Annotated in this window: 102 protein-coding genes (1 of these 102 running past the window's edge); 54 read left to right on the top strand and 48 right to left on the bottom strand. The window is 64.1% G+C overall.

What is annotated here, in order from left to right; genetic code table 11:
- The 3 genes in view from fdhF to EHH60_RS21780 are tightly spaced (at most 10 nt apart) and all read right to left on the bottom strand, a layout consistent with a single transcriptional unit that may run on beyond the window.
- Positions 1-2647, bottom strand: partial view of a formate dehydrogenase subunit alpha gene (gene fdhF / locus EHH60_RS21790; RefSeq protein WP_124161494.1) — the 5' portion only. The gene continues 227 nt to the left of window position 1, outside the view; only the first 2647 of its 2874 coding nucleotides appear in the window; its start codon is at positions 2645-2647; the stop codon falls past the left edge of the window.
- A 10-nt stretch (positions 2648-2657) separates the two neighbouring features.
- The gene (locus EHH60_RS21785) at positions 2658-4214 is read right to left on the bottom strand and encodes a formate dehydrogenase beta subunit (RefSeq protein ID WP_124161493.1); all 1557 of its coding nucleotides are present in this window, start codon (positions 4212-4214) and stop codon (positions 2658-2660) included.
- Complete coding sequence (locus EHH60_RS21780; protein ID WP_124161492.1) at positions 4211-4687, bottom strand: formate dehydrogenase subunit gamma; 477 nt, start codon at positions 4685-4687, stop codon at positions 4211-4213. The genes EHH60_RS21785 and EHH60_RS21780 overlap by 4 nt, the downstream gene beginning before the upstream one ends.
- 225 nt (positions 4688-4912) lie before the next feature.
- Here EHH60_RS21780 and EHH60_RS21775 point away from each other — a divergent pair, with 225 nt between their 5' ends.
- The gene (locus EHH60_RS21775; RefSeq protein ID WP_124161491.1) at positions 4913-5806 is read left to right on the top strand and encodes a LysR family transcriptional regulator; all 894 of its coding nucleotides are present in this window, start codon (positions 4913-4915) and stop codon (positions 5804-5806) included.
- Positions 5807-5978: 172 nt separating this feature from the next.
- Here EHH60_RS21775 and EHH60_RS21770 read toward each other — a convergent pair whose 3' ends face one another.
- The 16 genes from EHH60_RS21770 to EHH60_RS37635 all read right to left on the bottom strand — a co-directional run bounded on the left by EHH60_RS21770 (position 5979) and on the right by EHH60_RS37635 (position 23503).
- Complete coding sequence (locus EHH60_RS21770; protein WP_124161490.1) at positions 5979-8309, bottom strand: PAS domain-containing sensor histidine kinase; 2331 nt, start codon at positions 8307-8309, stop codon at positions 5979-5981.
- A gap of 226 nt (positions 8310-8535) precedes the next feature.
- The gene (locus tag EHH60_RS21765; RefSeq protein WP_124161489.1) at positions 8536-9909 is read right to left on the bottom strand and encodes a cation-efflux pump; all 1374 of its coding nucleotides are present in this window, start codon (positions 9907-9909) and stop codon (positions 8536-8538) included.
- 194 nt (positions 9910-10103) lie between these two features.
- The gene (locus tag EHH60_RS21760; RefSeq protein WP_124161488.1) at positions 10104-11072 is read right to left on the bottom strand and encodes a zinc-binding dehydrogenase; all 969 of its coding nucleotides are present in this window, start codon (positions 11070-11072) and stop codon (positions 10104-10106) included.
- A gap of 25 nt (positions 11073-11097) precedes the next feature.
- Positions 11098-12093 (bottom strand): NAD(P)H-dependent flavin oxidoreductase, encoded by a 996-nt coding sequence (locus tag EHH60_RS21755; RefSeq protein WP_124161487.1) that lies wholly within the window; start codon positions 12091-12093, stop codon positions 11098-11100.
- Positions 12094-12433: 340 nt separating this feature from the next.
- On the bottom strand, positions 12434-13084 hold the full coding sequence (locus tag EHH60_RS21750; RefSeq protein ID WP_124161486.1) for a hypothetical protein: 651 nt from the start codon (positions 13082-13084) through the stop codon (positions 12434-12436).
- 56 nt (positions 13085-13140) lie between these two features.
- Positions 13141-13344, bottom strand: a complete 204-nt coding sequence (locus tag EHH60_RS21745; RefSeq protein WP_124161485.1) for a hypothetical protein — start codon at positions 13342-13344, stop codon at positions 13141-13143.
- A gap of 174 nt (positions 13345-13518) precedes the next feature.
- Positions 13519-13761, bottom strand: a complete 243-nt coding sequence (locus EHH60_RS21740; RefSeq protein WP_124161484.1) for a hypothetical protein — start codon at positions 13759-13761, stop codon at positions 13519-13521.
- Between the two features lie 44 nt (positions 13762-13805).
- Entirely contained in the window at positions 13806-14594 is a 789-nt protein-coding gene (locus EHH60_RS21735) for a fumarylacetoacetate hydrolase family protein (protein ID WP_124161483.1), read from the bottom strand.
- Positions 14591-15610 (bottom strand): 2-dehydropantoate 2-reductase, encoded by a 1020-nt coding sequence (locus EHH60_RS21730; protein WP_124161482.1) that lies wholly within the window; start codon positions 15608-15610, stop codon positions 14591-14593. Before EHH60_RS21730 ends, EHH60_RS21735 begins: the two co-directional genes overlap by 4 nt.
- Before the next feature lie 280 nt (positions 15611-15890).
- Positions 15891-16319 carry a CBS domain-containing protein gene (locus tag EHH60_RS21725; RefSeq protein ID WP_124161481.1) on the bottom strand — a complete coding sequence of 143 codons (429 nt, stop codon included), beginning with the start codon at positions 16317-16319 and terminating at the stop codon, positions 15891-15893.
- Positions 16320-16497: 178 nt separating this feature from the next.
- Positions 16498-17820 (bottom strand): oxalate/formate MFS antiporter, encoded by a 1323-nt coding sequence (oxlT, locus tag EHH60_RS21720; protein WP_124161480.1) that lies wholly within the window; start codon positions 17818-17820, stop codon positions 16498-16500.
- Positions 17821-18080: 260 nt separating this feature from the next.
- Positions 18081-19370 (bottom strand): oxalate/formate MFS antiporter, encoded by a 1290-nt coding sequence (gene oxlT / locus EHH60_RS21715; protein WP_124161479.1) that lies wholly within the window; start codon positions 19368-19370, stop codon positions 18081-18083.
- Between the two features lie 409 nt (positions 19371-19779).
- Positions 19780-21279 carry a tripartite tricarboxylate transporter permease gene (locus tag EHH60_RS21710; RefSeq protein ID WP_124161478.1) on the bottom strand — a complete coding sequence of 500 codons (1500 nt, stop codon included), beginning with the start codon at positions 21277-21279 and terminating at the stop codon, positions 19780-19782.
- Between the two features lie 42 nt (positions 21280-21321).
- Positions 21322-21813, bottom strand: coding sequence for a tripartite tricarboxylate transporter TctB family protein (locus EHH60_RS21705; protein ID WP_124161477.1), 492 nt, complete (start codon positions 21811-21813; stop codon positions 21322-21324).
- Positions 21814-21898: 85 nt separating this feature from the next.
- Positions 21899-22906, bottom strand: a complete 1008-nt coding sequence (locus tag EHH60_RS21700; RefSeq protein WP_124161476.1) for a Bug family tripartite tricarboxylate transporter substrate binding protein — start codon at positions 22904-22906, stop codon at positions 21899-21901.
- Between the two features lie 459 nt (positions 22907-23365).
- Positions 23366-23503 carry a hypothetical protein gene (locus EHH60_RS37635; protein WP_194388353.1) on the bottom strand — a complete coding sequence of 46 codons (138 nt, stop codon included), beginning with the start codon at positions 23501-23503 and terminating at the stop codon, positions 23366-23368.
- A gap of 261 nt (positions 23504-23764) precedes the next feature.
- Here EHH60_RS37635 and zigA point away from each other — a divergent pair, with 261 nt between their 5' ends.
- Both zigA and EHH60_RS21685 read left to right on the top strand, forming a co-directional pair.
- Entirely contained in the window at positions 23765-24970 is a 1206-nt protein-coding gene (gene zigA, locus EHH60_RS21690; RefSeq protein ID WP_124161475.1) for a zinc metallochaperone GTPase ZigA, read from the top strand.
- 122 nt (positions 24971-25092) lie between these two features.
- Positions 25093-26406, top strand: coding sequence for an Hsp70 family protein (locus tag EHH60_RS21685; RefSeq protein WP_124161474.1), 1314 nt, complete (start codon positions 25093-25095; stop codon positions 26404-26406).
- Between the two features lie 41 nt (positions 26407-26447).
- Here EHH60_RS21685 and EHH60_RS21680 read toward each other — a convergent pair whose 3' ends face one another.
- The 4 genes from EHH60_RS21680 to EHH60_RS21665 all read right to left on the bottom strand — a co-directional run bounded on the left by EHH60_RS21680 (position 26448) and on the right by EHH60_RS21665 (position 30347).
- Complete coding sequence (locus EHH60_RS21680) at positions 26448-26897, bottom strand: c-type cytochrome (RefSeq protein ID WP_124161473.1); 450 nt, start codon at positions 26895-26897, stop codon at positions 26448-26450.
- Positions 26898-27039: 142 nt separating this feature from the next.
- Positions 27040-28326: a serine hydrolase domain-containing protein gene (locus tag EHH60_RS21675; protein ID WP_124161472.1), complete on the bottom strand. Its 1287-nt coding sequence runs from the start codon at positions 28324-28326 to the stop codon at positions 27040-27042.
- A 236-nt stretch (positions 28327-28562) separates the two neighbouring features.
- Positions 28563-29006: an SRPBCC family protein gene (locus EHH60_RS21670; RefSeq protein ID WP_124161471.1), complete on the bottom strand. Its 444-nt coding sequence runs from the start codon at positions 29004-29006 to the stop codon at positions 28563-28565.
- Positions 29007-29294: 288 nt separating this feature from the next.
- A complete protein-coding gene (locus EHH60_RS21665; protein WP_502697415.1) occupies positions 29295-30347 on the bottom strand; it encodes a SphA family protein in 1053 nt (350 codons plus the stop codon).
- A gap of 316 nt (positions 30348-30663) precedes the next feature.
- Between EHH60_RS21665 and EHH60_RS21660 the strand changes: the two genes are divergently transcribed.
- The 4 genes from EHH60_RS21660 to EHH60_RS21645 all read left to right on the top strand — a co-directional run bounded on the left by EHH60_RS21660 (position 30664) and on the right by EHH60_RS21645 (position 36626).
- Positions 30664-33348: an arylsulfatase gene (locus EHH60_RS21660; RefSeq protein ID WP_124161470.1), complete on the top strand. Its 2685-nt coding sequence runs from the start codon at positions 30664-30666 to the stop codon at positions 33346-33348.
- Between the two features lie 72 nt (positions 33349-33420).
- Positions 33421-33699, top strand: a complete 279-nt coding sequence (locus EHH60_RS21655) for a hypothetical protein (protein WP_124161469.1) — start codon at positions 33421-33423, stop codon at positions 33697-33699.
- Positions 33700-33729: 30 nt separating this feature from the next.
- Positions 33730-34182: a DUF2721 domain-containing protein gene (locus tag EHH60_RS21650; protein WP_124161468.1), complete on the top strand. Its 453-nt coding sequence runs from the start codon at positions 33730-33732 to the stop codon at positions 34180-34182.
- Positions 34183-34220: 38 nt separating this feature from the next.
- On the top strand, positions 34221-36626 hold the full coding sequence (locus EHH60_RS21645) for a tetratricopeptide repeat protein (RefSeq protein ID WP_124161467.1): 2406 nt from the start codon (positions 34221-34223) through the stop codon (positions 36624-36626).
- Positions 36627-36693: 67 nt separating this feature from the next.
- Here the strand turns inward: EHH60_RS21645 and EHH60_RS21640 are convergent, their stop codons facing one another.
- Complete coding sequence (locus tag EHH60_RS21640; RefSeq protein ID WP_124161466.1) at positions 36694-37383, bottom strand: hypothetical protein; 690 nt, start codon at positions 37381-37383, stop codon at positions 36694-36696.
- A gap of 131 nt (positions 37384-37514) precedes the next feature.
- Between EHH60_RS21640 and EHH60_RS21635 the strand changes: the two genes are divergently transcribed.
- Entirely contained in the window at positions 37515-38489 is a 975-nt protein-coding gene (locus tag EHH60_RS21635; RefSeq protein WP_124161465.1) for an alpha/beta hydrolase family protein, read from the top strand.
- Between the two features lie 451 nt (positions 38490-38940).
- Here EHH60_RS21635 and EHH60_RS21630 read toward each other — a convergent pair whose 3' ends face one another.
- The 5 genes from EHH60_RS21630 to EHH60_RS21610 all read right to left on the bottom strand — a co-directional run bounded on the left by EHH60_RS21630 (position 38941) and on the right by EHH60_RS21610 (position 45755).
- Positions 38941-39234 (bottom strand): hypothetical protein, encoded by a 294-nt coding sequence (locus tag EHH60_RS21630; protein WP_124161464.1) that lies wholly within the window; start codon positions 39232-39234, stop codon positions 38941-38943.
- 1049 nt (positions 39235-40283) lie between these two features.
- Positions 40284-41354: a hypothetical protein gene (locus tag EHH60_RS21625; RefSeq protein ID WP_245454548.1), complete on the bottom strand. Its 1071-nt coding sequence runs from the start codon at positions 41352-41354 to the stop codon at positions 40284-40286.
- A 564-nt stretch (positions 41355-41918) separates the two neighbouring features.
- Entirely contained in the window at positions 41919-43196 is a 1278-nt protein-coding gene (gene frc / locus EHH60_RS21620; protein ID WP_124161462.1) for a formyl-CoA transferase, read from the bottom strand.
- 65 nt (positions 43197-43261) lie between these two features.
- Positions 43262-44995, bottom strand: a complete 1734-nt coding sequence (oxc, locus tag EHH60_RS21615) for an oxalyl-CoA decarboxylase (RefSeq protein ID WP_124161461.1) — start codon at positions 44993-44995, stop codon at positions 43262-43264.
- 64 nt (positions 44996-45059) lie between these two features.
- Positions 45060-45755, bottom strand: coding sequence for a GntR family transcriptional regulator (locus EHH60_RS21610; RefSeq protein WP_162131044.1), 696 nt, complete (start codon positions 45753-45755; stop codon positions 45060-45062).
- 351 nt (positions 45756-46106) lie between these two features.
- Here EHH60_RS21610 and EHH60_RS21605 point away from each other — a divergent pair, with 351 nt between their 5' ends.
- The 11 genes from EHH60_RS21605 (at position 46107) to EHH60_RS21555 (ending at position 59379) form a co-directional block, all read left to right on the top strand.
- The gene (locus EHH60_RS21605; protein ID WP_124161460.1) at positions 46107-48236 is read left to right on the top strand and encodes an acetate--CoA ligase family protein; all 2130 of its coding nucleotides are present in this window, start codon (positions 46107-46109) and stop codon (positions 48234-48236) included.
- 155 nt (positions 48237-48391) lie between these two features.
- Positions 48392-49234, top strand: a complete 843-nt coding sequence (locus EHH60_RS21600; protein WP_199751719.1) for an IclR family transcriptional regulator — start codon at positions 48392-48394, stop codon at positions 49232-49234.
- Positions 49235-49341: 107 nt separating this feature from the next.
- Complete coding sequence (locus EHH60_RS21595) at positions 49342-50310, top strand: Bug family tripartite tricarboxylate transporter substrate binding protein (RefSeq protein WP_124161458.1); 969 nt, start codon at positions 49342-49344, stop codon at positions 50308-50310.
- Positions 50307-50792 carry a tripartite tricarboxylate transporter TctB family protein gene (locus tag EHH60_RS21590; protein ID WP_124161457.1) on the top strand — a complete coding sequence of 162 codons (486 nt, stop codon included), beginning with the start codon at positions 50307-50309 and terminating at the stop codon, positions 50790-50792. Before EHH60_RS21595 ends, EHH60_RS21590 begins: the two co-directional genes overlap by 4 nt.
- Positions 50792-52291, top strand: a complete 1500-nt coding sequence (locus EHH60_RS21585; protein WP_124161456.1) for a tripartite tricarboxylate transporter permease — start codon at positions 50792-50794, stop codon at positions 52289-52291. Before EHH60_RS21590 ends, EHH60_RS21585 begins: the two co-directional genes overlap by 1 nt.
- Positions 52292-52344: 53 nt before the next feature.
- A complete protein-coding gene (locus EHH60_RS21580) occupies positions 52345-53145 on the top strand; it encodes an NYN domain-containing protein (RefSeq protein ID WP_124161455.1) in 801 nt (266 codons plus the stop codon).
- Positions 53146-53228: 83 nt separating this feature from the next.
- Complete coding sequence (locus tag EHH60_RS21575) at positions 53229-55031, top strand: adenine deaminase (protein WP_124161454.1); 1803 nt, start codon at positions 53229-53231, stop codon at positions 55029-55031.
- A gap of 153 nt (positions 55032-55184) precedes the next feature.
- On the top strand, positions 55185-56975 hold the full coding sequence (gene gcl / locus EHH60_RS21570; RefSeq protein ID WP_124161453.1) for a glyoxylate carboligase: 1791 nt from the start codon (positions 55185-55187) through the stop codon (positions 56973-56975).
- Positions 56976-56986: 11 nt separating this feature from the next.
- On the top strand, positions 56987-57772 hold the full coding sequence (gene hyi / locus EHH60_RS21565; RefSeq protein WP_124161452.1) for a hydroxypyruvate isomerase: 786 nt from the start codon (positions 56987-56989) through the stop codon (positions 57770-57772).
- Between the two features lie 185 nt (positions 57773-57957).
- A complete protein-coding gene (locus EHH60_RS21560) occupies positions 57958-58881 on the top strand; it encodes a 2-hydroxy-3-oxopropionate reductase (protein ID WP_124161451.1) in 924 nt (307 codons plus the stop codon).
- Positions 58882-58995: 114 nt separating this feature from the next.
- Positions 58996-59379, top strand: a complete 384-nt coding sequence (locus EHH60_RS21555) for a DUF1236 domain-containing protein (RefSeq protein ID WP_124161450.1) — start codon at positions 58996-58998, stop codon at positions 59377-59379.
- Positions 59380-59420: 41 nt separating this feature from the next.
- Here EHH60_RS21555 and EHH60_RS21550 read toward each other — a convergent pair whose 3' ends face one another.
- From EHH60_RS21550 to EHH60_RS21540, 3 genes are all read right to left on the bottom strand, one after another.
- Positions 59421-59798 carry a VanZ family protein gene (locus tag EHH60_RS21550; protein WP_124161449.1) on the bottom strand — a complete coding sequence of 126 codons (378 nt, stop codon included), beginning with the start codon at positions 59796-59798 and terminating at the stop codon, positions 59421-59423.
- A gap of 76 nt (positions 59799-59874) precedes the next feature.
- Positions 59875-60471, bottom strand: coding sequence for a thiamine pyrophosphate-dependent enzyme (locus EHH60_RS21545; RefSeq protein ID WP_199751716.1), 597 nt, complete (start codon positions 60469-60471; stop codon positions 59875-59877).
- A gap of 8 nt (positions 60472-60479) precedes the next feature.
- Positions 60480-61046 (bottom strand): thiamine pyrophosphate-binding protein, encoded by a 567-nt coding sequence (locus EHH60_RS21540; RefSeq protein ID WP_124161447.1) that lies wholly within the window; start codon positions 61044-61046, stop codon positions 60480-60482.
- Positions 61047-61290: 244 nt separating this feature from the next.
- Here EHH60_RS21540 and EHH60_RS21535 point away from each other — a divergent pair, with 244 nt between their 5' ends.
- Together EHH60_RS21535 and EHH60_RS21530 are read left to right on the top strand one after the other, a co-directional pair.
- Entirely contained in the window at positions 61291-62340 is a 1050-nt protein-coding gene (locus EHH60_RS21535; protein ID WP_124161446.1) for a hydroxyacid dehydrogenase, read from the top strand.
- A 115-nt stretch (positions 62341-62455) separates the two neighbouring features.
- Positions 62456-62896 carry a flagellar basal body rod protein FlgC gene (locus EHH60_RS21530; protein WP_124161445.1) on the top strand — a complete coding sequence of 147 codons (441 nt, stop codon included), beginning with the start codon at positions 62456-62458 and terminating at the stop codon, positions 62894-62896.
- Between the two features lie 36 nt (positions 62897-62932).
- On the opposite strand, the gene EHH60_RS21525 is transcribed toward EHH60_RS21530, so the two are convergent.
- The gene (locus EHH60_RS21525; RefSeq protein ID WP_124161444.1) at positions 62933-63874 is read right to left on the bottom strand and encodes an ornithine cyclodeaminase family protein; all 942 of its coding nucleotides are present in this window, start codon (positions 63872-63874) and stop codon (positions 62933-62935) included.
- Between the two features lie 165 nt (positions 63875-64039).
- Between EHH60_RS21525 and EHH60_RS21520 the strand changes: the two genes are divergently transcribed.
- Positions 64040-64252 (top strand): hypothetical protein, encoded by a 213-nt coding sequence (locus tag EHH60_RS21520; RefSeq protein ID WP_124161443.1) that lies wholly within the window; start codon positions 64040-64042, stop codon positions 64250-64252.
- 3 nt (positions 64253-64255) lie between these two features.
- Here the strand turns inward: EHH60_RS21520 and EHH60_RS21515 are convergent, their stop codons facing one another.
- The 6 genes from EHH60_RS21515 to EHH60_RS21490 form a co-directional block, all read right to left on the bottom strand.
- Positions 64256-64774: a GNAT family N-acetyltransferase gene (locus EHH60_RS21515; RefSeq protein WP_199751714.1), complete on the bottom strand. Its 519-nt coding sequence runs from the start codon at positions 64772-64774 to the stop codon at positions 64256-64258.
- A 6-nt stretch (positions 64775-64780) separates the two neighbouring features.
- Positions 64781-67138 (bottom strand): Orn/Lys/Arg family decarboxylase, encoded by a 2358-nt coding sequence (locus EHH60_RS21510; protein ID WP_124161441.1) that lies wholly within the window; start codon positions 67136-67138, stop codon positions 64781-64783.
- Between the two features lie 100 nt (positions 67139-67238).
- Positions 67239-69437 (bottom strand): xanthine dehydrogenase family protein molybdopterin-binding subunit, encoded by a 2199-nt coding sequence (locus tag EHH60_RS21505; protein WP_124161440.1) that lies wholly within the window; start codon positions 69435-69437, stop codon positions 67239-67241.
- Between the two features lie 7 nt (positions 69438-69444).
- Complete coding sequence (locus EHH60_RS21500; RefSeq protein WP_124161439.1) at positions 69445-70461, bottom strand: FAD binding domain-containing protein; 1017 nt, start codon at positions 70459-70461, stop codon at positions 69445-69447.
- A complete protein-coding gene (locus tag EHH60_RS21495; RefSeq protein ID WP_124161438.1) occupies positions 70458-70943 on the bottom strand; it encodes a (2Fe-2S)-binding protein in 486 nt (161 codons plus the stop codon). The genes EHH60_RS21500 and EHH60_RS21495 overlap by 4 nt, the downstream gene beginning before the upstream one ends.
- A gap of 139 nt (positions 70944-71082) precedes the next feature.
- On the bottom strand, positions 71083-71562 hold the full coding sequence (locus EHH60_RS21490) for an Lrp/AsnC family transcriptional regulator (RefSeq protein WP_197965164.1): 480 nt from the start codon (positions 71560-71562) through the stop codon (positions 71083-71085).
- A 144-nt stretch (positions 71563-71706) separates the two neighbouring features.
- Between EHH60_RS21490 and ald the strand changes: the two genes are divergently transcribed.
- On the top strand, positions 71707-72822 hold the full coding sequence (ald, locus tag EHH60_RS21485) for an alanine dehydrogenase (protein ID WP_124161564.1): 1116 nt from the start codon (positions 71707-71709) through the stop codon (positions 72820-72822).
- Positions 72823-72861: 39 nt separating this feature from the next.
- On the opposite strand, the gene EHH60_RS21480 is transcribed toward ald, so the two are convergent.
- From EHH60_RS21480 to EHH60_RS21470, 3 genes are read right to left on the bottom strand one after another with little or no spacing between them, the layout of a single operon-like run.
- Positions 72862-74772 carry a flavin-containing monooxygenase gene (locus EHH60_RS21480; protein ID WP_124161436.1) on the bottom strand — a complete coding sequence of 637 codons (1911 nt, stop codon included), beginning with the start codon at positions 74770-74772 and terminating at the stop codon, positions 72862-72864.
- Positions 74769-75410 carry a TetR/AcrR family transcriptional regulator gene (locus EHH60_RS21475; protein ID WP_124161435.1) on the bottom strand — a complete coding sequence of 214 codons (642 nt, stop codon included), beginning with the start codon at positions 75408-75410 and terminating at the stop codon, positions 74769-74771. The genes EHH60_RS21480 and EHH60_RS21475 overlap by 4 nt, the downstream gene beginning before the upstream one ends.
- Positions 75407-76900, bottom strand: a complete 1494-nt coding sequence (locus EHH60_RS21470) for an AMP-binding protein (protein WP_124161434.1) — start codon at positions 76898-76900, stop codon at positions 75407-75409. Before EHH60_RS21470 ends, EHH60_RS21475 begins: the two co-directional genes overlap by 4 nt.
- A gap of 173 nt (positions 76901-77073) precedes the next feature.
- Between EHH60_RS21470 and EHH60_RS21465 the strand changes: the two genes are divergently transcribed.
- From EHH60_RS21465 to EHH60_RS21435, 7 genes are all read left to right on the top strand, one after another.
- Positions 77074-78333: an ABC transporter substrate-binding protein gene (locus EHH60_RS21465; RefSeq protein WP_124161433.1), complete on the top strand. Its 1260-nt coding sequence runs from the start codon at positions 77074-77076 to the stop codon at positions 78331-78333.
- Between the two features lie 87 nt (positions 78334-78420).
- The gene (locus tag EHH60_RS21460) at positions 78421-79323 is read left to right on the top strand and encodes a branched-chain amino acid ABC transporter permease (protein WP_124161432.1); all 903 of its coding nucleotides are present in this window, start codon (positions 78421-78423) and stop codon (positions 79321-79323) included.
- Positions 79320-80339, top strand: a complete 1020-nt coding sequence (locus EHH60_RS21455; RefSeq protein ID WP_124161431.1) for a branched-chain amino acid ABC transporter permease — start codon at positions 79320-79322, stop codon at positions 80337-80339. Before EHH60_RS21460 ends, EHH60_RS21455 begins: the two co-directional genes overlap by 4 nt.
- Before the next feature lie 132 nt (positions 80340-80471).
- Positions 80472-81227, top strand: a complete 756-nt coding sequence (locus EHH60_RS21450) for an ABC transporter ATP-binding protein (protein WP_124161430.1) — start codon at positions 80472-80474, stop codon at positions 81225-81227.
- Complete coding sequence (locus EHH60_RS21445) at positions 81224-81937, top strand: ABC transporter ATP-binding protein (protein ID WP_124161429.1); 714 nt, start codon at positions 81224-81226, stop codon at positions 81935-81937. The genes EHH60_RS21450 and EHH60_RS21445 overlap by 4 nt, the downstream gene beginning before the upstream one ends.
- A 166-nt stretch (positions 81938-82103) precedes the next feature.
- Positions 82104-82322, top strand: coding sequence for a hypothetical protein (locus EHH60_RS21440; protein WP_194388310.1), 219 nt, complete (start codon positions 82104-82106; stop codon positions 82320-82322).
- A gap of 111 nt (positions 82323-82433) precedes the next feature.
- Positions 82434-83492, top strand: a complete 1059-nt coding sequence (locus EHH60_RS21435; protein WP_124161427.1) for a YeiH family protein — start codon at positions 82434-82436, stop codon at positions 83490-83492.
- A 225-nt stretch (positions 83493-83717) separates the two neighbouring features.
- On the opposite strand, the gene EHH60_RS21430 is transcribed toward EHH60_RS21435, so the two are convergent.
- The 5 genes from EHH60_RS21430 to EHH60_RS21410 all read right to left on the bottom strand — a co-directional run bounded on the left by EHH60_RS21430 (position 83718) and on the right by EHH60_RS21410 (position 88357).
- A complete protein-coding gene (locus EHH60_RS21430) occupies positions 83718-84590 on the bottom strand; it encodes an ABC transporter ATP-binding protein (protein WP_199751711.1) in 873 nt (290 codons plus the stop codon).
- On the bottom strand, positions 84587-85495 hold the full coding sequence (locus tag EHH60_RS21425; protein ID WP_124161425.1) for an ABC transporter permease: 909 nt from the start codon (positions 85493-85495) through the stop codon (positions 84587-84589). Before EHH60_RS21425 ends, EHH60_RS21430 begins: the two co-directional genes overlap by 4 nt.
- A complete protein-coding gene (locus tag EHH60_RS21420) occupies positions 85492-86913 on the bottom strand; it encodes an ABC transporter substrate-binding protein (protein WP_199751708.1) in 1422 nt (473 codons plus the stop codon). Before EHH60_RS21420 ends, EHH60_RS21425 begins: the two co-directional genes overlap by 4 nt.
- A gap of 181 nt (positions 86914-87094) precedes the next feature.
- Positions 87095-87868 carry a Crp/Fnr family transcriptional regulator gene (locus EHH60_RS21415; protein ID WP_124161423.1) on the bottom strand — a complete coding sequence of 258 codons (774 nt, stop codon included), beginning with the start codon at positions 87866-87868 and terminating at the stop codon, positions 87095-87097.
- A 183-nt stretch (positions 87869-88051) separates the two neighbouring features.
- Positions 88052-88357 carry a gamma-butyrobetaine hydroxylase-like domain-containing protein gene (locus tag EHH60_RS21410; RefSeq protein ID WP_199751745.1) on the bottom strand — a complete coding sequence of 102 codons (306 nt, stop codon included), beginning with the start codon at positions 88355-88357 and terminating at the stop codon, positions 88052-88054.
- Positions 88358-88558: 201 nt separating this feature from the next.
- Here EHH60_RS21410 and EHH60_RS21405 point away from each other — a divergent pair, with 201 nt between their 5' ends.
- From EHH60_RS21405 to mmsB, 16 genes are all read left to right on the top strand, one after another.
- Positions 88559-89332 carry a ferredoxin--NADP reductase gene (locus EHH60_RS21405; protein ID WP_124161421.1) on the top strand — a complete coding sequence of 258 codons (774 nt, stop codon included), beginning with the start codon at positions 88559-88561 and terminating at the stop codon, positions 89330-89332.
- 102 nt (positions 89333-89434) lie between these two features.
- Positions 89435-91177 carry a fumarate reductase/succinate dehydrogenase flavoprotein subunit gene (locus EHH60_RS21400; RefSeq protein WP_199751705.1) on the top strand — a complete coding sequence of 581 codons (1743 nt, stop codon included), beginning with the start codon at positions 89435-89437 and terminating at the stop codon, positions 91175-91177.
- Between the two features lie 31 nt (positions 91178-91208).
- Positions 91209-91442 (top strand): 4Fe-4S dicluster domain-containing protein, encoded by a 234-nt coding sequence (locus EHH60_RS21395; protein WP_007593252.1) that lies wholly within the window; start codon positions 91209-91211, stop codon positions 91440-91442.
- 2 nt (positions 91443-91444) lie between these two features.
- Positions 91445-92422, top strand: a complete 978-nt coding sequence (locus EHH60_RS21390) for a HEAT repeat domain-containing protein (protein WP_199751702.1) — start codon at positions 91445-91447, stop codon at positions 92420-92422.
- Positions 92423-92533: 111 nt separating this feature from the next.
- Positions 92534-93706, top strand: a complete 1173-nt coding sequence (locus EHH60_RS21385; RefSeq protein ID WP_124161418.1) for a fumarylacetoacetate hydrolase family protein — start codon at positions 92534-92536, stop codon at positions 93704-93706.
- Positions 93707-94096: 390 nt separating this feature from the next.
- Positions 94097-95062, top strand: a complete 966-nt coding sequence (ytfQ, locus tag EHH60_RS21380) for a galactofuranose ABC transporter, galactofuranose-binding protein YtfQ (protein ID WP_124161417.1) — start codon at positions 94097-94099, stop codon at positions 95060-95062.
- A 114-nt stretch (positions 95063-95176) separates the two neighbouring features.
- Complete coding sequence (locus EHH60_RS21375; RefSeq protein WP_124161416.1) at positions 95177-96721, top strand: sugar ABC transporter ATP-binding protein; 1545 nt, start codon at positions 95177-95179, stop codon at positions 96719-96721.
- Positions 96718-97710, top strand: coding sequence for an ABC transporter permease (locus tag EHH60_RS21370; RefSeq protein ID WP_124161415.1), 993 nt, complete (start codon positions 96718-96720; stop codon positions 97708-97710). The genes EHH60_RS21375 and EHH60_RS21370 overlap by 4 nt, the downstream gene beginning before the upstream one ends.
- On the top strand, positions 97707-98687 hold the full coding sequence (gene yjfF, locus EHH60_RS21365; protein ID WP_124161414.1) for a galactofuranose ABC transporter, permease protein YjfF: 981 nt from the start codon (positions 97707-97709) through the stop codon (positions 98685-98687). The genes EHH60_RS21370 and yjfF overlap by 4 nt, the downstream gene beginning before the upstream one ends.
- Positions 98684-99460, top strand: a complete 777-nt coding sequence (locus EHH60_RS21360) for a FadR/GntR family transcriptional regulator (protein ID WP_124161413.1) — start codon at positions 98684-98686, stop codon at positions 99458-99460. Before yjfF ends, EHH60_RS21360 begins: the two co-directional genes overlap by 4 nt.
- The gene (locus EHH60_RS21355) at positions 99457-100383 is read left to right on the top strand and encodes a Gfo/Idh/MocA family protein (protein ID WP_124161412.1); all 927 of its coding nucleotides are present in this window, start codon (positions 99457-99459) and stop codon (positions 100381-100383) included. Before EHH60_RS21360 ends, EHH60_RS21355 begins: the two co-directional genes overlap by 4 nt.
- A gap of 2 nt (positions 100384-100385) precedes the next feature.
- The gene (locus tag EHH60_RS21350) at positions 100386-101462 is read left to right on the top strand and encodes an aldose epimerase family protein (RefSeq protein WP_124161411.1); all 1077 of its coding nucleotides are present in this window, start codon (positions 100386-100388) and stop codon (positions 101460-101462) included.
- Positions 101462-102340, top strand: a complete 879-nt coding sequence (locus EHH60_RS21345) for an SMP-30/gluconolactonase/LRE family protein (RefSeq protein WP_199751743.1) — start codon at positions 101462-101464, stop codon at positions 102338-102340. Before EHH60_RS21350 ends, EHH60_RS21345 begins: the two co-directional genes overlap by 1 nt.
- A 72-nt stretch (positions 102341-102412) precedes the next feature.
- Positions 102413-103483, top strand: a complete 1071-nt coding sequence (chvE, locus tag EHH60_RS21340) for a multiple monosaccharide ABC transporter substrate-binding protein (RefSeq protein ID WP_124161409.1) — start codon at positions 102413-102415, stop codon at positions 103481-103483.
- 134 nt (positions 103484-103617) lie between these two features.
- On the top strand, positions 103618-105195 hold the full coding sequence (mmsA, locus tag EHH60_RS21335) for a multiple monosaccharide ABC transporter ATP-binding protein (RefSeq protein WP_124161408.1): 1578 nt from the start codon (positions 103618-103620) through the stop codon (positions 105193-105195).
- Complete coding sequence (gene mmsB / locus EHH60_RS21330; protein WP_124161407.1) at positions 105192-106382, top strand: multiple monosaccharide ABC transporter permease; 1191 nt, start codon at positions 105192-105194, stop codon at positions 106380-106382. The genes mmsA and mmsB overlap by 4 nt, the downstream gene beginning before the upstream one ends.
- 90 nt (positions 106383-106472) lie before the next feature.
- Here the strand turns inward: mmsB and EHH60_RS21325 are convergent, their stop codons facing one another.
- A complete protein-coding gene (locus tag EHH60_RS21325) occupies positions 106473-106643 on the bottom strand; it encodes a hypothetical protein (RefSeq protein WP_199751754.1) in 171 nt (56 codons plus the stop codon).
- Between the two features lie 155 nt (positions 106644-106798).
- On the opposite strand from EHH60_RS21325, the gene EHH60_RS21320 reads away from it, so the two are divergent.
- The 8 genes from EHH60_RS21320 to EHH60_RS21285 all read left to right on the top strand — a co-directional run bounded on the left by EHH60_RS21320 (position 106799) and on the right by EHH60_RS21285 (position 114059).
- Entirely contained in the window at positions 106799-107374 is a 576-nt protein-coding gene (locus EHH60_RS21320; RefSeq protein ID WP_124161405.1) for a cytochrome c oxidase subunit 3 family protein, read from the top strand.
- 2 nt (positions 107375-107376) lie between these two features.
- Positions 107377-107637 carry a cytochrome C oxidase subunit IV family protein gene (locus EHH60_RS21315; RefSeq protein WP_124161404.1) on the top strand — a complete coding sequence of 87 codons (261 nt, stop codon included), beginning with the start codon at positions 107377-107379 and terminating at the stop codon, positions 107635-107637.
- Between the two features lie 94 nt (positions 107638-107731).
- Entirely contained in the window at positions 107732-108184 is a 453-nt protein-coding gene (locus EHH60_RS21310) for a c-type cytochrome (protein WP_124161403.1), read from the top strand.
- Between the two features lie 37 nt (positions 108185-108221).
- On the top strand, positions 108222-109568 hold the full coding sequence (locus EHH60_RS21305; RefSeq protein ID WP_124161402.1) for a cbb3-type cytochrome c oxidase subunit I: 1347 nt from the start codon (positions 108222-108224) through the stop codon (positions 109566-109568).
- 61 nt (positions 109569-109629) lie between these two features.
- Complete coding sequence (locus EHH60_RS21300; protein ID WP_124161401.1) at positions 109630-110442, top strand: CbbQ/NirQ/NorQ/GpvN family protein; 813 nt, start codon at positions 109630-109632, stop codon at positions 110440-110442.
- A 5-nt stretch (positions 110443-110447) separates the two neighbouring features.
- Positions 110448-112364, top strand: coding sequence for a nitric oxide reductase activation protein NorD (locus tag EHH60_RS21295; RefSeq protein WP_124161400.1), 1917 nt, complete (start codon positions 110448-110450; stop codon positions 112362-112364).
- 74 nt (positions 112365-112438) lie between these two features.
- Positions 112439-113101 carry an HAD family hydrolase gene (locus EHH60_RS21290; RefSeq protein WP_124161399.1) on the top strand — a complete coding sequence of 221 codons (663 nt, stop codon included), beginning with the start codon at positions 112439-112441 and terminating at the stop codon, positions 113099-113101.
- 7 nt (positions 113102-113108) lie between these two features.
- Positions 113109-114059 carry a sugar-binding transcriptional regulator gene (locus tag EHH60_RS21285; protein ID WP_124161398.1) on the top strand — a complete coding sequence of 317 codons (951 nt, stop codon included), beginning with the start codon at positions 113109-113111 and terminating at the stop codon, positions 114057-114059.
- Positions 114060-114230: the final 171 nt, after the last annotated feature.

Below are 114230 nucleotides of genomic sequence, written 5' to 3'. Positions count from 1 at the left end.
TCTCCGCGCGCAACGTGGTCTCGCCGGCGCGGCTCTTCAGCCGCACCCAGTCGCCATCGCGCACGCCGCGCTGCTCGGCGTCGTGCGGATGGATCTCCAGCCGGTCCTCGGAATGCCAGACCACGTTCTCGGTGCGCCGCGTCTGCGCGCCGACATTGTACTGGCTCAGGATGCGGCCCGTGGTGAGCAGCAGCGGATAGCGCGGCCCGGTGCGCTCGTCGGTCGCGACATATTCGGTCACGACGAACTTGCCCTTGCCGCGGACGAAGCCGTCGATATGCATCACCGGCGTGCCCTCGGGCGCCCTGTCGTTGCAGGGCCACTGCACCGAGCCGAGCTCATCCAACTTGGCGTAGGAGACGCCGGCGAAGGTCGGCGTCAGCGCCGCGATCTCGTCCATGATCTCGGAGGGGTGGCTGTACTTCATCTCGAAGCCCATCGCCTTGGCAAGGCCGATGGTGACCTCCCAGTCGGCCATGCCGTTCTTCGGCGTCATCACCTTGCGCACGCGCTGGATGCGGCGCTCGGCGTTGGTGAAGGTGCCGTCCTTCTCGAGGAAGCTCGAGCCGGGCAGGAAGACGTGGGCGTAGTTCGCGGTCTCGTTCAGGAAGAGATCGTGGACGATGACGCACTCCATCGCCGACAGCGCCGCAACCACGTGGCTGGTGTTGGGATCGGATTGCAGGATATCCTCGCCCTGCACGTAGATCCCCATGAAGGTGCCTTCGACCGCGGCATCGAACATGTTGGGAATGCGCAGGCCGGGCTCCGGGTTGAGCTTGGCGTTCCAGAGCGCCTCGAACTGCTCGCGCACCGCATCGCCCGAGATGTGGCGGTAGCCGGGCAACTCGTGCGGGAACGAGCCCATGTCGCAAGAGCCTTGAACGTTGTTCTGGCCGCGCAGCGGGTTCACGCCGACGCCGGGACGGCCGATATTGCCTGTCGCCATTGCCAGATTGGCGATCGCGATCACGGTGGTGGAGCCCTGGCTGTGCTCGGTGACGCCGAGGCCGTAATAGATCGCGCCGTTGCCGCCGGTCGCGTAGGTGCGGGCTGCTTCGCGCAGATCCCCGGGATTGACGCCGGTGAGGATCGCGGTGGCTTCCGGACTGTTCTTCGGCTGCGCGACGAAGGCGGCCCATTCCTCGAACTCGCTCCAGTCGCAGCGCTCGCGCACGAACGCTTCGTTGACGAGCCCTTCGGTGACGATGACATGCGCCAGCGCCGTCATGACCGCGACGTTGGTGCCGGGCATCAGGGGCAAATGCAGTGCCTTCACGTGCGGCGATTCCACCATCTCGGTGCGGCGCGGATCGATCACGATCAGCTTTGCGCCCTGGCGCAGCCGCTTCTTCAGCCGCGAGGCGAAGACGGGGTGAGCGGAGGCCGGGTTGGCGCCGATGACGACCACGACATCGGTCTCCTCGACCGAGTCGAAATCCTGCGTGCCGGCGGAGGTGCCGAAGGTGGTGGCAAGACCGTAGCCGGTCGGCGAATGGCAGACGCGGGCGCAGGTGTCGACGTTGTTGTTGCCGAAGCCGGCGCGGATCAGCTTCTGCACCAGATAGGTCTCTTCGTTGGTGCAGCGGGACGAGGTGATGCCGCCGATGGCGTCGCGGCCGTATGTCTTCTGGATGCCGCGCATCCTGGCGGCGGCAAACGAGAACGCCTCGTCCCATGACACCTCCCGCCAGGCATCCTCGATGCGCTCGCGGATCATGGGTTTAAGAATGCGTTCCTTGTGGTTGGTGTAGCCCCAGGCGAAGCGGCCCTTGACGCAGGAATGGCCGCGATTGGCCTTGCCGTCCTTGTACGGCACCATGCGCACCACTTCCTCGCCGCGCATCTCGGCCTTGAAGGCGCAGCCGACGCCGCAATAGGCGCAGGTGGTGACGACGGAATGCTCGGGCTGGCCGATCTCGATCACGGACTTTTCCGTCAGTGTCGCGGTCGGGCAGGCCTGCACGCAGGCGCCGCAGGAGACGCATTCGGAGCCGAGGAAGCTTTCGCTCATGCCGGGCGAGACGCGGCTGTCGAAGCCGCGGCCGGAGATGGTCAGCGCGAAAGTGCCCTGCACCTCCTCGCAGGCGCGGACGCAGCGCGAGCAGACGATGCACTTGGAGGGATCGTAGGTGAAGTACGGATTGGACTCGTCCTTCGGCAGCCAGTGGTCGTTGTCGCAGCCGTGGGCATTGGCGAACACGTGGTTCTCGCCCTCATAGCCGTAGCGCACGTCGCGCAGGCCCACGGCGCCGGCCATGTCCTGCAGTTCGCAATCCCCGTTGGCGCCGCAGGTGAGGCAGTCGAGCGGATGGTCGGAGATGTAGAGCTCCATCACGCCCTTGCGCAGCTTCTTGAGCCGCTCGGTCTGGGTGTGCACGACGAGGCCGTTCATCACAGGCGTGGTGCAGGAGGCCGGCGTGCCGGCGCGGCCCTCGACCTCGACGAGGCAGAGACGGCAGGAGCCGAACGCGTCGACCATGTCGGTCGCGCAGAGTTTCGGAATCTGGTGGCCTGCATCCATCGCGGCGCGCATGATGGAGGTGCCCTCGGGCACCGTAACCTCCTTGCCGTCGATGGTCAGCGTCACCATCGTCTCCGATTTGGAAGCCGGCGTGCCGAAGTCGATGTCTTGGATCAGAGACATTGTCGTTCTCCTATTCCGCGGCCTGAAGCGTGGTCGGGATGGGTGCGAAATCCTCCCGGAAGTGCTTCAATGCGCTGAGCACGGGGTAAGGCGTGAAGCCGCCGAGCGCGCAGAGCGAGCCGAATTTCATGGTGTTGCAGAGGTCCTCGACGAGCGCGAGGTTCTCGCTGACGCGCTCGCCCTTGATGATCTTCTCGATGGTCTCGACGCCACGGGTCGAGCCGATCCGGCAGGGCGTGCACTTGCCGCAGGATTCGATGGCGCAGAACTCCATCGCAAAGCGCGCCTGCCTACGCATGTCGACGCTGTCGTCGAACACGACAATGCCGCCATGGCCGATCAAGCCGTCGCGCGCGGCGAAGGCCTCGTAGTCGAACGGTGTGTCGAACAGCGACCGCGGGAAATAGGCACCGAGTGGCCCGCCGACCTGCACCGCACGGACCGGACGGCCCGTGAACGTGCCGCCGCCGATGTCGTCGACGAGTTCGCCGAGCGTCACGCCGAAGGCGGTCTCGAACAAGCCGCCGTGACGGATGTTGCCGGCGAGCTGGATCGGCATCGTGCCGCGCGAGCGGCCCATGCCGAAATCGGCATAGGCCTTGGCGCCTTCTGCGAGGATGAAGGGGATGGCTGCGAACGACAGCACGTTGTTGATCACGGTCGGCTTGCCGAACAGGCCGTGATGGGCCGGCAGCGGCGGCTTGGCGCGCACGATGCCGCGGCGGCCTTCGAGGCTCTCCAGCAGCGAGGTCTCCTCGCCGCAGACATAGGCGCCGGCGCCGACGCGCACTTCGAGATCGAAGGCTTGCTTCGAGCCGCCGATATTCGTGCCGAGATAGCCGCCGCGCCTGGCCGCGACGATGGCCGCGTTCATCGCCTCGACCGCGTGCGGATATTCGCTGCGGATATAGATGTAGCCCTTGGACGCGCCGACGGTGATGCCGGCGATGGTCATGCCCTCGATCACCAGGAACGGATCGCCTTCCATGATCATGCGATCGGCAAAGGTGCCGCTGTCGCCTTCGTCGGCGTTGCAGACGATGAATTTGCGATCGGCTTTGGCCTGGGCAACCGTCTTCCACTTGATTCCGGTCGGGAAGCCTGCGCCGCCGCGGCCGCGCAAGCCCGCCGCGCTGACTTCGGTGAGGATTGCATCCGAGCCAAGCGAGAGAGCGCGCGCGAGGCCGTTGTAGCCGCCATGGGCGCAGTAGTCGTCGAGCGAGCGCGGGTCGATCACGCCGCAACGGGCGAAGGTGAGGCGGGTCTGGCGCTTGAGCCAGGGGATCTCGTCGGTCGCTCCCAGCCGCAGGAGATGCGGCGTGTTGCCGACGAGCGCGTCCAGCAGCGAGGGCACGTCGGTCTCGGTGACGGGCCCGAAGGCGATGCGGCCCCGGGGCGTTGCGACCTCGACCAGCGGCTCCAGCCAGTACATGCCGCGCGAGCCGGTCCTGACGATCTCCACTGCAACGCCGCGCTTGGCTGCGGCCTGCTCCAGCGCCAGCGCAACCTCGTCGGCGCCGACGGCGACCGCGCCCGCATCGCGAGAGACGTATAGACGGATGCTCATCGCTGCGCCTCCGCAACCAGCGCATCGAGGCGCTTCTGGTCGAGCCGGCCGACGAGGCGGCCATCGAGCATCGCGGACGGCGCCGTCGCGCACAGGCCAAGACAGTAGATCGGCTCCAGCGTGACGCGATCGTCGGCCGTGGTGTTGCCGAGCGAGACGCCGAGCCTTGCCTCGGCGCGCGCAGCCAGCGCGTCGCCGCCCGCCGCCTGACAGGCTTCCGCACGGCACAGCTTCAGCACATGGCGGCCGGCCGGCTTGTGGCGGAAATCATGGTAAAACGTGAACACGCCATGGACTTCGGCGCGTGACAAATTGAGTGCTTTCGCCACCATGGGGATTGCCGCCTGCGGCACATGGCCGAACGCCTCTTGAAGCGCATGCAGGATGACGAGCGTCGCGCCTTCCTGTCCGGCATGTTCGGCGATGATCCCGGCGCCTCGCGTCTCGTCCCAAGGTTCGTAAAGCGTTGTCATTTCTCGTTCTCAACCTGAGCGTTTCTTCCCCCCAAACTATTTGGAATCATTCGAAGATCAATAAGGCCGTCCCGTGCTGCGATTGCGAATTCAGATCGATTGGCAAGCACGATCACTTGATTTCAAATGGCAATCGAAGCCGTTCCCGCAGGCGGTTTTTGCGTGTTGCGGAGGGGGCGGGCATGCTAGCTTGCATGCCACCACAGAAGCCGAAGGGATAACCGGTTGATCGACAAGCTTGAACTGTTGCTGGCCCTGGCGAAGGAGCGGCATTTCGGACGCGCTGCCGAGGTCTGCGGCGTGACGCAACCGACGATGTCGACCGGGCTGAAGCAGCTCGAGGAGATCCTCGGCGTCATGCTGGTTCAGCGCGGCTCGCGCTTTCAGGGATTCACTCCCGAGGGCGAGCGGGCGCTCGACTGGGCGCGGCGGATCGTGGGCGATGCCCGCGCGATGCGCGACGAGATCAACGGGCTGAAGCATCAGCTCTCCGGCGAGATCCGCATCGCCGCGATCCCGACCGTGCTCGGTATGGTCGCCTCGCTGACGACGCCGTTTCGCGCCAAGCATCCCGAGGTGCGCTTCCGCATCCAGTCCACCACCTCGTCCGAGGTGCTGGGGCTGCTCGAAAATCTCGAGGTCGATGCGGGGCTCACCTACATCGAGAACGAGCCGATCGGCAAGGTGCGCACCATTCCGCTCTACAACGAGAGCTATCGCCTGCTGACGGCGCCGGATGCGATGTTCGGCGATCGCGAGACGGTGACCTGGAAGGAGGTCGGGCAGGTGCCGCTGTGCCTCTTGACGCCCGACATGCAGAACCGCCGCATCATCGACCGCGCGCTGCGCTCGGTCGGCGCGGAGGCGACGCCGACGCTGACCTCGAACTCGCTCTTGGTGCTGTTCACGCACGTGAAGACGGGGCGCTGGGCGAGCGTGATGCCGGCCAAGCTGGCCGAGACGCTCGGCCTGTCCGATACGGTGCGTTCGATCCCGATCGTCGATCCCGAGGTCAATTACAGCATCGGCATGGTGATCCCGCAGCGCGATCCGATGACGCCGCTGATCGCGGCGCTGGTCAATGTCGCGCGCGAAGTGGCGCCGAAGCTGCAATTGTAGATCCGAGCGAGCGCCTCGTCCTTCGAGACGCGCGCCGGGCGCGCGCATCAGGATGAGGCTCCGAGCCATTGTGCTCCCTTGAAACTGCTGCGACGCGCCGTGCCCTCATCCTGAGGGCCCGCCGCAGGCGGGCGTCTCGAAGGATGGCCGCTGGACTTAGCTCGCGCCGCCTCTAGGCGGCAGCCGGTATCCCGGACGCCGCCTTGATCGCGTCGCGCGGCAGGGTCACGCGCACGACGGTGCCGACATCGATCTTCGAGCGCAGCCGCATCGAGCCGCCGTGGAGCTGCGCCAGCGAGCGGGCGATCGCGAGACCAAGGCCCGAACCGTGATAGGTCTTGGTGAGTTGGCTCTCGACCTGCTCGAACGGGCGGCCGAGCCGCGCCAGCGAATGCGGCGCGATCCCGATGCCGGTGTCGGCGATCATCAGCACGATCCTGTCGTCGAGCTGCCGGCTGCGCACCACGACGCGTCCGCCGTCGGGCGTGAACTTCACGGCGTTGGAGAGCAGGTTGACGATGATCTGCTTGGTGGCGCGCCGGTCGGCGACGACGGAGATGGATTTTCCGATGTCGGCATCTAACGTCAGGTGCTTGTCCTGCGCACGGCCGGTGACGACACGCAGGGATTCCGCAAGCGTCTTCGAGAGGTCGAGCTCTTCCATGTCGAGCTTCATGCGACCGGCTTCGATCTTGGACATGTCGAGGATGTCGTTGATGACCTCGAGTAGGTAATGGCCGCTGGTCAGGATGTCCTGGCAGTATTCCTGGTACCTTTCGCTTCCGAGCTCGCCGAACATGCCCGAGCCCATGATCTCGGAGAAGCCGATGATGGCATTGAGCGGCGTGCGCAGCTCGTGGCTCATATTGGCGAGGAATTTCGACTTGGTCTGATTGGCTTCCTCGGCGCGGGTCTTCTCGCGCTGGTACTTCTCGGCGAGGTCGGCGAGCTCGACCGCCTGGCGCTCCAGCGCGGCCTGCGAGCGCTTCAGGTCGATGACGGTGGCACGCAGGCGCAGATCGTTGTCGACCAGCTTCTGCTCGTGCTCCTTGATGCGGGTGATGTCGGTGCCGACCGAGACGTAGCCGCCATCCTTGGTGCGGCGCTCGCTGATGTGCAGCCAGCTGCCGTCGTCGAGCTGCGCCTCGAAGGTGCGCGCCCCCGGGCCTTGGGCGGCGGTCTCGTTGTGGCGCGTGCGCACCTCCGGCATGCGGCCGACCTCGAGCACGGTCTCGTAGGAAGTGCCGGGGATGACGGCCGTGTCGGGCAGCCTGTGCAGACGCTGGAAGTGCGAGTTGCAGAGCACGAGGCGATCGCTCGCATCCCACAGCACGAAAGCTTCCGGAATGGTCTCGATCGCGTCGCGCAGCCGGAGGTCGGCTTCCACGGTCTTTTCCGCGAGGCTCTTCTGCTCGGTGATGTCGACGGCGATCCCGATCAGGTGCACGCTGTCATCGGTCGCGCCGCGCGTTTTCTCGCAGCGCACGCGGAGCCAGATCCAGTGGCCGTCGACATGCTGCATGCGGAAGGTCTGGTCGATGTGGTCGATCTCGTCGGAGATGAGCTGGTCGGCGATCGCGAACAGGTCGATGTCGTCGGACTTCACGAGCGCGTTGACCTCCCCGAAGGTGAGGAGCTCGTTGCGGCCGTCGAGGCCGAGCATCGAGAACATCGACTGCGACCAGAAGATCCGGCCACGCGATAGATCCCAGTCCCACAGCCCGCAGCGGCCGCGGTTGAGCGCGGTGTCGATGCGGCCGCGCACGGCGTCGTTGATGAGGTCGCCCTCGCGGGCGCGGGTCGACTGCCAGTGGAAGGCGAAGCCGAGGATCAGGACGACGAAGCCGGTGGTCGCCGACAGCGTCACCGAGAGCGCGGCGTCCGAGCCCCAGATCGGCTCGTTGCGCTCCTGGATCACGGTGACGAAGCCGGGCAGCGACTTGATCTGCCGCGAGGTCGCCATTGCGGCGTTGCCGCTCGGCAGCGTCAGGTCGGAGACGTTGCCGTCGCGTAGCGGCGCCGCCATCAATTGGGCGGTCGTGATCGTATCGAGCAGGCGGTCGTTGCCGACGGAGTCGCTGTCGGCCGGGATGCGGGCGAGGATCCGGCGGTCGACGCCGGCCGAGGTGACGACGACATGGCGTCCCGAGGCCGTGCCCCAGGACGGGATCAGATCCGGCAATAGCGCGGGCAGGCTCTCGACGTTCCTCAGCCGCTCCTGCCGTACCGAGGTGAGACGGTCGATGCGCTCGGCGAGCAGGTCGGCGAGCGCCGAAATGTCGTGACGGATCACCAGCCGCTTCTGGCGCGTCTGGTCGACCACCTGCACGAATGCGCCGAGGCAGATCGTGATTAGGAATGCGATGATGAGTGTCGGCACCGCGCGGCGCAGCGCCGGCTCCGCGATCAGGAGCCGATGATAGGCAGGTTTCGCGATCGATTGCGCCAATCCCTTGATCGAATCGGATTGGACGCATGCGTTCGCGGCGTCTGCACGCGACATGCCTTCGGCCCCCTGAAAACCTGCTTGCAACTGAAGCTCGGAAGCAGCCCCACGTCGCTTCCGAATCACACTGATTTGAATCCAGTTTTCGCGGGCTGTCGAGAGTCAACGAATCGTTAACGCGAAATTATTCTTATCCAACGCGCAGTTTGCGCATCGAGTGTCCGCAAACGCGCGTGCGTGAGGAGTCCGAAACGGGAACGTGTGACTCCCCGTGCGCCCTGCGTCACGCGCGCGGCGGTTCGGCGTGACTGATCACGCGCTTCACGCTCGGGAACGCACGCCGCAACGCGCGCTCGATCGCGTCGACCTGTTCGTGCACCTTGATCACGCTCATCGACGGTGCCGCGCGGCAGTGGAAGTTGACGATTTCGCCGGCGTCGGTGTCGCGGACCCGCACGTTGTGGATGTCGTGGATCTCGCCGCCGGCAGCATATTCCGTCAGAGCGGCGGCAATGGTCTGCACCCGCTCCGGTGCGGCATCGATGCCGAACGGCAACTCCGGTTCCAATGGCTCGATGTGAACGTCGACCTCGACGTCCTCGCCGAACTCCTCCTGGATGTTGCGCTCCAGCGTGTTGGCGACGTCATGGGCGGCCTCGAGATGCATGTCGGCGTCGACCTCGAGATCGATGCTGACGGTCAGCTTGGCGCCGAGATCGTGTACCGTGACGTGGTGAACGGCGAGGCCCGAATTGTGCGCGATCACCATGATGCGGTCGCGCACGGTCTCGTTGTCGCGCGCGACGGGAACGGCGGTGAAGGTGAGGTCGGCGTCGCCGAACGCCCTGTCCACGGCGATTTGCGCGTTACGCTTGATCTCCTCGACGCGGTCGATCGGATAGGTCCGCGGCACCTGCGCGATGGTGTCGATGAACGTGGTCGCTCCGACCATGCGCACGCGCAGCCGGTCGACGTCGATTACGCCCGGCACGCCGCGGATCGCGGCGGTGGCCTTCTCCTGTGCGCCTTCCGGGGCACGGTCGACCAGCGTCTGCACGGTGGAGCCGGCCAGGCGCAGTCCGAGCAGGGCGATCATCGCGGCAACCGCCGCGGCTGCCGCCGCGTCGCCCCACCAGAAGCCGAGGGCGGCGAGGACCAGGCCAACGATCACGGCGAACGAGCCCATCACGTCGGAGGCGAAATGCAGCGCATCCGCCGCCAGCGCCTGGCTCCTGGTCTCGCGCGCGGCGCGGTGCAGGGCGCGGGCGCGCCACAGATTGACGGCGATGTCGATCACCAGCACCACGAACGGCACGGCCGAAATGGTCGGCGGCGGGGTTCCCTCGCTCAGCCGGCTATAGGCCTCGACCAGGATGCCGCCGGCAAGCACGTAGAGCAGGGCGGTGACGCCGAGCGCGGAGACGCTTTCCAGCTTGCCGTGGCCGTAATGGTGCTCGTCGTCCGCGGGCTTGTCGGACACTCGCACCACCGCCCAGGTGATGATGGTCGCGACCAGGTCGATCGAGGAATGCAGGGCCTCGGAGATCAGCGCCAGCGAGCCGATCGCGATTCCGACCGCGAACTTCGCCGCCGCCATGCCGCCACTGGCGAAGATCGAGATCACGGCGACCGAGGTCTTGTTGTGCTGGGAGGTCATGGCCGGGATTTAGCAGCCCATGGGTGAACATCAAGCGACGATCCACAGCCGTAGTCGCGAGTGAGTTGCAGGAGCGATCCCCCCGGGCATCCACGTTCTTCTGCGCAAGCGGTAAAGACGTGGATGGCCGGGTCGAGCCCGGCCATGACGAGAGGAGAGAGCGTCGCTCCGCTCTTGTCTCACTGCCGCAACCTTCATAGCGTCACCACGATTTTCCCTAGGTGCTTGTTCGCCTCCATGTGCTCGAACGCCTGATCGATATCGTCGAACGCGAACACCTTGTCGATCGGCAGCTGCAGCTTGCGCGATTCCACCGCGCCCCAGATGTCCTTGCGGACCTCCAAGAAGATCTCGCGGACCTCCTCGATGGTGCGGGTGCGGAAGGTGACGCCGACATAGTCGATGCGGCGGGCCGCATGCAGGTCGAAATTGAAGTCGGCATGGGTGCCGCCGAGCCGGCCGACATTGACGATGCGCCCCTTGACCTTCGTCGCGGCGAGGTTCTCGCTCGCGACCTTGCCCGAAACCTGGTCGATGATGAGATCGACGCCTTCCCCGTTCGTCGCCTTCAGCACCTCGTCGACCCATTTGGGATCGGAGCTATCGATGGCGAGATCGGCGCCGTATTCCTTCAGCCGGCCGCGGCGAGTGGCATCGGTCGACGAGCCGATCACGAGCTTTGCGCCCTTGAGCCTGGCGATCTGCATCGCCATCAGGCCCACCCCGGAGCTCGCGCCCTGGATCAGCACGCTCTGGCCCGCCTGCACCCCGCCGACGGTGACGACGGCGTTGTGCATGGTCGCGAGCGCGACGGGGAGGGTGGCGGCCTCCTCGAAATTCATGTTCGAGGGTGCGTGGAACAGCCGGCCATGATCGGCCAGCGTATATTCGGCGAACGCCGCGCCGCCCGAGCCCATGATGCGGTCGCCGACCTTGACGCCTTGGGCATTCGGTCCGAGCTCGGCGACTTCACCGGCCCATTCCATGCCGAGCACGGTGCCGACCCCGCCGGCCGCGCCATGGGCGTGGCCCTTGCGCATGGCGGTGTCGGCGCGGTTCAGGCCGCAGGCGCGGACGCGGACCAGCACCTGCGTGCCCTTAGGCTTTGGTTGAGCGACGTCGGAAATCGCAGCGCCGCCAGGGCCGTAGACGTAAGCCTTCATGAATCACTCTCGCTTCTTGCCGTGACTATTCCGCGGCTTCACGTTGCGGATGAACGATCATGCTCTCCAGCCTGCCGCGGATGATCGCTTCCGCCTCGCGAACGATGCGGGAGACGAGTTCGGCGCAACTCGGGATGTCCTGGATCAGGCCCTGAACCTGGCCGGCCGACCAGATGCCTTCGTCGGAATTGCCGGTGGCATAGACCAACTTGCCGCGGGCGCCGGCGACGAGCTCGCGGATGTCCTCGAACTTCGCGCCCTCCTTCTCCATCGCGACGACCTTGGTCGAGATCGCGTTCTTGGCGACGCGCGAGGTATTGCGCATGGTGCGGAAGATCAGCTCGGTCTCGCGCTCGTCATTGGCGACGATCTTCTCCTTGATGAGCTGGTGGATCGGGCTTTCCCTGGTCGCCATGAAGCGCGTGCCCATGTTGATGCCGTCGGCACCCAGGGCCAGCGCCGCGACGAGGCCGCGCGCATCGGCAAAGCCGCCCGAGGCGATCATCGGGATCTTGATTTTGTTGGCGGCGGCCGGGATCAGGATCAGGCCGGGGGTGTCGTCCTCGCCGGGGTGACCGGCGCATTCGAATCCGTCGATCGAGATGGCATCGACCCCCATCCGTTCGGCCGAGAGCGCGTGGCGCACGCTGGTGCACTTGTGCACGACCTTGACGCCATGCTTCCTGAACTCCTCGACATGCTCCTGCGGCTTGTTGCCGGCGGTCTCAACCACCTTGACGCCGCTCTCGATGATGGCGGCGCGGTATTCGGCATAGGGCGGCGGCTTGATCGCGGGCAGGATGGTGAGATTGACGCCGAACGGCTTGTCGGTGAGGTCGCGGCAGCGCGCGATCTCCCTGGTCAGGTCCTCCGGCGTCGGCTGGGTCAGTGCCGTGATGAAGCCGAGCGCGCCGGCATTGGCGACGGCAGCGACCAGCTCGGCGCGGCCGACCCACTGCATGCCGCCCTGGACGATCGGGTGCTCGACCCCGACGAGTTTGGTGAACCGTGTCTGCAACATGATGTGTTTCCCCCTGCGTGCCGCTCTGTTCTCGGTTGATGCTGGAGGATGCCGCCCGGGGTGGCAAAAGTCTATTGCGGGGGTGTGCGGTAGGGGCGGGGCGCCATGCCGGCGGCGGGGGCGATTCCGCGAGGCGGATAATTCGGATGGCCTCGTGTCCCGGACGCGCTGCAACGCCCATAGGGCGTCGAAGACGCGCGTGAACGCGCTTATGGCATTGCGGTGCAGAGCCGGGACCCACATTCCGCGAATGCTTTGAAAGATGATGGGCCCCGGCTCTGCAGCGCATCGTCGAAGGGACGCTGCGCTGCGTCCGGGGCACGGATAACTGAGGCTCCGGCTATTCCGCCGACAACCGCACCATTTGCCGGCCGCCATTCATTTCCTTGAGGCGGTTGACGAAGTTTTCCGGGCGTTGCCAGCGGTTGGGGACCTCTAGTCCCATGAATTCGGCGATATCGCCGATGAAGCCGGTGCAGTTGGCGGTCTCGGCGTTCCACACCGGCGAGTTCGCCTGCAATTTCTTGATGTAGGCGAACACGCGCTTGGCGTCCGCTTCGTTCAGATAGACGCGATAGCTTGCGGTCAGATATTCCGGATCGAGATCGCCGTAGCTCGCGCCGGTCTCGGACGGCACGAAGGTGATGTGACCCAGCACGTAAGCAAGCGTGTCGCCGGCCGGCGTGAGCCCTGCGACCTCCACGGCGCGCTCGCTGGTCTTGCCGTACCAGACGAAGGCATGGCCCCAGCTCGCGGCGGTACGCGCGCGGAAGTCGACGTAATAGGGGCCTTTCTCCGCGCGCGCGACCGAGCGCCGCGCCGATTGCGGCTGAGGTCGCGAGGCGGCGTCGGTCGTAGCAAGCGCGTTCGCATCGGCAGCACGCCTGTTTGCCTCGTGGGCCGACGCCGAGGGCGTCGTGCACGAGAGCATAGCCGCAAGAGCGAAGCCCGCGAGGATGCAGGATCCCGATCGATTAGCTTTGTTCGTCACGACATACCCCTCGACTGTCGGCCGCTACGCAGATTCTGCGCGTATTCCGCTGCGCGTCAGTAGCGCGCCGCGACCGGCCCGGGCGCCTTGCCGATCGGGGCCTTTCCAACCGGGCTCTTGCCAATCGGCATCTTGCCGATCGGCGCCTGCTCGGCCGGATAGGCCGGCACGGGCTGCCGGCGCGGCAGATCCGCAGCGTTCGCAGCCGTGACCAGAGCGAGCGTAGCACCGAGAGCAAATACAATCTTCTTCACAGTCATATACCCCTGAAGGTTTGGTCCAAACACGGCATCGCCGTGCCCCCAGACACGCCTCACAGAAGGGCGGCCGAATGCGTCCAAGTTGCGGCAGGCGCAGGACATGTTGGCGGCATATGTCAGGCGCGCGCAGATGTGATGTGTCCGAATGTTTCGGAGATGAAGACGTGCCGCGGCTTATCGTTTCCCGAGGATGTTCGAGCGCATCTTGTCGGCGAACCAAACCACGAAGATCGCGACGAACGAGAGAGCGAAGTAAAGGGCCGTCCACAAAAGCGCATTGCCGGCATTCGTCATGGCGTCCTCCCTTGCATCAGAAATTGATTTCTTGTGGGAAGGATAGCGGTGGCGGCGATGTCGCGATTTGCGCCGGATCAATTTTGCTGCGCTGCGGGGGCAATGAACCGGCGAGCCCTTCATTCCGGGCTCGGCTTTGCGTCGCCCCGGAATGACGGAGAGAGTGGTTAGAGCCGAAACTCGTTGGTCAACTCGCCGATTCCGTCGATCGCGACGGTGACCGTGTTCACCGGCTCCTTCATCACGCCGACGCCGACGGAAGTGCCGACGGCGATGAGGTCACCGGGCAGCAGGGTCATGTCATGGGAGATCCTGCTGACCAGCTCCTGAGCCGTGAAGATCATGTCGGAGATCGGATAGTTCTGCCGCTCCGCGCCATTGAGGATGGTACGGACCACGAGCCTGGCCGGATCGATGCCGGTCGCGATGACAGGGCCGAACGGACCGTAGTCGTCGATGCCCTTGGCGCGGGCCCATTGCGGGAAGGTGGGGTCGCGCGTCAGGATGTCGTTGGCAGTGATGTCGTTGACGCAGGTGTAGCCGAAGATGGAGCTGTCGGCTTCGCCAGGCGAGACACGCGCGCAGACCTTGCCGATGATGATGCCGAGCTCGCCCTCATAGGTCGTCTTGCCGTCGTAGGAGGAGGGGCGGCGGATCACCGCACCGGGGGCGGCGATGCTGGTGGTGGCCTTCAGCAGATAGAGCGGCTCCGGCGGCTCGGGTTGGTTGAGCTTTGCCGCGAGCGCGTGGAAATTGTTCCAGAGCGCGACGATCTTGCTGGGCGCGCAGGGCGCGAGCAGCTCGACCTCGGACAGCGACAGCGTCTTGCCGGTAGCAGTGCTGCGGCCGAACATCTCGCCTTCATGCACGCTGATGCCTGATGGGCTCAGCGTGCCGAAGCCGGTCGTGCCGTTGCTCCGGAAGCGGAGCCACTTCTTCATCTCGCTCGCCATCATGCCACCGCCAGTGCGCGCGGATCTGATGGCGTCGAGACCCCGTCATAAAGGCCGGCGATGCGGGCGCGCTGGGTCACCATCGCCAGCACCGAGTCGAGCGCGGGCGTGGCGATGCCGGTGAGACGGCCCATCTCCTGCACCACCGTGATGAGCGGATCGATCTCCATCGGGCGGCCGCGCTCGAGATCCTGGAGCATCGAGGTCTTGTGCGCTCCGACCTTGCGGGCGCCCTCGATGCGGCGCTCGACGTCGACGCGGAACTTGACCCCGAACGTCTCTGCGATGGCTTGCGTCTCCACCATGATCGCCCGTGACAGCGCGCGCGTCGCCGGATCGGTGCAGATCACGTCGAGCGTGGCGTGGGTCAGCGCGCTGATCGGGTTGAAGCAGACATTGCCCCACAGCTTCAGCCAGATCTCGTCCCGGATGCGGTCGAGCACCGGCGCCTTCAGCCCAGCGGCGACGAACAGGCCGGCGAGACGCTGCACGTCCTCGGTGGTCTCGCCGGAAGGCTCGCCGAGCGGAAAGTTGTTGCCGTAAACGTGGCGGATCACGCCGGGCGCTTCGATCTCGGTGGCGGGATAGACGATGCAGCCGATGGCGCGCTCGGCGCCGATTTCGCGCCACTGCCGTCCGCCGGGGTCGATGCTCTCCAGGGTCGAGTTCTCGTATTGCCCACCGTGCTTGTAGAAGTACCAATAGGGAATGCCGTTGACGGCCGTGACGATGCGGGTGTGAGGTCCGAGCAGCGGCCGCATCTTCTCGATCACGCCGGTGATCGAATGCGCCTTCAGCGTAATGATGATGAAATCCTGCACGCCGAGCTCGGCGGGATCGTCGGTGCAGCGCGGATGCACGGTGTGCTGCTCCTCGCCCGCGAGCAGCGTCAGGCCGCGCTCGCGCATCGCGGCAAGGTGCGCGCCGCGCGCGACCAGGCTGACATCGGCGCCCGCGCGTGCAAGCTGAACCCCGAGATATCCGCCGATCGCGCCGGCGCCGTAGATGCAGATCTTCATGAAATCCTCGCGGGACCAAACTTGGGGAATTGGCTCGATCGATCGTGACACAGGTTCGCTGCATCTCTCCCGCTTGCTTGCGGGAGAGCAAAGGCCGCCTTCGGCGGCCGTTCTTGAAACGCCGAAGCCGAGCTTCGGCCTTGGCGCTCGGAGAGCGCGGCGGGTGAGGGTTCTCTCTTCTTGGGGAGTCTCGCGGGCGGAGACAGCCCTCTCCCCAACCTCTCCCGCAAGCGGGAGAGGGGGCGCAGTTCTTCCGTGAATGAACGTCAGGCGAGCTCTTTTAGGCTGCCGCTTGCGGCGCACCGTTGAGTGCTTCGTCAACGGCCGCGGCGATGTCGCGCATGCTGATGACGGAGACGAGGCTGTAATCGTCGATCACGGGCAGGTGGCGAATGTGATGACGGTTCATCAGATGACGGACGTGCTCGATCGGATCCGAGGAGGTGCAGGACACCAGCTGCTGCACCGAGACGAGCTGCGAGACCTTGACATTGATGGCGTTCGCGCCGTGCTCGGCGACGGCGCGCACCACATCGCGCTCCGTGAACATGCCGACCGCGGTGTTGCCCTCGGAGCGGACCACGTCCTTCACCACCAGCGCGCTGATGTTGTTGGCGCGCATCAGCTTGGCCGCGATACCCACCGTTTCGTTCATACGCACCGTGACAACGCGCGGCGTCTTCTTGCGCAGAATGTCTCCGACCAGCATTGCAACCTCCCTGGGTGAGTGACGAGGCAAGTGTGGTATACATAATGCCAATCGTCAAGGGCTGGATTTCGCTGATCCGAAAAATCTTGCGACAGCCATACTGACGTTTGTGGTTGGCCAAAAAGAAAGGGGACGCATCACTGCGCCCCCTTCTCAAGCATGCAATACGTGTGGTGGCTTACGCCGTTTCGGTCTTCGCAGTGCCGGTGGACGCACCGGTGCTCTCGGCTTCCTTGCCGAGGATGAAGGAGCGGCGCAACGGCTTGATCACGAACAGCGCCATCAGCGCCGCCGTTGCGTTCAACGCCACCGCAACCACGAACACGGCCTTCCAGCCATAGGCGGTGGAGATCACGCTTGAGAGCGGGACGAGCAGCGAGGCCGTTCCCTTCGCGGTGTAGAGCATGCCATTGTTGGTGGTTGCGAACTTCGCACCGAAGGTGTCGCCGCAGGTGGCGGGGAATAGCGAGTAGATCTCGCCGAAGACGCCGAAGTAAATCGCGGTCGCCAGCACGAAGACGATGGGGATGTGCCCGTAGGCCGACAGCGTCAACAGCATCAGCGCGGCGGTGCCGAAAGCGATGAACATGGTGTGCTCGCGGCCGATCGTGTCGGAGACGAAGCCGAAGAAGGGTCGGCCGAAACCATCGAAGATGCGGTCGAGCGAGATCGCGAAGGTCAGTGCCGCCATCTGGAAGCCCGCCAGCGTGACTGGCGTATTCGCGATCTTGTAGTCGTGCGCGATCGGGCCGATCTGCGCCGCGGTCATCAGACCGCCGGATGCAACCATGACGAAAACGAGATACATCACCCAGAAAACAGGGGTACGCAGCACCTGCGGCGGGGTGAAGTCGATCTTGGTCTGCGGCAGATTGAGCTGCTTCTTCCTCGGCGGAATCGAGATCCGCGGCGGCTGTATGAAGAAGGCGAGCACGAACACGACAACGCCCTGGCCGATGCCGAAGGTGAGGAATGCGTGCTGGTAGCCGCTCGAGACGATCATGCTCGCGATCGGCACGATCGTGAGCGCGGCACCCGCGCCGAAGCCGGCGGCGGTCGCACCTGCCGCGAGACCGCGGCGGTCGGGAAACCATTTCAGCGCGTTGCCGACGCAGGTGCCGTACACTGCGCCCGCGCCCAGGCCGCCGATGATCGCCGCCGCGTAGAGCAGGGTGAGGCTGTCGGCGTAGGAGTTGAGAATCCAGGACAGCGCGATCATCGCGCCGCCGAACATGACGACGATGCGCGGGCCGTACTTGTCGACGAACCAGGCCTCGACCGGCACCAGCCAGGTCTCGGTGACCACGAAGATGGTGAAAGCGAGCTGGATCGCGGCGCGCCCCCAATGATGGGCGGCGTCGATCGGATCGACGAACAGTGTCCAGCCATATTGCAGATTGGCGATCATCGCCATGCAGACGATGCCCATGCCGAGCTGGAGCCAACGGAAGCCGGTGCGAAGCGGCGCGGCGGTGACGGCACCATCCGGGCTGGAAATCATCAGAACCTCCCAACGCGCCTGTCTGTCGTACATCAGCTTGCCAAGATGACCTGATGTCGCAAATGTTGTGTCTTATCGTCGCAGGCGTTACTCGGAGATTGGTATACGATATTCCAGATTGCAAGCCCTATCTTGGCTCCGCAGTCGCAAAATCCGGCGGGAGTCAGGCCGCATCCCGCCAATCGCGGCGGTCTTCTGCCAAACGAAAACGCCCGGCCGTGAGGCCGGGCGTCGTGCTCGCGTGAACTGCGGTGGGGCGGTCAGATGGTCGATTTCGCGACCACGACCTTGCGCCAGGGTTTCAGCACCGCGATCGCCAGCAGCGAAGCCAGGATGTTGGCGCCGGCCGCGATGATGAACACGCTGTCCCAGGTGCCCGACGATTGCTGCATGTAGTTGGCGATCGGCACCAGCAGTGCGGCGGTGCCCTTGGCGGTGTAGAGCAGGCCCGCATTGGTGGTCGCGAACTTGGCGCCGAACGTGTCGGTGCAGGTCGAGGGGAACAGCGAGTAGATCTCACCCCAGGCGAAGAACACGAAGCCCGAGAGCAGCACGAACCAGACGGGATCGTGACCCCAGAGGTAAAGCATCCAGATGCCGAATCCTTCCATGCCGAAGGCGATGAACATCGTGTTCTCGCGGCCGATCATGTCGGAGATCCAGCCGAAGAACGGACGCGTCAGGCCGTTGAGCACGCGGTCGATCGTCGCCGCGAAGGTCACCGCCGTCATCGTCACCGCCATCAGCGTGACCGGCACGTTGTCGACCTTCCAGTCGGCCGCGATCGGCTTCAGGTTCGCGGTCACCATCAATCCGCCGGCGCCGACGATCACGAACATGAAGTACATCAACCAGAAGATCGGCTGACGCAGCACCTCGGTCGGCTGGTAGTTGCGGCGGGTCTGCAGCAGATTGGCATTCGCCACCACGTTCGGCACCTGGCCCGCTTTCGGCGCGAGCAGGAAGAAGGCGAGGATACAGATGATGATGCCTTGCCCGAGGCCGAAATAAAGGAAGGTCGTCTGGAAGCCGCTGTCCTTGATCATGGCCTGGATCGGCGCGACGGTCAGCGCAGAGCCTGCACCGAAGCCCGCGGCGGTGATGCCGGCGGCAAGACCGCGCTTGTCCGGAAACCATTTCAGCGCATTGCCGACGCAGGTGCCGTAGACGCCGCCGGCGCCGATGCCTGCGATGATCATGCCGAGATAGTAGCCGTTGAGCGAGGTGGCCTGCGCGTTGATCGCCCAACCGATGGCGCAGAGCACGCCGCCGACCAGCACGACGATGCGCGGGCCGTATTTGTCGACGAACCATCCTTCGACCGGCACCAGCCAGGTCTCGAACAAGACGAAAAGAGTGAACGCCCATTGGATCGAGGCGCGATCCCAGCCGAACGTCTTCTGGATGTCGGGGACGAAGAACGTCCAGCCATATTGGTAATTGGCGATCATCACCATCGCCATCACGCCGATCGCCAATTGAGCCCAGCGATAGGCATCGCTTACGCGAGCGGCACTAGGGGCCGCTGCCGACTGCACCATGTCCGTCATTAAAAACCCTCCCGAACGCGCCGATCATTTTTATGCATGCGCTGCCCGCATCCTGGTATTCATTATGCCAAGATTCAAGGGAAGGACGGGAGGTGCGGCGAAATAACGCGGGCCTGTTTACATGCGCAATCAAAGCGGGATTGTAAAGCCTCAATCGCTGCCGGCGTGCCGGCGCAAATGGCGGCCGATCCTAGCCAAATAATTGATTCAACGACTGTTTTGCCGTCGGCGCGACGCCGCAAGACCGCTGTTGAAAAGCCCGCGCGTCTTGGGGATTTTCCTCGCCAGCGCTGGTCGCGTGCGCCGAGGCGCGGTCGGTCGGTGACCGCGCAATCCCTGGAATTCTATATTCCAGAAGTCCGGCCTGCGGCAATTTGGCGTGGGCGGCGCTGATCGCGCAGGTCGCGCCTCACGCCATCGGCGTGCGCAGCCGGCTATAGCCTTCCTGGATCGCGGACCAGAACAAAGCGACCAGACCGAGCGCCATGATCGTGCTGACGAGGCCGTTGGAGAAGAACACCCCGAGCGATCCCTGTGATCCCAGCAGCGATTGGCGGAAGGCTTCCTCGGCCTTATCGCCAAGCACGATGGCGAGCACCAGCGGCGCGAGCGGGTAGTTGCACTTCTTCAGGAGATAGCCGAGCACGCCGAACACCAGCATCAGCATGACGTCGAAGGTGCTGTTGTGCACCGAATAGGCGCCGATCGCGCAGAGCACCAGGATCAGCGGCGCGATAATGCCGAACGGCACGCGCAGGATCGCGGCGAAGACCGGCACGCAGGTGAGCACGACGATGAGGCCGGCAAGATTGCCGAGATACATCGAGGCGATCAGGCCCCAGACGAATTCCTTCTGTTCGACGAACAGCATCGGTCCCGGCTGCAGGCCCCAGATCAACAACCCGCCGAGCAGAACGGCGGCGGTCGGCGAGCCGGGCACGCCGAGCGACAGCATCGGCAGCAGCGCCGAGGTGCCGGCGGCGTGCGCGGCCGTCTCAGGGGCGATCACGCCCTCGATCTCGCCCTTGCCGAAATTATTGCCGCGTCGCGCCAGCCGCTTGGCGATGCCGTAGCTCATGAAGGAGGCCGGCGTTGCGCCCGCGGGCGTGACGCCCATCCAGCAGCCGATCAGGCAGGAGCGGAGCGAGGTCATCCAATAGGTGGGCAGCTCGCGCCAGGTGTGAAGCACGACCCGCAGGTTGATCTTCGCATTGCCGCCGCGGAACGCCAGCCCTTCCTCCATCGTCAGCAGGATCTCGCCGATGCCGAACAGGCCGATCACGGCGATCAGGAAGTCGAATCCGTTGAGCAGCTCCGTGACGCCGAAGGTCAGCCGCAACTGTCCGGTGATCGAATCCAGGCCGACCGCGGCGAGCGCAAAGCCCATCATCATTGCCGCGATGGTCTTGAACGGCGGCTCCTTGCTGAGGCCGACGAAGCTGCAGAAGGCGAGGAAGTACACCGCGAACTTCTCCGCCGGACCAAATCGCAGTGCGAAGCCCGCGACGAGGGGGGCGACAAGCGTGATCATGATGACGGCGAACAGCGCGCCCACGAAGGAGGAGGTGAAGGCGGCGGTGAGTGCCTCGCCGGGCTTGCCCTGTTGCGCCATCGGATAGCCGTCAAAAGTGGTCGCCACGGACCAGGGCTCGCCGGGTATGTTGAACAGGATCGAGGTGATGGCGCCGCCGAACAACGCGCCCCAATAGATGCAGGACAGCATGATGATCGCCGATGTCGGCGGCATGCTGAAGGTCAGGGGCAGCAGGATCGCGACGCCGTTCGCGCCCCCCAGCCCCGGCAGCACGCCGATGATGACCCCGAGCGTGATGCCGATGATCATCAGCATGATGTTGTAGGGCTGCAGGGCGACCGCGAAGCCGTGAAACAGATTGGCCAACTCTTCCATGTCAAAACGTCCTGCAGCAGCAATTGAATGAATGCGTGGCTCTCACAGGCCGAGCCATTCCTCGAATGGACCTTTGGGAAGCGGGACCAGGAACCAGCGCTCGAAAACGAGATAGGTCAGAACCGGCATGCCGACCGAGACCGCGATGGTCGTCAGCCAGCGATAGCCGCCGAGCCAGCGCATGAACCAGGCGATGAAGACCATCGAGCCGACGTAGAGGCCGATGAACGGCATCGAGCCGACATAGATCGCGGTCGGCACGACGACGCTCATGACCTGGCGCAGCTGTCCCCATTCTGCGAACAGCCGGCCGTCATCGCCGCGTTGCGCATGCCAGAGGTTGATGGCGCTCGCCACGACGATGGCGGCGCCGATATAGAAGGGGAAGAACCCGGCACGCGGGCCCTCCGCGCCCCAGTTGATGCCGGCCTTCAGGCTCCCGAAGATCACGACTAGGCCGAACACGCCGATCAGCAGCGCCATGCCGATTTCCAGCGTCTTGTGTGCCGGGCCACGTTCAGATCGTTCACTCATGGGACCTCCAGGCGGAAACGCGGTCTTTCGCGGTCGCGGCGGGCGTGAGGACGAGCAGCATCCTCAGCCGCATCGATGGCGCGGCTCAATTCGCCGATGCGAGGAAGCCGGCTTCCTTCATCAAGTCTTGGTGGCGCTTCTCCTCCGCCTCGACCCATTTGGCGTAGTCGGCGCCAGTCATGAAGGTCGTGTTGAAGGCGCCGCTCTTCATGAACTCCTGCCATTCCGGCGTGGCGCGCACCTTCTTGAACAGCTCGACATAGTATTCGACCTGGTCCTTCGTCGCCTTGGGCGACATGAAGATGCCGCGCAGCATGAGATATTCCATCGCGAGGCCCTGCGACTTGCAGGTCGGAATATCCTTCCAGGCCTTGCCGTCGGCGATCGGCTCGTCATACGCCATCGGCTGGGCATCGAACACGCAGAGCGGACGGAGCTTGCCGCCGCGCCATTGCGCGACCGCCTCGATCGGATTGTTGACGGTGGAATCGACGTGATTGCCGACGAGCTGGACGGCGACTTCGCCGCCGCCCTTGTAGGGGATGTAGGTGAACTTCGCGTCGACCGCCTTCTCGATGCCGACCGTGATGATCTGGTCTTCCTGCTTGGAGCCGGTGCCGCCCATCTTGAACGAGCCGCTTGGTGCCTTCTTCGCGGCGTCGACGTAATCCTTGACGCTGTTGTACGGCTTCTCGGCATTTACCCAGAGCACGAATTCGTCGAGGGCGAGCATGGCGACCGGCGTCAGGTCCTTCCAATTGAAAGGAATTCCCGTCGCCAGCGGGGTCGTAAACAGGTTCGACAGCGTGATGATGATCTTGTGCGGATTGCCCGACGACGTCTTCACATCGAGGAAGCCTTCACCGCCCGCGCCGCCCGCCTTGTTGATGACGACCAGCGGCTGCTTCATCAGGTTGTGCTTGGTGACGATGCCCTGAATGGTGCGTGCCATCTGATCGGCGCCGCCGCCGGTGCCCGCGGGCACGATGAACTCGACCGGACGGACCGGCTCCCAGGCTGCCCGGCTTGCGGTGCTGTTGGCGCACGACATCGCGATTGCCGCCAAAGCGACACTCAGAACGGATGGCTTCATTTGTTTCTCTCCCTGTCGAACCCTCAACGCAGCCGCTCTTTGTCGACTTGCGTCAGCCCATCTCGATTCAGATGCCTGGTGTCACCCTTGCGGTCGATCTCCCATGGCAGTCCCGATAGAAACTGTATGAGGAGGGACACCGCGCGGCATCCGCTCCTTTCGGCTAAGGTTCCGCCAGGGTTCCCGGTGCCCTCGGCTGTTCCCGTCTTGCGTTATGTGTTTCTATCCTACACCTTGGGTTGTACAGCCGTTTTTGCTTGTCCAATGGTATGCGCGATGCCAGCGAACAAACAATCGGATCGGCAATCAGCCCGGCGGACGAATCGTCGCAGCTGAGGTCCCAAGCCCAGACAAGGAGGCAAAAGAAAAATGGCCCCGAACGTGCGGGGCCATTTGACCGAACCTGGCGTCTGCGTGGTCCTGTCAGCTCCGCCGTTCGGCGGGAGGACAAGGCCTTCCTTACAGGCCGAAACGCGGCAGGTCGCCGTTGTGATTGGAAATCTCGGCGCTCGCCATCAGGAAGCTGTCGATCGCGGCCATCAGGCGGGCGAACAGCGAGGCGGAGGGGGCGAGAGCGACGGAAGCGGTCTTGGACATCGGAAATCCCTTTCTGGAGACAGTCAGTCTTGCTGCCTCATGTCGAAAGGCAGTTTATGTATACCAGATGCCAGCGTCCATACTCTTGTTTGCATAGCAGCATTAATTCTTCCGCATTGCGGTATGGTCGGCGGGCCCCCGGTGAGCAGGGCATCTTGACACGCTCTGCCCAACAAAGAATGTTATGTTATAACATAACATAGTGAGATGCCGTGTCTCGCCGTCCTCGATCTATCCCGCTCAAAAGGCTGTTCGATCTCCATGCGCAAACTCCCCGTCACCGTCTTGTCCGGCTTCCTCGGGGCTGGAAAGACCACTTTGCTGAACCACGTCCTGAACAACCGGCACGGCCTGAAAGTGGCGGTGATCGTGAACGACATGAGCGAGGTGAACATCGATGCGGATTTGGTCCGCGATGGTGGTGCCAACCTCTCGCGGACTGATGAGAAACTGGTGGAGATGACCAATGGCTGCATCTGCTGCACCCTGCGCGACGATCTCCTGAGGGAGGTACGTGCGCTCGCCGAAAGCGGGCGCTTCGATTATCTGCTGATCGAATCGACCGGCATTTCGGAGCCGCTCCCGGTCGCAGCGACGTTCGATTTCCGCTCGGAGGAGGGCGAAAGCCTCTCCGACATCGCCCAGCTCGACACGATGGTGACGGTGGTCGACGCCGCCAACCTGCTCAAGGACTATTCCTCGACCGAGTTCCTCGGCGAGCGCGGCGAGGCGCTGGACGGCGACAAGCGGACGCTGGTCGATCTCCTCGTGGAGCAGATCGAGTTCGCCGACGTGATCGTCCTCAACAAGGTGGACGATGCCTCGCCGCAACAGCGCGAGGCGGCACGGCAGATCATCCGCTCGTTGAATCCCGAAGCCGACATCATCGAGGCCAATCACAGCCGCGTGCCCTTCGAGCGCGTGCTCAACACCGGCCGTTTCGACTTCGAGAAGGCCCAGCAGCATCCGCTCTGGTACAAGGAGCTCTACGGTTTCGCCGACCACGTGCCTGAAACGCAGGAATATGGCGTGAAGAACTTCGTCTATCGCGCCCGCCGGCCGTTCGATCCGTCGAAGTTCGACCAGTTCGTCAAGGGGACCTGGCCGGGCGTGATCCGGGCGAAGGGGCATTTCTGGCTGGCGACGCGGCCGCAATGGCTCGGCGAGATCAGCCAGGCGGGAGCGATCGTGCGGACCGAAGCGCTGGGTTTCTGGTGGGCGAGCGTTCCAAAGGAGCGGTGGCCGAACGATGAGGGCTGGCGCAAGCGGCTCGGTCAGTATTGGGACAAGGTGTATGGCGATCGTCGCCAGGAGATCGTGTTCATCGGCACCGGCATGGACCAAGCCGAACTCCGCCGCAGGCTGGACGCATGCCTTGTCCCGGAAACGTCCACCATGGACATCGCCGCATGGTCCACTCTCGCCGATCCGTTTCCGGCCTGGCGTCGGGGCGATCAGTCCAACTGATCGACGTGCATACCAGACACCCGGCGTGAGGTCCGGGCTCGATCATCTCGGACCAGGTCTTGCAAGGGGGCGGCAAAGCCGTTAGTGCTCTGCCCCCTTCCAATCATCTGTCAGAGTGGTTCATGTCGAGCGCCTCGCCCGCCGTCTCGATCGGCATCGATTTTGGGACCAGCAACACGGTCGTCGCGCTTGCGGCGGACGACCGCCGGGTCGAGGCCATCCGCTTCGATCATGGCGGACAGCGCCACAGCGTCTACGTGTCGGCCCTGTGCTTCTGGGAGGACCGGCCGGGCGCCGGCGCCCAGGCCGAAGGCGGCCCGTGGGCGATCGAGCAGTTCCTCGAAGGGCGCCACGTCTACCGCTTCCTTCAATCGTTTAAGACGTTTGCGGCGAGCAGCAGCTTCAACACCACGCAGGTGTTCCGGCAGCGCTACAAGTTCGAGGATATTCTGGCGGCGTTCCTGCGGACGCTGGCGCGCCATGGCGGCGGGAAGTTCGGCTTCGAGGCGGCGAATATCACGGTCGGTCGCCCGGTGCGCTTCGCCGGCGGCAATCCCGACGAGGCGTTGGCGATGCAGCGCTACCGGGCCGCGTTCGAGCGGCTCGGCGCCGGTCACGCGCGCTACGTCTACGAGCCCGTGGGCGCGGCGTTCTCCTTCGCGCGCCGGCTGGAGCGGGATGCCACCGTGCTGGTCGCCGATTTCGGCGGCGGCACCAGCGATTTCTCCGTGATGCGCTTCTCGCGTGCGGGCGGCAGCCTTCGCGCCGAGCCGCTCGGCCATGCCGGCATCGGCATTGCCGGCGACACCTTCGATTATCGCATCGTCGACCACGTCGTCTCGCCGCGGCTCGGCAAAGGCTCCAGCTTTCGCTCGTTCGACAAGGTGCTGCCGGTTCCGAGCGGCCACTACACCAACCTCGCGCGCTGGCATCAGCTCGCGATGATGAAGAGCAACGGCGATCTGCGCGAGCTTCGCGAGCTCCAGCGCACTGCGTTGAAGCCGGATCTGCTCGGGGATTTCATCACCATCGTCGATCTCGACCTCGGCTTTTCGCTCTACCGCGCCGTGTCCGGCGCCAAGGTCGCGCTGTCGGCACAGGACGAGGTGGACTTCCGCTTCAGGGGCGGCGGCGTCGATATCGGCGCGGCCATCACACGGAAGAATTTCGAAGCCTGGATCGCCGACGATATCGCCCGGCTGGGGGCGACCGTCGACAAGGTGCTGGGCGAGGCCGGCATCACCGCGCACGAGATCGAGAAGGTGTTCTTGACCGGCGGCACGTCCTTTGTGCCTGCCGTCCGGAAACTGTTCGCCGAGCGGTTCGGCAACGAACGGCTGATGTCAGGCGACCAGTTCGAGTCGATTGCCTACGGGCTGGCGCTGATCGGACATAGTCCCGACCCGGATCGCTGGGCGGCAAGTCAAGTCGGATAGCAGGCGGTGAGCAGCCTCCCCGCGGCGACGCTGCTCGGTCGCTATTTCTGCTGAATTCGGTTCAGGTAATCGATCACGGCGAGAATGCGAGTCCGCACGACGACCTCCGGGTTTTGCTGCGGCCCGGCCTTTTGCCAATAAGTGGGATCGACAGCGTGAGGCAGGCTGACGATGGGGTTGAACCGTTCGCCCCAGACCGGCATTTCACGCGTGCCGTGAGCCGGGACTGATTTCGACCCATAGATGGTTTCGTAAACGGCGTTGGTGGGAAACACCCCGTTGTTGTTCTTGGCCAACACGGTCAGGTCGGAAGGCGGTGTCTTGAGCTGGCCGCTGACCGGTCCTTTGCCCTTTGCGTCGGCGCCATGACAACTCGCGCATGACGACAGAAACTCCGCCTTGCCGATGTCGACTTCTTCGGCCTTGGCGGCAGCAGCGAAACCAGCGGCAAGACCGGCAATGATCAACCATCCGATAGCAGATCTCATCATCTCGCCTCCGAGGCCGGCAGGGAAGACTCCTGCTCCTAGCCGTTTTGCCCTTCAGACAGTTTGACGCACATCAAGACCGCACAGCCAGAACTGAAGCGCGCACATGGCCCTGCGCAGTCGCTCGCTCCCCGCCGTGACGTCGTCAGTTCTCCATGGCCTCATAAATCAGCTGCTTGACGGTCCTTTGGATGCGCTGGCGCTCCGAGGGAGTCTGCTCGAGCAAGACGAAGAACATGTCCTGCTTGGGGTCGATCACGAAATAGCAGCCGCTGGCGCCGTCCCATTTCAGTTCGCCCAGATTGCCCGGCGGCGGCGGTTTGGCGTTGCCCGGATCGGTGCGTACGGCAAGGCCGAGCCCAAAGCCGAAGCCGTCCCCCGGAAAGTAGAAGAAGTCCCGCTCGACGCCCGACCCGGGCCCGACCTGATCCGTCGTCAGCAGCTTGAACGCCTTGGGGCTGAGAATGGTCTTGCCTTCGTACGTGCCGCCATTGAGCAGCATTTGAGCGAAGCGGGCATAGTCCGCCATCGTCGAGACCATGCCGCCGCTGGCGTACATCATCTTCTTCGGCTTGGTCGGGTCGTTTTCGCGCCCCACCCGGAAATCGCTGTCGTTCGGCATCGGCTTGGCGAGCAGCTTCTGCTTTTCGGGGTCGCCGACGAAGAAGCCGGTGTCCTTCATGCCGAGCGGATCGAGCAGCTTTTCTCGCTCGACCTCGATCAGGGATTTCCCGGACGCGATTTCCATGATCCGCGCCAGGATGTCGGTGGAATGGCCATACTGCCAGAGCGCGCCGGGTTGATTGTGCAGCGGCAGTCTTGCGATCCGCTCGGCGAACTCGGCGAGGTCGAAATCACCGGCATAGAGGTCGGCAGCCTTGTAGGCCTTGCGGACCAGGCTGTCGCCGTAGAAGCCGTAGGTGACGCCGGAGGTCTGGCGCATCAGGTCGAGCACCGTCGGCGGCCGGTTCGGCGGTACCAGTTCGAGCGTCTTGGTACCGTCGCTGGCCGTCTTCTCGACGCCGACCTTCACATTTGCGAACGACGGAATGTATTTTGCGATCGGATCGTCGAGGGAGAACTTGCCCTCATCGATCATCTGCACTGCAACCACGCTGGTGATGGCCTTGGTCATCGAGAACAGGCGGAAGATGGTATGGTCGGTGATCGGAGCCTTCGACTCCACGTCCTGCACGCCGAAGGATTGGTGATAGACCGGCTTGCCGTGCTGTTGGATGAGCAGGATCGCTCCGGGAATTTTCCCCGTCGCCACTTCGTTGCGGAAGAACTCGTCGAGTTTTGCCAGCTTGTCCTTGTTGAAATGTGCTCCCGCGGGAATTTCAAAAGTCCCTTCGGCCCGGGCCGAAGCTGCTGCGGCCGCAACGAGCAGCGCGCCACAGGCAATCATCCGCAACGCCTGGAATGGTTTCATCAACCCCCTCCCGATTCCTCCCGAGTGTAGCCGTCCGCTCAACCGGCACAAGGGGCATCAATTTGCAGGGAGCGCCTGCACGCAGGCGGGGGGCACCTGCCGCGCCGCCGTCGGATACCGTTTCGCACGCACCCGATGGCGGTCTCCTTAAGGATAAGGCCAAGCGGCACAGCTGCCGTTGAAGCGGCAGCCGCACACTCGAGCTGCGTCCTGAGGGGCGCGCCACTGCGTCCAGCCTATTGATTGATCTCGGGCTCGACGAGCTTGGCCAGATTCCGCAGCGATTCCTGCCAGCCGAGATAGCAGGCCTCCGGCGGGATGACATCCGGGATGCCCGACTGCGTGATGTCGATTTCGGTTCCGACCGAAACCTTCTTCAGGATCACGGTCACCTCGATCAGGCCGGGCAGATTGGGATCGTCGAATTTGTCAGTATAGCGGATGCGTTCGCCGGGCACGAGCTCGACATATTCGCCGCCAAAGGAATGGCTGTTGCCCGTGGTGAAATTCCGGAACGACATCTTGAACGTGCCCCCGACCTTGGGCTCGAAATGATGCACGGCGCAGGTGAACCCGTTCGGCGGAAGCCATTTCGCCATCGCATCGGCCTCGAGGAAGGCGCGATAGACTTTCTCCGGCTTGGTGGCCAGGACGCGGTGCAGGCGGATAGTGTTGGGCATGTTTCGTTCATCCTCTTGCGTTGATGGGCGCGACGTTGGCGTCTATGGCCCATTCATGTCACGAGGACGACCGGCAAGCTGCCGATCCGACAGGCACTCTCAAATTTTTTTGCCTTTTTGTTGGGAGCGCCGACAGCTGCTGTGGTCGCGCCCGAGCACGATCCGGAAAGTTGCGTGGCGAGCTTCCGAAAAGATCCTGCTCGGCAACGACCTAAAGCGCGATGCGATCCATTCCGAACTCATTCCGCTCTGGACAGCCGCCACCCCGGACACCGTCGTGAACGCCCGTCATTTTGTGATGACGTGCTTCGTCGGCGTCACTGCAGGCGGCGGTGCTGCCGGCGAAATCACGAACGTCACCCATGCATTCCAGCCCTCGGGGCGGTGTTCGGCAGCAAATTCCTTGTAACCCTTCAAGTTGAGGTAACCCTGCATGTCGCCGAGGGGGAAGATGAATCCGATCTGTGGGCCGACCCCGCCCACCCTCGAGCGGAAACAGCCGACGCGATCGCCGGAGCCGCTGTCGCACCCGAGTTGCTGGTAGAAATACCCGACGAGCCCCACCTGCACCTGCTTGCTCAGGAACTGGGAGGCGCCCCAGTCGAAGTGCATGTCGACACCGCTTTGGTACTGCGTGTCGGTGTTCTTGAAATTATAGGTGAAGCCAAGCACGCCGGACAGTTCATGTCCGGCCTGCGGATTGAAATAGGTGTAGCCGCCGCCCGCGTCGATCGCGCCATGCCCGAGCCCGATGTTGGCGAGCCGGGACGACTGGTAGGCTCCGACCGGGATGTCACCGGTGATGTAGGTCATGTAGTTGTGGACACCGGCATTCCAGCGCAGCGCGAATTGCGGGATCAGGTCGCCAAAGCCGGTCACGGAATCGCTGATGGAATCGGAGCGCGAGAAGGGAATGGAGCCCAGCGGCGTTGCGAGCGTACCCGTCACCAATCCGTTGAGCGTGGTCGTGTTCGCACCGTAAATTCCCATCAAGGTGGCCGAGGCCTGTCCGCCCAGCACCGGTGTTGCAAAGACGTAGGTCGCGTTCAACAGGGCCAGATCCACACTCGCGTTGAGGTTCGCATTCAACGTGGCCGTCAGGTTTGCGGGGATGCGGCCGATCTGGACTTCGCGTGCACGCGCCACGTCGCCGCCGGCGGACACCGAGGTGTGATAGTAGATCGCAGCCGTCGTCCAGCCCGGTTGCTGAGGTGTGGCAGCAAGGCTGCCGAACATGCCGGGAATCCAGAAGCTGATGCCGCTTTCGTCGGCTAAGACTGTCGTCGGTATCGATGCAAAGGCTGCAAATGCAAGAGCGGCAAACGCTTTCGTCAATCGCATGGTGACCCCTCCCAAACCACGAGCTTCGCTCAGTGGGAGCGCCTGATATGCTGCCGATCATATGACGCAGCCGGCCGGGCTTGCCATAGTTGCCGATCCGCCGGGAATTTTTGGCAGTCAGGGTGTAGCAAGAGAACAACACTACCGCGCCATGATACCGACGCATGGAGATGAGGCTCCGGGAGTTTACGGAAAAACGGCGCTCCTCTCCCACATCTCCGCTTCTGAGCCGTCATCTTGATCTGTTGATCCATATCAAGTCTTTTTTCTGGTTGTCGGAAAATGATGGCGCCTCGTTTCACGGGGAGGAATTGCAATGAGCACTGCCCGATCCTTTCATCTCGTCGCCTTTTCACTGACCCTTGCTTTTTCGGCGCCAGCATTCGCACAACAAGCCGCACCGCCTCCCGGCTCGCCCGCCGCGACCATCACCATTCCGGGCAATCAGCTGCCACCCCCGCCGCAGCAGTTCGGCGGCAAGATCGAGCGCGATGCGCGTAATTCGACACCTTTCTGGCCCTCGCGCGTGGTCCCGCCCAAGGGCGCACCGAACGTGCTGCTGATCATCACCGATGATGCCGGCTACGGCGTGCCGAGCACATTCGGCGGCGTCATTCCAACGCCTGCGCTCGACCGCATCGCGCAAAGCGGATTGCGCTACACCAATTTCCATTCAACGGCGCTGTGCTCGCCGACGCGCGCGGCGCTGATCACCGGACGCAATCATCACTCGGTCGGCTATGGCGTGATCGCCGAGCAGGCGACCGGTTACCCCGGTTACGACAGCATCATGACAAAGGACAAGGCAACGATCGGCCGCATCCTGACCGACAACGGCTATCACACCGCCTGGTTCGGCAAGAACCACAACACGCCGGAGTACCAGGCGAGCCAGGCCGGCCCGTTCGACCAGTGGCCGACCGGCATGGGCTTTCAATATTTCTACGGCTTCATGGGTGGCGACACCAATCAGTGGGAGCCCGGCAATCTCGTTCGCAACACCACGGCAATCTACCCGTACCAGGGAAATCCCGGCTGGAATCTGGTGACGGCGATGGCGGATGATGCCATCGACTATTTGAACCGCATGAACGCGCTGTCGCCCGATACGCCGTTCTTCATCAAGTTCGCGCCCGGCGCTACGCATGCGCCGCATCATCCGACCAAGGAGTGGGTGAAGAAGATCAGCGACATGCACCTGTTCGACCAGGGCTGGAACAAGCTGCGCGAGACCATCTTCGAGAACCAGAAGCGGCTCGGCGTCATCCCGCAGAACGCGAAGCTGACGCCCTGGCCGAAGGACCTGATCAAGGAATGGGACCAGCTTTCGGCGGACGAGAAGAAGCTCTTCATCCGACAGGCCGAGGTGTTTGCCGCGTTTGCCGCCTATGCTGACGATGAGATCGGTCGCGTGATCCAGTCGGTCGCTGACGTCGGTAAGCTCGATAATACGTTGATCATCTATATCGAGGGCGACAACGGCACCAGCGCCGAAGGGCAGCCGAATGGCACGCCCAACGAAGTGGCGATGTTCAACCAGATCAATCCGTCGGTCGAGGACCAGCTCAAGTACTTCTACGACGTCTGGGGCACCGACCGTACCTACAACCACATGTCGATCGGTTGGGCCTGGGCCTTCGATACGCCGTTCTCCTGGACCAAGCAGATCGTTTCCCATTTCGGCGGCACGCGCCAGGGTATGGCGATCTCCTGGCCGGCGGTGATCAAGGACAAGGGCGGCATCCGCAGCCAGTTCCACCACGTCATCGACGTCGTGCCGACCATTCTCGAGGCCGCGAAGATCAAGCAACCGGACATCGTCGACGGTATCAAGCAGAGCCCGATCGAAGGTGTCAGCATGATGTACACGTTCGACGCCAACAACGCGAACGCGCCGTCAACCCACAAGACGCAGTATTTCGAGATGTTTGCCGATCGCGCGATCTACAGTGACGGCTGGATCGCCTCGACCAAGGTGTTGCGGCCTCCGTGGGTGACTGGAGGCGTCAAGCTGCCAAGCCCGGCCGATTACCCCTGGGAGCTTTACGACCTGAACAACGACTGGACGCAGGCCGAGGACGTCGCCGCCAAATATCCTGACAAGCTGAAGGAGCTGCAGGCATTGTTCTGGAAGGAGGCGGAAAAGTATCAGGTGCTCCCACTGGACTCGTCCGTGGTAACGCGCGTCATCACGCCGCGCCCGAGCCTCAGCGCCGGCCGGACAAGCTTCGTCTGGACACGACCGCTCACCGGCACGCCAAACGGCGATGCGCCGAGCCTGCTCAATGCGTCCTACGTCTTCAAGGCGGACGTCGACATACCTCAGGGCGGTGCCGAGGGCACGCTGATCACCCAGGGCGGTCGTTTCGGCGGGTATGGGTTCTATGTCCTCAAGAACAAGCCCGTCTTTACCTGGAACCTCGTTGACCTCAAGCGCGTGCGCTGGGAGGGGACGGAGCTTACGCCCGGCAAGCACGTCATCGAGTTTGCCTTCAGGTATGACGGTCTCGGCGCAGCGACCATGCTGTTTGGCGACTACAGCGGCATCGGAAAGGGCGGCATCGGCACGCTGAAGGTCGACGGCAATGTGGTGGCGACCGAGAAGATGGAGCACACGCTTCCCTTCATCCTGCAATGGGACGAGGCGCTGGACATCGGTTCGGATACCGGCACACCGGTCGACGACAACGACTACCAGGCCCCGTTTGCCTTCACCGGGAAGATCAACAGGATCACCCTGGACATCGACCGACCCAAGCTGAGTCCGGATGATATCAAGCGGATGGAGGAAGCCGCGCGTGCGGCGGGTGACGGCCCGTCTGTGGAGGCCGGAAGAATGGCCTCGGCGGAACCCCAGGTCTCCAGCAATATCGGTCTCAATCTGGTCGAGAAGATCCAGTTGCGGATCGACAAGCGCGAGGGTTGCCGCAAGGACGCCGAGGCAAAGGGACTTGGTATGGTGGACCGGGTCAAGTTCGTTCAGGAATGTGTTCGCCGATAGTTCGGCGACCGACGGGAAGCCGCCAATCGGCTTCCCGTCGGCCAAATGCACGATGCGCAATCGGAGAAGCTCATGACCAACGGCCGTTGGATCTTCCTTTCAGCGCTTGCACTGATCGGCGCCCTGACTGTCGGCCGCGCTGCGGCGCAGGGCGCGGCGGAGACGGTGCAGGACATGCTCGCCGCACAGATCCGTACGCAGGGTTTTACGTGTGACAAGGCGCTTGGCGCGACGAAGGACGCCGCGCGCTCGAGGGCCGATCATGCAGTCTGGGTGCTCCGATGCAGCAATGCGAGCTATCGGGTGAGCCGTGCGCCGGACATGGCCGCCAAGGTCGAACCACTGCCGTGACGAGGCGCGCCAGCATCGAACGGCGGTGACATGCAAAGCGTAACCGATCTGATCCCAATCACACCTTCGATCGACGAGCTTGGCCGTATCATTGCCAATGTCGCAGCTCCGGCATTCCTGCTAGGCGCGGTCGCTGCGTTTATCTCGGTCGTGATCTCTCGGGTTAACCGGGTGATCGACCGCTCGCAGTTCATCAACGGCATTCCCGCAGGCGATTCTGCAAGAGACTTCCTGAAAGCCGATCTGCCGCGGCTTCGCGAAAGGGCGCGACTTCTGAACCGATCGCTGTTCTGCTCCGTCGTCGCAGCAATCCTTACGGCTCTCATCATCTTCGTTGCATTCGTCAGCGCGCTCCTGCAGATCGCACACGAATACGGCGTGGCGATCCTGTTCATGGCGGCCATGCTGATGTTCAGCGCCGCACTCGTCGATCTGGCGCGCGAAACCAGGATTGCGCTTCACGACAACGACCTTCACGTGTAGGCCGAGTGGGCGGTGAACGGCTGGAGCGATAAGCAGACGTGGCACGTGGCTCGCGAAAGAACCGCAGGGAACACCAGCTCCGCAAGGCGCCGGCGCCTGAACCGGTGCAGTACGCGCCGCAGCCGCTGCAGGTCTCTCACAGCGCCACGAGGCGCTGGATCGTCGGCGCGAGCGCAGTCGTCGCCGCCATTGCCGTCGGACTGCAGTGGTTTGAACTATCGAAGGCTCCCGTCCAGACGTCAGCCCCTGCCGAATTGGCCTTCGTCGGGAGCGAATCCTGTGCCGGCTGTCATCCGGCAGAGACGAAGCTCTGGCAGATGTCGCAACACCGCGACGCCATGGATCATGCGACCGCGCAATCCGTGCGCGGCGATTTCAACAATGCGACTTTTGACTATGCCGGCACCCGGTCGCGCTTCTTCCGTAGGGAGGGCAAGTTCCTGGTCGAGACCGATGGGTCCGACGGCAAGCTCGCGACCTTCGAGGTGAAATACGCCTTCGGCATCGATCCGCTGCAGCAATATCTGATCGAATTCCCGGACGGCCGCGTCCAGGCTCTATCCATCGCCTGGGACACGCGGCCGAAAGAGCAGGGCGGTCAGCGCTGGTTCCATCTCTACCCGGAGAGCGCCATCACCAGCAGCGATTCCCTGCACTGGACCAAGCTGAATCAGAACTGGAATTTCATGTGTGCGGAGTGCCACTCGACCAACGTGCACAAGGGCTACAATGCCGACAAGGACAGGTTCGCCACCACCTTTTCGGAGATCGGCGTCGGTTGCGAGGCTTGCCACGGTGCGGGCTCGCGCCACGTCGCCTGGGCGCACGGCAAGCCGGCGGCGCGCGAGGCCGATAACGGCCTGCTGGTCCGCTTCGACGAGCGCACCGGCATCACATGGTCCGCCTCCGCCGGCACATTGACGCCGGCACGCAGCGCGCCGGCGCCGGCCCTGCGCAAGGAGGTCGAAACCTGCGGGCGCTGCCACGCGCGCCGCGGGCAGCTTTCGGAAGATTGGACACCGGGCCAACCGCTCTCCGACACCCACCGCGTATCGCTGCTCGACCGCCAGCGCTTTCATGCCGACGGCCAGATGCGCGACGACGAGGAGACCTACAATTACGCGCCGTTCAAGCAGAGCAGGATGTTCGCCAAGGGCGTGACCTGCAGCGATTGCCACGACCCGCACAGCGCAACGTTGAAGGCGCCCGCAGACGGGGTTTGTTCGCAGTGCCATGCGCCCGCCAAATATGAATCCGCGGCGCACCGGCACCACGCCAATGTCTCGCCGCCGCTGGGTTGCCCGTCCTGCCACATGCCCGAGCGACGCTACATGGTCGTCGATCGCCGCCACGACCACGGCTTCCGCATTCCGCGCCCTGACCTCTCGGTGCAGACGGGCGCACCGAATGCGTGCAACGACTGCCATCGCGACAAGCCGGCGGCCTGGGCCGCGGATCAGATCAAGGGCTGGTTCGGGGCGGAGCGGCGCGGCCACCAGACCTATGTGCGTGCGTTTCATGCTGCCTGGAGCGGAGCTGCCGACGCGCAAGCGCAGCTCGCCGCAATCGCCGAATCGGCCGGCGTTCCCGGTATCGTCCGCGCCAGCGCGCTGGCGGAGCTTCCCGAACCAATTCTTGATCTGGTCCGGCATGGGCTTTCCGATCCGGATCCGCTTGTGAGGCTCGGCGCGCTCGATCGGCTCGAAGGAGTGCCCGCCGATCAGCTCTGGCCGCTCGCCTCGCCGCGACTGGACGATGCCGTGCGTGGTGTGCGCATTCGCGCCGCCGAACTTCTGGCCGTGCTGCCTGCAGCGCGCCAGCCAGCGGTCGATCGCGCCAGGTTCACGCGGGCGGCTGCCGAATTCATCGCTGCGCAGAAGCTGAATGCGGATCGGCCGGATTCGCGAACGGCGCTCGGCAACTTCTTCCTGCGTCAGGCCAATCCTGGCGCGGCGGAGGCCGAATACCGCGCTGCACTCAGGCTCGATCCCTCGTTTGCGGCGGCCGCCGTCAACCTGTCCGACTTGTATCGGCAGCTCGGGCTCGACAGTGACGGGGAGAAAGTCCTGCGTGAAGCGCTCTCCGCGTCGGCGCAGGACCCATCTCTCCACCACGCGCTTGGTCTGACACTCGTGCGCCTGAAGCGCAGCGAAGAGGCGCTCGACGAGCTGCACCGGGCTGCTTCGCTTGACCCCGGCCAAATACGGTACGCCTACGTCTATGCTGTAGGGCTGAACGGAATGGGTCGGCATGACGATGCGCTTTCTGTGCTGAACCAGAGCCTGCGCGAACATCCGAACAATCCGGAGCTGCTTTCGGCCGCTCTGAACGTCAGCAGGGAGAAGGGAGACATCGCGGCTGCGCTTGGTTATGCAGAGCGACTGGCGCTCCTTCGGCCTGACGATCCACGATTGACGAACCTCATCAGAGAGCTCAAGCGATAGCTGAGCCAGGAAGCGGCCCGCACGTGCTGGCGGTTTTCGCCAGGCCGGACGGCCCTGCTTCGATCGTTCAAATCGCCGCCATGTCCTGCGGCGTCATCGTGAACGCCAGCCCGTAGCGGCCGACCGTCGGATGATTCTGAGCGCCCGCGGCGCAGAGCACCCCGGTTGAGAGCTGGTCGCCAACCGCGCGTTCGACCACGTCGCAATCATAACCGGACAGCAGCACGATCCAGTCGGCGGCACCGTCCTTGCCGCGGATCTGTTGCTCGGTCGTGGGCGCGCTGGTGCGAGGCGTGTCGGTGAGCAGGAGGTGGGCGCCTGTCAGTCCCGGCTGCTGTGCCAATGCGGCGAGCGTGTCCGAAAGGTGCGCCTGCAACTCCGCCTCCCGGCCGATGTCCGGCGACAGCCTGATGGTGGCAAGCGAAGTCGCAACGCCACCACCAAAGCTCGCCACGATCCGGCACTGGCTGCGGACCATGCCGAGATGATGCGGCATCATCTTCCTGGACCACGGCGTCGGCGCGTTGAGCCGGTCGAGATATCCCTTCGACGTGAGCACCTCATATTGCTCGAGCTCGTAGAGCACGAAGAAGCTTTCGGCATCCGTCGTGCTGCTCCAGCGCGATCCCCGCCGAAAGCCGGGAATGCTCATCCGTTCCGGAAAATGCTCGTGCGAGTGCCAATCGCCGAACTCCGCGCGATGCTCGGGGCGGACGCTCCACCACATCGCGACGGCGGCCTTGCCGAGCAGTGCCATGCTGACCTCCCTTTTCGGACACTTTGCCTCAACGCCAACGGCGGCGGCAAGGTGTGCCTGCTTGACGAGCTGAGCCACAATTCCGCTACCGTTTCTCGTTCAACTCCTGCGGGAAATCAGGGGAACTTCCGTTGCGCAGCACGCTTTGGGCTTTCGCTATCGCGCTCTGCTGCCTTGGCCCGTCGGCCGAGGCTGCGGGCATTCAGCTGCTCGACGCCGATCCGTCGCTGTCGGGTGCGATCTGGTATCCGTGCGCGGCGGAGCCGACGCATGTGGCGCTGGGCCGTCTTTCGGTCGGTGCCGATTTCAACTTGCAAGGCTCCAAGGATTGTCCCGTCACTGGCACGAAGCTGCCGTTGGTGATCTTCTCGCACGGCCGTGGCGGATGGTTCGGCCAACATCATGACACAGTGGAGGCGCTGGCCGATGCCGGCTTCATCGTTGCGGCGATCAATCACCCAGGCGACACGTACAGTGACTCCTCGCGGCGTGACACGCTGTCTGTGTGGGGATCGCGTCCGGCGGACATTGTTCGGTTGCTTGATTTCATGCTGAACAATTGGAAGGACAGGGCGGCGATCGATCCCGCCAAGGTCGGCTTCTTCGGCTTCTCGCTCGGTGGCTCTACCGGGCTCGTGCTGATGGGTACCAAGATGGATTTCGCACGTGTCGCCAGCCTCTGCAGGGAGACGACCGGCGCCTGCGCACAGCTTCACAATGGCGAGACGCCGCCTGCCCCGATAGCGGATGCGCGTATCCGCACCGCTGTGATCGTCGACCCTCCGCCGACCGTCCTGACCCGGGAGAACCTCGCCGCCGTCAAGGTGCCTTTCCAGTTCTGGCGGTCGCAGTTCGGCGGTCCTGGCGTCGGCGACGGTTCCGGCAACGCGCGCGTCGCCGACGGCCTGCCGGGCAAGCCCGATGTTCATGTCGTGCCGGCCGGCCATTATGCGTTCCTGGCTCCGTGCTCGCCGGAGCTGGCAGCGGCCGTCCCACGCATCTGCACCGACGCGCCCGCAGGGTTCGACCGGGCCGGATTTCACGGCGAGTTCAATGCGGCGGTCGTGAAGTATTTCCGTGAGCAGTTGGCGACGGGAGATCGCTGAGGCTCGAACTACCGTGACAGTCCAGCTCTGTCACCGTAATCGGATCGGTTGTACTAGTCCCGGGGCGTCCGCTTGTGTCCCGAAGCTGACCTGAGGCTCGCCGCCCGGAGCCTATCAGGATGACCGCTCTGATAATCGCTGTCGATTCTTGCGCATGCCTACCAGCGCACCGACTATCGACCCAAAGCAGAGAGGGACAGCAAAGAAGGTCAGAGCCCAAAAGGAGAATAGTAGGGAATGAGCCACAAAATCCTCCCCGATGACATCGCTCTGAAGCCAAAGTGGTTCTGTTCCTGTCAAGACCAACAGTGACCCGGCGAAGGCGACTTTCATCCAAGATGTGGAGCGTGGATCACGCAGGGCGAAATGCAGACTCCCCCAAGCGGCCACAGAGGCGGAGCACCAGCCACAGGACGACAATCGCTAGCATGGGTAAGCTCCTATAGCCGAGCTACGGATCGATATCTACTTCAACTGCCTCGGTGGTGGCAATCGAAGCATCGCCGATATCGGCGAGCGTCTTCATCGAGCGCTCACCTTGGCGACAGACTTGGATGAGTGTCCGATCTTTCAAGATGATGCTGGCATAGACGTCGTGATCGATGATGACCGGTCGAGAGGCCCCCAAACCCGGGGTCTCGATCAGCTGCTCGCTCTTGCTGTTCGTGTCGGCGATCACGAGGTCGTAGTGATAATGGTTAGAACTGGTCCTCGTTCTGAGAAATGCGACCAGCAAACCGTCCATCGATGCCGCCGGATAATTGGCTATACCTGCTGACAGGAATAGCGGCTCCAATGTGCGGGACGGTGGATCTATCGTTGCCTTCTCGGGATCCTATGGAAGCCGGAAAATGCTGCTCTGTTGATTAGCACGCCAGTCGAGTTTCGGGATGACCGGCCGGTCACGCGGTGGTCCATAAGCCGAAAAATAGATCTCATTCTGTCCTACGGCCAACGAATCCAGCTCGTACAATCTGAAGTCTGTGAGTTGCCGAGGTCCCGTTGCGGGCTCAAATATCCAGATATCGTTGCGGCTCAACCTGACACGCCCATCGCCTCCCTTCACGAACGGACTCGAAACATAGAGAATCCGGCCTCCGGAAAGCTGGATTGCGGAGTGGATCGACCCGGCGCTTCTAAGAACGACGTGGCAAGTGAGTTTGCCGGTGTCACACGATACCAACGCGGTTCCGCTACGACCTGGAAGTTCTCGAGAGAGAAGTAGTCGCGCGCCATCCGGCGATAGATATGGGGACAGGAGGTGCGATCCTTTGCTCCTGAGCTTGGTCCGTTTCCCGGAATCGAAATCAACCAGGAGGAGCTCCATATTGTCTGCCTTGCTGGATCTCACCAAAATGGCAGCGTTCTTGACGGAGGCCGCGAGAGAGAAGCCCCGATTCCACTTGTCGAGATCGAAGCCCTGCGTGTGGGCTGGGCTGGGCGGTAGTACGACAGCAAGCGAAAGCAGAAAAGAACCAATCGCTTGCTTGAGGCTGGACCGAACTGCGACAATCACGATCATCCGGCAAATGTGATGCCCGCGGGTTAAGAAAGGGACACTCGCTATAGTTGAATTGCAGCATTTCCCCATAGCAGTCACCTGGCTCCGACGTCATCTAATGGAAACAACGGTCGATGGCGGCTTCTGGCCCGAATGCGAAGTTCGGGCTGCCGGCTCCTTGAGGCACACCGGACGTACCTGGCCGACCCTCCAACCGGCGCTCGTGACCCGAAGCGGACACTTCGAAATTAAGGCAGACCGAAACGGCCGAGACGGGAAGCACTGCGGCTCAGCTAGGGAAGTCCTTTTGTCATCGTAAAGGGATTGAACCCACGTTCCGCGAGGGCAGCCCACGAAGCTGCGCCAAGATGTGACAATCGGAAATAGTTTCGCGGCTTGGTCGGGTCGGTGTCCAACACGAACCCCGTCGGTAACGCGCGGACAGTCGTGGCGTAGAGCCCACCATCGGGCGACCTCTGGGATTCGATGACAGCGATCAACGATTCTGCTCTCTCGGTCTTACCGAGCAATTTCATCAAGAGAGCCATTTGGCCCGTACCTTCGGTCCACACACCGTCCCGGTCTTCACCGTAAGAAAAGCCTCCGCCGACACTCATTCGCTGTTCGGCGGTCGTCATTGCCGATGCAAATTTGCGAGCCGCTCCGTGAAGCGCTGTTAGCGGCCAGATCTGGGCATCCAGAGCCAAAATCGGATTATGCGTGACACCATCTTCAGCGGTCCCTGCGGCGAAACAGGCGCACCCCGGATTCCACATCGTATTTACAAAGTACTCGGCATCCGTTGCCTTATCGCGCCAACGCGAGTCGCCTGTACGGATCGCAAGCAGGCCAAACGCCGCGGCGAGGTCAGTATTATGTTCAGTCGATTTCCACGTCCGCACTTCCGGCATCGGTTCGTGCCCAAACGTACCACCCGTGAAACCGCCAGTACCGCGCGTATCGGCCCATTGCGCGACCCAAGCGCCAAGCCGCGCTGCACCATCGCGGAACGGGGAGCCGGTGTTCACATCATCAATCGACAGCAACGCCAACATGGCCCATGCCATGTTACCAACATCGCTGCCCACCTGATATCGATCCTCTAACCATTTGTTCCGAGTATTGTCCCACCAACCCGCCAGTTTGGCGGAGTCACTCGCCACCACACCCGCGGCGTATGCGTTCCGGGGCCGCCCGTCGTGCCAGGTGCGGTCGTTATCGATGGCCCAGAGAATCGCCGAGCCAATTCGAGACGCTTTGTCTCGCTCGCCGCAACCGACCAATGCGATGGCGGCTACCGCGTTGTCATAGAGGTAGGCGGCACCATGGAGAGGCCCCGATTCGACGGTCGGATAGCTGGGCAAAAACAACGGCCTTGGCGGTGCCTTATCGATTAGACTAGCGAGGTACCCGCACGCAGACGCTTCTGGTGTTGCTAAAGCCCGTAGTGGAGTGGCGGCCAAGATGATTATGAAAGTCGTTACGATCCATACGGAGGCTTCTATTCGGGCCACTTGGCTGTTCTCCAGGGTGGACGATGATTCTGTATACCCATCGGTGATGTCTAGAAGTGGCCCATAGCTGACGTCCTTGCGCCTCGCGCTGACGTCCGATTATCGCCCTTGGACTCCAGACCTCTGCAGCCCCTTCCGCGAACGGGGTGTGGTCAGGGAGCCCCTCCGATGTGCAGCAGCGAACGCCCGATGTGCACTCCCGGCACGACATCCACGATGGCATAATACCCCTGTTTTGCCCGACGGGTCAGGATTTTTTCGTCGAAACAGAAATATCGTTGCGGACCAACGGGATGGCTACTGTGCATGGGGTTGTTTTCCAGTTTTGATTTTGAGCGCGCGGCTGCGCGCCTTCCCAAGCAAAAAGGGCCGCCCCTTCGGGCGGCCCTTTCGTCTCGTTCAATGTTGGCCCGGTTACTCCGCGGCCTGCTTCTGCGGCGGGTCGAGCGCGCCGGACTTGTGGATCTCGGCGACCTGGTGATCCGAGAAGCCGAGCACCGAGCGCAGGATCTCGTCGGTGTGCTCGCCGAGCAGCGGGGAGCGCTGCACGTCGCTCGGGGAATCCGACAGCTTGATCGGGTTGCCGACCGAGACGTACTTGCCGCGGGTGGGGTGGTCGACCTCGACGACGGTGCCGGTCGCGCGCAGCGACTGGTCCTCGGCGATCTCCTTCATCGACAGGATCGGGCCGCACGGGATGTCGTCCTTGTTGAGGATCTCCATCGCCTCGAACTTGGTCTTGGTCATCGTCCACTGCTCGATGCGGGCGAAGATCTCGTTCAGGCGAGGCAGGCGCGCCGCCGGCTTGGCGTAGTTCGGATCGGTCTTCCACGAGGGTTCGCCGATCACGTCGCAGATCTTCTCCCAGACCGGAGCCTGGGTGATGAAGTAGATGTAGGCGTTGGGATCGGTCTCCCAGCCCTTGCACTTCAGGATGCGGCCGGGCTGGCCGCCGCCGGAATCGTTGCCGGCGCGCGGCACGGCATCGCCGAACGGCACGCCTTCGCCGAACTGGCTGTATTCCTTGAGCGGGCCGTGGGCGAGGCGCTGCTGGTCGCGCAGCTTGACGCGGCAGAGGTTGAGCACGCCGTCCTGCATCGCGGCGGTGACGCGCTGGCCTTTGCCGGTGTGGGTGCGCTGGTAGAGCGCGGTGACGATGCCGAGCGCCAGATGCAGGCCGGTGCCGGAATCGCCGATCTGCGCGCCGGTGACGAGCGGCACGCCGTCGCGAAAGCCGGTGGTGGAGGCGGCGCCGCCGGTGCACTGCGCGACGTTCTCGTAGACCTTGCAGTCTTCGTACGGTCCGGGGCCGAAACCCTTGATCGAGGCGACGATCATCTTCGGGTTGATCGCTTGAATCTTCTCCCAGGGGAAGCCCATGCGGTCGAGCACGCCGGGGCCGAAATTCTCGACCAGCACGTCGCACTGCTTGATCAGCTCGGTGAGGACCTCCTTGCCTTTGGGGTTCTTGGTGTCGAGCGTGATCGAGCGCTTGTTGTGGTTGAGCATGGTGAAATACAGGCTGTCCACGTTCGGGATATCCTGCAGCTGGCCGCGGGTGATGTCACCCACGCCCGGACGCTCCACCTTGATCACGTCGGCGCCGAACCAGGCCAGCAGCTGCGTGCAGGTCGGTCCGGACTGGACGTGAGTGAAGTCGAGAATGCGAACGCCCGTGAGCGCTTTGGTCATCGTGTTGCTCCGTACTCTTTGTCTGCCCCTGCACCCGGCAGGGAGTATTGGGTTGAGGGGTGGACTTACTTCTTCTTCTGCAAAACGCTCTGCGGATTGAGATTGCCGATGCGGCCGCTCTCCGAGCCTGCAGCCGGATCGATCACCGCGTTGATGAGCGTCGGCTTGCCGGACTTCATCGCCTCGTTCACGGCGCGCTTGAGCTCGTCGGGCGAGGTCGCGTTGACGCCGATGCCGCCGAAGGCTTCCATCATCTTGTCGTAGCGCGCGCCCTTGACGAACACCGTCGTCGCCGGGTCGGCGTTGGCGTTGTTCACGTCCGTGCCGCGATAGATGCCGTCATTGTTGAAGATGACGACGCAGATCGGAAGGTTGTAGCGGCAGATGGTCTCGATCTCCATGCCGGAGAAGCCGAAGGCCGAGTCGCCTTCCACCGCGAGCACGGGATGGCTGGTCTCGAGCGCGGCTGCGATCGCCTGACCCATGCCGATGCCCATCACGCCCCAGGTGCCGACGTCGAGACGCTTGCGCGGGCGGTACATGTCGATGACGCCGCGGGCGAGGTCGAGCGTGTTGGCGCCCTCGTTGACGAGGATCGCCTCGGGGTGCTCCTTGATGACGTTCTTCAGCACGCCGAGCGCGCCGTGATAGTCCATCGGCGATTTGTTGTTCATGAGCTTCGGCGCCATCTTGGCGACGTTCTCTTCGCGCTTGGTCGAGACGGCCTTGGTCCAGTCGGCGGGCGGGGCGGTCCAGCCCGAGGCAAGCGCCTGGTTGAAGGCGGAGACGACCGAGCCGATGTCGCCGACGACGGGCGCGACGATCTCGACGTTGGAGTCCATCTCCTTCGGCTCGATGTCGACCTGGATGAACTTCTTCGGCGCCTCGCCCCAGCTCTTGCCCTTGCCGTGCGACAGCAGCCAGTTCAGCCGCGCGCCGATCAGCATGACGACGTCAGACTCCTTCAGCACGGTCGAGCGGGCCGCGCCGGCGCACTGCGGATGGGTATCGGGGAGGAGGCCCTTGGCCATGCTCATGGGCAGGAAGGGAACGCCGCTCTTCTCGACGAAGGTCTTGATCTCCTCATCGGCCTGCGCGTAGGCCGCGCCCTTGCCGAGGATGATGAGCGGGCGCTTCGCGCTCTTGAGCACGTCGAGCGCGCGCTTTACCGAAGCAGGCGAGGGGATCTGCGCGGGCGCAGCATCGATGACCTTGACCAGGGACTTCCGGCCGGCCTCGGCATTCATCACCTGGCCAAACAGCTTGGCCGGAAGATCCAGATAGACGCCGCCGGGACGGCCCGAGACCGCGGCGCGGATGGCGCGGGCGAAACCGATGCCGATGTCCTGGGCATGCAGCACGCGATAGGCCGCCTTGCACAGCGGCTTGGCAATCGCGAGCTGATCCATCTCCTCGTAGTCGCCCTGCTGGAGGTCGACGATCTCGCGCTCGGAGGAGCCGGAGACCAGGATCATCGGGTAGCAGTTGGTGGTGGCATGCGCGAGCGCGGTGAGACCGTTGAGGAAGCCGGGCGCCGACACCGTGAGGCAGACGCCGGGCTTCCTGGTGAGATAGCCGGCGATGCCTGCGGCGTAACCGGCGTTCTGCTCGTGGCGGAACGAGATCACGCGAATGCCGGCGGCCTGCGCCATGCGGCCCAAATCCGTGATCGGGATGCCCGGCACATTATAGATGGTGTTGATGCCGTTCAGCTTGAGCGCGTCGATGACGAGATGAAAGCCATCCGTCAGTTCCTGCTCGGTGCCCGGTGCTTCGGACTTGGTCGCGGTATTCAGCATGGGCCTTGTCTCCCTGGTCTCAAGGTCGTTGGGGCGAATTGTTCGCCCTTCTGGTGAAGGTTCACTAGGTAAAGAGTTCCTGGCCGTGCGCTTCGACGTAAGCTGCAAGGCCGAGGGTGTGATCGCGGGCGCGCTTCTCGGCGAGCTCGGTGTCGCGCGCTTCCAGCGCTTCGATGATGCCGAGATGCTCGGGCAGCGATGTCGCGGTGCGATCCTTGCGTCCGATGGTCAGCTGGCGATAGCCGCGCACGTGCAGCAGGAGGTCGTTGGTGAGATCGACCAGCACGGGCGATTCCGACAGCGAGATCAGCGCCTGGTGGAAGGCGATGTTGGCGCGCGAATACTCCTCGACGTGATCCTCGGGCAGGCGGTCCTTGCTGAAATCCTTGAAGAAGTCACGCAGCGCCGTGATATCCTTCTTGCGTGCGGTGGTGGTGATGAGGCGCGCGGCCATGCTCTCCAGCGCCGCCCAGGCGCGGATCATGTCGACGATCTCGCTCTTGGTCCTTCGCACCACCATGATGCCGCGGCGCGGCACCGTCTTCACAAAACCGTCCTGCTCGAGCATCGCGATGGCTTCGCGGATCGGCGTGCGGCTGACGCCGAGCCGTTCGGACAGCGCGCGCTCGTCGAGCATCACCGGCTCGGGCGTCGAGTAGATGTCCATCTTGAGGATGGCTTCCTTCAAGGCGTCATAGGCCTTGTTCTTGAAGCTGCTCTCCGGAGCAATACGAACGATTGCGATGTCTGCCTCGGCCATGTTCGGCAACGCCTTGGTTGGTTTGCGTAGTGACACGACGAATCTCCTCCAGTGGGAGTCGTCTTTTACAGGAATATTAATGGGAAAGTTTTTGGCATACCACATGCCAGAATGTCAAGCTGGCGATTTTTTGCGGCGTTCTAAGACATCCACCAGCTTGACAAGTTGGCTTCTGGCATACCAAATGCCATCGCCAGCCATTTTCGATCCAAGCCGGCGGAGTAACCTTTGGGCTTATGCCACTCCGTTCCGCCGCATGGAACAGAGCGCGGCGAATGGCAAGTATCACGGGCAGCCGCAAACCACGCGCGCGCTTTGAAAAGAACGAACTCAGGTCAAGGGAGAAGCCAGATGTCCAATTCCAAAGATGCCGTCCGCAAGGTGCTCGACCAGGTCAAGGCGGACAACCGCACCAGCCTGACGGCGCCGGAAGGCAAGCTGGTCTGCGACGCCTACGGCATTCCGGTGCCGAAGGAGGGCGTGGCAAAGTCGGCGGGCGAGGCCGGCAAGATGGCTTCATCCATGGGTTTCCCGGTCGTGATGAAGATCGTCTCGCCGGACATTCTCCACAAGACCGAAGCCGGCGGCGTCATCGTCGGCCTCAAGACGACCGACGAGGCCGAGAAGGCCTACGAGACCATTCTTTCCAACGCCAAGAAATATAAGTCCGATGCCAAGATCGAGGGCGTCCAGGTGCAGCAGATGCTGGCGGGCGGCACCGAAGTCATCGTCGGCTCGATCACCGACGGCTCGTTCGGCAAGCTGGTCGCCTTCGGCCTCGGCGGCGTGCTGGTCGAGGTGTTGAAGGACATCACCTTCCGCCTCGCGCCCGCGACAAAGGAGGACGCGCTCTCGATGCTCGACGGCATCCAGGCGCATGAGATTTTGAAGGGCGTGCGCGGCGGCGAGCCGGTGAACCGCAACGCCCTCGCCGAAATCATCGTCAAGGTCTCGCAGCTCGTCACCGATTTCCCCGAGATCGTCGAGCTCGACCTCAACCCGGTGTTCGCGACGCCGAAGGACGCGACCGCCGCGGATGTGCGCATCGTCGTCGACTTCGCCTACAGGCCCAAGCCCAAGCCGCGTCCGACCGAAGAGATCGTCGCGGCCATGAACCGCATCATGCAGCCGAAGGCGGTCGCCGTGGTCGGCGCCTCCGCCGAGGACGGCAAGATCGGCAACTCCGTGATGAAGAACCTCATCAATGGCGGCTACAAGGGCGAGATCTATCCGATCCATCCCAAGGCCGCCGAGATCCTCGGCTACAAGGCGTACAAGAGCGTCAAGGATGTGCCCGGCGTGATCGACGTCGCGGTGTTCGCGATCCCCGCCAAGTTCGTGGCTGCGGCGCTCACCGAGTGCGGCGAGAAGAAGATCCCGGGCGCGGTGCTGATCCCGTCGGGCTTCGCCGAAGCCGGCGCGCCGGAGCTGCAGGCCGAGATCGTCGAGGTCGGCAAGAAGTACGACATCCGCCTGATGGGACCGAACATCTACGGCTTCTACTATACCCCCGCCAATCTCTGCGCGACCTTCTGTACGGCTTACGACGTCAAGGGCCACGCGGCGCTGTCGTCGCAGTCGGGCGGCATCGGCATGGCCATCATCGGCTTCTCGCGCTCAGCGAAGATGGGCGTCTCGGCGATCGTCGGCCTCGGCAACAAGTCCGATATCGACGAGGACGATCTGCTCGCCTTCTTCGAGCAGGATCCGAACACCAATCTGATCGCGCAGCACTGCGAAGACCTCAAGGACGGCCGCGCCTTTGCGGAAGCAGCAAAACGCGTCTCCAAGAAGAAGCCGGTGGTGGTGCTCAAGGCCGGCCGCACCTCGGCCGGTGCCAAGGCTGCATCCTCGCACACCGGTGCGCTCGCCGGTAACGATCGCATCTATGAGGACGTGTTCAAGCAGTCCGGCGTGATCCGCGCTCGCTCCTTGCGCCAGCTGCTCGAATTCGCCCGTGGCGTGCCGGTGCTGCCGACGCCGAAGGGCGAGAACGTGCTGATCATCACCGGCGCCGGCGGCTCGGGCGTGCTGCTCTCGGACTCCTGCGTCGACAACGGCCTGTCGCTGATGTCGATGCCGCCGGATCTCGATGCGGCCTTCCGCAAGTTCATCCCGCCGTTTGGGGCTGCCGGAAATCCTGTGGATATCACCGGCGGCGAGCCGCCGATCACCTACGTCAACACGGTGAAGCTCGGCCTATCGGACGAGCGCATCCACGCGCTGATCCTCGGCTACTGGCACACCATCGTCACCCCGCCGATGGTGTTCGCCCGTAACATGGTCGAGGTGAAGAAGGAGATGGAGGCCAAGGGCTTCGTGAAGCCCATGGTCGCCTCGCTCGCCGGCGACGTCGAGGTCGAGGAAGCCGCGGAATATCTCTACCAGAACGGAATCCCGGCCTACGCCTACTCGACCGAGCTGCCGGTCGAGGTCCTCGGCGCCAAGTATAAGTGGGCGCGCGGGGCAGGGCTGCTCTGAGTCGCTGACGCCGCTTCGGCAGTCCGAAGCGGCGTCTTGCACGGTAAGTCGTTCCGGGGCGATGCGCAGCATCGACCTATGGTGCGCAATTGCGCACCTGAGGTCTGGTCCTTCGGACCATCCCGGGATGACGAATTCCAAAGCGGCAGGTCGCGATGAGCAAGAACGTGATCCGGCGCAAATCGCTTGAGCCCAAATCGGTCGCGGAAGCCGATCACGAGGGCCGCGACGGTGGCGTGCAGTCCGTTGACCGCGCGCTGTCGATCATCGAGACGCTGGCGGAGGACGACGAAGGCTATCGCCTCAGCGATCTCGCGATCCGCACCGGCCTGTCGGCGTCCACCGTGCACCGACTGCTCGCAACGCTCGAGAGCCGTCGTTTCGTGCAGTTCGACCGTGCCGAATCCAAATGGCATGTCGGCGTGCGCAGCTTCACCGTCGGCGCAAGCTTCGCGCGGCGGCGCAATTTCTCCGCGCAGGCGATCCCTTATTTGCGCAAGCTGCGCGATCTCACCCGCGAGACGGCCAATCTCGCCGTCGTCGACGACGAGTTCATCATCGTGCTGACCCGCATGGAAAGCCGCGAGATCATGCGCTCGCTGACCAAGGTCGGCGGCCGCGTTCCCATGGTGACCTCCGGCGTCGGAAAGGCCGTGCTCGCGACCTATTCGGACGAGGACGTTGGCGCCGTCATCCGCCATCACGGCATGCCTCGCCTGACCGAGAAGTCGATCGTTCGGCCGAGCGACCTGTTCAAGGAACTCGAAAAGATCCGCAAGCAGGGCTACGCCCTCGATGATGAAGAGGCCTGCATGGGCCTGCGCTGCGTTGCGGCGGTCGTCTACAACGATTGCGCCGAGCCGCTCGCGGCGATTTCAGTCTCCGGCATGACCGGCCGGCTGACCGATCAGCGGTTGCCGGAGATCGGGCAAATCGTCGGGGCTGTCGCTGCCGAACTGACGGCCGCGCTCGGCGGGGTGATTCCGTCGCCCCGCTGACCAAAAAAGCCTTGGGGGATGTCACTGGACAGCCTCGGTCGTTTTGGCTGATATGCGACCAAACGACACAATGCGGCAAACGTCCGCATGAGCCTGGAGATGCCCCCATGTTCCGATTTCCCGTGCGCCTTGTCGGCGCGGCCGTCGCGCTGACCCTGGCGGCAGCCAATCCGGCCCTCGCCCAGCAGCTCGAGCTGAAGCTGATGGCACCGGCCGCGCCCGGCGGGGGCTGGGACCAGACGGCCCGCTCGATGCAGCAGGCGCTGGTGGCTTCGGGCGTCGCGCGCAGCGTGCAGGTCACCAACGTTCCCGGTGCCGGCGGCAGCGTCGGCATCGCGCAGTTCGTCAATGGCGCCAAGGGCGACGGCAACCAGATGATGGTCAACGGCTTCGTCATGGTGGGCGCGCTCGCCATGAACAAGTCGCCGGTGACGCTGGAGCAGGTGACGCCGATTGCCCGCCTCACCGAGGAGATCCAGGTGATCGTGGTTCCCGCGAATTCGCCGATCAAGAATGCGCAGGATCTCGCCGCCGCGGTGAAGGCCGATATCGCCAAGGTCACCTTCGCCGGCGGGTCGGCCGGCGGTGTGGACCATGTGATGGCAGCGCTGTTCGCCGACGCCGTCGGTGCCGATGCGAAGAAGATCAACTACATCCCGTTCTCCGGCGGGGGCGAGTCGCTGGCTGCGATCCTCGGCGGCAAGGTCACCGCGGGCATTTCGGGGCTGAGCGAATATGAAGGGCAGATCAAGTCCGGCAAGCTGCGCGCGATCGGGGTGACCTCGGAGAAGCGCATCGCCGGCAGCGACATCCCCACCTTCAAGGAGCAAGGCATCGACCTCGTGATTGCCAATTGGCGCTCGGTGGTCGCGCCTCCCGGCATCACGCCGGAGCAGCGCAAGACCTTGAGCGATGCGGTCGAGAAGATGGTGAAGTCCGACGCCTGGAAGGAGATCCTCAAGCAGAAGGGCTGGGAGGACGCTTATCTCGGCGGCGACGCTTTCGCCGACTTCCTGAAGAAGGAAACGGTGCGGGTGACCGACGTGCTGAAATCGGTCGGCCTCGTCAAATCATGAGCTCCGGCGATCCTGCGCGGCCGCCGCGGCGCGTCGACCGCGCCGGCCTCGTTATCGCTGCGTTGCTCGCAGGTCTCGCCGCGGTGCTGGTCTGGGATGCGCGCGGCCTGCAATCTGCCGCGATGTACGGGATGGGGCCCGAGGCGATGCCGGTTGTGGTCGCCTCCGGTCTTGCGTTGCTCGCGATCGGCAATTTCATCGACGCGCTACGCGGCAACCTGCCGGCGCGCGAGAGCGCCGATCCCGTGCCGGTGGTCTTGATCCTCATTGGTCTTGCGCTGCTGATTGCGATCATTGGCTTCGGCGGCGGCTTCATCCTGGCGACGTCCGCGCTGTTCGTGACGACGTCGGCCGCGTTCGGGCGCCGCGCCATCCTGGTCGACAGCATCATCGCCCTCGTGATGTCGACCTTCATCTATCTCGCGTTCGACCGCCTGTTGACGCTGAGCCTTCCGGCCGGACCCTTGGAGCGACTGCTGTGATGGACACTTTTGCCGCGCTGGCCCACGGCATGGCGGTCGCCGTCCAGCCGATGAACCTGCTTTATGCGCTGATCGGCGTGTTCCTCGGCACGGCCGTCGGGGTGCTGCCCGGCATCGGCCCGGCCCTGACGGTCGCGCTGCTGCTGCCGGTGACCTACAAGCTCGATCCCGGCGGCTCGCTGATCATGTTCGCCGGCATCTATTATGGCGGCATGTACGGGGGCTCGACCACTGCGATCCTGATCAACACGCCGGGCGAGAGCGCCTCGATGGCGACTGCGCTCGAAGGCAACAAGATGGCCAAGGCCGGCCGTGGCGGGCCGGCGCTTGCGACCTCCGCGATCGGCTCTTTTGTCGCCGGCACCATTGCCACCATCGGACTCGCGTTCCTTGCGCCGTGGCTGGTCGATTTCGCCGTGCGCTTTGGCCCTGAGGATTACTTCGCGCTGATGTGCGTTGCCTTCGTCACGGTGTCGGCGACCTTCGGAGATTCGCCGGTTCGTGGCCTGACCAGCCTGTTCATCGGCCTGACGCTCGGCCTCGTCGGCATCGACAAGCTGACCGGCCAGGCGCGGCTTGCGTTCGGCATCCCCGAGCTGCTCGACGGCGTCGAGGTGACGACGCTCGCGGTCGGCTTGTTCGCGGTCGGCGAGGCACTGTATGTTGCATCGCGCCGCCACCATACCGAGGAGAAGCTCGAGCCGGTGCGCGGCTCGCTGTGGATGACGAAAGAAGACTGGAAGCGATCGTGGAAACCGTGGCTGCGCGGCACCATGTTCGGCTTTCCAATCGGCGCGCTGCCGGCGGGCGGCGCCGAGATCCCGACCTTCCTGTCCTATTCGACCGAGAAGCGCCTGACCAAACACCCCGAAGAATTCGGCAAGGGCGCGATCGAAGGTGTGGCGGGACCGGAAGCGGCCAACAATGCCTCTGCGGCCGGCACGCTGGTGCCGCTGCTCACGCTCGGGCTGCCGACCTCGGCGACCGCCGCGATGATGCTGGCGGGTTTTCAGCAATACGGCCTCAATCCGGGACCGCTGCTGTTCGCCGAGCGGCCCGATCTGGTGTGGGGTCTGATCGCGAGCCTCTTCATCGCCAACTGCATGCTGCTGGTGCTCAACCTGCCGCTGGTCGGATTGTGGGTGCGCCTTCTCGCGATCCCGCAGCCCTGGCTCTATGCCGGCATCCTCGTCTTCGCGACCATGGGCACCATCGCCGCCAAGCCGTCGGTCGTGGAATTATCGATGCTGGCCGGCTTCGGGGTGCTCGGCTTTTTGATGCGCCGGTTCGATTTTCCGATCGCTCCCGTGGTCGTCGGCCTGATCCTCGGCCCGATCGCGGAAAGCCAGTTGCGCCGCGCACTCGCGATCAGCCTCGGCGATCCCATGACGCTGGTCCAAAGCCCGATCTCGGCGACCCTGCTGGCGGTGGCGTTGATCGCGCTGCTGGCGCCCTTCGTGATGAAGGGGCTCGGGCGGTTCAAGGCGAACGAGGATTAGCCGCTAAGACGCACGCACGTTCTAATGCTGCGTCCATCCCGTGGAGAAATGCCATGCCGTCCGAACTTCGCTCGCCGCGTCTGGCCGTCCTGATCGACGCCGACAATGCCTCGGCCAAGATCGCGGATGGACTGTTCGAGGAGATTGCCAAGATCGGCGAGGCCAGCGTCCGACGCATCTACGGCGACTTCTCCAATGCGCGTTCCAGAGGCTGGGCCGACATTCTGTCGAAGCACGCCATCATCCCGCAGCAGCAATTCGCTTATACGACGGGAAAGAATGCGTCCGACATAACCCTGGTCATCGATGCGATGGACCTGCTTCACAGCGGCCGGTTCGACGGCTTCTGCCTGGTGTCTTCCGACAGCGACTTCACCCGTCTCGCCGCCCGCATCCGGGAGCAGGGAGTCGATGTCTTCGGGTTCGGTGAGCAGAAGACGCCGGAAAGCTTCAGGCAGGCCTGCCGGAGATTCGTCTACACCGAGAACCTGCTTGCCGGCACGGCGACCGCCCAGGACGCCGCCGCGAGGTCGGCGCCGCTTCAGCCCCCTGACGCAGCCATCCCCATGATCAAGAAAGTCATTGCCCAGATGGAAAGCGAAGATGGTTGGGTTTCTCTCGGGGAAGTCGGAAAAGGGCTCACCAACCTCGCCCCCGATTTCGATTCGAGAACCTACGGCTCCCGCAAGCTGAGCGATCTCGTGCGAAAGACAAATTCCTTCGAAATCGATGAATCCAACGGCCGGGCAATGCGCATACGGGTCAAGCCCACTGCCGCACCATCGCCAAGACGGCGGAGCCAGCGCAGACCTGCAAGGTCGGGGACGGCAGGCGGTTCGGCGCCTGGGGCCTAAGCAGGGTGCTGCTATATTTGCGCTTGCCCTGCTCCGCGCGGGGCGTAACCATCGCTTGGCCGTAACGCAGCGCGAGGGTCATCATGACGAAACTTACCCGCTTCGCCGTCGCACCGCTGCATGCGATGACCCGGTGCCTCGCCGACGTCGCTTCGGCGCGTGTCGCGCCGGATCTCGTCGTCACGGGAGCCCGGGTGCTCTCGACCTATTCGGAGCGCATCCATCCAGGCCGCGAGGTCTGGATAACTGGCGGGCGTATTGCCGCGGTGAAGCCAGCCGGCACGGCGAAGAAGGTCTGGAACGGCGTGCCGCTCTATGATGCGGCCGGCGGCATCATCGCGCCGGGGCTGGTCGATCCGCACATCCACATCGAATCCTCGATGGTGACGGCCTGTGCCTACGCGGAAGCTGCGCTGCTCAACGGAACCACCACGATCTTCTGCGACAGCCACGAGATCGGCAACGTCATGGACGTCGCCGGCGTCGAGGCGATGCTGGAGGACGCGCGCGAGGCGCCGCTCTCGATCTTCCTGACGGTGCCGAGCACGGTGCCGGCAACATCCGCGGAACTGGAAACCGCTGGCGGCGACCTCACGCCGGACAAGATCGCGGCCCTGTTCGATCGCTGGCCGGAGGCGGTGGCGCTTGGCGAGAAGATGGATTTCGTGCCGGTCACGATGGGCGACGAGCGCAGCCATGCCATTCTCGCCGCGGCCCTGAAGCGTGGCCGTCCGGTGTCCGGTCATGTCTATGGCCGCGAGTTCGTCGCCGCCTATGCGGCAAGCGGCATCACCGATACCCACGAGGCGATCGACCGCGACATCGCCGATGACCTGCTCGATGCCGGCGTCTGGGTGTTCTTGCGTGGCGGCCCACCGACGACGCCCTGGCATTCGCTGCCGCAGGCGATCCGGACGATTACCGAACTCGGGGCCTCGCACAAGCGCACGGCCGTCTGCACGGACGACCGTGACGCCGACGATCTCCTGCTGTTCGGTCTCGACTGGGTGGTGAGGGAAGCCGTGAAGGCAGGGATGTCGCCCGAGCAGGCCTGGTCGATGGGCTCGCTGCATGGCGCGACGCGCTTCGGCATGGAAGGCGATATCGGCGGGCTCGGCGGCGGCCGCCGCGCCGACCTCGTGCTGATGGACGATCAGCTCAAGCCGCAATGCACCTGGTATGGTGGCGAGCTCGTGGTCGAGCACGGCAAGGTCACCCCGCGTCTCGATCAGGCGCTGTCGAAGCGATATCAATATCCCAAGGCAGCCTATGCGACCGTCAAGCTGCCGCAGACGATGAAGCTGACGCCCGAATTGCCCGCCAAGGCATGCACCGTCAACGCCATCAAGACCGCGCTGCCCGGTATCACGCTGATCCACGAGAAAGTGGCGATCGAACCCGCAAGAGACTGGTCGTCGCTGTTCGCGCGCTACGGCCTGTGCTTCGTCGCGGTGGTCGAGCGTCATGGCAGATCCGCCGGCAACGTTGCCCATGGCCTTCTGAAGGATTTCGGCCTGAAGCGCGGCGCGGTCGCCTCCAGCGTCGGTCACGACAGCCACAACATCATCGTCGCGGGCACCAACGAGGACGACATGCAGGTCGCCATCGCTGCGATCAAAGAGCGGCAAGGCGGCGTCTGCGTCGTGGCCGACGGCAGGGTGAAGGCGCTGGTTCCGCTGCCGATCGCAGGACTCCTGTCCGACAAGCGCGTCGGCGAAGTGGCGGAAGAGGTGAAGGTGCTGAAGAAAGAATGGGCCGAGGCCGGCTGCACCATCCCCTACATGGGCTTCAATTTGATTCCGCTATCGGTCATTCCGGAAATTCGCATCACCGATAAGGGCCTCGTGCTGGTGCCGCAGATGGAGCTGGCGCCGCTGTTCGAGTGACGCGGCTTTCACGCATATCTCGATCTAACTGATTGAGAGCGCCGTGATTTTTTTGCGGTTGCCGCATCGTGGAAAATAAAACCGATCTCGTTGAGATCGTATCTTGCTCGCCTGATGATCGCGCTCGCTGACGCAACTGAAGCGAGGTCCGATATGGCGAAGATGCGAGCTGTCGATGCGGCCGTGCGAATCCTGGAGAAGGAGGGCATCTCGACCGCCTTTGGTGTTCCCGGTGCTGCGATCAATCCGCTCTATTCGGCGCTGAAGAAGCGCGGCTCGATCCGCCACATCCTGGCGCGCCATGTCGAGGGCGCTTCGCACATGGCCGAGGGCTATACGCGCGCGAAGGCCGGCAACCTCGGGGTCTGCATTGGAACCTCTGGGCCGGCAGGCACCGACATGATCACCGGGCTTTATTCTGCGATCGCCGATTCCATCCCGATCCTCTGCATCACGGGTCAGGCGCCACGGGCGCGGCTCTACAAAGAGGATTTCCAGGCCGTCGACATCGAGTCGATCGCCAAACCCGTGACGAAGTGGGCGGTCACCGTGCGCGAGCCGGCACTGGTGCCGCGCGTATTCAGCCAAGCCTTCCATGTGATGCGCTCGGGCCGGCCGGGGCCGGTCCTGATCGACATGCCGCTCGACGTGCAACTCGCCGAGATCGAGTTCGACGACGAGACCTATGAGCCGCTGCCGCTCTACAAGCCCACTGCAACGCGCAAGCAGATCGAGAAGGCACTGGAGATGCTCAACGCGGCCGAGCGGCCGCTGATCGTCGCCGGCGGCGGCATCATCAATGCCGATGCCTCGGATCTGCTGGTCGAGTTTGCCGAGACTGCCAACGTGCCCGTTGTCCCGACGCTGATGGGGTGGGGCGCGATCCCGGACGACCACGTGCTGATGGCCGGCATGGTCGGGCTTCAGACCAGCCACCGCTACGGCAACGCCACGCTGCTGGAATCCGATTTCGTGCTCGGCATCGGCAACCGCTGGGCCAACCGCCACACCGGCTCGGTTGAGACCTACACCAAGGGCCGTACCTTCGTGCATGTCGACATCGAGCCGACGCAGATCGGGCGCGTGTTCAATCCCGATCTCGGCATCGTCTCGGACGCGAAGGCCGCGCTCGAGCTGTTCGTCACCATCGCCAGGGAGTGGCGGCGGTCAGGCAGGCTCCGCGAGCGCCAGGCGTGGCCCGCTGCCTGCCGCGACCGCAAGAGGACGATGCTGCGCAAGAGCCATTTCGACGACGTTCCGATCAAGCCACAGCGCGTCTACGAGGAGATGACCAAGGCCTTTGGCCGGGACACCTGCTACGTCACCGTGATCGGCCTGTCGCAGATCGCCGGCGCGCAGTTCCTCGGCGTTTACAAGCCGCGCAACTGGATCAATGCCGGGCAGGCGGGGCCGCTCGGCTGGACCTTGCCCGCAGCGCTCGGCGTGCGCGCCGCGTGCCCGGATCGCGACATCGTTGCGCTCTCCGGCGACTACGACTTCCAGTTCCTGATCGAGGAGCTCGCGGTCGGCGCGCAGTTCAATCTGCCCTACATCCACGTCGTCGTGAACAATTCCTATCTCGGCCTGATCCGCCAGGCCCAGCGCGGCTTCGAGATGGACTATCAGGTCCAGCTCTCCTTCGAGAACATCAACGCGCCCGAAATCGGTGTCTACGGCGTCGACCACGTTGCGGTCGCCGAAGGGCTCGGCTGCAAGGCGATCCGCGTCACCGATCCGAAGGACGCGCAGGCTGCGTTCGTGACCGCGCGCGAATTGATGGCCAGGCATCGCGTGCCCGTGGTGGTCGAGTTCATCCTCGAACGCGTCACCAACATCGCGATGGGCACCGAGATCGACAACATCGTCGAGTTCGAGGAGGTGCTGAACCTTCCGCTCGACGAGGTCGAGCAGGCGCGCCCGGGCGTGCTGCAGCCGGCGGAATAGGGGAGGACATCATGCCGAAGTTTGCCGCCAACCTCACCATGCTCTTCAACGAGATGCCGTTCCTCGACCGCTTCGCTGCTGCGAAAGCAGCGGGCTTTGCCGGGGTCGAATATCTCTTTCCCTATGATTTCGACAAGGCGCAGCTGCGCGAGCGGCTCGAGGCACATGGCCTGACGCAGGTGCTGCACAATCTCCCCGCAGGCAACTGGGCGGCGGGCGAGCGCGGCATCGCCATCCTGCCCGATCGCACCAGCGAGTTCCGCGACGGCGTGTTTCGCGCCATCGACTATGCCAAGGCGCTCGATTGCGAGCAGCTCAACTGTCTCGTCGGCATCGCACCTGCTGGTGCCGATCCGCGCGAGCTCCAGGAAACGCTTGTGGGAAATCTGCGCTTCGCCGCCGCGACGCTGGCGCGGGAGAACATCAAGCTGCTGGTCGAACCGATCAACACGCTGGACATTCCCGGCTTCTTCCTCAACGGCACCGAGCAGGCGGTGCAGCTGGTCTCGGACGTCCGGTCGAACAACCTCTTCATCCAGTACGACATCTATCACATGCAGATCATGGAAGGCGATCTCGCTCGCACCATCCAGGAATATCTGCCTGAGATCGCCCACGTCCAGCTCGCCGATAATCCCGGCCGTCATGAGCCCGGCACCGGCGAGATCAACTATCCCTTCCTGTTCCGCCATCTCGACGCGATCGGCTATCGCGGCTGGATCGGCTGCGAATACAAGCCGCGCACAACGACGCTGGAAGGCCTCTCGTGGCACGCGGCGCAGACCTTTGAGACCTGAGATTTAGGGCCAGATGCGGCCCCGCGATGAAGGTGCGCTCCCTCTCCCGCTTGCGGGAGAGGGTTGGGGAGAGGGTGTCTCCGCGATGAGATCCTTCCGGAGAAAATCCCAACGCGGAGAGAACCCTCACCCGGCGCTCTGCGCCGACCTCTCCCGCAAGTGGGAGAGGTGCACTGAATGCGTGGATGAAGTTTGCTACACCAACCGTGAGAAATCAAACTATGACCAATATCGGTTTCATCGGACTTGGGACCATGGGACGGCCGATGGCCGGCCATCTCCTGGCCGCGGGCCATCGCGTTTTCCTGCATGACGTTGGGCCCGTGGCGCCGGAACTGATCGCGGCCGGCGGCATTCCCTGCAACTCCGGCAAGCAGGTCGCGGAGCAGGCGGATGCCGTCATCGTCATGGTGCCGGATACGCCGCATGTGGAAGCCGTGCTGTTCGGCAAGGACGGGGTGGCGAGCGGCATCTCCAAGGGCAAGATCGTGGTCGACATGAGCTCGATCTCGCCGCTGGCGACGAAAGAGTTTGCGAAGAAGATCGAGGCGCTCAGCGCCGATTATCTCGACGCGCCGGTGTCGGGCGGGGAGGTCGGAGCGAAAGCTACGAGCCTCACCATCATGGTCGGCGGGCCGGAGCGGGCTTTTGGCACCATGAAGCCGGTCTTCGACAAGATGGGCAAGAATGTCACGCATGTCGGTGCCAATGGCGACGGGCAGACGACGAAGGTCGCCAACCAGATCATCGTCGCACTGACGATCGAGGCCGTGAGCGAAGCGCTTCTGTTCGCATCCAAGGCCGGCGCGGACCCTGCGCTGGTGCGCAAGGCGCTGATGGGCGGCTTCGCCTCCTCGCGCATCCTCGAAGTCCACGGCGAGCGCATGGTGAAGCGTAATTTCGATCCGGGCTTCCGCATCGAGCTGCACCAGAAGGATCTCAACCTCGCGCTCGAAGGTGCGCGTGCGCTCGGGCTCTCGCTGCCGAGCACGGCGGTGGCACAGCAATTGTTCTCGTCCTGCACCGCGCATGGCGGCAAGGCGTGGGATCATTCGGCGATGGTGCGAGCGCTGGAACTAATGGCGGGGCACGAGATCGCCGCATCATGATGTGTTACGGCGTAACAGTCTCTGGATCTGGGCGCTTCTTTGGCCCCACGGAACCGGAACAATGCTCCAGCCCCGCGGTTGAAGGCGCAGGACAATCACTGGAGACATAAGCACATGAAAACCCGTCTTGCGATTACGTTCGCTGCCGTCTCGCTGCTGGCGTCGAGCGCGGCCTTCGCCCAGTCAACAACCGCCCAGGGCGCCGCGGATGGCGCGCGCGCAGGCGGCGACATTGGTGGCCCGATCGGCGCGATGGTCGGCGGCACCGTTGGTGCGGCTGTCGGCGCCGGTCTCGAAATTCCGAATGCCGTGCTGGGCGGGATCCCGCGTGACGATTCCGTGGTGATTCACGAGCGTGTCGTGGTTGGCGAGCCGCTTCCCCCGACCGTGGTGTTGCGGCCCGTGCCGAACTACACCGAGTATCGCTATGCGGTCGTGAACGATCGCCGCGTGATCGTCGAGCCGCGCACCCGCCGCGTCGTCAAGATCATCGACTGATCGGCCGCAACCCTGTGCGCCGAATTGGGCCCTGCGGAATGTCACTCCGCGGGGCCTTCGCTTGTCAGGGCAGCGCTGGTACGGAAGCGCGCGAGCAGCCAATCGGTCGCGGCGGCGAGCGCAAAGCCCAGGCAGGCGGTGGCGGCATCGACCAGAAAATCCTCCAGCCGCGCATGGCGGCCGGGTGCCCAAAATTGCAGCAGCTCGAGCACGCCAATCAGCACGACCGCGGCGGCTGCGATCAGCAGACGTCGTCGCCGATAGGCGAGGCCGAACGCCAGTCCCACCAGGACGAAGGCGAGCGCATGTTCGCCGTCCTGGCTTAGGTCGGAATGGGGCCGCAGGCCGGGGGGACCCAGGGTTGCGAAAGTGACGGCGGCCGCGAGCAGCCAGGCAACGCTACGAATGAAAAAGGACATCCGGACCGCTTAGCACGGATTTGGCGGGGTTGTCGCGAGGTCGGTATCAGATCGCCGTGTAGTTAATGACAAAATGTCATAACGGCTCGCGCACGCCGAGGCCGTGCATGAAGCGCTCCCGAATCTGCACGGGGTCGCGGCGGGTGGTGCCCACGCCCGGCTTGTCGTCGATCCGGACGGCGATCAGGCGCGGCTCGGCTCCGGCCATCGCATCGTCGACCAGCCGCTCGAAATCCTCCTCGTCCGCGGCCCAGGCGCTGTTGGCGAGGCCGGAGCCGATGGCGATGGCGACGATGTCGGCGACATCAGCTGCCGGTGTCGGCTGCGCGCCGGTAATTTGATAGACGCCGTTGTCCATGACGATCATCGTCAGGTTCTGCGGCTTCAGGGCCGCAATGGTCGACAGCGCGCCGAGCTGCATCAGCAGCGAGCCGTCGCCTTCGAGTGCGAAGACGCGGCGACCGGGCTGCGCCAGCGCCACGCCGAGCGCGATCGGAAAGGCGAGCCCCATGCTGCCCAGCATGTAGAAATTCTGCGGGCGGTGGCCGGCGGCCCAGAGATCGAAATTGGTGTTGCCGATGCCGCCGATGACGGCTTCCTCGTGCCTGAGTTTTGCGACGAGGCGCGAGGTGACGTCGAAGCGGTTCATGACCTTGGTGTTGCGCGTGTTCATGGTGGCGCTCACTTGTCGAACACCTTGCCGCCCGTGAGCAGCGGGTTGAGGATCAGCGCCACCGGGGCCTGCGTGGTGACGGCCTGCTTGATCGAGCGGTCCGTGATGAAGCCGAGCTCGTCCAGGCGGGTGATCGTGTGGTGCTCCAGCGCCAGTGAATCGAGCACCGGGCGCATGGTGCGGCAGACCAGCGACTGGCCGTAGTTGAACTCGCCGAGCGTGCCGCGCTCGGACACGAACATGATCAGCGGGATCTGGTAGGGCACCGCGAGCGAGGCCAGCACGTTGGCCAGCGTGGCAAAGCCGGAGGTCTGCATCAGCACCGCGCCGCGTCGTCCGCCCATCCAGGCGCCCGAGACGATGCCGACCGCCTCCTCCTCGCGGGCGGTGGCAAAGGTGGTGAAGAAGGGGTCGGCGTGCAGGTTCTTGATCAGCGGTGTCAGAACGCGGTCGGGCACGTAAGGGACGAGGCTGATCTCGTTCCGCTTCAACGTTTGCAGGACAATGCCGTGCCAGCTCCTCTCGCTGGAGCCTAGAGCCGCCTGGGGCGAGGTCTGTTGTTCCGCAATCGCCATTGCGTTCTCCCTTCAGCCGCGCATGCTTCTTGGTTCTGGCCGTTGCGGCGGTCCGCCGAACTTGACGCAGGCAGAGGGATTGTCAACATGTCCGCGCCGGTACCGTGATCTGCGCCAGACGGCCTGCCGTGGCCGGCACCGCCATGTCATAAATGCGGCAACGAAAAAGCAGGAGGAGGCACCGGAGGCAGCGCGTCGCGCCGACCTTGCCGAGCTCCCTCGCGAACGAGCCGGAAGGGTCCTGATGTCCGTCAACAACAAGCGCGTCTTCTACGTCAAATACCTAGCCAATCCGATCTATATCGACATTCTGAAGGCGCGGCCCGACGTCCGGCTCGATCGCATCGAGAACGAGAGCCCCGAAGACTTCTATGCGCCGATCCTGAGCGCGGCCCATGTCTACCAGATCGGTGCGGCCCGCGACGAGCTGGCGCCGCATTTCCACGTCGATGCCGCCTTTCTGAAGCGGACGCCGGAACTGCTGCTGGTCTCCAGCAATGGCGCCGGCTTCGACCCTGTCGACGTCGAGGCCTGCACGGAGGCGGGGGTGCTGGTCGTCAACCAGTCCGGCGGCAACGCCCATTCGGTTGCCGAGCATGCGCTGGCGATGATGTTGACCCTATCCAAGCGCATCATCCAGTCGGATCGCCGCCTACGTCGCGAGCGCGACGTCAACCGCAACGAACTCGTCGGCAACGAGGTCGAGGGCAAGACCGTCGGCATCGTCGGCCTCGGCAATGTCGGCCGGCGCATCGCCGCCCTGTGCAAGGGCTTGCTTGGCATGACGGTGCTGGCCTACGACCCGTATTTGTCGGCCGAGGTGATGGCGGAGCGGGGCGGGCAGAAGGTCGAGCTCGACGAACTCCTGCGCCGCGCCGATTTCGTCTCGATCTCCTGCCCGCTGGACAAGGGCAGCCGCAACATGATCAGCGTGCGTGAATTCGCGCTGATGCAGCCGCATGCCTATTTTATCACCACGGCGCGCGGTTTCATCCACGACGAGGACGCGTTGCTTCAGGCACTGCGCGACAAGCGCATTGCGGGTGCCGGCCTCGACGTCTGGTCCAAGGAGCCGCCGCCGCCGGAGCATCCGCTGCTCCAGTTCGATAACGTGCTGGCGAGCCCGCACACGGCGGGCGTCACCATCGAGGCGCGGCAGAACATGGGCCGCATCGCCGCCGAACAGGTGCTGGATGTGCTGGACGGCAAGCGCCCGCCGCGCATCATCAATCCCGAGGTCTGGCCGCACTATGCCGAACGCTTCACACAGGCTTTTGGCGTGAAGCCGGGGTAGGGCGCGCGAAGGCTATTGCGCGCCAGCCATTGGTTACCGCGAGGGAAATACAGAGGGGCGCATCTTATCGATGGCGTGAAGGAACGCGTATGACCTGTCCTGTAGATCAGGGAGCATGAGCATACTTTCGATTGCGACATCCGGACTTTCTGCGGCGAGTCTGCGCGTGAACGTGGCCGCGAGCAATATCGCCAACATCAGAACGACCGGCCCGCTACCCGCGTCAGGCGGATCGAGCGCATCGGCCGGTGCGGGCATTGCTCCAACGTTTCCTGCAGCCTACGTGCCGTTGCGAGTAGATCAGGTCTCCCAGTCGAGTGGTTCGACGCCGGGCGGTACGGTTGCGACCGTATCGACGGTGTCGCCGAGCTATGCCGCGCAATCCGACCCGAGCGCTCCCTTCGCAAACCAGGACGGCCTGGTCGCAGCGCCGAATGTCGATCTTGCTAGCGAATTCGCTCAGCTGGTGACCGCAAAGTACAGCTTCGTTGCCAATGCGAAGGTCATTCAGGCCTACGCCGAGACGGAAGACACGCTCCTCGACATCAAGGCGTGAGGGCTGACGTCGGCCGTGTCTCGTCAGCCTGGGCCACTACCCCAGCTTTGCGCCAAGCTGCTGGAACACGGCCTCACAGGTCATGAGGTCGAGATGGCCGCCGCCCGCGTTCTTGAAGAACGTGATGTCGGACGGTGACGTTCGCCCCAGCACAAGGCCGCCGGCGAGGTCGTAGAGGTCGCCGAGGACATCCGCCTCGCTGATCACGCCGCTTGCGATCGGCTGCAGGATGTCGCCGACCCCATGGAAGGCGGATTCCCGTCGGTCCACGAAGATGCGGGAGCGCTTGGCCGCCTCGTCATCGGCCTCCCGGGTTTGCGGCGTGTAGCCGCCGACGAGGTCCAGATGCGTGCCCGGCCGCAGATTGCGGCCCTTGATCAGCGGCTGATGCGCGCGGGTGCAGGTGGTGATGACATCGGCCTCGCGCGTCGCAGCGTCGAGATCCGTGATTGCTTCCGCCTTGACGCCGACCTTCGCCAAGTGCTGAGCGAGATCCACGCCCCGGTCCGGGCTGCGATTCCAGATCAGCACGCGCTCCAGTGACGGCCGCACGGTGCGATGACCCCGGATCAGCCATTCGGACATCTCGCCGGCCCCGACGCAGAGCAGCGTCTCGGGATTGGGCGGGGCGAGCAGTTTCGTGGCCAGCGCGGAGTCGGCTGCGGTGCGCCAATGCGTGATCTCGGTGCCGTCCATCGCCGCCAGCGGCCGCCCATTGGTGCCGTCGAACAGCACGCACACGGCCTGCACCGCGGGCATCCTGCCTTCGGCCAGATTGGCCGGAAAGCTGGTGAACATCTTGCTGGCCATGTATCGGCCGGGATCGACGGCGCTGCGGATGACGTATTGCCCCCTCTCGTCTCCAAGGAAGGCGTCCAGCACCTCCATCTTCGGCCGGCGATGCGCCTCTTCGAGCGCCGCAATCAGGATCGGAAAGGTCAGAACTTTCGTGACTTCGGTATCGGAGACAAAGTGCAAGGCTAATTCCCTATTGGCGACCGGCATTTGCCCATAAACCCGCGCGGCAGGTTCCGCAACGAATCTTCCGTCGGGTCTCGACAAGCCTTGATCCGCGTCAAAATCTCCTTCCCCTATCCGGCGTAAATGGGATTAGAGTACCGCCGGGGCAGTTGGGAGGTCCCAATGTCAACCTATGTCGTCAAGTTCATGAAGGACGTGCTCGGCGAGTACGGCCGGCAGAGCGAGGTCTGCCAGGGTACGCTCGAGATCGACGCGGCCGACGAGGATGAGGCCAAGGAGCGGGCGAAAGCAAGATTCTGCAAGGACCAGGCATTGCATGACTGGTCGCTGCATGCCGACCGCATCCATGTGAGACCGGCTGACTTTCCGTCGTAAGGCCTACCGGCCCCGCGCCATGATGGGCGGAGGTGTTGTCGTCCCTGCGCCGAGCGATCGTTGCACCATCACGGTGTCGGACCAGCGGCCGTGGCGATAGGCGACGCCGTGGAGCAGGCCGGCGCGCGCGAAGCCGAATTTTTCGTGCAGCACGAGCGAGGGCGCGTTGTCGGCATCGATATAGCCGATCATCTGGCGGAAGCCGGCCGCCGCGCAGGCGTCGATCAATTCCTGGAGCAATAGCCGTCCAACCCCGCGGCCGAGATGCGCGTGGTGGACGTAGATCGAGTGCTTGGCCGTGTATCGATAGGCCGGGCGCTTGCGGAACAGCACGGCATAGGCATAGCCGACGACCTCGCCGCGATAGGTCGCCACAAGATGCGGCAGGCGGGTCTGCTTCAGGTTCTTGCGCCGGTCGCGCAGATCGTCCGGCTCCGGCGCGCCGGTGCCCTCGACATCGCTTTCGCGTGACGGCCTGACCAGGACGGGTTCATCACTCGCGCGCGCGGCTGTCTCGTTCATCGGCACCTACTCGGCAACGACGTATGTGTAGAGCCCGATGCGCCCGTGAGCATCGACCTCCTTGTAGACGCCCTGGATTTCGACGTCGAAGCCCGGGAAGGTGTTGAAGCAGGTCTCGAACATCTTGAGATAATCGATCATGGGTTTGGCCCGCTCCGTCAGCCGCTCGCCGGGCACGATGGTAGCGATGCCGGGCGGATAGACCACGAAGGGCGTGGTGGCGATGCGGCCGGCGATCGCCTCGATCGGCAGGTAGTCGACATCGTTGCGGAACAGATAGCGCGCGGCATCGCGGGGCGACATCGCAATCTCGGGCATGTGCTCGGGCATGAACTGCCTCGCCTGGAGTGCGCTGACGTCGGCGGCGCGGAAGAAGCGGTGCATCTCGCCGCAGAGATCGCGCAGGCGCACGCCTTCGTAGCGCGCCCGGCGCCGCTGATGGAATTCCGGAATCGCGTCGGCCAGCAGCGCATTGTCGTCATGCAGCCTCTTGAACGCGACGAGGCCGGAGATCAGCGTGCCGGCCTTGCTCGCCTCGACGCCGGGGGTGAGCAGGAAGAGCAGGGAGTTCAGGTCGTTCTTCTCCGGGACGATGCGGTTCTCGCGCAGGTACTGCGCGACGACCGGTGCGGGGATGCCGTGCTCGGCATAGGCGCCGGTCGCACGATCGAATCCGGGTGTGAGCAAGGTCAGCTTGTTCGGATCGGTCATGGCAAAGCCTTCCGCGAGATCGGGAAAGCCGTGCCAGTTGGTGTCCGGAGAGAGCTGCCACAGCGCGGGATTGGTGGCGAGCTCGTCGGTGGAGAGCGTCTCCCAGGCGACGTTGTGGACGGCGCCGGGGCGGCTGACATCGGGAATGGCGACCCGATCGGGAACGAAGGGCTCGAAGAACCAGCGCCGCTCCGGATTTTGCTCCTTCTCCTCGAACTCCCGGCGCATCGCCCGGATCTTCTTGCGCAGCTCGATGCCGAGCCGGATCGTGTCGTCCCACAGCACTTCGCCGGAGCGACCCTTCATCATCTGCGCGCCGACGTCGAGCGAGGCGAACAGCGGATAGAAGGGGGACGTCGATGCGTGCTGCATGAAGCTTTCGTTGAAGCGGCGGTGCTCGACGCGCCGCTTCTGGCCGCGGATGTGACGATCCTTGATGTGGATCTGCGAGGCCTGCGAGAAGCTCGCCAGCTGCTTGTGAGTCGACTGCGTTGCGATGATGCCGGGGGCCTCGGGAGGGAGATTGGCCAGGCCCATGGCGAAGCGGCCCACATAGAGCGGATGGAACTTCATGAAGCCGGCCCAGGCCTCGTCGAACAGGATGTATTCGCAGAGATGGCCGATGCGCTTCAGGATCATCTCGGCGCTGTGGATCGAGCCGTCATAGGTGCACTGCTCGACCACGGCGACGCGGAACGGACGCTCCTTGCGCCAGGCGTCGCGGTCCCCGACCAGCGGATGGTTGCGGATGGCCTCGCGCAGGGCCTTCTCATCGAGCCTGTCCCAGCGCATCGGGCCGATCAGGCCCCAGGCATTGCGGACGGTCGGGACGTAGACGGGGACGCCGCCACTGATCATCAGAGCGCCGTGATGGGCGGCCTTGTGGTTGTTGCGGTCGAACAGCACGAGGTCACCGTCGGTGACGAGGGCGCCGAGCGCGACCTTGTTCGACGTCGAGGTGCCGTTGAGCACGAAATAGGTCTTTTCGGCGCCGAAGATCTGGGCCGCTTCCTTTTGCGCCTTCAGCGCCGGACCTTCATGGGTGAGCAGGTCGCCGAGATCGAGCACGGAATTATCGAGGTCGTCGCGGAATACGGATTCGCCAAGATGCTCGACGAACACGCGCCCGATCGGGCTGCGGTTGTAGAACACGCCGCCATTGTGGCCCGGACAGGTCCAGAGCTGGTTTCCTTCCTCGGCATAGTCGACCAGCGCGCCGAAGAACGGCGTCTTCAGCGTCTCGGCATATTGCTTGAGACGGCTGATCAGGTTCTTGGCGATGAAGGGCGGCGTCTCCTCGGACAGGAAGACATAGCCGTCGATGAAATCGAGCACCTCGACCGGCAGATCCTCGAACCGCTTGCGACGGATCAGGAGGATGATCGGGAAGTCGAGGCCGCGGCGGCGCATCAGATTGATCAGCGCCGAGGTCTTGCCCTCCAGCCCCTTTTTGCCCCAGTCCACCACCATGCAGCCGATCGCGGCGTCGGTCTGCACTGCCATCTCGGCATCCTCCAGCTTGCGCGCCCGGACCACCTCGAAGCCGGAGCGTTGGATCTCCTCGATGATCTGGTTGAAGCGGACGCCTTCGAGATCGTCGGCGTCGAACACGGGGGCGGCGAACAGGAAGTTGAAGCGCTTGAAATAGTCCATGTCGGATCCCGAAATGTGGCGGAGACACAGCTCTCGGCACATTCGATGACAGCTGGATGACAGGAGCCGAGAACGCGGGGCGGTTCGAGTACCTGCGGCTTCAGTCCAGCAGCTTGTCCAACGTGATCGGGAAGCGGCGGATGCGCTTGCCGGTGGCATGGTAGACGGCGTTCGCAATCGCCGCAGGCACGCCGACGATGCCGATTTCGCCGAGACCCTTGATACCCATCCTGTTGATCCGGCTGTCGGGCTCATCAACGAAAATGACGTCTATGTCGTGAATGTCGGCGTTCACGGGAATGTGGTACTCGGCGATGTTCGCATTCATGATGCGGCCGAAGCGGTGATCCATCACTGTCTCCTCGTGCAGCGCCATTCCGATCCCCCAGACCACGCTGCCCATGATCTGACTGCGGCCCGTCTTGGTGTTCAGGATGCGCCCTGCCGCGACTGCACTCACGACCCGCGTGACGCGGATGACACCCAGCTCTTCATCGACCTTCACCTCTGCGAAAACCGCCGAATGCGTGTTGCGCGCATGCGATTTGTCCTCCGCGAACTGGTTGAGCTTCTCCTTTTCGATCCGCTCGAGCTTGCTGTGGCGCATGACATCCGCAATCGAGACGGCAGCCCCGTTCTTGCCCTCGCTGGCGATCATCCCGTCGATCAGGAGCACGTCGGCGGCGTCGTTAGCAAGCGGCGAGCCCGGTATGGCCTTTGCAAGACGTGCGAGCTCCTGGCGAATGTCTTCGGCCGCTCCCAGCACGGCATGCGCGCTGGACGCCGCCATCCAGGAGCCGCCCTCGACGGGGGCTTGCGGCAAGGTCGAATCGGCGAGCCTGACGCTGATGTTCTCGATCGGCAGCCCGAGAGCATCGGCCGCGACTTGCGCCACAATGGTGTACGTGCCGGTGCCGATATCGGACGCGGCGCAGGAGACCTCGGCATGGCCGTTGGCCGTCAGGACGATGCGGACGGCGACCGGCATCTGCAGCGCTTCCCACACCCCTGTCGCCATGCCCCAGCCGACCAGTTCCTTGCCGTCGCGCATGGAGCGCGGCGCGGGATTGCGCCGGGCCCAGCCGAAGGCTTCCGCGCCGCGCGCGTAGCATTCGCGCAACTGCTTGCTGGTGTAGGGGAGGCCTTCGCTCTGATCGCGATCCGAGTAGCACTTCAGGCGCAGTTCGACCGGATCGAGCTTCAGCGCGACGGCCAGTTCGTCCATGGCGCACTCGAGCGCGCAGACGCCCGAAGCCGCGCCCGGCGCGCGCATGTCGCAGGGCGTCGAGACGTCGAGGTCGATCAGCTTGTGGGAAGAGTGGCTGTTCGGGCTCTTGTAAAGCTGCTCGGCCCAGCCGGTGTCATTGCGTGAAAAATCCTCGTAGCGTGAGGTAACGGCAATGGCTTCGTGGCTGACGGCATCAAGCGTGCCGTCGGGCCCTGCCCCGAGCGCGACATGCTCGATGGTCATCGGGCGATAGCCCAGCCCATACATCTGCCGCCGTGTCAGCACGACGCGGACGGAGCGCTTGAGTGCGAGGGCGGCCAGCGTCGCCAGCACAACCTGGTATTGCGGTCGCAGGCCGGAGCCGAATGCGCCGCCGACATAGGGCGAAAGCACGCGGATCTCCTCCGGCTTCTTGTCGAACACACCGCAGAGGAACTTTTGAACGTTCTGGACGCCTTGGGTCTTGTCGTAGACCGTGAGCTTGCCGTCGCCTTCCCAGACCGTCGTCGTCGCATAGAGCTCCATCGGATTGTGATGCTCGGTCGGAACGAGGTAGTCCGCCTCGTGCCGCAGGGTGGCGGCCGCAAGTGCTGCTTTGGCGTCGCCGCGGGGCTTGTGCGGCTTATCCATCTCACGGGCACTGCCGCGCCCGGCCTCGAGATCGGTTGCGAAGCCATCCTGCTCGTAGTCGATCCGCACCAGCGTTGCGGCGAACTTCGCGGTCTCCCATTCTTCGGCAACAACGAGAGCAATCGGCTGCCCGTTGAACTTGATCAAGTCGTCATATAGCGGCCGGAACGGCGAACCCTCCGGGGCCACCTCGTCCTTCCAAGCCTCGTCCTTGTCGGCGAGGGAAGGACGATTGGCGTGCGTGAGCACGTCGAGCACTCCGGCCACCTTCAGCGCCTCGCTGGTGTCGAGCCGCACGATACGACCGCGCGGTATGGTGGCCTCCACCACGAAACCATGGACCAGGCCCTCAGCGCTGAACTCGCCGGCATATTTCGCGGCTCCAGTGACCTTGGCCCGGCCGTCGACGCGCGACGTTGGTGTTCCGACATAGGCGTTCATCGGGCCCTCATGCGATCTTCTTGCGAGCTTGGGATTGCGGTGTGGTGCTTGTGGCCTGGATCAGCGCCCGCACGACCGCTCGGCGCGCGAGCTCGATCTTGAATCCGTTGTGCGAGCGAGCGGTTGCTCCCTGCAGCAGCAGGTCGGCGGCGCGCCCGAAATGATCAGGTGTTGCCGCCTGGCCGCGCAATGCCGCTTCGGCTTCGGGGGTTCGCCACGGCTTGTGAGCCACGCCTCCAAGCGCAAGGCGGGCTTCGCTGATCGCGTTACCCTCCAGCTCGACCGCGGCTGCGACCGAGACCAGGGCGAAGGCGTAGGACAGCCGGTCGCGGATCTTCAGATACCTGTAGTTCCGCGCAAAACGCTGCGGCGGCAGCTCGATTGCGGTGATGATCTCGCCGCTGCCGAGATTCGTATCGAGGTGAGGCTTGTCGTCAGGAAGCCGATGGAAATCCGTCAGCGCGATGGTACGCTTGCCGGTGCGGCCTGCAATGTGGACGAGCGCACCGAGTGCCGCCAGCGCCACGCTCATGTCGGAGGGATTGGTCGCGATGCAGGACGTGCTGGTGCCGAGGATTGCATGGTTCCGGTTGAGGCCATCGAGGGCCGAGCAACCCATACCGGGACTTCGCTTGTTGCAAGGCGTGGTCGTGTCATAGAAGTAGGCGCAGCGCGTTCGTTGCATCAGGTTGCCGCCGACCGAGGCCATGTTGCGCAGTTGGGCGGAGGCGCCGGCCAGAATGGCGCTGGCAAGCAGAGGATAGCGCTGCTCGATCAGCGGATGGTAGGCGAGGTCGGAATTGGGCACCAAGGCGCCGATGCGCAGACCGCCGTCGGCAGTCTCCTCGATGTCGCGGAGCGGCAGGCGGGAAATGTCGATCAGCCGGGAGGGCCGTTCGACGTTCTCCTTCATCAGGTCGATCAGGTTGGTGCCGCCGGCGATCAACTTCGCGCCGGGATCGGCGTCGAGCAGGCGGAGGGCGTCGGCGACTTCGCTCGCGCGGGAATACTGGAAGTTGTTCATGACCGGCTCATTGCCTGCTCGATCGCAGCCACGATGTTGGGATAGGCGCCGCAGCGGCAGAGATTTCCGCTCATCAGCTCCCGGATTTCGTCGGCATCCCGCGCACGACCTTCGGCCAGCAGGCCGGCCGCCGAGCAAATCTGACCCGGCGTGCAATAGCCGCACTGAAAGGCGTCATGGTCGATGAAGGCCTGTTGCAGGGGATGCAGCGCGCCGTCCTTGGCAAGGCCTTCGATCGTCGTGATCTCGGCGCCATCCTTCATGACGGCGAGGGTCAGGCAGGAATTGACCCGTCTTCCGTTGACCAGCACGGTGCAGGCGCCGCATTGGCCGTGATCGCAGCCTTTCTTGGTGCCGGTCAACTCCAGGCGGTCTCGCAGCGCATCCAGAAGCGTGGTCCACGGCGTGAGCTCGAGCGCGCGCCTTTCGCCATTGACGACAAGGTTGATCGGAATGCGTTCGGGGATCGTAATGTCGGCCATCTTCTATTCCCTGCGGAAGGGGCCGAGCTGGGCAGATTGGGAAGTGACGCGAGAATGCGTTGCCGCCGCTGGCCGATAGCGCCCAACGGATGACGGCTTGCTTGGTTCCCGACCGATTCCTTCGGTCGGACAGACGAGGTCAGCGCTTCGTCTCGCCGAACACTACGGTCGGCACCGCGCGGTTGACGATCTCGCGTAGCGCGAAGCTCGATTGCACCCGCGCGACGCGGGGCAGGCGGGACAGCTCGGTACGGTGGATGCGCTCGAAATCCTGGATGTCGCGGGCGAGCACGATCAGGATGTAGTCGTCGGTGCCCGACATCAGGAAGCAGCGCACGACCGAGGGGCATTTCACCACCTCCGCCTCGAAAGCCTTCAGCGCATCGTCGCTCTGGCTCTCCAATGCGATGCGAACCAGCACAGTGGTGGTGAGGCCGAACTGGGCGAGGTCGAGCGCGGCCTGGTAGGCCTGGATGTAGCCGTCATCCTCCAGCGCCTTCTGCCGCCGCGCCAGCGCCGTGCTCGACAAGCCGATCTTGTTGGCAAGCTCGGTGTGGCTGGCTCGCGCATTGGTCGTGAGTTCCGCGAGGATCGCGAGGTCTTTCCGGTCGAGGGCCAAGGTTTGGTTTCCAGCGTGAAAGGGCACTTTTGCGCCGGAAACCGGCGCGCGCGTGCCGAACCTAGCGGATATTTGCCCGAAACCAAACGGGCGCCGTCGCTACGATGAATGAGCGGAATCAGTGTGTTGGCAAAGGACCTCGGGATGCGCGTCGGTGTGCCCAAGGAGATCAAGGTGCAGGAATATCGCGTCGGGCTCACCCCGGGCGCCGTCCGCGAGTATGTCGCCGCCGGGCACCAGGTGACGGTCGAGACCGGCGCCGGAAGTGGCATCGGCGCGTCCGACGAGGTGTATCGGCGGGCAGGGGCGTCCATTGCCGAGACCGCCCGCGAGATCTTCGCCAGGTCCGAGATGATCGTGAAGGTCAAGGAGCCGCAGAAGAGCGAATGGACTCAGCTCCGCGAAAGTCAGATCCTGTTCACTTATCTTCATCTTGCGCCGGATCCGGAGCAGGCCAAGGGCCTGATCGACTCCGGCTGCACGGCGATCGCCTATGAAACCGTCACGGACGCGAGCGGTCACCTCCCGCTGCTCGCGCCGATGAGCGAAGTCGCCGGCCGCCTCGCCATCGAGGCCGCCGGCGCCGCGCTCAAGCGCTCCGCCGGCGGCCGCGGCTTGCTCCTGGGCGGCGTGCCGGGCGTGCAGCCGGCGCGCGTCGTCGTGCTCGGTGGCGGGGTGGTCGGAACCCAGGCTGCGCGCATGGCGGCCGGCCTCGGTGCGGAAGTCACCGTGATCGACCGCTCGATTCCGCGCTTGCGCCAACTGGACGATCTCTTTGCCGGACGCATACGCACGCGGTTCTCGACCATCGAGTCGGTCGAGGACGAGGTGTTCGCCGCCGACGTCGTGATCGGTGCAGTGCTGGTGCCGGGCGCCAGTGCGCCCAAGCTCGTCACGCGCGCCATGCTGAAATCGATGCGGCCAGAGGCCGTGCTGGTCGACGTCGCGATCGACCAAGGCGGTTGCTTCGAGACCTCTCATCCGACCACGCACGCCGAGCCAACCTACGAGGTCGACGGCGTTGTGCATTATTGCGTCGCCAACATGCCGGGCGCGGTGCCGGTGACCTCAAGTCAGGCCCTGAACAATGCGACGCTGCCGTTCGGACTGATGCTCGCGAACAAGGGGTTTGCGGCGGTGCTGGAGAACCCGCATTTGCGTAACGGCCTGAACGTGCATCGCGGCCGGATCACGAACAAGGCGGTGGCAGAGAGCCTCGGAATGGAGTTCGCCCCGGTGGAGAGCGGGCTTGCGGCTTAAGGGCCTTCCGTCATTCACAGTCAGTGCTGACAGATTGCTTCACACCTTCGTCAGCCTGTACTGCCGCAGATCCGGATCATGCGTCATGCGCCAGTAATCGACGAAGCGCCACGGCATCGCCGAGAACACGCGGCCACTGCTGTTGCGGTAGTAGGTGCTCATGCCCGGATGGGTCCAGATCATCGCCTCGTGCTCGGCATCGACCTTGCGGACGTACTCGTCGAGCACGTCCTGGCGGACATCGATCGTTGCGATGTCCCGTTCGATCATGTCGACGAGACATGCCGAGATGTAGCGGCTCTGGCATTCCGACTGGAAGATGACGCTGCCGCCATGGGCCGGTCCTGAGTTCGGGCCGAGCATGCAGAAGAAGTTTGGAAAGCCCGGCACGGTGAGGCCAAGGAACGCGGTCGGATTGTCGTTGGCCCAGGCTTGACGCAAATCCTTGCCGTCGCGTCCGCAAATGTTGAGACGCGCGGCCATCTCCGTGACCTTGAAGCCGGTTGCCACCACGATGATGTCGGCGGGCCGGTGTCTGCCGTCTGCGGTGACAATGCCGCCTTGATCGAAATGATCGACCGCGTCGGTGACGAGCTCGACGTTGTCTCGCCTCAAAGTCTTGAACCAATTGTTGTCGAGCAGGATGCGCTTGCCATAGGGCGGATAGGCCGGCACGCATTTCTCGATCAGGTCGGGGCGTCCCTGCAGCTCCGACAGGATGAAGTCCGTCAGCTCCTGGCGGTGCCGGTCGTTGCCCTTGTTGACGGCGCGCTCGGGATGCGGCCAGGCCGGGTCCTTGCGCAGGAAGGGCAGGAGGCCATCGCCGTAGCGCCAGAACATGTTGAAGCGATACCACTGCACATAGAACGGCAGATGCGCCAGCAGCCAGCGCGCGCCCTCGCTGATCGGGTCGGCATAGCCCTTCACGGGCCGAGCCCATTGCGCGCTGCGCTGGTAGACCGTGACCGAGGCTGCGCGGCCGGCGATCGCCGGCACGAGCTGCATCGAAGTGGCACCGGTGCCGATCACGGCGACGTGCTTGCCCTCGACGTCGATGTCATCGGACCACAATGCCGAATGCAGGATCATTCCCTTGAAGCTGTCCTCGCCTTTGAAGCGGGCGCGTGAGGGATCGTTGAGCTGGCCGATGGCCGAGACAAGCGCCGTCGATTCGAAGGTCTCTTCGCCATTCTTCGTTTTGAGCGTGGAGATCCAGCGCCGCCTGCCTTCGTCCCAGCGCGACGAGGTCAGCTCGGTGTTGACGCGCAGATGCTTGCGGATGCCGTATTCATCGGCGACCTTCAGCAAATACCCGAGCAGCTCCTCGCGCTGGCAGAAGTAGCGCGTCCAGGCATTGCGCGATCCGAACGAATAGGAATAGGAGTGGTTCGGCGTATCGACGCCGCAGCCGGGATAGCGATTGATCCACCAGGTGCCGCCGAGTTCTTCGTTCTTCTCGACGATGGTGTAGGGGATGCCGAGATGGCCGAGCGCCACGCCGAGCGCGATGGCACACACGCCGGCGCCGACGATCAGCACGTGCTGGTCCGCAAGCTTTTTGTCGGAAGGGCGCGTCGTCCAGCGTGCCTCGCGGGCCACAAAGCCCATCTCCTCGCGCATCAGGGGCGCATATTCCGGCGCGACGTTCTCGCCGAGGCAGGCGCGCATCATCCTCAGCAGCAATTCCTCGCCGGGGTCGGTGATCACGGGCTTCGGTGTGCCGTCGGCGAAGAGCTTGACCACGGCGGCGCGGATCTCGTCCTGGATGTCGCGCGGCACTCCGGCCTCGGGATCGGGGATGAGGCGAATATCCCGCTTCGGCAGATAGGGCGGTTCGAGCCACTTCTCGTCGCCGCTCATGTGCACCAGCACCATCAGCAGGCAGCGGATATCGCCCTCGGCGATGGCCGAGGCGAGGTCGAGCGGCTTGTGCGGAGATTCGATGTTCATGGCGTGTCCTGATCTCCGAAGGCAGTGAAGAGGCCGCGCGTCATCAGCTTGCGATAGGCGGAGACGACGTGGTCGGGCACGGCGGTGACGCCGTTTTCCGAATAGGAATAGCGGCGGCTGAGATAGCCGCGCGCACCCATCAGCATGTGGACGATCGCCTCGAATTCCTCATCGCTGTAATCCTCGATCGCGCCTGCAAGACGAGCCCGGCGCAGGATGCGGACATAGGCGACCGAAATGTTGTCGAGATGCTTCTGATAGCCAACTGGCGCAAAGAACTCGGCCTCGTTGAGGATGCGCAAGAATTCCGGCACCTCGCGGATGAAGTCGAAGAAGGCGGAGAACCGCGCGATCTCCTGCCGTGCCGCATCCGCGGTGCCGGTGCGACCGCGGATGAACTCGACCATGTCGAGGCCGATCTTGGGCAGGAGCTGGTCGAGCAATTCCTGGCGGTTCTCGAAATGATTGTAGAAGGTGCCCTGCGCGACGCCGGCCTGTTCGGTGATGCGGGCGACCGAGGCTTCGGCATAGCCGTATCTGCCCACGACCTTGGTGGCGGCCTCGAAGATTTTCTGCTTGGTCCAGGCGTTGCGCTCGATTCGGTTGAGCTTTGTCACCTTGGCGTTCACTTGCGTCATTCAGACGTCTCCAGCTCGGCGCGTAGCACGCGCTTGAGGATCTTGCCGCTTGGATTGCGCGGCAGGCTGTCGCGGACGATGAGCTGTTTCGGCACCTTGAAGCTCGCCAGCCGCGCACGGCAATGTTCGGTGAGGGCAGGGAGGTCGAGGCTGGCGCCGTCAGCCAGCACGACGATGGCGACCGGCCGCTCGCCCCAGCGCGCATCGCGCAGGCCGATCACGGCGACCTCGCGCACCTCGGGCAGATCGTAGATGACGCGCTCGACCTCGGAGGAGGCGATGTTCTCGCCGCCGGAGATGATCATGTCCTTCTTGCGGTCGGTCAGGTACAGAAAGCCCTCGTCGTCGAGATAGCCGACGTCGCCGCTGCGGAACCAGTCGCCGAAGAAGGCAGAGGCCGTCTTCTCCGGATCCTTCCAATAGCCGCGCGTGATCTTCGGCCCGCGCAGGCAGATCTCGCCGTTGACGTTCGGCGGCAGTACCTTGCCATCCTCGTCGCGGATCTCGATCTCGACATGGGCAATGGCGCGGCCGGTGGAGCCGATCTTCTCGATCTCGCGGCCGGCTTCCATAAAGGTGTCGCCGCCGACGGTCTCGGTGAGGCCGTAGGCGTCGATGTAGCGCGCGCTGCGGAAGTATTCGGAGAAGGCGCGGATGCGCGCTTCCGGCGTCTTCTCGCCGCCGCCGATCGCCCATGTCAGGCTGGAGACGTCGTAACGGTCACGCGTCGGGCAGGTGAGCATCGCACTGGTCATGACAGGCGCGAACCAGGCGGCGTTGAGCTTGTCTTCCGCGATCGCCGCGAGCGCCGTCTCCGGCTCGAAATTGCGTTCGATGCGGATGAAGCCGCCATGCCAGAGCACGGCGATGCCCGGCAGATCGAGCGCGCCGACGTGATAGAGCGGGCCGACGACGAGAAGCCGCGTCTCGGCACCGAGGCCGAGCGCGATCGTCTGGTCGGCGGACTTCCAGTAGAAATTGTCGTAAGAGAGCATCACGCCCTTGGGCCGATCGGTCGTGCCCGAGGTGTACATCAGCCGCATCAAGTCAGATGGCTGGCGCGGATGCAGCGGCGCGGGTGCAGCGTCGCTCGCGCGACGCATGACGCTGTGCTGCGCGGCTTCATCGAGCACGACAATCTTCGCGCCCGCGGCATTCGCCGCCAGTTCCTCATCGACGATCAGCAGGCCCGCTCCGGCATTGCCGACGATGTAGCCGACCTCATCGCGCGAGAGGCGGAAGTTGATCGGCAGGAAGACTGCGCCGAGATGACTCGTGGCAAACACCAGCTCCAGGAACGCCGCGCTGTTCTTCATCAAGACGGCGACGACATCGCCAGGGCCGATGCCCTGCGCGGCGAGCCAACCGGCGACCTTGCGGACGCGTGCATCAAGGGCCGCGTAGGAGATCTCCTCGCCGCGATATTTCAGCGCGGGTCGCTCCGGCGTGCGTCGGGCATGAAAGGCGATGAAGCTCGACAGATTGATCATTTGCGCTGGTTTCGGGCCAATTGCCGGCCTCGTTTCCTGCTCTGATGAATTCTGACTCGTAATTCATCTTTGGCTTGACGTCACCCCCCTACCTCTGAAATCCTTCCAGACACGGAGACGAGACGATCTCCGACAGGGATCAGGAAACGCCGACCCGAAAGAGGGAGGGGAAAATGACGAGGACCCGCACGCCGGGCATCAGCCGCCGTTCAACACTGGCGCTGATGGGCGCCGGTGCGATGAGTGTTGCCGCGCCCTGGGTGGCGCGTGCGCAAGCCAAGACCATCAAGATCGGAATGCCGACGATCCTGTCGGGGCGCGTCGCGCAGCTCGGCACGTCCTCGCGCAATGCGGTGATGCTCGAAGTCGAGAAGGTCAACGCCGCCGGCGGGCTCGCCGGCCGGCAGATCGAGATGGTGATCCGCGACTCCAAGGGCCAGCCGCAGGAAGCAGCCCGCGTCGCGCGCGAGCTCGTCAACACCGACGGCTGCGAGCTGCTGCTCGACGGCGAGGCGTCGTCCGGATCGTTCGCAGTGCACGAAGTCGCGCGCGATCTCGGCGTGCTCTGCATCCACACCTGCTCGGAAGCGTCCTCGCTCACCGCCGATCCCAAGCAGCACATTCCGAACGCGTTCCGCTGCGTGCGCCAGGGAATCCACGATTCCATCGTCGGCGGCAGCTACGCCGCCTCGATCGCCAAGGCCAAGGGCCTGAAGAAATGGGCGACGTGCTCGCCGGACTACGCCTACGGCCGCGACACCACAGGTGAGTTTACCCTCTACCTGAAGCGTTTCGCGCCCGATGTGGAGATCATCAGCGAGTCCTGGCCAAAGCTGTTCCAGCCCGACTACACCGAGGTGGTGACGAAGATACTCCAGGCGAAGCCGCAGGCGCTGTACTCCTGCCTATGGGGCGGTGATCTCACCTCTTACATCGACCAGGCCAACATCTACGCGATGTTCAGCCAGATGGAGGTGTTCGCGGTCAATATGGCCGACTACACCGCGCTCACCGTCGTGAAGAACCTGCCCAAGGGCATCCACTCCGGCAACCGCTACATCAAGACCTTCCCGACCACGCCGGAGAACGCCGCCTGGGGCGATGCCTACAGGGCCAAGTACAACGAGTATCCGACCAACTGGTCGTGGCAGAACGCGACTGCGGTGATGTTCCTCGCCGAGGCCGCGAAGAAGTCGAACTCCGCCGACGGCAAGAAGATCGCCGAGGCCCTCAAGGGCCTCACCATCAAGTGCCCGTTCGGCGCCGACGGCACCGTGACCATGCGCGGCGACGATCACACCCTGGTCGGCTACGCCATCGGCTGGGGCACGACGATCCCACAGGAGCCGTACGTGCCCGAGGTCAAGGCCGGCGACTGGAAGACCATCTTCGAGCTGGAAGCTGAGTGGAAGAAGAGCAAGGGCTACACCTGATCACGCGCGCGGCGGGGATGGGCAACCGTCTCCGCCGTTGTTTCGTTTTCCGCGCCGTGTCGGGCGCGTCGCAATGAAAGTGCTCCCGTGGACATCGATGCGCTTGCCGGCTGTCTCTCCAGCTCCGCATGCCTGGTGACGCAAACCACCAGCGGCCTCATCATCGGCATGCTTCTGTTTCTCGTCGCGGTCGGACTGACCCTGATCTTCGGCGTGCTCAAGGTGGTCAATTTCAGCCACGGCGCCTTCTACATGTTCGGCGCCTATTTCGCGATGACGGCCTATCAGCTCACCGGCAGCTTCGCGCTGGCGATGCTGGCTGGTGCGGCCGGTACCGCCATTCTCGGCCTGATCTTCGAGCGCGTCTTCATGAGCCGTGTCTACGGCGCGGACGTCTTGATGCAGGTCCTCGTCTGCTACGCCTTCGTGCTGATCTTCGACGATGTCGTGCGCATGATCTGGGGACCCGAGTTCAAGGCGATGGGCATGCCGGCGGCCTTCCAGGTGATGCCGCTGTTCATCGCCGGAGGCGTGGTGCCGCCTTACTATCTGCTGCTGATCGGTGTCGCGCTTCTCGCCGCCATCGTGCTCGGCATCGGCCTGTCGCGCAGCCGCATCGGCAAGGTGATCCGCGCAGCCGCACATAACCCCGGCATGGTGTCCGCGCTCGGGATCAACACCGGCATGATCTATGGCGGGGTGTTTGCGCTTGGCGGCATGCTGGCGGGCCTTGCCGGGGCGCTGGCCGCGCCAGTGCGCTCGCTCACGCCCGGCATGGGGTTCTCGGTGCTGATCGAGTCCTTCATCGTCACGGTGATCGGCGGCATGGGCTCGATCCTGGGGGCGCTGATCGGGGCGTTGCTGCTCGGCCTGATCCGTTCCTTCGGCTCGCTCGGGTTTCCCCTGTTCACGGAAGGTCTGATGTATCTGTTCATGGTGTTCGTGCTGGTCTCAAAGCCCACGGGCCTGTTCGGCAAGGAGGCGGCATGACCGAACTCGAGGCCGGACGCGCGCAAGCGCTGGTGCCGGTGCGAAGCGGCGCCGTGCTGCAGCGCTACCGCGACGTGCTGATTGCGCTGATCGCCTTTGCCGTGCTGGCGAGCCTGCCATTGTTCACCGGCAGCAAGGCGCTGCTCGATTTCGTCATCCGCTGCTCCGCCTATGGTCTGTTCGCGACCTCGCTTAACCTCCTGGTCGGTTACACCGGCCTGACCTCGTTCGGGCACGGCATGTTCTTCGGCCTTGGTGCCTACAGCTTCGGCCTGATCATGCAGAAGCTCGGCCTGCCGATTCCGGCGGCTTTCGTCGCGACATTGGCCATCACGGCGGTCTTTGCGGCAATCATCGGTGCGATCTGCGTGCGGCTGAAGGAGATTTACTTCGCCTTCGTCACGCTCGCGTTCCAGATGCTGATCCACTCGACCATCCTGTCCTGGGCCTCGTTCACCGGCGGCGATCAGGGCCTGCGCGGCGGCATCCCGCGGCCCGTCTTTCTCGGCATCGATCTGTCCAATCATGTCCATCTCTATGTCACGAGCTGTGCGCTGCTCATCGTTGGCTTGCTCGCGATGCGCCAGATCGCACAATCGCCGTTCGGCTACACGCTGCGCATGATCCGCGACAACGCCGCGCGCGCGAGCTTTCTCGGCATCGACGTCTGGCGCGCCAAGCTCACGGTGTTCGTGCTGGCCGCGCTGTTCGCGTCGATGGGCGGCATGGTGATGGCGCTGTTCGTGTCCGGCGCCTATCCGGAGTTCGCCTATTGGACGATCTCGGGGGAGGGTATCTTCATCAACATGCTCGGCGGCGTCTCCACTTTTCTTGGTCCGATGGTCGGCACCGTGCTGCTGCTGCTGCTCAACGATACTGTCACGCGGTTCACCGAATACCACGGCATCGTGCTTGGGGTCGTCATCCTGTTTTTCGCGCTCGGTTTGCGCAAGGGCCTCCTGGATTTCGTCGCCGAATGGTACGCGCATCGGCGCGAGACGGGCGAGGAGCGCTAGCGATGTGCGATGGACCTATCGGGCAGTCATTCCGGGGCGCACGAAGTGCGAACCCGGCATCTCGAGATTCCGGGTCTGGTCCTGACGGACCATCCCGGAATGACGGTGCCGGACCACGGCGCGAGGCGCACCATGCTTGAGATCCGCAACCTCGCAAAATCCTTCGGCGGCGTGAAGGCCACCAACGACGTCTCGCTCGATTTTCCCGACGGCTCGCTCACTGCCGTGATCGGGCCGAACGGCGCAGGCAAGAGCACGTTCTTCAATCTGATCACTGGTGCCTTGAAGCCGGACTCCGGCCAGGTTCTGCTCGACGGCATCGATCTCGCCGGCCGCTCGCCGCCGGAGATCGTGCGCCACGGTATCGGCCGCGCTTTCCAGGTCGCCAGCATTTTCAAGTCGCTGACGGTGCAGGAAACCATGCTCGCGGCCGTCAGCGCCGACCAGCGGACCTCCGCGGTGTTGCACAAGCGCTTTCCTCTGCCCGAGACGCGCGACCGCGCCGAGCACGTGATGGAGCTCTTGGGGCTGGCGAGCAAACGCCATCGCACGGCCGCGATCCTGTCGCACGGTGATCAGAAGCTGCTCGACATCGCCTTGGCGCTCGTGCTCGAACCGAAGGTGCTGCTGCTGGACGAGCCGACCGCCGGGATGGGACCGGAGGAGCGCTGGCGCATGATCGACAAGGTGCGCGAGCTCTGGGAGACCCAGAAGATCACGGTCGTCTTCATCGAGCACGACATGGACATCGTGTTCAAGATCGCGCCCAAGATCGTCGTGCTGTGCTACGGTCGAATCCTCGCGACCGGCACACCCGACGAGATCCGCAACGACAGCGCCGTGATCGACGCCTATCTCGGCACCGAGTATGCGGGAGCCGCCGCATGAGCACCGCCGTCATCGAAGTCGCCGATCTCGACGTCTATTACGGCACCAGCCAGATCCTGTTCGGCGTTGGTCTCTCCGTGCGGCAAGGCGAGACGATGGCGCTGCTCGGCCGCAACGGCGCGGGCAAGTCGACGACGATGAAGGCGATCATGGGACTGGCGCCGCCGCGACGGGGCAGGGTGAGCCTGCGCGGAACGGTGATATCCGGCCTCAAGCCGCACACCATCGCGCGCGCCGGCCTCGGCTTCGTGCCGGAGGACCGCCAGATCTTTCCGGAGCACACGGTCGAAGACAATCTGGTCATCGGGAGAAAGAAGGGGCCGGACGGCCAGGACGAATGGCCGATCAAGCGCATCTACGACGTCTTTCCGCTCCTGGAACCGCTGCGTGATCGCATTGCCGGGCGCCTCTCGGGCGGCGAGCAGCAGATGCTGGCGATCGCGCGCACGCTGATGGGCAATCCGGCGCTGCTGCTGCTGGACGAGCCGAGCGAGGGCCTCGCGCCAATCATCGTACAGCGGATCGGCGAACTGTTGCGACAACTCCGGCAGCTCGGATCGACCGTGCTGATCGCCGAGCAGAACATGCATTTCTGCCTGGGGCTGGCGAGTCACGCTACCGTCATCGACAAGGGCCAGATCGTCTACGCCGCCGGAATTGACGAGTTGAAGGCCAACGAGGCGATCCGCCGCCGCTATCTGGCCCTGTAAGTCGGGTGCCGGTGTCCAAACAGGCCGGAAGAAGAAAACTATTGTCCTGAGCTTGTCGGACGGAAGGAGTTTTCCTTCGAGAGGACAAAAACGCCAATCGCTTCCATTGCCGTTTGGGGCCGAAACGACGACATTCCCATCAGAATTTGATGGATTGGCCAGAGCCATGGAACGTACCGGATTTGAACCCTTCGGCGAGCAATTGGTGTCCGCGACGGACACGCAGCCGCGGTCGCGTACGTCGAAGCTTTTGCTGCGCGCCGGCACCGGGCTGTTCTGGTCGCTGGTTGCGGGGATCGTGCTTGCCCGCGCCGCCTTCTTCGAGCCCGGCGTCTATGACGGCTTCAGCCGCGTCGCTTCCCTCGCCAAGAGCCTGATCTTCTGAGGCTGGTTGTCCGGGCTGAGGATAGAACCTCCCTCGGGGCCTGATATGTCGAAAACTTATTTCCCTCCCGGGCCGCGCTGCGTATAAATCCTTCTCCTCAGGGAGAAATTTGTGTCGCAGAATCAAGCATCCAGCCCGGCCGACGCCAAGCCGGCCACAGCCGCAAGCCGCATTGCGGCGCTGATTCCCGGCATTCTCCTTTGCGTTCTGATCGCCGGCGTCTCCGCCCTACTGGAGCGCGCCGAACTGGGTATGTTCGAGCATCCCTATGTCGAAGCACTCGTCATGGCGATCCTGCTCGGCATGGCGCTCCGCAGCTTCTGGAAGCCGGCGCCCCGGTGGCAGGCCGGGATCGCCTTCAGCGCAAAACAGCTGCTCGAGGTCGCGGTCATGCTGCTGGGAGCCTCGATCAGCTTTGCCGCGATCGCCGCCTCGGGCATCGCGCTCCTCGTCTCGATCGCGGCCGTCGTCGTGATCGCGCTATGTGTCTCCTTCGGCCTCAGCCGTCTGTTGGGTCTGTCGACACGCCTGTCGATCCTGATCGCCTGCGGCAACTCGATTTGCGGCAATTCGGCGATCGCTGCCGTGGCGCCGATCATCGGCGCAAACAACGAGGAGATCGCATCCTCGATCTCCTTCACCGCCATCCTCGGCGTGATGATGGTGCTCGGCCTGCCGCTCCTGATCCCGCTGCTGCAATTGTCGGCCACGCAATACGGCATCCTCGCGGGCCTTACGGTCTATGCGGTGCCGCAGGTGCTGGCCGCAACCGTGCCGGCCGGTCTCGTCTCGACCCAGATCGGCACGCTCGTCAAGCTGATGCGCGTCCTGATGCTCGGGCCCGTCGTTGTCGGCCTTTCCCTCATTGCCTCGCGCTGGCAGAGCGATGCCAAGAAGACCAATGTCGGCTTTTTCCGCCTGGTTCCGTGGTTCATCCTCGGTTTTCTCGCGCTGGCGACCTTGCGCTCGCTCGAGATCGTGCCGGCGATGGTGGTCGGCCCCGTGACGAAGATCACCGGTTTTCTCACCGTGGTGTCGATGGCCGCACTCGGCCTAGGCGTCGACGTCCGCGTGCTCGCGAATGTCGGAGGCAGGGTGACCGCAGCCGTCACGCTCTCGCTGCTGCTGCTGCTCGGCATCAGCCTCGCGCTGGTGCATTGGTTTAAGTGATTGGAACAAGATAGTCCTACGGTGGGCAAAGGCGCCAATGCGTCGTGCCCACCGTGGATCCACATTCGTGGTGAGGATGGTGGGCACGCGTCGCTTCGCCTGCCCTGCGAAATCAAGTGTGTCGGCGGCGCCTAAAGCGATTAGGGTGAATCGTCATCGCGCTTTAGGTTATTGTTTGAGCATGATCTTTCCGGAAAACCGCTGCACGCTTTTCCGGATCATGCTCTAGATCACGTCCGCGAGCGAATGCCCGTGCAGTTCGATGTTCAGGCCCTGCATGCCCATGTCGTTGATCTCGCCGCCCATCGCCTTCAGGCTCTCCTCGCGGATCAGCGACATCAGACCGCGGCGAAGCGCCAGGAACTCCGACGACATCATCATCGATTGCTGCCGCGGCCGCTCCAGCGGGATCGGGATCTCCGCCTTTATCGAGCCGGGCCGCGCGGTCATGCAATAGACGCGGTCGGAGAGGAAGATCGCCTCGTCGATATCGTGGGTGACGAACAGCACCGAGATCTTCAGCCGCTGCCACATGTTGGTGAGGATCTGCTGCATGATGACGCGGGTCTGCGCGTCGAGCGCGCCGAAGGGCTCATCCAGCAGCAGGACCTTCGGTCCCGTGGCGAGCGCACGGACGATGCCGACGCGCTGCTTCATGCCGCCGGACAGCTTTTCCGGATAGTGCTTCTCGAACGCCTCGAGCCCCGCGAGCCCCAGCAGCGTGCGCGCGGCGCGTTCGCGCTGCGAGCGTGGCATGCCGCGCATCTTCAGGCCGAACTCGACGTTCTCCCGCACCGTCTTCCAGGGGAACAGCGAATACTGCTGGAACACCATGCCGCGCTCGGCGCTGGGGCCATTGACGCGCTCGCCATCGACGGTGACGATGCCCGTTGTCGGCTTGAGGAAGCCTGCGACCGCGTTGAGCAGCGTCGATTTTCCGCAGCCGGAGGGGCCGACGATCGAAACGAACTCGCCGGGCCTCACATGGATCTGCGTATCCGTGACGGCCTGAACGGGTCCCTCGATCGTCTCGTAGGCGAGGGAGAAGTTCCTGACCTCGATGTGGCCCTTCGACGTGTTCGCAAGCACCTCGCTCATGTCGACCTCCACGGCATCACCAACTGTCCCGCGCCCCTGATAAGCAGGCTCGATCCGAGACCGAGCACGCCGATTGCGATCATGCCGAGCGCGATGTCGGCATATTGGACCAGCGAATAGGCCTCCCAGGTGAAATAGCCGATGCCGTATTGGCCCGAGATCATCTCGGCGGCGATCAGCGAGACCCACGCGACGCCCATGCCGACGGTGAGGCCGGTGAAGATGTGCGGCAGCGAGGCCGGAAAGTACACTTCGCGGAAGATCGAGCGCTCGCGCGCGCCGAGACATTGCGCCGCGCGCACCAGCACCGGGTCGACCAGCGACATGCCGTGCAGCGTGTTGACCAGGATCGGGAAGAACGAGCCCAGGAAAGTGATGAAGACGATGCTCTGCTCGTTGGTCGGCCACAGCATGATCGCCATCGGCACCCAGGCGATCGCCGGGATCGGCCGCAGCACTTCCGCGACGGGGAAGATGATCTCATGCACCAGCTTGAAGCGGCCCATGATCAGGCCCAGCGGCACGCCGATGATCGCCGCCAGCGAGAAGCCAATGAAGATGCGCCGGCAGCTGAGCAGGATATGCATCAGGAACTTGGGATCGTGGATCGCCTTACTGAAGCTCGCGTAGACCGCGAGCGGCGAGGGCACGTTGGTGAAGCGCACGAAGAACACGACGCGATAGGTCGTGAGCAGGTGCCAGACCAAAAGGAAGGCGAGCAGCGAGGCGATGCCGATCGCGGTGGCGCGCAGCCGGCCCTGGTTGAGCCGGTACCAGCGCAGCGCGAGCGTGCCGAAGGAGGGCGGGGTTGCGGGCGGCGTGACGGCGGGCGCGGGGCCCGCCTCTGCAATCGCTGTTACCGGCATGCTGTACTCGGGATGTCTGACGAGGGCGGGACTGCTCACGTCTTGCCTCCGCCGACCGCTGCCTTCACGGCATCCTCGAAGCCGAGCACCTTGCCGCTGATCTTGGCCGCGTATGCTTCGGCGTCCTTCTTCAGCAGGAACGGCGCGACATCGCCATTGCCGACGGCGAAGAAGGCCTGGTCGGCGAACAGCTTGATACCCCGGGTCGTATCGAAGACGTAAGCGACGTTGATCTTCTTGCCTTTGGCCTTGTAGTCGGCATAGGCGCCGAGCGTGCAACCGGCTGACGAGAAGGGCATGATGCCGGCATCGTCGACCCAGACCTCGCCGGCCTTGCGCGGGTCGGTGATCGGCTTCTTGCAGAAGGCATCCTCGCCGGAGACCTCGTAGTTCCTGGTGCTCGCAACCTGCGTGTCATAGTCGAGCGTCATCTCGGCATAGGCCTTGCGGACGTAGCTGTCGTCGACCCACTTCCTTGGATCGAATTCCTTCATGCGACCGAGGTTCTGGAGCACCTTGACGTCGGCGGTTGCGGCATCGATCAGCGCCGGCTTGATCGAGGGATCGGTGGTCATGTTGCCGCCGGGGCCGAGAAAGATGTAGACGACTTCCTTGTTGATGCCGGTCCACTGCTGGATCTTTTCCGCGGCAAGCTTCGGATCCTCGCGCAGCCACTGGTTGGCGGCGATCAGCGCCTTGAAGTAGGCGACGACGACCTCGGGATACTTCTCGGCGAAGTCGGTGCGGACGACGATGCCGTGGAAAGTCGGTAGGTTCGTCTCGACGCCGTCAAAGATCTTTCGCGCGAAGCCGCGGAACGGCAGCAGCTCGGCGAAGGGCACGAAGTCGGCGTGCGCGTCGATCTTCTTCTCCTGGAGGTTGGTCGAGCCGACCTCGGGGCTCTGGCTGACGAGCTGGAAGAAGTCGGATGCATAGCCACGGTCCTGCATCGCCTTCAGAACCATGCCGTGCGCAGCGGAGCCGAAGGGGACGCTGACGAGCTTACCCTTGAGATCGGCGAGATCGTAGTAGGGCGAGTCCTTGTGGACGACGAGGCCATTGCCGGAGCCGGACAGGCTATAGGCGGCAATGCCGATCAGCCGGCTCTTGCTCTCCGGATTGCTCTCGAAGGTGAAGCCGTTCACGATCAGCGGATAGTCGCCCATCATGCCGATCTGGAGCTTGTTCGCCATCATCGCATTGGTGACGGGTGGACCGGAGGTGAAATTCTGCCACTCCAGCTCGAACTTGATGTTGGCGTATTTTCCGTCCTTCGGCAGGTATTTCTCAAGGAGACGCAACTGGCGGATGACGACGCCGGCGGTCACCGTGTTGGTCGTGGTGTCCTGCGTTCCGATGCCGAGCGTGACGGTTTCCGCCGAGGCCGGTTGCGTGACGAATAGCGCCAGCGACGTCACCGACATCGCGATCGAGAGCGTGGGAAGACGGCGGACCATTCTCATCCTCATTCGGTTGGATGTGCTGTGGTTGCCATGATTGGGTGAGGGCGCAGACAGGGCAAATCCGGAGTGGCCGTTGCAGTCGATTAGTTGCCGGGAAACTCTGATTGCATACTCCTTGGGCAGTCCTGCACTATAAAGCCGCTTGCCTGTGCACCGGCCTTGGCCGCAAATTCGTCTAGTCAGCTGCGTGACCGCGCATCTCCTCCAGCACGTCGGTCCGGCAGATCACGATCTGCGACCGCTTGGTCAGCACGATTCCCTTCTCCTGCATGCGCTTCAGGCTGATCGTGACCCACTGCCGGGTGGCGCCGACCATGTGGGCGATGTCAGCGTGAGTGAAGGCTGCGGCGATCACCGTGCCGTCGGCGTCGTCGACGCCATAGAGCTCCACGAGGTGCAGCAACAGGTGCGCAAGCCGCTGCGTGATCGAGCGCGTTCCCAGCATCTGCGCCAGCGCCGAATAGCACTTGCCCTTGAAGGTGAGGCCTTCAATGAGACCTATCGCGAGGTTCGGGATCTCTGCGGCAAGTGATCGCAACGCCTTCCCGGGCAGATGCACCACGCTGCAATTGCTGGACGCGACGCCGGACCATTGATGCACGGTGCCCTCGAACACTTCAGGCCCGCCGACGAAATTGCCGACATGCCAATAAGCGAGCGTGATCTCGCGCCCGAGCGGCGAGGTGTAGAACACCCGGATGCGGCCGCTCTCGATCAGCCAGATGCCGTCATGCCTGCCGCCCTGGCTGAACAGCGTCTGGCCGCGGTTGAGCACCTTGCGGCGGCCCTGCTTGAGCACCAGCTCCCGCTCGCGCGGAGAGAGCTTGTCCATCAGTGGCGGCGGCCCGCCGATCCATTGCTGGTTTTCCGTGAGCAGCAGCGAGGAGCTGCTGGCGGGCCGGACTGCCGGGGGAATGGGCCCACGAACCACATTGGCGGCCTGCAACATCGTCTGCCTCCGGAACGTTCAAATCGTTCTAAAGAGGAGCAATGTCCGTGCCAGATGGGGAGCGATTCACTTTCTGCGTCATTCCGGGATGCGCGCAAAGCGCGCAGGCCCGGAATCCATAACCACGAGCCGGGGCTATGGATTCCGGGCTCGCCCTTCGGGCGCCCCCGGATGATGACTAAGTTATGGGGTCAAACACCCGGCCAGGCTGAGCAGATAGGACTTCGGGTAAATGCCGCGGTTATGCCCATCCGAGAACGAGATGTTCAGCCCGTAACCGAGGTCGCCGATCTCGGTGATGGCAATGCCGGGAAATGCTTCAGGAAAGCGGCCATCGAAGCGTGCGCGGGTGCAGTGGGCGCATTTGCAGGAGAGGCGGAGTGTTTCGGCAGAAACGCTGAGCGCGTCGTCCTGTGGGGTGCGGACCAGCAGCGCGGCGAGATCGGCGCTGGCTTCATAGTCGGCGACAGCAGGTGCCAGCAAGGTCATGGTCATGACGAACCTCCGACTTCTATCTACGTCGGTGCGGGCGCATACGAATAGCAACTAATTGCCGGCGCAGGCCGGATCGCGTGCCTTCTTCAGTCATCGCTCGCGAAATGTGAAACTAATCGACCGGGAATTCCACTTCCGCATTGCCGGACTCGCTGCTCTTGGAAACCTTCTGCGCCATCGATCGAAGGAGAGAGCATGAGTGCATTTCAGAAGGAAACGGTTCTGTCGGTCAGGCACTGGACCGAGTCCCTGTTCAGCTTCACCGCCACGCGCGATCCCGGTTTTCGTTTCCAGAACGGTCAGTTCGCGATGATCGGCCTGGAGGTCGAAGGCAAGCCCTTGATGCGGGCCTACAGCATGGCCAGCGCCAACCACGAGGAGGCGCTCGAATTCTTCTCGATCAAGGTTCAGGACGGCCCGCTGACCTCGCGCCTGCAGAAGATCAGGGAAGGCGATATCATCCTGGTCGGCCGCAAGGCGACGGGGACGCTGATCACCAGCAATCTCATTCCGGGAAAGCGCCTGCTGCTGCTCTCGACCGGAACGGGCCTTGCGCCCTTCGCCAGCCTGATCAAGGACCCCGACGTCTACGAGAACTACGAGACCATCGTGCTCGCCCATGGCTGCCGCCAGGTCTCCGAGCTTGCCTATGGCGAGCACGTCGTCGATGGTCTGCGCAATCACGAATTCTTCGGGCCGTTGATCCGTGACAAGCTCGTCTACTACCCGACCGTCACCCGCGAGCCGTTCCGGAACCGCGGCCGCATCACCGACCTGATCGCCTCGAACCAGCTTTTTGACGATATCGAGCAATCCGGCCTCGATATCGAGACCGACCGCATCATGCTGTGCGGCAGCCCCGCGATGCTGGAGGAGCTGCACGACATGTTCTCCGCACGCGGCTTCGCGGAAGGCAACCATAGCCAGCCCGGTCATTTCGTCATCGAAAAGGCCTTCGTCGAGCGCTGAGGCGCAAATCGCATCCCGGCGACAACTAATTGCTATCGCCGGAAAGCTCCCTGAACAAATCTGATGCAAAGGCGCCGGCTATCGGCGAACCAGGAGCAAGTGATGGCACTAGATCAGATCGTCGACGGACTTTCCGAGGTTTCCTGCGATGTGCTGGTGATCGGCGGCGGCACGGCCGGCCCGATGGCGGCGCTGAAGGCGAAGCTGAAGAACCCGAAGGCCAATGTCGTCCTGCTCGAGAAAGCCAACGTCAAGCGCTCCGGCGCGATCTCGATGGGTATGGATGGGCTCAACAACGCTGTCATTCCCGGCTATGCGACGCCGGAGCAGTACACCAAGGAAATCACCATCGCCAATGACGGCATCGTCGATCAGAAGGCGGTCTATAAGTACGCGCAGAACTGCTACAAGATCATCGAGGAACTCGACAGCTTCGGCATCCGCTTCCTGAAGAACGAGAACGGCGACTACGCCGTCAAGAAGGTGCACCACATCGGCACCTACGTTCTGCCGATGCCGAACGGCGAGACCGTGAAGAAGGCGCTGTACCGCCAGCTCCGCCGGGCCCGCATCCTGATCTCCAACCGTTACATGGCGACGCGGCTGCTGAAGTCCGCCGATGGTCGCATCGCGGGGGCCGTCAGTGTCAATACCCGCACCGCCGAGATGCTGGTGATCAAGGCCAAGGCCGTGATCCTCTGCATGGGCGCCGCCGGCCGCCTGGGCCTGCCAACGTCGGGCTACATGTTCGGCACCTATGAGAATGCCGCCAATTCCGGCGACGGCTACGCCATGGCCTATCATGCCGGCGCCGCGCTCGCGAACCTCGAATGCTTCCAGATCAACCCGCTGATCAAGGACTATAACGGCCCGGCCTGCGCCTATGTCGCCGGCCCCTTCGGCGCATATACGGCGAACAACGAGGGCTCGCGCTTTATCGAATGCGACTACTGGTCGGGTCAGATGATGCTGGAGTTCTACAACGAGCTCCTGTCCGGCAAGGGCCCAGTGTTTCTCCAGCTCAAGCATCTCCATCCCGACACCATCTCCGAGATCGAGTCCACGCTGCACAAGGTGGAGCGACCGACGCGCGGCCTGTTCCAGCAGGGGCGCGGCGTCGACTACCGCAGCGAGTCGATCGAGATGCACATCTCCGAAATCGGCTTCTGCTCCGGCCACAGCGCCTCCGGCGTGTTCGTCGACGACAATGCCCGCACCACCGTGCCCGGCCTCTACGCCGCCGGCGACATGGCGAGCGTGCCGCACAATTACATGCTGGGCGCCTTCACCAACGGCTCGGTCGCCGGTATCGATGCGATGGAGTTCGCCGACAACCATGACTTCGCGGAGTTCGACGCCGCCGACGTCGCGATGGAGCGCGACCGCGTGATGGCGCCGACCAGGCGCGAGGACGGCATTCCGCCGAACCAGATCGAGTACAAGACCCGGCGCCTGGTCAACGACTATCTTCAGCCGCCGAAGGTCACGCGCAAATACGAGCTCGGCATGCGCCGTCTCGCCGAGGCGCGGGAGGACATGCAGGTGCGCATGATCGCGCGCAACGCGCACGAGCTGCTCCGCGCCCTCGAAGTGCAGTCGATCATGGATTGCGCCGACATGGCTGCGCACGCTTCGCTCTACCGTGAGGAGAGCCGCTGGGGCCTCTATCACTGGCGCACGGATTTCCCGGAGAAGGACAACGAGAACTGGTTCTGCCACACCCTGCTGTCCAAGCGCGACGGCAAGATGACCAGCGAGAAGCGCGCCGTGGAGCCTTATGTCGTGCCGATCGCCGACGACGAAAAGGATCTCTACGACAAGCAGCGCATCCGCGCCTCGGCCTGACACACCAGAACACAGCAACAGGAAACATCATATGCCTCTCGCGTCCTATCAGACATCGGTTCCTGTGGTCGTCGACGACGCCAAATGCATCGCTGACAAGGGTTGCACCGTCTGCGTCGACGTCTGCCCGCTCGACGTCCTGCGCATCAGCGACATGACCAACAAGGCCTACATGGCCTATGACGAGTGTTGGTATTGCATGCCCTGCGAAGCCGATTGCCCGACCGGTGCCGTCACCGTCAACATTCCCTATCTGTTGAGGTGATCATGTCGAGCCCGTTCGAGTCCTATGACGACCTCGAAGACGCTGACGAGCGGCTGCAGGCGGCCGATCCGGCAGAGCGTCGCGTCGCCATCATCGCGCTCGGCCATTCCGGCGATCCCGCCGCGGTCGCGCATCTCGCCAAGATGGTCGCCGATCCCGACAGCGGCGTGCGCCAGCAGGTCGCGATGGCGCTCGGCGAGTTCGACGGGCCGGAGGCGGCGAGCGCGCTGGTGAAGCTGCTGGTCGACCCAGAGCGGATCGTTGCGGCGGCGGCGGCCGACAGCATGGCCGAGTTCAAGGATCCGGCCTGCGCCGGGATCATCCTGCCGCTGGTCAAGCACGCGCACGCCTTCGTCCGCATGGGCGCGCTGCGTGCGTTGAAGGAATTGCGCTGCAAGGACACGCTGAAGCCGGCGCTGGAAGCACTCCAGGACGCCGATGCCGCCGTGCGCGTGCAGGCGATCGGCGTGATCGGATTCTTGAAGCTTGAGGAATCGATCCCGGCGCTGACCGCGCTGATCAACGATCCCGACGCCCATGTCCGCCGCGCCGCGGTCAGCGCGTTGGCTTTCTCGCAGATGAAGCCCGCGGCAGAGACGATCACGCGCGCGCTGAAAGACCCGGACTGGATGGTCCGCGAGATGGCTGCGGAAACGCTGGGTCTCAACGCCAACGGTTCGCTCGCGGCCGATCAGCTCGTCAGCTCGCTCGCCGACGAATTCTGGCAGGTGCGGCTCAAGGCCATTCGCAGCCTCGGCAAGATGAAGGTCGAGCGCGCGGTGCGCCCGATTGGCAATTGCGTCAACCATGACCAGGCGAACCTGCGCAAGGAGGCGGCCGCCGCGCTCGGCGAGATCGCCCATCCCGACGGCGAGGCGTTCCTGGCCGTGATCGGCGACGATCTCGATCCCGATGTCCGCAAGAACGCACGCTGGGCGCTGCAGCAGATCGCGGCCCGCAAGGCGCGGGCAGGGGCATAGCGGCCTCGTTGCCGCTCTGGACTTCCCCCGCCAGACGTTTATTGGTCTTCGCCAATGCGATCGGCCGTCTTCGAGCGCGGCCGGTCCTTAGAAACAGCGAGGACGCCGGCCATGACGACATTGACTGTGAAGGATCTTCTCCCCGAGGATGGCACGCGGGGAACATTGGCCGGCCGCGTCTGGCTGCCGCAGGTCAATGGTCCGGCCGTGGTCGCCGTGCGCGGCGACGGCGTGTTCGATGTCACCGCCAGATTCCCGACCATCAGCGCGCTCTGCGAAGAAGACAATCCCGCCCAGGCGCTTGCTGCGGCCAAGCGTGAACGCATCGGCGATCTCGAAGCAATTGTTGCCAACACGGCACCCGACGGGCGTGACCCGAAAAAGCCGTGGTTGCTTGCACCGGTCGATCTCCAGACGTTGAAGGCTGCGGGCGTCACCTTCGCCATCTCGATGCTCGAACGCGTCATCGAGGAGCGCGCCAAGGGCAACCCGGCCTCCGCCGAGGCGATCCGCAAAGAAGTCACACGGCTGATCGGCGACGATCTGTCCAAGCTCGAGCCGGGCTCGGACCAGGCGATGCACTTGAAGCAGGTGCTGATCGATCAGAACGCCTGGAGCCAGTATCTCGAGGTCGGTATCGGCCCCGACGCCGAAGTCTTCACCAAGGCGCCGACGCTGTCGTCGGTCGGCACCGGCATGGATGCCGGCCTGCATCCGAAATCGACTTGGAATAATCCGGAGCCCGAACTGGTGCTGTTCGTCTCCAGCCGTGGCAAGATCGTCGGCGGAGCGCTCGGCAACGACGTGAATCTGCGCGATTTCGAAGGCCGTTCGGCGCTGCTGCTGTCGAAGGCCAAGGACAACAACGCGTCCTGCGCAATCGGTCCGCTGCTGCGCCTGTTCGACGACAGTTTTACGCTCGACGACGCGCGCAAGCTGGAGATCAGCCTGAATGTCACGGGCACGGACGGCTTCGTCCTCGACGGCCATTCCTCGATCAGCAAGATCAGCCGCGATCCGACTGATCTGGTCGCGCAGACCATCGGCAAGATCCATCAATACCCTGACGGCTTCGTGCTGTTCCTGGGAACGATGTTCGCACCGGTCAAGGATCGCGATGCGCCAGGGCAGGGGTTCACCCACAAGCGGGACGACATCGTCACGATCTCCGCGCCGCAACTGGGCAAGCTCGTCAATCGCATGCGCACCAGTGACGAGTGCGAGCCCTGGACGTTTGGCATCGGCGCGCTGATGAAGAATCTGGCGCAACGGAAGCTGATCTAGTTCCATCGCCTCTCCCTGCACGCGGGGAAAGGCCGACACGCGAAGCGTGGCGGGAGAGGGGACTCTCCACGAGTCGATCTGGTCGATAGGCGCAGAACTCTTCCCATGCGGAGGAGATTGCGAGGCTGTCGGTCACCGTTCTCGCGGACTCCCTCATCCTGGCCGCCCATAATTTTCATCTCCCCGTTGCAGCGCTGGAACAAAATCGCTCTGAGCGTGTCGTAAGACCGTCCATCCCGCCGATCTCTGTCTTCCGTCGAATAGTCAAATAATATGACTAGTCGGAACCGATCTTCCGTGAAATAGTGCCTTCCGCCGCCCCAAAGGCTGGCCTGTGGGTGCCATGATACCAATCGGCATCTCAGATAAACATCTTGGGAGACACGCCTGATGACCCCTAAAGTCCTCTTTGCGGCCAGCGCCGCGGCCGCCTTGTTGCTCGCGCTACCAGCCAGCGCTGCCCAGCTCACCATCGGCTTCTCGCAGATCGGATCGGAATCCGGCTGGCGCGCGGCCGAGACTTCGGTCTCCAAGCAGGAAGCCGCTAAGCGCAAAGTCAATCTCAAGATTGCCGACGCGCAGCAGAAGCAGGAGAACCAGATCAAGGCGATCCGCTCTTTCATCGCGCAAAACGTCGATGCCATCTTCCTTGCGCCCGTCGTCTCGACCGGCTGGGAGTCGGTGCTGAAGGAAGCCAAGGAAGCCAAGATCCCGGTCGTGCTGCTCGACCGCGACATCGACCCTTCCGGCAAGGACCTCTATCTCACCGCCGTCACCTCCGACAGCGTGCATGAAGGCGCCGTCGCCGGCGACTGGCTCGCCAAGACGGTCGGGACGAAGCCCTGCAACATCGTCGAGTTGCAGGGCACGGTCGGCGCCAGCGTCGCGGCCAACCGCAAGAAGGGCTTCGACACCGCCATCGCCAAACATGCGAACCTGAAGGTGGTGCGCAGCCAGACCGGCGACTTCACCCGCGCCAAGGGCAAGGAGGTGATGGAAAGCTTCATCAAGGCCGAAGGCGGCGGCAAGTCGATCTGCGCGGTCTACGCCCACAACGATGACATGATGGTCGGCGCGATCCAGGCCATGAAGGAAGCCGGTCTCAAACCCGGCAAGGAGATCCTCACGGTCTCGATCGACGCAGTCCCCGACATCTTCAAGGCGATGGCCGCCGGCGAAGCCAATGCAACGGTCGAGCTGACCCCGAACATGGCCGGCCCAGCGCTCGATGCCATTGCGGCGTTCAAGGAGAAGGGCACTGTTCCGCCCAAATGGATCCAGACCGAGTCCAAGCTCTATACCGCCGCCGACGATCCGCAGAAGATCTACGACAGCAAGAAGGGCCTCGGTTACTGAGGCGGGCAATGCGCCGGGCTGCTTCCAGCGGTCCGGCCCTCTTCGAAACCGCTGCGCGAACGAATAGGCTGGGCGTCCGCATCATAAGCGGACGCCGGTGGGAGTGACGTCGCGATGGAAAACAGTTCCGATCCTGCTTCGCCGCTGCTGGAGGTGCGCGGGATCAGCAAGAGCTTTGGTGCGGTGCGCGCGTTGCAGGAGGTCGACTTCACGCTGCGTGCCGGCGAGATCCATGCGCTGCTCGGCGAGAACGGCGCCGGCAAGTCCACGCTGATCAAGGTGATCACCGGCGTATTCCCGCGCGATGCCGGCATTGTCAGGATCGGTGGTGAAGAGGTCGCGCCGCGCTCGGCCAAGGCGGCGCTTGGGGCCGGCATCGCCACCGTCTACCAGGAAGTCAACCTGCTGCCGAACCTGTCGGTGGCGCAGAACCTGTTTCTCGACCGGCAGCCGATGCGCTTCGGCATCGTGCGCGAAAGCGAGATGCGCCGCCGTGCCAAGGCGCTGCTAGCGGATTTCAGCCTCGATGTCGATGTCGCCGCGCCGCTCGGCAACTATTCGGTGGCGATCCAGCACGTCACCGCGATCGCGCGCGCCGTCGATCTCTCCGCGCGCGTGCTGATCCTGGACGAGCCGACCGCCAGCCTGGACCGCCATGAGGTCGAGATTCTCTTCGGCATCATGCGCCAGCTCGCTCAGCGCGGCATCGGCATCGTCTTCGTCAGCCACTTCCTCGACCAGGTCTACGAGATCTCCGACCGCATCACGGTGCTACGCAACGGCCGCCTGGTCGGCGAGCGTGAGACAGTCTCGCTGCCGCGCCTCGACCTGATCCGCATGATGCTCGGTCGCGAGCTTGCAGAGACCACCAGCGCGCGGGCTTCCGTCACCGAGCACAAGGCGCGCGAGATCTGCGCGAGCTTCGAAGGTTACGGCAAGGCCGGTTACATCGCGCCGTTCAATCTCGAGCTGCGCCATGGCGAGGTCGTCGGCCTTGCCGGATTGCTCGGCTCGGGCCGGACCGAAACCGCACGGCTGGTGTTCGGCGCCGAACGCGCCGATCGCGGGCAGGCGACGGTGGAAGGCGCGCCGGTGCGGCTGCAGTCGCCGCGCGACGGCGTGCGCCACGGTTTTGGCTATTGCCCGGAGGAGCGCAAGACCGACGGCATTGTTGCCGAACTCAGCGTGCGCGAGAATATCGTGCTCGCGCTCCAGGCCAAGCGCGGCCTGCATCGTCCGCTGTCGCGCCGCGAGCAGGACGAGATCGCGCGCCGCTACATCAAGATGCTCGACATCCGTCCCGCCGATCCGGAACGGCCGGTGGGCCTGCTCTCCGGCGGCAATCAACAGAAAGTGCTGCTGGCGCGCTGGCTCGCGACCTCGCCGCGGCTTCTCGTGCTGGACGAGCCGACCCGCGGCATCGATGTCGGTGCGCATGCCGAAATCATCCGCCTGATCCGCGAACTGTGCGACGAGGGCCTGGCGCTGCTGGTGATCTCCTCCGAGCTCGACGAGATCGTGACCTATTCGGACCGCGTCGTGGTGCTGCGCGACCGCGCCCATGTCGAGGAGCTCGCTGGAGAGGCGATCGACGTTGGCAACATTCTCGCGGCGATCGCCGCCGATGGCGCCGCGACTGCGCATGAGGGTCGGGCATGACAGCGCTGCTGCCGCGCCGCGGCCTTGCCCAGGTCCTGGCGTTGATCGTCATCCTGGCGATCGATCGCATCGTATCACCTCAGTTCTTCGACCTGCGCCTGCAGGAGGGGCGGCTGTTCGGCAGCCTGATCGACGTGCTCAATCGCGGCACGCCCGTGGCGCTGCTCACGCTCGGCATGGTGCTGGTGATCGCGACGCGCGGTATCGATCTCTCAGTCGGCGCCGTCATGGCGATCTCGGGCGCCATCGCGGCGAGCCTTGCCGACAGCCACGGGCTGCCGATCGTGCTGGCGGCCGCGCTTGGCGCCGGACTCGTCTGCGGTCTGTGGAACGGCTTCCTCGTCGCCGTGCTCGGCATGCAGCCGATCGTGGCGACGCTGATCCTGATGGTGGCGGGACGCGGCATTGCCCAGCTGATCACCGAGGGGCGCATCGTCACCTTTTCCTCACCGGACCTGGTCTGGCTCGGCAATGGCTCGGTACTCGGCCTGCCGGTGCCGGTCGTGATTGCCTTGGGCATGCTGATCCTCACCGCCGCGGTGGTGCGCGGCTCGGCGCTCGGCCTCCTGATTGAGGCCACCGGCGGCAATGCCCGGGCGAGCGAGCTCGCCGGCGTCGGCACTCGCGCCATGATCCTTTCTGTCTACGTCTGGTGCGGCGTGTGCGCGGCGCTCGCCGGCGTGATCGCGGCGGCCGACATCATGGGTGCCGATGCCAACAATGCCGGTCTCTGGCTCGAGCTCGATGCCATCCTCGCGGTCGTGATCGGCGGTACCTCGTTGTTCGGAGGCCGTTTCAGCCTCGTGCTCGCCGTGTTGGGGGCGCTCATCATCCAGACCATGAATACCGGCATCCTGCTGTCGGGCTATCCGCCGGAGTTCAATCTGCTGGTCAAGGCGGTGGTGGTGCTGGCGGTGTTGCTGCTTCAATCACCGAAACTGTCGGGGTTCGCCGGCATTGCCATGCGGCTGCGGAGGACCAAGGCATGAAAGGCCTGCCGCCCGTCCTCATCACGGCCATCGTGCTCGTTGCGGGCTTCGCGCTCTGCGCGATGCAGTTTCCAAATATTGCTTCGACGCGCGTGTTAGGAAACCTCCTCACCGACAACGCCTTCCTCGGCATCGTCGCGACCGGCATGACATTTGTGATCATCTCCGGCGGCATAGATCTTTCGGTCGGATCGGTGATCGGCTTCACCACCGTGTTCGTTGCACTTGCGATCGAGCGCTGGGGCGTGCCGCCACTGGTCGCCTTCGTCGCCATTCTCGCGCTCTCGGCAGCGTTCGGTGCGGCGATGGGTGTGGTGATCCATGTCTTCGACCTGCCGCCCTTCATCGTCACGCTGGCCGGCATGTTCCTGGCGCGCGGTGCGAGCTTCCTGCTCTCGACCGAATCGGTGCCGATCACCGCGCCGGTCTATTCCACCGTGTCGGACTTCGCGCTGCGGATGCCCGGCGGGGGGCGGCTGACCGCGATCGCGATCATCATGCTCGTGATCGTGATCGGCGGCGCCTTGCTTCTGCGTCTCACCCGGTTCGGCGCCAACGTCTATGCGCTCGGCGGCAGCCGGACCACCGCAAGCCTGATGGGCGTTGCCGTCGGCAAGATGACGATCAAGATCTACATGCTGTCGAGCCTGCTCGCTGGCATCGCAGGCATCGTCTTCTCATTCTACACCAGCGCCGGCTATTCGCTCTCCGCTGTCGGTGTCGAGCTCGACAGCATCGCCGCCGTCGTGATCGGCGGCACGCTGCTCACGGGCGGCCAGGGCTCGGTGATCGGCACCTTCCTCGGCGTGCTGATCCAGGGCTTGATCCAGACCTACATCAATTTCGACGGCACATTGTCGAGCTGGTGGACCAAGATCGCGACCGGCGTGCTACTGTTCGCTTTCATCGCCTTGCAGCAGGGGCTGGTCGCGCTGGCGCGCCGGCCGGTGGTCAAGAGCGCAGGAGCGGCGTCATGACCTCTCGCATCCTCGTCATCCCGACGCGGCGGGCTCACTCCAACCATGCGGAAGTGGCCCGTTCGATCGGCGTCGACATCATCGCCGGCCGGTATGCGGAAGGCACGCGTCTACCGGGCGATGCCGAGATGATCGCGATGTTCGGCGTGTCGCGGCCGGTGCTGCGGGAGAGCGTGAAGACGCTGGTCGCCAAGGGTCTGCTCACCACCAAGGCGCGGGTCGGGACCGTCGTGCGCGAGCGTGGCGCCTGGAACATGTTCGATGCGGATGTGCTGGCCTGGCACCTCGACGCCGGCATCGACAAGCGCTTCCTCAACGATCTCGCCGAAATCCGCCTCGCGGTCGAGCCGCGTGCGGCCATGCTCGCGGCGGCGCGGCGGTCGGAGGAAGATCTCGCCGAACTTCGGCGCAGCATGGAGCGCATGCGGCGTGAGGCGTCCGACTCGGCGGGCTTTGCCGATGCCGATCTCGCGCTTCACGTGGCCGTGGCGCGTGCCTCGGGCAATTTGTTTATGCGCTCGATTGGGCACGTCATCGAGGCCGCGCTGCGCGCATCGTTCCTGCTCAGCGCCCCGGTCGAGCCGGAGGATCGCAACACTGTGCTGTTGTGGCACCAGAAGATCGTCGATGCCATCGCGGTCGGTAATGCCGATGCTGCCGCCGAAGCGATGGTCTTCGTGATTCACAACGGAATGCATCGCCATGAGGGTGCCGCGATCGAGACCGCGCCGGCCGAGGCGCTGCCGTCGGCGGATACTGGAGAACGAGCGTGACAGACCTTCGCATCGCCATCGTCGGGTTCGGCAAGATCGCGCGTGACCAGCATGTCGGCGCGATCGCCTCGGTGCCGGGCGCGACACTGGCGGCCGTCGCCAGCCGCAACGCGTCGCTGCCGGAATTGCCGCATTTTGCCACCATCGAGGAACTGCTGGAGAAAGGGCCGCCGATCGATGCCGTGTCGCTCTGTACGCCGCCCCAGGTGCGCCGGGCCCAGGCCGCCGCCGCGCTCGCTGCCGGCAAGCATGTCATGCTGGAGAAGCCGCCGGGCACCGGCGTTGCCGAGCTCGATCCGCTGATCGCAATGGCGGCGGAGGCAAAGCGCACGCTGTTTGCGACCTGGCATTCGCGCCATGCACCGGCGGTCGAGCCGGCGCGGCAATGGCTCGCCGAGCGCCGCATCGCCTCCGTGCAGATCAGCTGGAAGGAAGACGTTCGCGTCTGGCATCCCGGCCAGGCCTGGATCTGGGAGCCGGGCGGCCTCGGCGTGTTCGATCCCGGCATCAACGCGCTGTCTATCCTCACCAGGATTCTGCCGAAAGCCGTGTTCGTCACCGCGGCCGAGCTGGCCTTCCCGGCCAATTGCCAGGCACCGATCGCGGCGAACCTGACACTGACTGATATCAGCGGTCTGCCTGTGACCGCCGAGTTCGATTTCCGCCAGACCGGGCCGCAGAGCTGGGATATTGTCGTCGAAACCGATCAGGGCCGGATGACTCTGTCCAGCGGCGGCGCGCGCATGTCTGTCGACGGCAAGGTGCTTGCCGAGGCACCCGATGAGGAATATCGCGGCCTCTACCGGCGCTTCGTCGAACTCGCGGCGACCGGCGCAAGCGACATGGACCTGACGCCGCTGCGTCTCGTCGCCGACGCCTTCCTGCTGGGCAAGCGCACGATCGTGGAGCCGTTTGTGGATTGAACATGGCCGCATCAAAAATCACCAGAGACGATTTTGGGACGCTGCCGGACGGCCGCAAGGTCGAACGCATCGTGCTGCGCGGGCAGGGCGGCTTCGAGGCGCGGATCATCACCCATGGCGCCGTGCTTCAGGCGTTGATCGCCCCGGACGTGCAGGGCGGCGACGACGACGTGGTGCTCGGCCACGACACATTCGCAGGCTATCTCGCCGAACGAAATTTTTTCGGTGCAACCGTCGGCCGCTATGCCAACCGCATTGCCAAGGGGCAGTTTTCGCTCGACGGTGAGACGGTACAGCTTGCCGTCAACAACGGCCCCAATGCGCTGCACGGGGGCCTCGACGGATTCGACCGCAAGCTCTGGGAAATTGCGGACCTCGACGAGGGCGCCGAACCCGCGGTGACGCTTACCTGTGTCAGCCCGCAGGGCGAGGAGAACTATCCCGGCCGGCTCGACGTGCGGCTGACCTATCGCATCACGGGCCCGGCCGAACTCTCGCTCATCATGGAGGCGCGGACGGACCGGCCGACCATCGTCAATCTCACCAACCACAGCTTCTTCAACCTCGAGGGCGCGACGTCGGGTACGTCCGTCCTCGATCATAAGCTGATGGTCGCCGCCGACCATTTCCTCGCGATCGATCCTGCCGCCATTCCGCTGCCGGAGCCGCCACGGCCGGTGGGGGGCACGCCGTTCGACTTCCGCGAGCCGCGACCGGTCGGCGAGCGCATCCGCGAGAGCGATCAGCAATTGCAGAGCGGCAGAGGCTATGACCACACTTATTGCCTCAGACGCGACGGCAAGCTCGGGCTGGCGGCGCGGCTGGAGGCGCCGCGCTCGGGACGGATCATGGAACTGCTCACCGACCAGCCTGGGCTCCAGGTCTATTCCGGCAATTATCTCGATGGCACGATCTCGGGGAAGGGCGGCAAGCTCATTCGTCAATCGGACGCCATGTGCCTGGAGCCTCACATCTGGCCGGACGCGCCGAACCGGCCGGACTTTCCGAGCCCGCGTCTCGACCCCGGCGAAGTCTACCGCCATCATACGGTCTATCGTTTTTCAGTGAGGTCACCATGATGGAACAGGTGCCCACGACTGTGCTCTCGGACCATCCCTGTCATCTGGGCGAAGGGCCGACTTATGACGTGACCACCGACACTGCCTGGTGGTTCGACATCCGCGAAGGGCTGCTGTTCGAGGCGCGGCTCGACAGCGGGAGCATCCGCGTCCATGCGCTCGGCCGTTTGGCGAGCGCGCTCGGACGCATCGATGCGGCGCGCCAATTGATCGTCGCGGAGGACGGTCTCTACATCCGCAAGCTCGCCGATGGCGCGATGACGCTGCTCTGTCCGCTCGAAGCCGACAATCCCGCGACCCGCTCCAACGACGCGCGGGTGCATCAATCCGGCACGTTCTGGATCGGCACCATGGGACGCCAGGCGGAAGCAGGCGCGGGCGCGATCTATGCGTTCCATCGCGGCAAGATCTCGACGCTGTTTTCCGGCATCAGCATTCCCAACTCGATCTGCTTCGCGCCCGATGGCGCCACCGGCTATTTCGCCGACAGCGCACGCGCCGTGCTCTACGCGGTGCCGCTCAATCCCGCCACGGGTCTGCCGCGTGGCGAGCCGGAGGTGCTGTTGCGCCACAGCGGCATCGGCGGCCTTGATGGCTCGGTGTGCGATGCCGACGGATTGATCTGGAATGCCTGCTGGGGTGCGGGCCGGATCGATGTCTATTCGCCGCAAGGCGAGCGTCTGCACTCACTGGGCGTGCCGGCAAAGCAGGCGAGTTGCCCCGCCTTTGTCGGCCCGGATCTGTCGCGCCTGCTCGTCACCTCGGCCTGGCAGGACATGGACGCGACTGCGCGCGCCGCCGATCCGCAAGCCGGTTGCACTTTCTTGCTGGAGGCATCCGCGCGCGGACGCGTGGAGCCCGACGTCAAGCTCGCATAGGAGACCAGAGGCATTCCACGACCACGTTCTCGACGTCACGAAGAAACAGTCTGACACTTAAGGGAGTGAAACATGCTGAAACTGAAGACGACATTCCTCGCGCTGGCGCTGGCCGGCGCTGCCACGATGGCCGGAGGCGTCACCGCGTTCGCCCAAAAGGCGACCGTCGGCATCGCCATGCCGACGAAGTCGTCGGCGCGCTGGATCGATGACGGCAACAACATGGTCAAGGTGCTGAAGGAGCGCGGCTACAACACCGACCTGCAATATGCCGAGGACGACATTCCGAACCAGCTCTCGCAGGTCGAGAACATGGTGACCAAGGGCGCGAAAGCGCTGGTGATTGCCGCGATCGACGGCACCACGCTGTCCGACGTGCTCAAGCAGGCAAAAGCAAAAGGCATCACGGTGATCGCCTATGACCGCCTGATCCGCGGCACGCCGAGCGTCGACTATTATGCGACCTTCGACAATTTCCAGGTCGGCGTGCTCCAGGCGCAATCGATCGAAAAAGGCCTCGGTCTCAAGGAAGGCAAGGGTCCTTTCAACATCGAGCTGTTCGGCGGCTCGCCCGACGACAACAACGCCTACTTCTTCTACAACGGCGCGATGAGCGTGCTGAAGCCCTACATCGACGGCGGCAAGCTCGTCGTCGCCTCGGGCCAGATGGGCATGGACAAGGTCGCAACCCTGCGCTGGGACGGTGCCACCGCGCAGGCCCGCATGGACAATCTGCTCAGCGCCTACTACGGCAACAAGAAGCTAAACGCCGTGCTGTCGCCCTATGACGGCATCTCGATCGGCATCATCTCCTCGCTGAAGGGCGTCGGCTACGGCAGCGCCGACCAGCCGATGCCTGTTATCTCTGGCCAGGATGCCGAAGTGCCGTCGATCAAGGCCATGCTGCGCGGCGACCAGTATTCGACCATCTTCAAGGACACCCGCGACCTCGCCAAGGTGACAGCCGACATGGTCGACGCCGCGCTGGCCGGCAAGGAGGTCACCGTCAACGACACCAAGACCTACGAGAACGGCGTCAAGACCGTCCCGTCCTATCTGCTCAAGCCGGTGGTGGTCTACAAGGACAATTGGGAGAAGGTGCTGGTCGACAGCGGCTATTACAAGAAGTCGCAGTTCCAGTAAATTTCTTGCTCCGTCATTCCGGGGCGATGCGAAGCATCGAACTATGGTGCGCAATTGCGCACCTGAGAATCTCGAGGTTCCGGGTTCGCCCTACGGGCGCCCCGGAACGACGGTGATCTAGGGACACTAAAGCCATGACCGCCATGTTGGAGATGCGCAACGTCAGCAAGAGCTTTGCCGGTGTGCAGGCGCTGCGCGACGTCAACTTCTCGGTTCACGCCGGGCAGATCCATGCGCTCGTCGGCGAGAACGGCGCCGGCAAATCGACGCTGATGAAGGTGCTCAGCGGGGTCTATCCGTATGGCAGCTACGAGGGCACCATCGTCTTCGAAGGCGAGGAGCGGCGCTTCCGCGACATCAACGATTCCGAGGCGCTCGGCATCATCATCATTCATCAGGAGCTGGCGCTGATCCCGCTGATGTCGATCGCGGAGAATATCTTCCTGTCGCATCCGCCGTCGAAGCTAGGGGTGATCGACCGCGACGAGGTCTACCGGCGCACGCGCGAGCTGCTGGCGCAGGTCGGCCTCAATGAGTCCCCCGATACGCTGATCACCGATCTCGGCGTCGGCAAGCAGCAGTTGGTCGAGATCGCCAAGGCGCTGTCCAAGCGGGTGCGCATGCTGATCCTGGACGAGCCGACGGCGAGCCTCAACGAGGCCGACAGCGCCGCGCTGCTCGAACGTCTGCTGGCCTTCCGCGAGCAGGGCATCGGCTCGATCCTGATCTCGCACAAGCTCAACGAGGTTGCCAAGGTCGCCGACCACATCACGGTGCTGCGCGACGGCCGCACCGTCGACAGCATCGACTGTCATGCTGAGCCGATCCAGGAAGACCGCATCATCCGCAGCATGGTCAATCGCGATCTCGCGCACCGCTTCCCGGAGCGCAACGCGAAGATCGGCGAACCAGTCCTCACCGTCGAGAACTGGTCGGTCTATCACCCCATCCATCCCGAGCGGCAGGTGATCAAGAACGTCAATTTCAACGTCAGGCGAGGCGAGGTCGTGGGCATCGCCGGCCTGATGGGGGCCGGCCGCACCGAATTCGCCATGAGCCTGTTCGGCCGCTCCTGGGGCACCAATGTCAGCGGCTCTCTCCGGCTCGAAGGCAGAGAGATGGTGTTGCCGAGCGTCGCGGCCGCGATCGACGCCGGCCTCGCCTATGTCACCGAGGACCGCAAGCAACTCGGCCTGATCCTCGCCGACGACGTCCGCAAGAACATCACGCTCGCCAGCCTCGACCAGATCGCACCCAGGAGGGTGATCGACGACATCGCCGAGCTGAAGGTCGCCAGCGACTACCGCAGCCGCATGCGCATCCGCTGCTCGGACGTCTACCAGGAGACCGGCCAGCTCTCCGGCGGCAACCAGCAGAAGGTGGTGCTGTCGAAATGGCTGATGACCGACCCCAAGGTGCTGATCCTGGACGAGCCGACAAGGGGCATCGACGTCGGTGCCAAATACGAGATTTACTGTATCATCAACGAGCTGGCGGAGGCCGGCCGCGGCGTCGTGGTGATCTCCTCGGAAATGCCCGAGCTGCTCGGCATCTGCGACCGCATCTGCGTGATGAACGACGGAGCGTTCGTCGGGGAGTTCAAGGGCGCTGAGGCGACGCAGGAAAAAATCATGCGCGCCATCATGCGCAACGAACGAAGCATTGGGAACGCCGCGCCAGCGGCCGCGGAGATGGGAGGATCGCAGCCATGACCGACAAGACGGTGTCGCTGCCGGAGGAGCGCCGGCACGGCAGCTTCATCAAGAACAATTTGCGCAATTACGGCATGCTGATGTCGCTGATCGCGATCATGCTGTTCTTCCAGGTCGTGACTGGCGGCACGCTGCTGCAGCCGCTCAACCTCACCAACCTGGTGCTGCAGAACAGCTACATCGTCATCATGGCGCTCGGCATGCTGCTGGTGATCGTCACCGGCCATATCGACCTCTCGGTCGGTTCGGTCGCAGGCTTCATCGGCGCCGTGGCCGCGGTGCTGATGGTGACCTACAAGGTCGACTACACGCTTGCGTTCATCGCCTGCCTTCTGGTGGGCGCCGCCATTGGCGCCGCGCAGGGCTATTGGGTGGCCTATTTCAAGATCCCGTCCTTCATCGTCACCTTGGCGGGGATGCTGGTGTTCAAGGGCCTGGCGCTCGCGGTGTTGCAGGGCCAGTCGCTCGGGCCGTTCCCGGCAACGTTCCAGAAGTTGTCCTCCGGCTTCATTCCGGAGCTGCTGCCCGAAGCCGGCACGCTGCATCCAACATCCATGCTGATCGGCGCCGTGCTTGCGCTCGGCCTCGTCTACGCCAGCGCCAAGGGGAGGTCGCGCGAGCAGTCGCACGGTATCGAGGTCGAGCCCTACGTGTTCTTCCTCGGCAAGAGCATCCTGCTGGCCTGTGCCGTGCTCTATTTCACCTATCTGATCGCCTCGCATCGCGGCCTGCCCAACGTGCTGGTGATCATGACCGCGCTGATCGCGCTCTACGGCTTCGTCACCCGCCGCACCGTGATCGGGCGGCAGATCTACGCAGTCGGCGGCAACGCCAAGGCGGCAAGCCTGTCGGGCATCAAGACCGAGCGGCTGACCTTCCTGACCTTCGTCAACATGGGCGTGCTCGCCGCGCTCGCCGGCCTCGTCTTCGCCGCGCGCCTCAACACCGCGACGCCCAAAGCGGGTCTCGGCTTCGAGCTCGACGTCATCGCCGCCTGCTTCATCGGCGGCGCCTCGGCCTATGGCGGCGTCGGGCGCGTCGGCGGTGCCGTTGTCGGCGCCATGATCATGGGCGTGATGAACAACGGCATGTCCATCCTCGGCATCGGGATCGACTACCAGCAGGTGATCAAGGGCCTGGTGCTGCTGGGGGCGGTGTGCATCGACGTGTATAATCAGCGGCGGTAGTATAACTGCTTGTGTCCCGGCTCTGCGCCGCATCACGCCGCAGGAGCGGCGCGCTGCATTGCGTCCGGAATACGAGAGTTCCCCCACGCGCTACTGGGTCGTGAACAGCACCGCCGCGATCGCGACGGAGAGGCCTACCGCCGATACGGTGGCCACCGTCGACAATACCCCCATTCGCCGGAGCGCGATGGCGAAGGCGATGATGATGGGTGTGGCGGTCATCAACCCGATCTGTGCATCACTCATGTGATCATTGGCCATTCCGTGGAACTCTGAGCTGGTTCGTACTGCGATCCGGCCGGTCGGACGTTGTGTCGGCGCAAAGAAGCGCACCGCAATTCCCCAGTTTGTCCGGCGACAAACTCGGAACCGGGCGGCCGGGCTAAGTCTGGCCGGTGTCCTGATCCGGAAAGACGATGTCGACGGCCGAGTGCGAACAGCACCAAAGCGGCTGGGGAATTCTGGAAGATCTCCCCGGCGATCCCATGATCTGGGTGCTGATCTTCAGCGAGCTCGTCGCCTTCGGCTTGCTCCTCGGCGCCTTTTCGGTCACCCGGGCGATCCACCCCGCGCTGTTCGCGGCCGGGCAGTCAGCACTCGATTCGAATCTCGCCGGCCTCAATACCGTCGTGCTGGTCACCAGCGGCTGGGCGGCGGCAAAGGCGACGAAGGCAGCGCGTGCCGGAGAGCGGCCGGTGGCGCGATGCTGGATTTTCGGCGCGATGGCGCTCGGCGGTCTCTTCATCGCGATCAAGCTCGCCGAATATGGGGACGAAATCGGGCGAGGCGTCGGACTCGAAACCAGCCCGTTCTTCACGCTCTACTTCCTCCTGACCGGCTTTCATCTTCTGCATGTCGGCCTCGGCATCGTCATCCTCGCCGTGGTCTGCCGCCGCGCCGGGATATCGGGCGTCGAGACGGCAACGGCGTTCTGGCACATGGTCGATCTGGTCTGGATCGTCATGTTCCCGATTCTCTATCTGGTGAAATGACGATGCCGGATCGTCTCGATATCACCTGGATCGTGCTGATCGGCCTCGCGCTCGCGACCATCCTGCTGCCACCGCTGGTGCCGCGGCCGCTGCTCGGCAACGCACTGCTGCTCGCCTTCGCCGCACTCAAGGGTCACCGGATCGCGCTCGACTTCATGGATCTACGCGCCGTGCCCGCACTTTGGCGTGGTCTCGTCGCGAGCTGGATCCTGATCGTCCTGCTGCTTGCCTGGCTCGCCTCGGCCATCGTCGCCCTGATCTGATGCGCTCATTGCGCCCTGACAAAGAACGGGCCGGGCAAAGCGGCAATAAATCACACCATCGCGGTTTCGCAGGAATCAACGGAAAGGATTGGCAATGGCTGAACGCCTGACCAAGTCGGCCGCTCGAAATGTCTTCTACGGCGGCTCGGCCTTCTTCTTCGCCATCTTCATAGGACTGACGGCGCACAGCCATTACTACATGGCCACGACCTCTACGGACACGACGATGCTGACGTCGTCGGTCGCCCGCGGCAAGCATGTCTGGGAAAAGAACTCCTGCATCAATTGCCACACCCTGCTCGGTGAGGGCGCCTATTTCGCGCCTGAGGTCGGCAATGTCTGGGATCGCTGGGGCGGCAACGAGGACCCCGCCGCCGCGCGCGAGACACTGAAGGCCTGGATGCAATCGCAGCCCTCGGGCGCGCCGGGCCGGCGGCAGATGCCACAGTTCAACCTCACCGACCAGGAGCTCGACGATCTCGCCGACTTCCTGCAATGGACCAGCAAGATCAAGCGCCAGGAATGGCCGCCGAACAAGGCCGGTTGAGCACGCTGTTTCCTCTTCCAAGACAGAGAGATCCGAGATGAAATATCAGACCCAGAAAGTCGCGATGCTGTACTTCTACGGCGCGCTGACTCTGTTCCTCGCGCAGGTCCTGTTCGGCCTCGTCGCCGGAACCATCTACGTCCTGCCCAACACGCTGTCGACACTCCTGCCGTTCAACATCGTCAGGATGATCCACACCAACGCGCTGATCGTGTGGTCGCTGATCGGCTTCATGGGAGCGACCTATTTCCTGCTGCCTGAAGAAACCGAGACCGAGCTGTACAGCCCGCTGCTGGCCAAGATCCAGTTCTGGTTGTTCTTCGGCGCGGCAGGCGTGGCCGTGGTCGGCTACCTCTTCCACTATCACGAAGGGCGCGAGTTCCTCGAGCAGCCCTTCATCATCAAAGTCGGAATCGTCGTCGTCTGCCTGATGTTCCTGTTCAACGTCACCATGACGGCACTGAAGGGCCGCAAGACCACGATCACGAACATCCTGCTGTTCGGCTTGTGGGGCGTTGCGATCTTCTTCCTGTTCGCCTTCTACAATCCTGCGAACCTCGCGCTCGACAAGATGTACTGGTGGTACGTCGTCCATCTCTGGGTCGAGGGCGTCTGGGAGCTGATCATGGCCTCGGTGCTGGCCTATCTCATGATTAAGCTCAACGGGATCGACCGCGAGGTCGTGGAGAAGTGGCTCTACGTCATCATCGGCCTTGCGCTGTTCTCCGGCATCCTCGGCACCGGCCATCACTTCTACTGGATCGGCGCGCCCGGCTACTGGCAATGGATCGGATCGCTGTTCTCCACGCTCGAGGTGGCACCGTTCTTCACGATGGTGATCTTCACGGTGCAGATGACATGGAAGGCCGGCCGCAAGCATCCGAACCGCGCTGCGCTGCTGTGGTCGGTCGGCTGCTCGGTGATGGCCTTTCTAGGCGCCGGCGTCTGGGGCTTCCTGCACACGCTGTCCTCGGTGAACTACTACACCCACGGCACCCAGGTCACCGCGGCGCATGGCCATCTCGCCTTCTTCGGCGCCTATGTGATGCTCAATCTGTCCGTCATGGGCTATGCGATCCCGCAGATCAGGGGACGCGCGCCCTACAACCAGTGGCTCTCCATGGCGAGCTTCTGGATCATGTGCACGGCCATGATGGTGATGACCTTCGCGCTGACCTTCGCCGGCGTGGTCCAGGTTCACCTCCAGCGCGTGCTCGGCCAGGGCTACATGGACGTGCAGGACCAGCTCGCGATGTTCTACTGGGTCCGGCTCGGCTCCGGCGTGTTCGTCGCGATCTCCGCACTGATGTTCGTCTGGGCGGTGCTGGTGCCCGGTCGCGCCAAGCAGGCGGTCATCCCCGGCGCATTGCAGCCGGCTGAGTGAACACAGGGGCGGCCGCGGCCCGCTGCGGCCGCCCTCATCATGTGAATTCCGGAGAAAGACCATGAACGCAGCACTTCTCGCCGTGGCGAAGCCCGAACCCCAGCTGCCGGCCTATGTTGCTAGCGGCAACGAATGCACGCTGTTCGAACACGCCTGGCGCAATCAGCTGCCGGTCCTGCTGAAGGGGCCGACCGGCTGCGGCAAGACGCGCTTCGTCGCGCATATGGCTGCACGGCTTGGACTGCCGCTCCACACCGTCGCCTGCCACGACGATCTCACCGCCGCCGATCTCACCGGTCGCTATCTCTTGCGGGGCGGCGACACGGTATGGACCGACGGTCCGCTGACGCGCGCGGTGCGCGAGGGCGGCATCTGTTATCTCGACGAAGTCGTGGAAGCGCGCAAGGACGTCACCGTGGTGCTGCATCCCCTGACCGATGACCGCCGCATCCTGCCGCTGGAGCGCACCGGCGAGGAGCTTGCGGCGCCGAAGAGCTTCATGCTCGTGGTCTCCTACAATCCCGGTTATCAGACGCTGCTGAAGGCGCTGAAACCGTCGACGCGGCAGCGCTTCGTCGCCGTCGAATTCGGCTTCCTGCCGTCCGAGCAGGAAATCGCCGTCGTCTCCGCCGAAAGCGGACTGCCGCCGGAGCGCGTGCGGCCGCTTGTCGGGCTGGCTGGCCGGCTGCGCGCACTGAGGGGACACGACCTGGAGGAGGGCGTCTCGACCCGGCTCGTGGTCTATTGCGCGACCCTGATCGCCGCCGGCACGCCGATCGCCGATGCAGTGCTTGCCGGCATGATCGAGCCGCTGACGGACGATGCCGACGTCAAGGCGGCGCTGCTCGACGTCGCGCGCGCCATGATCGGGTGAGGCCCATGCTCGACTTCCTCGAACTGGAGGAAACGGTCGGTCGCGCCTGGCATCGGATGGTCGGCGACACTTCGAGCTATCCGATTCACGACGATCACGCCGTCGCCCTCGCAGAGGTGAGGAGCCGGCTCGCCGTGATGTTCCGCGCGCTTGGCGGCGAGTCCGGCGTGCAGATCGCGAGCGCAGGCGCACGCCGGGCAGGCCATCGTCTCGGCTGGCGGCAGCGTATCGGCCTCGGAGACGAGCGACTCGAGCAGCCGGGCCGCGACGCCGCAACCATCTTCCTGCCCGATCGCATCGCGATCTTTCCCGACCGGGACCTGAACGCAGCGCTCTATCGCTGGCTTGCGGCATGGTTCGCGGCCGCCCCGATCGAGGCGATCGCGGAAGTCAATCCGCTGCGGCGGGACCTTTTGGTGTTGCGGCGGGCGAGCGAGACCGCGGTCTGGGTGCTCACGCAATTCCCAGGGCTCGTCGCCGATTACGCGCAGCTTGCCGCGGCCACCGCCGAGGCCCGGCCCCGTCGTCCTTTGCCGCGCATCGAGCAAGAGATCGAGCAGATCGTCTTGGCCCTGCTCGGAACCGGAAGAGCGCCCGCAGGCAGGCTGTGGCCGGCGATGATGGGGACGGGCCCGCTGCCGGAAAGAGCGCCGCCGGGCTATCGCTCGATGCTGCCGTGTCCGCTCTGGGGCGACTGCTGGACGCGCGAGCTCTCGCCCGCACATGCGGGCGAAGACGAATGCGCACCGGGCGCGGAGGCCGCGGCGAAGGACGACCGCAGGCGCTTCGCCGTCCGCGAACACGAAGACAACGCAAATCGTCGCGATCCCTTCGTGCTCAACCGGTTCGAGAAGATCCTCGCGATGGCCGAGATGGTCAATGTCGACCGCCCGGCTGATGACAGCGAGGACGAGGATGCGCAGAAGGCAGCCGACGATCTCGAGGAGATCACGCTCAGCCGCCGCAGCGGCAAGCCGGCGAGCCGGTTCAAGTTCGATCTCGACCTGCCGCCGGAGGCCCTCGACGCCTCGCAGCTGAATGCGGACCGGACCTATCCCGAATGGGACTATCGCAGCAACTCCTACCTGCCGGATCATTGCCGGGTGCTCGGGGCTGTGGCGTCCGAGGAAGGCGAGAGCTGGACGGCGGATGACGCCATGCGCCGACACATTCGCCAGGTGCGCCGCCGCTTTGAGGCCCTGCGTCCGCGTCACGAAATGATGCGCGCCCAGAGCGACGGACATGATCTCGACCTCGACGCGCTGGTGCGCGCGCGGTGCGACCTCAGTGCCGGGAGTGGCGGCGGTCTCGATCGCATCCATGTCGCGATGCGCCCCCAAGGGCACGATCTCGCCGTCACGCTGCTGGTCGACGTCTCGCTGTCGACCGATGCCTGGGTCGACGGCTATCGCGTGCTCGACGTCGAAAAGGAATCGCTGCTCGTGCTCGCGCACGGGCTGTCGGCTTGCGGCGATCATCACAGCATCCTGACTTTCACCTCGCGTCGACGTTCCTGGATACGGCTCGAGACTGTCAAGGCGTTCGGCGAACCCATGAGCGGAGTCGTCGAGCGCCGCATCGGGGCGCTCAAGCCCGGCTATTACACGCGGATCGGCGCCGCGGTACGCCACGCCTCGGCCGAACTCGCGCGCCAGCCGCAGCGCAAGAAGCTGCTGCTCGTTCTTACCGACGGCAAGCCGAACGACGTCGACCACTATGAGGGGCGCTTTGCGGTCGAAGACACCAGGAAATCCGTGCAGGAAGCGCGTCGGCTCGGCATCGCGGTCTTCGGCGTGACGATCGACGCGGCGGCACAAACCTACTTTCCGACGCTGTTCGGGCGCGGTGGCTACGCCATCGTCGGCAACATCAGGCGCTTGCCGGCGGCGCTGCCGGCGATCTACCGTCAGGTGGCGCATTGACCCGGACGAACTGAACCACAGGTCGTCTTGTGTGAGCTATTGCTCAGAGATTGGGTATATGATCGAATGGCTGGATGACCGAAGGCCAGCCGCAACCCGATCTGATCATCTTCGACTGCGACGGCGTGCTCGTCGACAGCGAGCTTTTGAGCTGCCGTTGTCTGTCCGAAGCGCTGGCCGGGGTCGGTCTCGCGCTCAGCGAGGCGCAGGCGCTGGAGTTGTTTCTCGGACGCAGCACCAAGGCGATCGAGCAGCATTATCGTGGTCTCGGGCAGTCGCTGCCGGACAGCTTCCTGCCGGGATTGAAGTCACGCGTTCTGGAGACGTTTGCCACATCGCTCGAGACGATTCCGGGGGTAGGGGCGGTGATCTCGCGGCTAACCGTGCCGGTCTGCGTGGCCTCATCGAGCGACATCGATCGCGTCTCGCTGTCGCTCGACGTCACTGGTCTGCGGGCACATTTTGGCGATCGGATCTACACCGCGCAGATGGTCGAGCGCGGCAAGCCGGCGCCCGATCTCTTCCTCTACGCGGCAGAGAAAATGGGGGCGCAACCTCGGCGCACGCTGGTGATCGAGGACAGTGTCAGCGGCGTGCAGGCGGGCAAGGCGGCCGGCATGACCGTCTGGGGATTTGTCGGCGGCAGCCATTATCGTGCTCGCGACGGCCGCGCTATATTGTCCGCCGCCGGGGCCGATCGGGTCTTCGCACACATGAGCGATTTCTGGGAGGCGTGAGGCCCGCATGGCCGCCGAGAACGACAGGTCGAGACTCGACGATGCCGCCCGCGCCGGCTGGCTCTATTTCATCGCCGGCCATACCCAGGACGAGATCGCAAAGATGCTACAGGTCTCTCGCGCCTCGGCGCAGCGGCTCGTCTCGCTGTGCCTGGCCGAGCGGCTTATCACCTTCCGGCTCGAGCATCCCATCGCCGCCTGCATGGAACTGGCGGCGCGCCTGAAGGAGCGGTTCGACCTCGTCCATTGCGAGGTGGTGCCGGCCGATGCCGCCGCGCCGCAGGCGACCGCAGGCATCGCCGAACGCTGCGCCAACCTGCTCGATGCGACGCTGCGCTCGGAAATGCCCGTCATCGTTGCGCTCGGCACCGGCCGGGCAGTACGTGCCGCGGTCGAGCGCGTCACGCCGATCGACCGGCCCAATCACCAGATCGTCTCGCTGGTCGGCAACATCTCCGCCGACGGTTCGGCGAGCTTTTACGACACCGTTGGCCGGCTCGCCGACCGCACCGGTGCGCGTCACTATCCGATGCCGCTGCCGTTCCTGATGTCGTCGGAAGACGAACGCAACAGGATGGTGCGCATTGAACCGATCGCCAGGGTAAAGGCGGTGGCGGCCAAGGCGGATTTGCGTCTCGTCGGTATCGGCCAGATGGACCAGAAAGCGCAGGTCCACATCGACGGCTTCGTCACCCGCGACGAATTGTTCGAGATGATGCGCCTCGGCGCCATCGGCGAGATCACCGGCTGGGCCTATGATTCCAAGGGCCGCCTGCTCAAGGTCGGCACCAACAAGCGCCTGACCAGCATCCCGCCGGAAGTGCCGGCGAAGACCACGACCATTGGGGCAGCTGTCGGTGCAGCCAAGGTCGCGGCAATCGCGGCGGCGCTGAGTGGTCGGCTAATCAACGGGCTCATCACCGACGAGACGACGGCAAGGGCGATTCTGGAGCGGTAGGGCGGAGCTGCGCGGCAATGCGACTCCGCTCCCTCTCCCGCTTGCGAGGGCTTTGCTTAATCGGGCGTGCGGGAGCAGTTCCCGATATGAGACTTTTTTGCGAGGCGTCGATCGGCGCGCGGCGTCGAACGATTGCGTTTTCGCGGCCGATCGAGGGCGTTGGGCTGCGGC

The sequence above is a fragment of the Bradyrhizobium sp. RP6 genome, from assembly GCF_003837805.1.
GTDB lineage: Bacteria > Pseudomonadota > Alphaproteobacteria > Rhizobiales > Xanthobacteraceae > Bradyrhizobium.
The sequence above is the reverse complement of the archived record's forward strand: the minus strand, read 5'-3'. Positions and strand labels throughout refer to the sequence as shown.

Excerpts from the sequence above, each read along its gene's own strand:
- EHH60_RS21575 (WP_124161454.1), top strand. The coding sequence starts at position 53,229 with ATGACGAAACTTACCCGCTTCGCCGTCGCACCGCTGCATGCGATGACC.
- EHH60_RS21650 (WP_124161468.1), top strand. The coding sequence starts at position 33,730 with ATGCAAAGCGTAACCGATCTGATCCCAATCACACCTTCGATCGACGAG.
- EHH60_RS21420 (WP_199751708.1), bottom strand. The coding sequence starts at position 86,913 with ATGGTCCGCCGTCTTCCCACGCTCTCGATCGCGATGTCGGTGACGTCG.
- EHH60_RS21290 (WP_124161399.1), top strand. The coding sequence starts at position 112,439 with ATGACCGAAGGCCAGCCGCAACCCGATCTGATCATCTTCGACTGCGAC.
- mmsB (WP_124161407.1), top strand. The coding sequence starts at position 105,192 with ATGACCGACAAGACGGTGTCGCTGCCGGAGGAGCGCCGGCACGGCAGC.
- EHH60_RS21545 (WP_199751716.1), bottom strand. The coding sequence starts at position 60,471 with ATGAACACGCGCAACACCAAGGTCATGAACCGCTTCGACGTCACCTCG.
- EHH60_RS21555 (WP_124161450.1), top strand. The coding sequence starts at position 58,996 with ATGAAAACCCGTCTTGCGATTACGTTCGCTGCCGTCTCGCTGCTGGCG.
- EHH60_RS21305 (WP_124161402.1), top strand. The coding sequence starts at position 108,222 with ATGAAATATCAGACCCAGAAAGTCGCGATGCTGTACTTCTACGGCGCG.
- EHH60_RS21450 (WP_124161430.1), top strand. The coding sequence starts at position 80,472 with ATGCTTGAGATCCGCAACCTCGCAAAATCCTTCGGCGGCGTGAAGGCC.
- EHH60_RS21295 (WP_124161400.1), top strand. The coding sequence starts at position 110,448 with ATGCTCGACTTCCTCGAACTGGAGGAAACGGTCGGTCGCGCCTGGCAT.
- EHH60_RS21660 (WP_124161470.1), top strand. The coding sequence starts at position 30,664 with ATGAGCACTGCCCGATCCTTTCATCTCGTCGCCTTTTCACTGACCCTT.
- EHH60_RS21755 (WP_124161487.1), bottom strand. The coding sequence starts at position 12,093 with ATGTTGCAGACACGGTTCACCAAACTCGTCGGGGTCGAGCACCCGATC.
- EHH60_RS21595 (WP_124161458.1), top strand. The coding sequence starts at position 49,342 with ATGTTCCGATTTCCCGTGCGCCTTGTCGGCGCGGCCGTCGCGCTGACC.
- EHH60_RS21600 (WP_199751719.1), top strand. The coding sequence starts at position 48,392 with ATGAGCAAGAACGTGATCCGGCGCAAATCGCTTGAGCCCAAATCGGTC.
- EHH60_RS21745 (WP_124161485.1), bottom strand. The coding sequence starts at position 13,344 with ATGACTGTGAAGAAGATTGTATTTGCTCTCGGTGCTACGCTCGCTCTG.
- EHH60_RS21665 (WP_502697415.1), bottom strand. The coding sequence starts at position 30,347 with ATGCGATTGACGAAAGCGTTTGCCGCTCTTGCATTTGCAGCCTTTGCA.
- EHH60_RS37635 (WP_194388353.1), bottom strand. The coding sequence starts at position 23,503 with ATGTCCAAGACCGCTTCCGTCGCTCTCGCCCCCTCCGCCTCGCTGTTC.
- EHH60_RS21510 (WP_124161441.1), bottom strand. The coding sequence starts at position 67,138 with ATGGACTATTTCAAGCGCTTCAACTTCCTGTTCGCCGCCCCCGTGTTC.
- EHH60_RS21325 (WP_199751754.1), bottom strand. The coding sequence starts at position 106,643 with ATGGCCAATGATCACATGAGTGATGCACAGATCGGGTTGATGACCGCC.
- EHH60_RS21730 (WP_124161482.1), bottom strand. The coding sequence starts at position 15,610 with ATGAAGATCTGCATCTACGGCGCCGGCGCGATCGGCGGATATCTCGGG.
- EHH60_RS21550 (WP_124161449.1), bottom strand. The coding sequence starts at position 59,798 with ATGTCCTTTTTCATTCGTAGCGTTGCCTGGCTGCTCGCGGCCGCCGTC.
- frc (WP_124161462.1), bottom strand. The coding sequence starts at position 43,196 with ATGACCAAAGCGCTCACGGGCGTTCGCATTCTCGACTTCACTCACGTC.
- mmsA (WP_124161408.1), top strand. The coding sequence starts at position 103,618 with ATGACCGCCATGTTGGAGATGCGCAACGTCAGCAAGAGCTTTGCCGGT.
- EHH60_RS21705 (WP_124161477.1), bottom strand. The coding sequence starts at position 21,813 with ATGAGTGAACGATCTGAACGTGGCCCGGCACACAAGACGCTGGAAATC.
- EHH60_RS21740 (WP_124161484.1), bottom strand. The coding sequence starts at position 13,761 with ATGAAGGGCTCGCCGGTTCATTGCCCCCGCAGCGCAGCAAAATTGATC.
- ytfQ (WP_124161417.1), top strand. The coding sequence starts at position 94,097 with ATGACCCCTAAAGTCCTCTTTGCGGCCAGCGCCGCGGCCGCCTTGTTG.
- EHH60_RS21360 (WP_124161413.1), top strand. The coding sequence starts at position 98,684 with ATGACCTCTCGCATCCTCGTCATCCCGACGCGGCGGGCTCACTCCAAC.
- EHH60_RS21475 (WP_124161435.1), bottom strand. The coding sequence starts at position 75,410 with ATGACGCAAGTGAACGCCAAGGTGACAAAGCTCAACCGAATCGAGCGC.
- EHH60_RS21700 (WP_124161476.1), bottom strand. The coding sequence starts at position 22,906 with ATGAAGCCATCCGTTCTGAGTGTCGCTTTGGCGGCAATCGCGATGTCG.
- EHH60_RS21760 (WP_124161488.1), bottom strand. The coding sequence starts at position 11,072 with ATGAAGGCTTACGTCTACGGCCCTGGCGGCGCTGCGATTTCCGACGTC.
- ald (WP_124161564.1), top strand. The coding sequence starts at position 71,707 with ATGCGCGTCGGTGTGCCCAAGGAGATCAAGGTGCAGGAATATCGCGTC.
- EHH60_RS21710 (WP_124161478.1), bottom strand. The coding sequence starts at position 21,279 with ATGGAAGAGTTGGCCAATCTGTTTCACGGCTTCGCGGTCGCCCTGCAG.
- EHH60_RS21610 (WP_162131044.1), bottom strand. The coding sequence starts at position 45,755 with ATGGCCGAGGCAGACATCGCAATCGTTCGTATTGCTCCGGAGAGCAGC.
- EHH60_RS21300 (WP_124161401.1), top strand. The coding sequence starts at position 109,630 with ATGAACGCAGCACTTCTCGCCGTGGCGAAGCCCGAACCCCAGCTGCCG.
- EHH60_RS21655 (WP_124161469.1), top strand. The coding sequence starts at position 33,421 with ATGACCAACGGCCGTTGGATCTTCCTTTCAGCGCTTGCACTGATCGGC.
- EHH60_RS21285 (WP_124161398.1), top strand. The coding sequence starts at position 113,109 with ATGGCCGCCGAGAACGACAGGTCGAGACTCGACGATGCCGCCCGCGCC.
- EHH60_RS21375 (WP_124161416.1), top strand. The coding sequence starts at position 95,177 with ATGGAAAACAGTTCCGATCCTGCTTCGCCGCTGCTGGAGGTGCGCGGG.
- EHH60_RS21480 (WP_124161436.1), bottom strand. The coding sequence starts at position 74,772 with ATGAACATCGAATCTCCGCACAAGCCGCTCGACCTCGCCTCGGCCATC.
- EHH60_RS21735 (WP_124161483.1), bottom strand. The coding sequence starts at position 14,594 with ATGATGGCGAGCGAGATGAAGAAGTGGCTCCGCTTCCGGAGCAACGGC.
- EHH60_RS21505 (WP_124161440.1), bottom strand. The coding sequence starts at position 69,437 with ATGAACGCCTATGTCGGAACACCAACGTCGCGCGTCGACGGCCGGGCC.
- EHH60_RS21770 (WP_124161490.1), bottom strand. The coding sequence starts at position 8,309 with ATGTCGCGTGCAGACGCCGCGAACGCATGCGTCCAATCCGATTCGATC.
- oxc (WP_124161461.1), bottom strand. The coding sequence starts at position 44,995 with ATGCTGAATACCGCGACCAAGTCCGAAGCACCGGGCACCGAGCAGGAA.
- EHH60_RS21780 (WP_124161492.1), bottom strand. The coding sequence starts at position 4,687 with ATGACAACGCTTTACGAACCTTGGGACGAGACGCGAGGCGCCGGGATC.
- EHH60_RS21765 (WP_124161489.1), bottom strand. The coding sequence starts at position 9,909 with ATGACCTCCCAGCACAACAAGACCTCGGTCGCCGTGATCTCGATCTTC.
- EHH60_RS21385 (WP_124161418.1), top strand. The coding sequence starts at position 92,534 with ATGACGACATTGACTGTGAAGGATCTTCTCCCCGAGGATGGCACGCGG.
- EHH60_RS21640 (WP_124161466.1), bottom strand. The coding sequence starts at position 37,383 with ATGGCACTGCTCGGCAAGGCCGCCGTCGCGATGTGGTGGAGCGTCCGC.
- EHH60_RS21605 (WP_124161460.1), top strand. The coding sequence starts at position 46,107 with ATGTCCAATTCCAAAGATGCCGTCCGCAAGGTGCTCGACCAGGTCAAG.
- EHH60_RS21675 (WP_124161472.1), bottom strand. The coding sequence starts at position 28,326 with ATGAAACCATTCCAGGCGTTGCGGATGATTGCCTGTGGCGCGCTGCTC.
- EHH60_RS21395 (WP_007593252.1), top strand. The coding sequence starts at position 91,209 with ATGCCTCTCGCGTCCTATCAGACATCGGTTCCTGTGGTCGTCGACGAC.
- chvE (WP_124161409.1), top strand. The coding sequence starts at position 102,413 with ATGCTGAAACTGAAGACGACATTCCTCGCGCTGGCGCTGGCCGGCGCT.
- EHH60_RS21500 (WP_124161439.1), bottom strand. The coding sequence starts at position 70,461 with ATGAACAACTTCCAGTATTCCCGCGCGAGCGAAGTCGCCGACGCCCTC.
- EHH60_RS21345 (WP_199751743.1), top strand. The coding sequence starts at position 101,462 with ATGGAACAGGTGCCCACGACTGTGCTCTCGGACCATCCCTGTCATCTG.
- EHH60_RS21430 (WP_199751711.1), bottom strand. The coding sequence starts at position 84,590 with ATGAGCGAGGTGCTTGCGAACACGTCGAAGGGCCACATCGAGGTCAGG.
- EHH60_RS21560 (WP_124161451.1), top strand. The coding sequence starts at position 57,958 with ATGAAGTTTGCTACACCAACCGTGAGAAATCAAACTATGACCAATATC.
- EHH60_RS21390 (WP_199751702.1), top strand. The coding sequence starts at position 91,445 with ATGTCGAGCCCGTTCGAGTCCTATGACGACCTCGAAGACGCTGACGAG.
- EHH60_RS21440 (WP_194388310.1), top strand. The coding sequence starts at position 82,104 with ATGGAACGTACCGGATTTGAACCCTTCGGCGAGCAATTGGTGTCCGCG.
- EHH60_RS21310 (WP_124161403.1), top strand. The coding sequence starts at position 107,732 with ATGGCTGAACGCCTGACCAAGTCGGCCGCTCGAAATGTCTTCTACGGC.
- zigA (WP_124161475.1), top strand. The coding sequence starts at position 23,765 with ATGCGCAAACTCCCCGTCACCGTCTTGTCCGGCTTCCTCGGGGCTGGA.
- EHH60_RS21520 (WP_124161443.1), top strand. The coding sequence starts at position 64,040 with ATGTCAACCTATGTCGTCAAGTTCATGAAGGACGTGCTCGGCGAGTAC.
- EHH60_RS21370 (WP_124161415.1), top strand. The coding sequence starts at position 96,718 with ATGACAGCGCTGCTGCCGCGCCGCGGCCTTGCCCAGGTCCTGGCGTTG.
- yjfF (WP_124161414.1), top strand. The coding sequence starts at position 97,707 with ATGAAAGGCCTGCCGCCCGTCCTCATCACGGCCATCGTGCTCGTTGCG.
- EHH60_RS21785 (WP_124161493.1), bottom strand. The coding sequence starts at position 4,214 with ATGAGCATCCGTCTATACGTCTCTCGCGATGCGGGCGCGGTCGCCGTC.
- EHH60_RS21350 (WP_124161411.1), top strand. The coding sequence starts at position 100,386 with ATGGCCGCATCAAAAATCACCAGAGACGATTTTGGGACGCTGCCGGAC.
- gcl (WP_124161453.1), top strand. The coding sequence starts at position 55,185 with ATGGCGAAGATGCGAGCTGTCGATGCGGCCGTGCGAATCCTGGAGAAG.
- oxlT (WP_124161480.1), bottom strand. The coding sequence starts at position 17,820 with ATGATTTCCAGCCCGGATGGTGCCGTCACCGCCGCGCCGCTTCGCACC.
- EHH60_RS21495 (WP_124161438.1), bottom strand. The coding sequence starts at position 70,943 with ATGGCCGACATTACGATCCCCGAACGCATTCCGATCAACCTTGTCGTC.
- EHH60_RS21445 (WP_124161429.1), top strand. The coding sequence starts at position 81,224 with ATGAGCACCGCCGTCATCGAAGTCGCCGATCTCGACGTCTATTACGGC.
- EHH60_RS21405 (WP_124161421.1), top strand. The coding sequence starts at position 88,559 with ATGAGTGCATTTCAGAAGGAAACGGTTCTGTCGGTCAGGCACTGGACC.
- EHH60_RS21530 (WP_124161445.1), top strand. The coding sequence starts at position 62,456 with ATGAGCATACTTTCGATTGCGACATCCGGACTTTCTGCGGCGAGTCTG.
- oxlT (WP_124161479.1), bottom strand. The coding sequence starts at position 19,370 with ATGACGGACATGGTGCAGTCGGCAGCGGCCCCTAGTGCCGCTCGCGTA.
- EHH60_RS21515 (WP_199751714.1), bottom strand. The coding sequence starts at position 64,774 with ATGAACGAGACAGCCGCGCGCGCGAGTGATGAACCCGTCCTGGTCAGG.
- EHH60_RS21455 (WP_124161431.1), top strand. The coding sequence starts at position 79,320 with ATGACCGAACTCGAGGCCGGACGCGCGCAAGCGCTGGTGCCGGTGCGA.
- EHH60_RS21465 (WP_124161433.1), top strand. The coding sequence starts at position 77,074 with ATGACGAGGACCCGCACGCCGGGCATCAGCCGCCGTTCAACACTGGCG.
- EHH60_RS21315 (WP_124161404.1), top strand. The coding sequence starts at position 107,377 with ATGCCGGATCGTCTCGATATCACCTGGATCGTGCTGATCGGCCTCGCG.
- hyi (WP_124161452.1), top strand. The coding sequence starts at position 56,987 with ATGCCGAAGTTTGCCGCCAACCTCACCATGCTCTTCAACGAGATGCCG.
- EHH60_RS21470 (WP_124161434.1), bottom strand. The coding sequence starts at position 76,900 with ATGATCAATCTGTCGAGCTTCATCGCCTTTCATGCCCGACGCACGCCG.
- EHH60_RS21400 (WP_199751705.1), top strand. The coding sequence starts at position 89,435 with ATGGCACTAGATCAGATCGTCGACGGACTTTCCGAGGTTTCCTGCGAT.
- EHH60_RS21685 (WP_124161474.1), top strand. The coding sequence starts at position 25,093 with ATGTCGAGCGCCTCGCCCGCCGTCTCGATCGGCATCGATTTTGGGACC.
- EHH60_RS21670 (WP_124161471.1), bottom strand. The coding sequence starts at position 29,006 with ATGCCCAACACTATCCGCCTGCACCGCGTCCTGGCCACCAAGCCGGAG.
- EHH60_RS21320 (WP_124161405.1), top strand. The coding sequence starts at position 106,799 with ATGTCGACGGCCGAGTGCGAACAGCACCAAAGCGGCTGGGGAATTCTG.
- EHH60_RS21585 (WP_124161456.1), top strand. The coding sequence starts at position 50,792 with ATGGACACTTTTGCCGCGCTGGCCCACGGCATGGCGGTCGCCGTCCAG.
- EHH60_RS21725 (WP_124161481.1), bottom strand. The coding sequence starts at position 16,319 with ATGCTGGTCGGAGACATTCTGCGCAAGAAGACGCCGCGCGTTGTCACG.
- EHH60_RS21540 (WP_124161447.1), bottom strand. The coding sequence starts at position 61,046 with ATGGCGATTGCGGAACAACAGACCTCGCCCCAGGCGGCTCTAGGCTCC.
- EHH60_RS21580 (WP_124161455.1), top strand. The coding sequence starts at position 52,345 with ATGCCGTCCGAACTTCGCTCGCCGCGTCTGGCCGTCCTGATCGACGCC.
- EHH60_RS21680 (WP_124161473.1), bottom strand. The coding sequence starts at position 26,897 with ATGATGAGATCTGCTATCGGATGGTTGATCATTGCCGGTCTTGCCGCT.
- EHH60_RS21410 (WP_199751745.1), bottom strand. The coding sequence starts at position 88,357 with ATGACCTTGCTGGCACCTGCTGTCGCCGACTATGAAGCCAGCGCCGAT.
- EHH60_RS21590 (WP_124161457.1), top strand. The coding sequence starts at position 50,307 with ATGAGCTCCGGCGATCCTGCGCGGCCGCCGCGGCGCGTCGACCGCGCC.
- EHH60_RS21535 (WP_124161446.1), top strand. The coding sequence starts at position 61,291 with ATGTCCGTCAACAACAAGCGCGTCTTCTACGTCAAATACCTAGCCAAT.
- EHH60_RS21415 (WP_124161423.1), bottom strand. The coding sequence starts at position 87,868 with ATGTTGCAGGCCGCCAATGTGGTTCGTGGGCCCATTCCCCCGGCAGTC.
- EHH60_RS21630 (WP_124161464.1), bottom strand. The coding sequence starts at position 39,234 with ATGGACGGTTTGCTGGTCGCATTTCTCAGAACGAGGACCAGTTCTAAC.